Below are 112379 nucleotides of genomic sequence, written 5' to 3'. Positions count from 1 at the left end.
GAGCTGAAGTCCGGGTCGGGGTCGTCGAGGAGGGGTCCGACGACGCTCGGCTCGAGGAGTTGGCCTTGCTGCTGCGGCAGGAGCTGCTGACGCTCGACGTCCGCGCGGTCGAGCCCTATTGCGAGGGTGAGGTGCCGGAGGGTTCGCGGGGGCCTGGTCTCGCGGCCATCGCGGGGGTGCTGAGTGTGTCGCTCCAGCCTGGTCTGCAGGTGCTCGGCACGGTGGTGTCAGTGGTCCGCGACTGGTTGCGCCGGTCCGGCGGCGGGCGGACGGTCAAGGTCACGATCGACGGCGACACGATCGAGCTGAGCGGTGCCAGCAACGCGGTCCAGCAGCAGCTGGTTGATGCGTGGGTTCGCAAGCACACCGGGACGGATGCATGAGATGGACGGCTCGCGCGTCGCGCTCGTGATCGCGAACGACCAGTACGACGACCCGGGCCTGCGCGCCCTGGTCGCGCCGGCCCAGGACGCGGCCGCGCTGGCGGAGGTACTGGCGGATCCGTCGGTCGGCGGCTTCGAGGTGCAGGTCCTGCACAATGCGGCGGCGCAGGAGATCCGGTTCGCCGTCGAGGACTTCTTCGCGGACCGGGCGCCCGAGGATCTGCTGATGCTCCACTTCTCTTGCCACGGCTTGAAGAACGCAGCGGGCGAGCTTTTCCTGGCTGTCGCGGACACCAAGCCGACCCGGCTGGCCTCGACCGCGGTGGCGGCGGACTTCGTCAACCGGCAGATGGCCGACAGCCGGGCCCAGCGGATCGCTTTGTTCCTCGATTGTTGCTACGGCGGCGCTTTTCCGCGCGGCATGGTCGTGCGCGCGGCCGGTGAGGCGCAGGTGCGGGACGCCTTCGCGGGCCAGGAGCAGGTGGGCGGTGGACGAGGGCGGGTGGTGGTGACGGCGTCCAGCGCGATGGAGTACGCCTTCGAGGGCGGGCAGCTCGCGTCGGACGCGTCCGCGCCGTCGGTGTTCACCAGCGCGGTCGTGGACGGGCTGTCCACCGGCGAGGCCGATCGCGACGGTGACGGGTGGGTCGGCCTGACCGAACTGGTCGGATACGTCACCGATCGGGTCCACCGGGTGACACCGAACCAGAACCCGCAGATGTGGACCTTCGGCTCCCAGGGCGAACTCCTGCTGGCCCGCAGCCGGGTCCGCCGGATCACCCCGGCACCGCTCGCCCCGGAGCTGCTCGAGGCGATGGAGAGTCCGTTGCCGGCAGCAAGATTCGGCGTGGTCGACTATCTGCGCGAGCGGCTGGCCGGGAATGACCTGAGCCAGGCGTACGGCGCGTGGCAGGCGTTGGGGCCGATGGCGGACGACGACAGCCGGCGGGTCGGTCTCGCTGCTGCGGAGGCGCTCGAGGGAGCCATCCCACGGGTCACGCCTACTGAGCTCGATCTTGGTACGACGGGGTCGGGGGAGCTGCGGCTGGAGGGGCCGCCGATCGCGTTGACCGCGGTGGCCTCGTCCACGGCGGAGTGGCTCAGGGTCGAGCAGGACGGGGCACTGATCCGGGTCCGGGCGGAGTCGCCGGCGGACGGTGAGGCGGCGGTGGTCGTCAGCGGGCCGACCGGTGAGTTGACGGTCCCGGTGCGGCTGACGATGCCGGACACCGAGTCCGAGCCGCCGCCACCGCCTCCCGAACCAGAGCCCGGACCACCAACACCAGCACCAACACCCGAGCCCCCGCACGTGGCACCGCTCCTGCAGACGCGGACCCAGCGACCCGCCGAGAAGCCGGCACCCGCTCCGGCGAGGGAGAAGCTGGCACCGGCTCAGGTGGCGGAGAAGTCGGCACCTGCTCCGGTGAGGGAGGAGCCGGCACCAGTTCCGGTGGCGGAGCAGCCGGCACCTGCTCTGGTGAGGGAGGAGCCGGCGCCAGTTCCGGTGGCGGAGCAGCGGGCACCCGCTCAGGTGGCGGAGAAGTCGGCACCTGCTCCGGTGGCGGAACAGCGGGCACCTGCTCTGGTGGCGGGGGAGCCGGCACCTGCTCCGCAGGGGGAGAAGCCGGCGCCCGGTGCGCTGGGGGAGGAGTCGTCTCGGGTTCCGCCGTGGTGGGCGATCGCCGTACTGGTCGTCGGCGCGGTGGTGCTGGTCAGACTGAACTGGCCGGGACCGGCGGAATCTCGCTATCTCTGGAAGGACGACGAGGTCACCGGGTGGTCCGTGGTGCGGAGCTGGGGTGACCCGCTCATCCTCGCGTCGGTCACCGCGCTGGTGGCGAGCCTGGTCGCCCGGTGGGTGGGGCCGATCGCGCTGGGGGTCGTGGCCGGTTGTGCCGCGGCCGTGCTCGAGGACGGTCTGCTGGTCCTCGCCGGCGGGATCTCGTACGACCAGACGGCCGCCTGGGTCGGCGCGACCGCGGTCGCTGCCCTGATGGCCGTCGTACTCCTGATCGTGCTGTGGCCTGGGAGATGGCCGGTGTGGCCGGTCTGGCTGCCCGCCGCGGTCCTGGTCGTTGCCGGGGGCATCTTGTTGCTCGTCCAGCCGTTGATCAATCAGCCCGACGGCTGGGCCTTCTTCGACGTCACCTGGCTGGCCGTGTTCGAGTCGTTCGTCACGGTTGGCATCGCCTGGCTCGCGCTGGCCGCGACCGAGGCGAGGGCCCGAACCTGGCTCGCCGCGGCCGCGGTGACGTACGCGCTGCTGAACATCGTCGCGGTGATCCCCGCGCTCACCGAGGGGGAATCGCCGCCTGTCTTCCTGACCGGGCTTGTCGGCAACGGTCTCGTCGTCGCCGGTGTGCTCAGCCGCGGATGGCGCCTTCGGTCGCGCCCTTGATGAACTGGCGGGCGAAGATCCCGAACACGATCACCAGCGGCACCATCGCCATCAGCGCACCCGTCATCACCATGCTGTAGTCGACACCGTGGCTGCGGTTCAGCGTGGACAACGCCACCTGCAGGGTGAGGTGATCGGGGTTGGTGAGCACGATCAGCGGCCACATGTAGTCGTTCCAGGACGCGACGAACGTGAAGATGCCGAGGAACGCCAACGCCGGCCGGGCCGACGGCAGCGCCACATGCCGGTACACCCCGAAGAACCCGCAGCCGTCCAGCGTCGCGGCCTCGACCAGCTCGTCGTGGATCGAGTTCTGGAAGTACTGCCGCAACCAGAAGATGCCGAACGCGTTCGCCGCCCCGGGAATGATCAGTGCCTTCAGCGAGCCGACCCAGCCGAGCAGCGCCATCGTCTGGAACTGCGGTACGGCGGCCAGCTGCGCGGGCAGCAGCATCGTCGCCAGCAGGACGACGAACAGCGTGTTCCGGCCCGGGAACCGGAACTTGGCGAACGTGAACGCGGCCAGCGAGTCGAAGAACAGCACCAGTAGCGTGGTCGAGACGGCCACCACCGCGGTGTTGGCCATCGACTGGAAGAACGCGACGTTCTCCAGCACGTGCCGGACGTTGTCGTCGAACTGCGAGCCGAAGGTGAACTTCGGCGGGAACCGGTAGATGTCCGCGGTGCTGTTCGTGGCCATGATGATGGTCCAGGCGAACGGGAACATGAACACCAGCAGGGCGACGATCAGGACGGCGTGCAGCGCGATCCCGCGCCAGCGGTAGCGCATCACTTGGTCTCACCCCTGTCGCGGAAGATTCGCCAGTTGATTGCCGTGAACAACAGCACGAGCATGAAGATGCTGAGTGCGATCGCGGCCGCGTAGCCGTAGTCGTTGTCCAGGAAGGCGGCGCGGTAGAAGAACAGGACGACCGTCATGCCGCTCTGCCCGGTGCCACCGCTGTTGCCGACCATCACCTGCGGCTCGGTGAAGGTCTGCAGTCCGCCGATGGTCGAGATGACGACGGTGAACAGTACGACGGGGCGCAGTTGCGGCAGCGTGATCGAGAAGAACGTGCGCGTCGCGCCGGCGCCGTCGACCTTGGCCGCCTCGTACTGCTCCTTGGGGATCGCCTGCAGACCGGCCAGATAGATGAGCGTGTTGTACCCGACCCACTGCCACACGATCATCGTCGAGATCGCGATCTTGATGCCCCACGGCTGGCCGAGCCAGTCCTGCTCAGGGATGCCGAGCGACCGCAACGCGGCGTTGACCAGGCCGAAGTTGGTGCTGAACACGGAACCGAAGAAGATCGCCATCGCGACCAGCGAGGTGACGTTCGGGATGAAGTAGCCGATCCGGTAGACGTTGGTGAACCGTACGGCGGACTGCAGCATCACCGCGAGCACCAGCGCGATGGCCAGCGTCGGGACGGTCGACATGAAGAACAGCACGACGGTGTTCTCCAGCGACAGCCAGAACGTCGGGTCCTCGACCAGGAACCGGAAGTTGTCGATCCCGGTGAACCGGCGCGGGCTGAGGCCGTCCCAGCGCTGGAACGCCAGCACGATCGTGGACAGCATCGGGTACAGCCCGAACACCGCGAACAGGATGTAGAACGGCGACAGGGCCAGGTAGAACCGCCAGTACGACCAGACCCGCCGGCCGCGCTGCTGACCGGTGGAAGGCCCGGTCAGCGGCTCGGTCGGCGCGGCCGGCACTGTCGCAGTTCCAGTCATGGGGCCTCCCGGCCTGGACTGAGGAGCTGAGGCAGCATTCCGCGCCGGAGGCGTGGCCATGACACTGTCACTGCACCCCCTGCCGCTTGGCGATCGCCTTCGCCTTCGAGACCGCGGCGGACCAGGCGGCGTCGGAGGTCTTGGCACCGGACTGCACGGTCTTGAGCTCGTCCTTGAACGGCTGCGCGACCGCACCGTCGGCCGGGGCCTCGTAGGCGACCGGGATCGACTTGGCCGCCGGGCCGAACACGTCGATCGGCACCTGGCCGCCGAAGAACGGATCCGCGACCTTCAGCTGCGGCTTGTCGTACGACGCCGGTGTGGCCGGGAAGATCTGCGCGTCGGCGAACGCCTTGGCCTGGTTGTCCGGGTTCAGCATGTACTTGATCACCTCGAACGCCTTGGCCGGGTCGGCCGCGTTCTTGGTGATGGTCAGGAACGAGCCGCCGAAGTTGGCCGGGCCGCTCGGGGTCGGGGCCAGCCGCCACTTGCCGACACTGGACTTGACCGCGGACTTGATGTCGAGCGCCACCCAGGCGGCGCCGACGTGGGCCGGGACCGTGCCCTGGTCGAGGCCGGCGTTCCAGTCCGGCGAACCGCTCGCGGTCTTGCCGTCGATCTTCAGCGTCATCGCCTTGACCACGGTGTCCCAGGCCTTGCGGATGTGGTCCTGGTCGCCGATGAAGGCGTTGTCCTTGGAGACGTACCGCTCGGTGCCCTGGCCGACGACGATGTCGTACAGGTCAGTGGCGTCCCAGACGATCAGGGCCTTCGGGTTCGACTTCTTCAGCTCCACACCGGCGGCGAAGAAGTCGTCCCAGGTCTTCAGCTGCTCGGCCACCTTGGCCGGGTCGCTCGGCAGACCGCCCTTGGTGAACACGTCCTCGCGGTAGTACAGCGCGGTCGGCCCGATGTCGATCGGGAGACCGATCACCTTGCCGTCCAGAGTGGTGGCCTGCTTGACCTTCCACTCGACGTAGTCGCCGAGCACCGAGTCCGCACCGACCGTCTTCAGGTCCACGAACCGCTCGGCCTGCGGCAGCATCGAGGCGATGTCCTCACCCTTGATCCCGGTGATGTCCGGGATGCCGGTGCCACCGTTGAAGGTGGTGATCAGCTTCTGCTTGAAGTCGCCGCCGATCTCGGAGTACTTGATCGTCGGGTCGGGGAAGTGCGCGATGGTGTCGTCGACCACCGACTTGCCCAGGCCGCCGGGCCAGCACCACAGCGTCAGTGTGGTGGCGGTGTTCTTCTTCGCTTCCGTCCCGGTGTCCATCCCGGACGAACAGCCGACGACCGTACCGCCGAGCACGGCCGCGAAGCCCCCAGCGAGCAGCGTCCGACGTGAGAGCTCCATGGTTCTACCTTCCTGAGTGGGCGCTGATCAGCGCTTGGAGGTGGTGGTCTTCGGGGTGGGCGGCCTGCCACGCGGTCAGGTCGGCCCAGTGGGGCGCCGCGTCGGCACCACCGAGCCGGGTCACTGACAGCGCGGCCACGAGTGCGGCGAACCGGACCCGCTGCTCGAGCGGCAGGTCCCACAGCGTGGCGGCGATGAAGCCGGCGGCGAACACATCACCCGCCCCGGTGGTGTCCGCCGCCTGTACTGGATACGCCGGTACGACGACCCGCTCACCGGTGGCGGCGTCGAGCGCCAGCGCACCGTCGGCACCGTTCGACACGACGACGAGCGGCACCAGCTCGGCCAGTCGTTCGAGGGCTTGCTCCGGGGTGTCCGTCCGGGTGTAGTTCATCGCCTCACCGGCGTTCGGCAGGAACACGTCGCAGTGCTCCAGTTGGTCGAGCACCTGCGGGTCCCACTGCTCCGACGGGTCCCAGCCGACGTCGGCGAACACCACGCAGCCGGCCGCCTTTGCCTTCGCCAGCCACTCGTTCGGCCAGGGGCCGATGTGGGCGGCGACGGCTCGGGCGACCGGCGGCGCGGTGATCAGCTCGTCGGCCGACAGCAGGGGAGGGGTGCCCCGGGTGACCAGTGCCCTGTCGTTGTCATAGGCAAGGGCCACCGTCAGCGGGGTCTGCCAGCCGGCGAGCTTGCGGGAGAGAGTCAGATCGATGCCTTCACCATCGGCGAGCCGGTCCCAGAGGCGGTCGCCGAGGTCGTCCGCGCCGAACGCCGCAGCCAGACCGGTCCGCAGGCCCAGCCGGGACAGCGCGACCGCGAAGTTGGCGATCCCGCCCGGGCTCTCGAGCGAGTCGGTGGCCCAGACCTCGGTGCCCGGACGCGGCGGAGTGGGCAGGCCGAGCACCAGGTCCTGGAACACCAGACCGGACACGACCACGTCCAGCTCCTTCATGCGATCCCACACTCCTGCATGCTCGATCAAACTCGTGCATGAATCTTGAATCGGATGCTCAGGATGCGCAATACCTGATCACAAATGTGACTGAAAATGACGGAGTTTGCGTGATACGGTCTCTCCGTGTTGCCAAAGCAGCGGCAGGATCAGATCGTTCGCTCGCTTCGGGCCGATGGGGCCGGGGGCGTGAAAGTGCTGGCCGAGCGGCTCGGCGTGAGTGAGGCGACGATCCGTCGCGACCTGGAGCAGCTCCATGCCGAGGGCCGGCTCACCCGGGTGTACGGCGGTGCCCTCGCGGTCGACGGCGGAGACGAGCCGTTCGCCGACGTGAACGCCGTACATGCCGCGCAGAAGGACCGGATCGCGCGGCGCGCGGCGGAGTTGGTGACCGACGGTGAGTCGGTGCTGCTCGACATCGGGACCACCGCGTTGCGGGTCGCGCAGCATCTGCACGGCCGGTCGTTGACGGTGGTGACGAGCAATCTCGCCGTCCTGGAGGAGCTGCAGAACGACGAGCAGATCGAGCTGATCGTGCTCGGCGGGTTCGTCCGGCGGAGTTACCGGTCGCTGGTGGGGTATCTGACCGAGGAGAGTCTGCGGCAGATCCACGTCGACTGGCTGTTCCTCGGGACCAGCGGCGTCCGGCCGGACGGGCGGGTGATGGACAGCACGATGATCGAGGTACCGGTGAAGCGGGCGATGATCCAGTCCGCCGACCGCGTGGTGCTGCTCGCGGATGCGACGAAGTTCCCGGGGCACGGCGTCGCGCGCGTCTGTGAGCCGGGCGAGCTGAACATGGTGGTGACCGAGCCCGACGCCGACGAGGCAACCCGGGCCCAACTGACAGAGGCAGGCGTAGAGGTGGTTTTGGCGTGAGACTGACGATCCTCGGCGGCGGTGGGTTCCGGGTGCCGCTGGTCTACCAGGCGTTGCTCGGTGACCGGGGCTCCGGCCGGATCACCTCTGTGGTGCTCTTCGACACGGACTCTTCCCGGCTCGCGTCGATCGGGGCGGTGCTGCGGCAGCAGGCCGTGTCGGTTCCGGATGCGCCGGTGGTGACCGAGACGACGGACCTGGACGAGGCGCTGCGGGGTGCGGACTTCGTGTTCTCGGCGATCCGGGTCGGTGGGCTGGAAGGGCGGACCGTCGACGAGCGGGTCGCGCTGGACCTCGGCGTACTGGGTCAGGAGACGGTCGGCGCCGGTGGGATCGCCTACGGGCTCCGGACGCTGCCGGTGGCGGTCGCGATCGCGCAGCGGGTGGCCGCGGTGGCGCCGGAGGCGTGGGTCATCAACTTCACCAACCCGGCCGGCATGGTGACCGAGGCGATGATCCCGTACCTGGGTGACCGGGTGATCGGGATCTGCGACTCGCCGTCCGGACTGGGGCGGCGGGTGGCGCTGGCGCTCGGGGTGGATCCGTCTACCGCGTTCTACGACTACGCGGGGCTGAATCACCTGGGTTGGCTGCGGGGACTCCGGTCCGGCGGGGTCGATCACTTGCCTTCGCTGTTGGAATCGGCCGATGCGCTCGCGTCCTTCGAGGAGGGGCGGCTGTTCGGGCCGGACTGGTTGCGGTCGCTGGGGTCGATCCCGAACGAGTACTTGCATTACTACTACTTCGCTCGCGAGACGCTGGCCGCCGTACAGGCTGTGCAGCAGACGCGCGGGACGTTCCTGCTCGAGCAGCAGTCCGCGTTCTACGCGGAGACGGCTCAGCATCCGGAGCAGGCGCTGGAGCTGTGGCAGAAGACCCGGGCCGAGCGTGAGTCGACGTACATGGTGGAGAGCCGTGAGGTCGCCGACGCGGGGGAGCGGGACGAGCGGGACATGGCCGCCGGCGGGTACGAGCAGGTCGCGCTGTCGCTGATGCGCGCGATCGCCCACAACGAGCGGGCATCGCTGATCCTGAACGTGCGGAACCGGGGTGTCCTGCATCACCTGGACGACGACGCGGTCGTCGAGATCCCGTGCACGGTCGACGCCAACGGTCCACTGCCGGTCACCGTGTCGCAACTGACGGATCATCAGGCCGGCCTCGTCTGCGCGGTCAAGGCGGTCGAGCGGTCCACCATCGAGGCTGCCGCCGGAGGCTCCCGAGCCGCCGCGCTGCGCGCTTTCGCGTGGCACCCGCTGATCGACTCGGTCACCGCCGCGGGCAAGCTCCTCGACGCCTACGCCGAGCAACTCCCCGGCCTGGCGCCCTTCCGGCAGTGACGGATTGGTTGCAAACCCACGGATCTGGCACAATGGCCTGCTGAGTCCGTCCAGGTTCTGTGCAGCCCTCTAACTCCACTGCCTGGCCGGCCCATTCGAGTGGTCACCCGTTGTCCCCACGACGCTGTGCTGCTCACCCAGACATGTATTCCAAGGGAGACCCCCGAAACGTGGCAGTCAAGATCCGTTTGAAGCGCATCGGCAAGAAGCGTGCGCCGCACTACCGCATCGTCGTGATGGACGCCCGGACCAAGCGCGACGGCCGGGCCATCGAGGAGATCGGCAAGTACAACCCGAAGACCGAGCCGTCGTTCATCCACGTCGAGTCGGACCGGGCGCAGTACTGGCTGAGCGTCGGCGCGCAGCCGACCGAGGCCGTCGAGGCGATCTTCAAGGCCTCCGGCGACTGGCAGAAGTTCAAGGGCGAGGCCGCTCCGGCGCCGCTGCGGGTCAAGGAGCCGAAGCGCGACAAGCAGGAGGTCTTCAACGAGGCCCTGGCCGAGGCGCACGGCACGCTGAAGACCGAGGCCGTCACCGCGAAGAAGTCCGCGGCGAAGAAGACGGCCGAGAAGAAGGACGACGCGCCGAAGGCCGCCGACGAGGCGCCCAAGGCCGACGAGGCCCCGAAGGCTGCCGACGAGGCCCCGAAGGCGGAGGCCGCTGAGGCCCCGGCCGAGGCCGCGCCGGCCGACGACGCCAAGGCCTGACCATGATGGAGACCGAGGCGCTCGAGCACCTGGTCCGAGGCATCGTGGACAACCCCGACGACGTCAGCGTCCGGGCCCGGAACCTGCGGCGTGGTCGCACGCTGGAGGTGCACGTGCACCCCGACGACATCGGCAAGGTGATCGGCCGCAACGGCCGGACCGCGACCGCGATCCGGACCGTCGTCGGTGCACTCAGCTCCGAGTCGTCGATCCGGATCGACTTCGTCGACGAGGTCAACCGGCGCCCGCGCCGCTGACTCGCAGTACTTCCTGGAGGGCCGCACCCGTCGCGGGTGCGGCCCTTCGCCATATCCTCAGGTCATCGGTAGAGCAGAAGGGTTTCGCGGGTGTTGGTGACAGTCGGGCGGATCGGCCGGCCACATGGGATCAAGGGCGAGGTCGGTGTGGACGTCCGGACGGACGAGCCGGACCGGCGGTTCGCCGACGGCGCGACCGTCGTCACAACCTCCAAGGTGCCTCGGACCCTCACCGTGGCGGCCAGCCGGTGGCACAGCGGGCGGCTGCTGGTGAAGTTCGCCGAGGTCCCGGACCGTACGGCGGCCGAGCAACTGCGCAATCTGGTCGTGCAGGCCGAGATCGACGAGGACGAGCGCCCGGAGGACCCGGACGAGTACTACGACCGCGAGCTGATCGGCCTCGCCGTTCGCACGACTGACGGCGCCGAGGCGGGCGAGGTCATCGACGTGGTCCACCTCCCCTCGCAGGACCTGCTGGAGATCCGCCGTCCGGCCGGCAACGCCGTACTGGTGCCGCTGGTCGAGCAGCTCGTTCCCGAGCTGAACGTCGACAAGCGGTACGTCGTAGTCGCGGACCGGCCCGGCCTTCTGGACCCGGAGGGCGCTGAGGTGGTCCCGACCGAGCCAGGCGCGGACTGATGAGACTGGACGTCGTCACGATCTTCCCGGAGTACCTGGCCGCACTGGACGTATCTCTGGTCGGCAAGGCGGCGAAGAGCGGTCTGCTGGCCATCCACCTGCACGACCTGCGCGAGTGGACCCACGACCGCCACCGGACCGTCGACGACACCCCGTACGGCGGTGGCGCGGGCATGGTGATGAAGCCAGAGCCGTGGGGAGACGCCCTCGACGCCATCGCACCCCCTGACGGCCCCGCACAGCCCAGACTGATCGTGCCGACCCCTGCCGGTCGCCCGTTCACTCAGGAGCTCGCGTACGAGCTTGCAGCCGAGCCATGGCTCGCCTTCGCGTGCGGCCGCTATGAGGGCATCGACGGACGCGTCACGTCGTACGCGGGGGAGCGGATGCGGGTCGACGAGGTGTCCATCGGCGACTACGTGCTCAACGGCGGTGAGGTCGCCGTTCTGGTCATGGTCGAGGCAGTTGCCCGCCTGCTGCCTGGCGTGATCGGCAACCCGGCGTCCCTGTCCGAAGAGTCGCACTCGGGTGACGGCCTGCTGGAGTACCCGGTTTACACGAAGCCGCCGAGCTGGCGCGGGTACGACGTACCGGACGTGCTGCTGTCGGGAAACCACGGCCTGATCGCCACCTGGCGTCATGAGGAGTCGGTACGGCGTACTGCCGAGCGCCGGCCTGATCTGCTCGCGGCGTGGGGCGATGCGGTCGCCGCGAAGGACGATGCGACGTCGCAGGTCCGCCTGCTGCCCGCTACCGAGGCCGACGCGGGGGAGATCCACACACTGCAGTTGGCCGCCTTCCTGTCGGAGGGACGGGCTTACGGTGACCTGTCCATCCCGCCTCTGGTGGAGGACCCGGCGGGGAGTGTCGAGCGGCTGAAGCAGGGCGGCGTACTCAAGGCTGTGGCGGGCACCAGGATCGTCGGCTCGGTCCAGGTGACCGTGGACGGCTCCGTGGCCCGGATCGGCCGGCTCATCGTCGCCCCGGACTGGCAGGGTCGTGGTCTGGGCACCCGGCTACTCCGGGTGGCCGAAAAGCTCGCGCCTGCCGAAGTCACGTCGTACGAGCTGTCGACCGGTGCGGAGAGTGACCGCAACCTCGGTCTGTACCAGAAAGCCGGTTACCGAGAGGTACGACGGGAGCGGCAGACGGCGAAGGTCGAGCTCGTCTTGCTCACCAAGCGTCGGCGCCGCCGTTGATTTCGTTGTCGCTGGGGCGGTGTGGCAAGATTGTTCGCTGCTGCCCTTCGGTGCTCCTGCCACAGGGGGTGACCACCGCTCGGCAGCATCTCGAATGACTCTCACCACCGACATTTCGTGGGTGACCTGTGGCACGCGCGAGGAAGAGACACCTGATGAGCAACATCCTGAACGAGCTCGACAACGCGAGCAAGCGCGACGACATCCCCGCCTTCCGTCCCGGTGACACCGTCAAGGTGCACGTCAAGGTCGTCGAGGGCAACCGGTCCCGCGTCCAGGTGTTCCAGGGTGTCGTCATCCGGCGCCAGGGTGGTGGCCTGCAGGAGACCTTCACGGTCCGCAAGGTCAGCTTCGGTGTCGGCGTCGAGCGGACCTTCCCGCTGCACACCCCGATCGTCGAAAAGGTCGAGGTCGTCACCCGCGGCGACGTCCGCCGGGCTAAGCTCTACTACCTGCGCGAGCTGCGCGGCAAGGCAGCCAAGATCAAGGAGAAGCGGGACGTCCCGGCCTCCTGAGCGTCTTAGCGACGACGGTCACCTATGGCGCCGAGCACTGCGACTCGCGCTCGCCCTCGCCCGGTAGCCAGGAGGGCACGTCGCAGCAAGGGACGTCACCGCAGGCTGAAGCAGCGCAACCCGCTGCTCAGTCTGCTCGTCGAGATGAGCACCGTGACGGCGCTCGCACTCGTCATCACGGTGGTACTGCGACTGTTTGTCGCGGAGGCGTTCTACGTCCCGTCGGAGTCGATGTACGACACGCTGACCACGAACGACCGGATCCTGGCCGAGAAGATCAGCTACATGCACCGCGACGTCGATCGCGGCGACATCGTCGTCTTCAAGGACCCCGGCAACTGGCTGAACGAGGAGCAGGTCGAGCCCGGTCCGTTTCGCAAGGTCGGTGAGTTCGTCGGCATCCTGCCGCGCAGCGGCGAGGGTCACCTGGTCAAGCGGGTGATCGGTATCGGCGGCGACCGGGTCATCTGCTGCGACCGGGCCGGCCGGATCACCGTGAACGGCATCCCGCTCGACGAGCAGGAGTACCTGCTCCAGGACGCCAAGCCGTCGTTGCAGCCCTTCAACGTGCAAGTACCGCCCGGCCACCTGTGGGTGATGGGCGACAACCGGGCCGAATCCGCCGACTCCCGCGCCCACATGGGCGGCCCCGGCGGCGGGTTCGTGCCGGTCGAGAACGTGGTTGGCCGGGCTTGTTGCGTAATCTGGCCGTCTGACCGGATGACGATGCTGCGTCCTCCGGAAACCTTCAAGAAGCCGGGGCTGAAGAAGTGACCGATACACCGACGAAGACGCCGGAGAAACCCGCCCATCGCTCGGGGTTCGCCGCGGCCGCCCGTGAGTTCGTCCTGATCGTGGTCGGGGCACTCATCGTCTCGTCGATCCTGCGCGCGTTCGTCGGGCAGATGTTCATCATCCCGAGCGAGTCGATGGAGAACACCCTGCTGGTCGGCGACCGTGTCGTGGTGGAGAAGCTCACCGACGTCAAGCGCGGCGACGTGGTCGTCTTCGAGGACCCGGGCGGCTGGCTCGGCCCGGAGGAGAGCGGCCAGAAGCGCGGCTCGGTCGGCCGGTTCTTCGAGGTGGTCGGCCTGCTCCCGGACTCCAGCCACGGTCACCTGATCAAGCGGCTCGTCGGTATGCCGGGCGACAAGGTCGCCTGCTGCGACGAGAGGGGCCGGCTGCTGGTCAACGGCCAGCCGCTCGAGGAGACCAGCTACCTGTACCCGGGCGATGCGCCCTCGCAGATGGAGTTCCAGGTCACCGTCCCGGCCGGACGGGTCTTCGTGATGGGCGACCACCGGTCCGCCTCCGGCGACTCCCGGGTCCACCTGAGCGACACCGATGCCGAGGGTGGCAACCCCGGCGACGCGGCCTTCGTCCCGATGGACAAGATCACCGGCCGAGCCGTCCTGGTCGTCTGGCCGGCCAGCCGCTGGAGCAAACTCGGCGTCCCCGACACCTTCAAATCCGTCCCGCCCGCGGCCGAACCGCCCCCGGCCAAACCCTCCATCTCCCTCACCGCACCCCCGAAGTGAGCGAGCCCCCGGTGCCCCAACCCTCTCCCCGCCCCCCGGCCCCGGCAGTCCTCCGCACCCACACCTCCAAGCACGCCGCCCGCTGTGGCCCAGCACCAGCCCACAAGCCCCACCGGCCTGCTGAGCGGTTCGGCTGGTGTGCTTTGGTACCAGCCTCCACACCCGGCTCACCCCGGCTGCGGCACCAGCTGTCTGGGGTGCCTAGGGTGGGATTTGTGGGTGGAGTTCGGAGGGTTGGATGAGTGCGTTGCCTCGGGGGAGTACGGTGCGGCGGGATGCCGGGTTGTACGGGTACGAGCGGGCGCTGCGCCGCGTCGGCCTGGATCCGATCGCCGGCGTGGACGAGGCCGGCCGCGGACCCTGCGCCGGTCCGCTCGTCGCCGCCGCGGTGATCCTGCCGGACGGTAAGCGCGGCCAGATCCCCGAGCTCGCCGACTCCAAGCTCCTCACCGCCAAGGCCCGCGAGCGCTGCTACGACGAGATCCGCAAGCGCGCCCTGGCCTGGTCGGTCGTCTCGATCGAGTCCACCGAGTGCGACCGCCTCGGCATGCACGTCGCGAACGTGGAGGCGCTCCGCCGCGCACTGTTCCGGCTCGACGTGCGGCCGGCGTACGTGCTGACCGACGGGTTCGGTGTGGACGGTCTCGGTGTCCCGGGCCTGGCGATCTGGAAGGGTGACCGCGTGGCGGCTTGTATCGCCGCGGCGTCTGTGATCGCGAAAGTGACCCGCGATCGGGTGATGGAGCACTGGGACCAGGTGTACCCGCAATACGGTTTCGGGATCCACAAGGGCTACTGCACGCCTGAACACCAGGCGGCACTGGACGAATACGGCCCGTGCCCGCAACACAGACGGCGGTTCGAGAATGTCCGCCGCAGTCTGCGGCCCGATATGGGACAGAATGTGACCAGTCCCACCGGAGTGGAGAGCCGATGAGCGAGCGTAGCGAGCGAACAGACAACACAGCCGCATTGGCGCTCAGGCCGGAACCGAGCGCTAGCGAGGTGGAGGCGTGAGCGCTGACGACCTCGAGAAGTACGAGACCGATATGGAGCTTCAGCTCTATCGGGAGTACAAGGACGTCGTCGGGATCTTCAAGTACGTAGTGGAGACCGAACGGCGGTTCTACCTCTGCAACGCGGTCGACCTGAAGGTCCGCACAGAGGGCGGCGACGTGTACTTCGAGGTGACGATGGCCGACGCATGGGTCTGGGACGTCTACCGTTCCGCCCGCTTCGTCAAGAACGCCAAGGTCGTCACCTTCCGCGACGTCAACATCGAAGAACTCGCCAAGTCCGACTTGGAAGTCCCGAAAGACTCCGACTTCGGCCGCTGATCCGCCCTCGATCCTGCGCACGCCGCCGCCACGGAGAGGCCGCCGGGGCCTGACGACTCCACGTGAGGCGGGGCAGACTGCGGCGTGGTTTCGGCAGAGGCGCGGAGTGTACGCCGCGAGCAGTCGTGGGCACCAGCCGGCGTCGTCCTGCTGGATGAGCCTCAGGTCGGCTGAGCCCGGTGAGGCTGACTTCTTCCGATCGCGCGGTTACGGGGTCGGGGGTGTTGGTGGTGGGGTGGTTGGGGTCAGGCGCCAGCCGGTTTCGGTGTGTTCGATGAGGGTTAGGTCGGCGAGGGTCTCCAGGCATTGTTGGGTGGTCGCCAGGTCGAGGCCGGCTGTCGTGGCGATGCGGGTGACGGGGACGGGGCTGACCACGGGAACTGCGTCGAGGGTTCGGCGGAGGTCGTGGTGGAGGTCGTCTGTCGGGCTCTTCGGGGCTTGCGGGTACGGCGTGAGGCGGGTGCCGAGCGGCGAGATCGCCTCGATGATGTCGGCCACGTTGGTGACGAGCACGGCGTCGCGTTCGCGGACCAGGAGATGGGCACCTTCGGACATGCGTGAGGTGATCGGGCCCGGTACGGCGAGCACCGCGCGACCGCACTGCTCGGCCCAGCCGGCACTGTTCAACGCGCCACTGCGAACGGCCGCCTCGATCACGACTGTGCCGAGCGTTCCCGCGGCGATCAGCCGGTTGCGGGCGAGGAACCGGAGTTTCGTCGGCGAACACCCCGGCGGCAGCTCGCTCACCACCAGCCCGTCCTCCACGATCCGGCTGAAGAGCGCCGAGTTGCTCTTCGGATAGCTGACATCAACCCCACACGCCAGCACTGCGACCGTCACACCCGAGTCAGCCAGCGCACCCCGGTGAGCCGCCGCATCGATCCCGTACGCGCCCCCGGACACCACCGTAATCCCGTTGTCCGACAGCCCGGACGCCAGCTCAGCCGCGACATGCTCGCCGTACGACGAAGACGCACGAGCACCCACCATCGCGACGGACCGCGTGAGCACCTGTCGCAGATTCGCCTGCCCTCGCACCCACAACCCGAAAGGCACTCCGGCCCGCCGCGTCAACTGCCCGGCGTCCGCGAGCACCTCCACCTGCTCCGGCCACTCGTCGTCTCCCGGGATCACGAACCGAGCGCCGGCGGCCGCCGCCCGCTCCAGATCGCGCTCCGGCTCGACCTCGGCCAGCCGAGTCGACCATCGCTCCGTCCCAGGAGCTCCCTGCTGAAGCAGTTCCCAGATCTCCAGCGCCTCAAGGCCTTCGAAGGCTTTCAACGCCGCGAGATCGCCGGGTTCGACGACCCGAGACAGTCCAGCTCGAGCCAGTCGTTCTCTGTCGTCCGCGCCGGCAACCGCCGCACCCGTCGACCCGCCGGTGCCTCCGACACCCGCTTCGTCTACCCGGGCTGAGGCTTCCTGCGCCACCCCGGACGGTGGTGCGCCACCGGCGGGAGCAGCGTGGTCTACGAGATCAGAGCTGAGGGTGCAGTTCGTGGTCATGCGGCGGTTCCTTTGAGAGGGCGAGCGTCGGCGAGGTCGGTGAGAGGCTCGCCGGTGCGGAGTTGGAAGGCTTGGTGGGTGAGCTCGACGGTGGGTAGGTCGAGGCCCTGGAGATCGGCCAGCGTCCAGGCCAGGCGGACGACGCGGTCGAAGCCGCGGGCCGTGAGTCGGCCGGCCGCGTACAAGTCTTCGAGCAATTTGTGGCTAGCGGCATCCAACGGGAACTCGCGGCGCAGGACCGGCCCTGGAACCTCGCTGTTGAGGGTCCAGCCGAGGCCGCGATAGCGAACGGTCTGTCGGTCACGAGCTCCTTGCACGCGCTGGGCCACGGTCGCTGTCGACTCGGAACTCTCGCCGTCGGCGGTCCCGCGGGCCGCTGGAAGGATCTGGCGCTGGATGTCGATGCGATCCTTGATCGGACCACTGATGCGCTGCTGATAACGCGCCAGCACCTGTGGCGTGCAGTTGCAGATCCCACCGGCTGCGCCGGCCAGCCCGCAGGGGCAAGGGTTGGCCGCAAGCACCAACATGAACCGCGCCGGGAACTTGGCGACTGCCGCCGAACGGTGCACCTCGATGTACCCCGACTCCAGCGGCTGCCTCAGGGTGTCAAGCGTCAGCGGATGCATCTCGGGCGCCTCGTCGATGAACAGGATTCCTCGGTGCGCACAGCTGATGGCTCCCGGCCGGGGCATGCCCGAGCCACCCCCGACGAGGCTGGACAGCGAAGCCGTGTGATGTGGCGCGATGAACGGCGGCCGGACCACGAGCTCGGCGTCGTTGGTCAGCAGCCCGGCCAGCGAATGCACAGCGGACACCTCCAGCGAGTCGTCCGTGCGTAAGTCCGGCATCAGCCCCGCCAGCCGTTCAGCCAGCATCGTCTTGCCCGAACCCGGCGGGCCGTGCAGGAAGAGGTGGTGACCTCCGGCCGCCGCCGCCTCGATTGCTCGCCGGCCCTCGCGCTGGCCGATGACGTCGTCCAGATCGACCTCAGGCACCCGCGTCAGCGACTCCGACAGCAACCGCGGCTCGGCCCGTGGCGGTTCCTCGTCCGGGATCTCGGTCCCGCGCAGCATCGCAACCACCTGCCGCAGCGATCGCACGCCGTACACCTCGATACCGGGGACGAGGCGCGCCTCGCCGGCGTTCAGTTCGGGCACGATGATGCGCTCGAAGCTGGATCGGGCGGCGGCCAAGGTCATCGCGAGCGCACCACGGACCTCGCGGATCCGGCCGTCGAGACCGAGCTCGCCGATGATCGCGGTCTGTCGCAACGAACCGGTCTCGATCACACCTGCCGCCGTGAGCAAGGCGCATGCGATCGCGACGTCATAGTGCGAACCCGTCTTGGGCAGCGTCGCCGGCGAGAGGCCGATGGTGACCTTGCGGTCGGGGAATCGCTCGCCGCTGTTCACCACCGCGGCGCGAACCCGGTCGCGCGCCTCGGACAAGGACGCGTCCGGAAGACCGATCAAGGTCGTCTTCGGCAGGCCTTGCGCGATGTCGGCCTCGACTTCGACCAGGTGCCCTTCGAGACCGACCAGGGCCACGGACCATGTCTGTGCGAGAGGCATCAGGCCGCGCCCCTCACGTGGTCCACGCGCGGCGGGGAGTTGTGGTCGAAGAGGATCGCGACGAAATCGATCCGGATCGTGCCTGGGTTGAGCTGGTGGGTCTGCAACCAGCGGCCGGCCAGCTTCCGCAGCGTGGTCAGCTTCCGGTAGGTGATCGACTCCAGCGGGCTGCCGTAGTTGAGCCCGCGGCGGGTCTTCACCTCACAGACGACCAGGGCGTCGCCGTCCCGCGCGACGATGTCGATCTCGCCCAGCTCGCAGCGCCAGTTGCGCTCGAGGATGACGAAACCTTCGGCCGTGAGATACCTCGCGGCGAGATCTTCGCCGTACCGCCCGACTGCGTTCTTGGTCCGCATCGATAACCACCTCCGGCTAAGAACATGCCGGGATCAGGTACCGATTCGGACGCGACTTTTTGGGTTGTGGACAACCCAAAAGGCCCGGTCAGCTGCGCATGTGTTTACCGCGGGTCGGCTTCTGCGGCGGCGTACGGACCGCGCGCAGTTCGCTCTCCGGCCGGATCGCCTGCAGCCCGCCGGTCCCAGGGTCGGTGTCGCCGATGTCGAAGTCCCAGCTGTCCTCGTTCGCCAGCCGGCTGTGCCAACGCCCGTACAGGCCGTAGATCAGCAGCCCGACGACCATCCAGATGCCGAACTTGGTCCAGGTGCTCGTTTTCAGGTTGAGCATCAGCCACAGCGTCGCGCCCAGCGACAGCAGCGGGATCAGCGGCACCATCGGCACCCGGAACCCACGCTCGAGGTTCGGCTCCGATCGGCGCAGGGTGAGTACGCCGATCGCACAGAAGGCGAAGCAGAACAGCGCGCCGATGACCAGCAGCTCCTCCAGCTCGAGCACCTTCGGATACAGCGTCAGGACCAGCGCGGCGAACCCGGCCGCGGCGGCAGCGCGCGCGGGGGAGGAGTACACGCGGCTGACTCGGCCGAGGCTCTTCGGCAGCAGACCGTCACGACCCATGTTGAACAGCACACGGCTCTGCGCGATCAGCACAACCATGATCACGGTCATCAACGCGAGCAAGGCACCCAGGTTGACCACCTTCGCGGCCCAACCCACCCCGACCGCGGCGAGCGCTTCCGAGACCGGTGCGCTGCCGCCCAGTTCGCCGTACGGGCGCATGCCGACCAGTACGACTGCCATCGCGATGTACAGGATCGTGACGGCGCCGACGCCGAGCAGCATGCCCTGCGGGACCGTCTTGCGCGGGCTGCGGGCGTCCTCCGACGCGGTCGCGATCAGGTCGAAGCCGATGTAGGCGAACACGATCGAGCTGGCCGCGGTGAAGATGCCCATCATGCCGAACGAGCCGAACGACGAGTCGAGGATCCAGCCGAGCAAGGTCGGACTGGCCGTCGCGGGCGCGGCTCTGGCCATCGGCACGAACGGCTGGTAGTTGGCCGTGTCGATGTGCATCGCACCGACGACCACGACCAGCAGGATCACGGCGACCTTCGCGATCACCACGACGGTCAACACCCGGGCCGACAGCTTCGTGCCGGTGACGATCATCGCGGTCAGGACCAGCAGCAGCAGCGGCGCGACCAGGTTGACCTTGGCGTCGGGCCCGAAGAACTGGGCGATATTGGCGGGCAGCGTCACGCCGAATCCGTCCAGGGTGGCCAGGAAGTACGCCGACCAGACGCGCGCGACGATCGCGGCGGCGGTGACCAGTTCCAGCACCAGCGCCCAGCCGACCAGCCAGGCCCACATCTCGCCGAACGTCACATAGCTGAAGGTGTAAGCGCTACCCGAGACCGGGATGGTGGACGACAGTTCGGCGTAACAGGCCGCGGCCAGCACACACACGATCGCCGCGATGACGAACGACAGGATCACGGCAGGACCGGCGACCTTGGCCGCCTGGTTGCCGCTGATGCTGAAGATGCCGGACCCGATCATCACGCCTAGGCCGAGTACGACCAGGTCGCGACGACCGAACAAGCGCGGCAGACGGTGCCGTGCGTCCTCGACTCGAGTGAACGCCGACTCGACCGGCAGGCGCCGGCCTACGGTCTGTCCGTTCGCTGAGGGGGCCATGGTCAGGGGTGCCTCCGTTGCTACTAGGGCAATCGGGCCGAACAGTAGTCGACCGTCGGGCTATCGACCAGACCTCCTCTCATCGGCCCCCGCGCGGTGGCTTGCGATGCCGGGTCCGCTCCCGCATGGTCGAGGCATGGCGCCGGACGAAGTCGGTACGAATCCTTCCTGGCCGGAAGGTTTCACAGTGTTACTGACTGACTACGAAAGGCATCTGACGGCGGAGAGGGACCTCAGCAGACATTCGGTCAGAGCGTACCTTGGAGACGTCGCGGATTTAGTCGAACATTTGATTCGGCTTGGTCACGATGATCTCGAGGGCCTGGACATCCGCGGTCTGCGTTCCTGGCTGGCCAAACAGCAGAGCCTCGGGAAGTCGCGGAGCACGATGTCGCGCCGGGCGACCGCCGCGCGTGTCTTCACCGCGTGGGCGCAGCGGACCGGGCGGATCAGCGCGGATCCCGGCGCACTGCTGGCGAGTCCACGGCCGCACAAGAGCCTGCCCGGCGTACTGGGACAGGCCGATACGCGAGCGGTGCTGGATGCGGCGGCCGTTGCGGCCGACGACGGCAGTCCGATCGGTCTGCGCGATCTGGCCATCATGGAACTGCTCTACGCGACCGGCATCCGCGTCGGCGAACTCTGCGCACTCGACGTCGACGACATCGACCCGTCGCGGCGGGTGGTCCGCGTGTTCGGCAAGGGTCGCAAGGAACGGTCGGTCCCGTACGGCGTGCCGGCCTCGGACGCGCTGCGCCGCTGGCTGGACGAGGCGCGGCCACAGTTGGCCCGGTCGGGGAGTGGTCCTGCGGTGTTCCTCGGAGCTCGCGGCGGCCGGATCGATCAGCGTGCGGTACGGCGCCTTGTGCACGAGCGGATCGGGGTCGTCGACGCGCCGGACCTGTCGCCGCACGGGCTCCGCCACACGGCCGCAACCCATCTGCTGGAGGGTGGCGCCGACCTCCGCAGTGTGCAGGAACTCCTCGGTCACGCGTCGCTGGCGACGACGCAGATCTACACCCACATCTCCTCCGATCGGCTGCGGCGGGCCTACGAACAGGCGCATCCGCGAGCTTGAGGTTCGCTCGCCGCCGGCCCGCTCGAGGTGTGTGTCGGTGGTGGGATGCGGCGCAGTGGTGGGGGAATGCGGCAGACTGCGGGGCATGCGGGTTTCGGCGAAGTCTGACTATGCGTTGCGGGCGCTGATCGAGATCACTCAGCGCTGGGTGGCCAACGACCCCTCGGTCGTGTCGGCCGAGGAGCTCAGCCGCGCGCAGGGGATTCCGCACGGCTTCCTGCAGGGGATCCTGGCCGACCTCCGGCGCGCGGGCGTGCTGGCGAGCCAGCGCGGGCAGTCCGGCGGGTGGAAGCTGGCCGTCGATCCGAACGAGATCTCCGTCGCCGACGTGATGCGTGCGGTCGACGGGCCGATCGTGAGCATCTCCGGCGTACGGCCCGAGAGCGTCGCGTACAACGAGCGCGCTGTCGTGCTGCAGCGTGTCTGGATCGCGGCCCGCGCGAGTCTGCGGGATGTGCTTGAGCACACCACGCTGATCGACCTCGCCAAGGGCAAGCTTCCGGCCGGTGTCGAACGGCGGTCTCGGGACGAAGACGCGTGGCAGGCCCGCGTCCCCGGCAGCTGACAGCTGCTGGCTGGTGGCGATCGGCTGTGGTCGCTGGGTGAAGGTCACCTGGCGGGTCACCTGTCCGCCTAGTGCCGTCTGATCAGCAGGCCGGCTGCGAGGGTCAGGGCTGCCGTGGTGGCGACGACGGCTGCGGCTGTTCGTTCGCCTGTCGCGGGCGACGCGTTGGCGAGGGCGCGAGGTTGGGGCGCGCCTGAGCCCGAGGTATCCCAGACGGGTGATCCTGCGCCTGGCGCGTCGTTGCCGGGTGGTTCTGCACCCGGTGGGTGCGAGTCGGCGAGGGCTGCACGCGGTGGTGCTGCGCCGGGTTGGTCGGCATCGGGTGGTGGGTTGGCTTGGGTGTCTCGGGAATGGGCGAGGGGGAGTAGGCGGACTGGGCGGTTGGGGAGGAGGGTGAGGGGGTTGAGGTACTGCTTGCCCTGGATTAGGCCCCAGTGGAGGCAGGTTTCGGGTGCGCAGTGGGAGCCGGCGGCGGAGAGGTAGCCGATGACTGTTCGCGGGGTGACGGCGGAGCCGACGGTCATTGAGGGGACGACTGGCTCGTAGGTGGTGCGGTGTGGGCCGGTGGAGATGACGACTACGCCTCGGCCTGCGAGTTGGCCGGCGTACGTGATCGTGCCGGAGGTGGCGGCGAGGACGGGCTGGCCGGGGGAGCCGGACAGGTCGACGCCGCGGTGGCCGGGGAGCCAGGGCTTGGCGGGGAGGTCGAAGCCGCGCACGACTCGAGGTCTTGGGTGCAGGGGCCAGGTGGCCGCTTGCGGTTGGGTGAGTGGGGGCGGGATTGCCGCGGCGGGTGCGACGGCTGGCGCGGCCAGGGCGGTGCGCGGTGGCGCAGGCGCGGGAGTGAGGCGTGGTGCGGTCAGGGCGGCCAGGGGTGGGGCGGCTGTGGTTGGGAGGGGTGGGTTGGGTGCGGCTAGGGGGAGGGCGGCGACGGGGAGGGTGGTGAGGAGGAAATGGAATGGGTTCATGGTTGGAAGATGCCGTGGGGGTGGGGGGTTGCGGAGGGTGAGTTGGGGGGCTGTGGACAAGTGGGGGCCGGTTCGCTTCGGGGTGGGGTGGTCCCGTACACTTCCGGTGGCGTCCCATGCGAGTGGGACGACTTCGCACGCCCGCATACCTGTGCGTTCCCCTCGGTCCCGGTTCACGCCGGGATGGGTGCGCACACCGGGCGTCAGGCGCGGCGGACCACCCGGTCCGGCGCGGGACAACCGAGACAGCGCCGATCGGACCGGGTAGCCCGGCCACGGCGCGACAGGAGGAAACACCTCATGGCCGTCGTGACCATGAAGCAGCTGCTCGAGAGCGGCGTGCACTTCGGGCACCAGACCCGGCGCTGGAACCCGAAGATGAAGCGCTACATCCTCACCGAGCGCAACGGCATCTACATCATCGACCTGCAGCAGTCGCTGTCGTACATCGACCGCGCCTACGAGTTCGTCCGGAGCACCGTCGCCTCCGGCGGCGCGATCCTGTTCGTCGGTACCAAGAAGCAGGCCCAGGAAGCGATCGCCGAGCAGGCGACGCGGGTCGGCATGCCGTACGTGAACCAGCGCTGGCTGGGCGGCATGCTCACCAACTTCCAGACCGTGAACAAGCGGCTCCAGCGGCTCAAGGAGCTCGAGCTCATCGACTTCGACGACGTGGCCGCCTCCGGCGTCACGAAGAAGGAGCTGCTGCAGAAGCGGCGCGAGCACGACAAGCTGCTGAAGACCCTCGGCGGTATCCGCGACATGGCCCGGGTTCCGGCCGCCGTGTGGATCGTGGACACCAAGAAGGAGCACCTCGCGGTCGACGAGGCGCGCAAGCTGAAGCTGCCGATCATCGGCATCCTGGACACCAACTGCGACCCGGACGAGGTCGACTTCCCGATCCCGGGCAACGACGACGCGATCCGCTCGGTCGGCCTGCTGACCCGCGTGGTCGCCGACGCCGTCGCCGACGGTCTGATGTCGCGTGGTGGCCAGGGCGCTGCCGCGGCCGGCGAGGAGCTGGGCGCCGAGGAGCCGCTGGCTGCCTGGGAGCGGGAGCTGCTGGAGAGCCAGAACGGCACCACCGAGGCGAAGGCGACCGAGGCGAAGACCGCCGAGGCCCCGGCCGCGGAGGCCACCGAGGTCAAGGCCGAGGAGACCCCGGCCGCCGAGGCCCCGAAGGCCGAAGAGGCTCCGAAGGTCGACGAGACCCCCAAGGCCGAGGACGCCCCGAAGGCTGACGAGGCCCCGAAGGCCGACGAGGCCTGACAGCCCTGAGTGCCGCCCGGCCCAGGCCGGGCGGCACCACCCAAGGCCCAAGCACCGGGCCCCAAGCACCGGCCGCAAGCACCGGGCCGTGAGCCCCGGGCCCAAAGCACGGGCCCAAGGCACCAGGGCCGAAGCCCTAAGGCCGAAGCACCAGGCCCAAGGCATCAGCCCAGGCACCAGGCCCCAAAGCACCAGGCCGAGTGGGCACCGCGGACTCCCGCGGAAACCCGCCGAATCCAGCAGGCCGCCCATCCAGCCGCACCGACAAGACGAGAGAACGAGGAATGGCGAACTACACCGCCGCTGACGTGAAGAAGCTCCGCGACGCCACCGGCGCGGGCATGATGGACGCGAAGAAGGCGCTCGAGGCGACCGACGGCGACTTCGAGAAGGCGATCGAGGAGCTGCGCATCAAGGGCGCGGCCAAGGCCGCCAAGCGTGGCGCCGAGCGCTCCGCCACCAACGGCCTGGTGGCCGCGGCGGAGAACGCGCTGGTCCAGCTCAACTGCGAGACCGACTTCGTCGCCAAGAACGAGCAGTTCCAGCAGCTGGCCGCCGACATCGTCGCGCACGCCGCCGCGAGCAAGGTGGGCGACGTCGAGGGCCTGCTGAGCGAGAAGCTGGCCGACGGCAAGAGCGTCGCCGAGAACATCGAGGCCCTGGCCGCTGTCATCGGCGAGAAGCTCGAGCTCGGCAAGGTGGCCGTCTTCGACGGCAAGGTCGCCGCGTACATGCACAAGCGTGCCGCGGACCTGCCGGCGCAGGTCGGCGTACTGGTCGAGTTCGAGGGCGACAACGTGGACGCCGCCCGCGGTGCTGCCATGCAGGCCGCCGCGATGCGCCCGCTGTACACCACCCGCGACGAGATCCCGGCCGAGACTGTCGAGAGCGAGAAGCGGATCGCCGAGGCGACCGCCCGCGAGGAGGGCAAGCCGGAGCAGGCCCTGCCGAAGATCGTCGAGGGCCGGGTGAACGGCTTCTTCAAGGAGGTCGTGCTGCTCGAGCAGCCGTCGGTCCAGGAGAGCAAGAAGACCGTGAAGGCCGTGCTGGACGAGGCCGGCGTGACCGTGAAGCGGTTCGCCCGCTTCGAGGTCGGCGCCTGATCGCAGGCAAGGACTGACAGCCGACAGCGAACGCAGCATCATCGACGAGGAGGCCGGAATCGTGACGGAAGCCCTGGGTACCGAGACGAGTCCGGCCTCTTCGCCGCATCTCCCGGCCTATCACCGGGTGCTGCTCAAGCTGTCGGGTGAGGTGTTCGGCGGCGGCAAGCTCGGCGTCGACCCCGACGTGGTGAACTCGATCGCCAAGCAGATCGCCGACGTGGCCCGGTCCGGTGTCCAGGTCGCCGTGGTGGTCGGCGGCGGCAACTTCTTCCGCGGCGCGGAACTGCAGCAGCGCGGGATGGAGCGCAACCGGGCCGACTACATGGGCATGCTCGGCACCGTGATGAACTGCCTGGCCCTGCAGGACTTCCTGGAGAAGCTCGGTATCGAGACCCGGGTGCAGACCGCGATCACGATGGGGCAGGTCGCCGAGCCGTACATCCCGCGCAAGGCCGAGCGGCACCTGGAGAAGGGCCGCGTGGTGATCTTCGGCGCCGGTTCCGGTATGCCGTACTTCTCCACCGACACGGTCGCCGCGCAGCGGGCCCTGGAGATCGGCGCCGAGGCGCTGCTGATGGGCAAGCAGGGTGTGGACGGGGTGTACGACTCCGACCCGAAGAAGAACCCGGACGCGGTGAAGTTCGACCAGCTCTCGTACGACGACTTCCTGGCCCGGGGCCTGCGGGTGGCCGACGCCACCGCGATCAGCCTGGCCCGGGACAACGCGCTGCCGATCGTCATCTTCGGCCTCGAGGAGGGCAACATCGCCCGGGTCGTCAGCGGCGAGAAGATCGGCACGGTCGTCTCCCCGGGGCAGTAGTCCGGGTACGCCGTACGGCCCGCGACACGCCGGGTGAGCCGGGGCGGGCCGTCGTACCCGAGGACCGGGATCGGCCCGGCCGGGGACAAGCACTAGGATCGTTCGACACGGGCGGTGACGCCCGTGGTCTGGTAGACCTGCGTTCGTAGGGTTCCTGTGTTCGCAGGTTTGGAGTGGCCGCGCCGAGGCGGCCCTGAGGAAGCGAGGAATGTCGTGATCGACGAAGCTCTCCGCGAAGCCGAGCAGAAGATGGCGAAGGCCGTGGAGGTCGCGAAGGACGACTTCGCCGCGATCCGCACCGGCCGGGCCCACCCGCAGATGTTCGCGAGCCTGCTGGCCGACTACTACGGCAGCCCGACGCCGCTGCAGCAGCTGGCCGGTTTCCAGGTGCCCGAGCCCCGGACCGTGCTGATCTCGCCGTACGACAAGGGTGCGATGGCGGCGATCGAGAAGGCGATCCGCGACTCCGACCTGGGCGTCAACCCGGGCAACGACGGCGCGGTGATCCGGGTGGTGATGCCGCAGCTGACCGAGGAGCGGCGCAAGGAGTACATCAAGGTCGCCAAGACCAAGGCCGAGGAGGCCAAGGTCTCGATGCGCAACATCCGCCGGCACGCGATGGATCAGGTGCACAAGACCGTCAAGGACGGCGACGCGGGTGAGGACGAGGGGAAGAGTGCTGAGAAGCGGCTCGACGGGTTGACGAAGAAGTACGTCGACTCGATCGACGAGCTGCTCAAGCACAAGGAAGCCGAACTGCTCGAGGTGTGATGGGCGTCGAGAGCACGCCCGCGCCGAGTCCCAGCCCGAGCCGCGCCGGCCGCAACCTGCCGGCGGCGATCGCGGTCGGTGTCGGTCTCGGCGCGCTGATCCTCGGATCGCTGTTCTGGCAGAAGGTCCTGTTCACCGTCCTGGTGCTGGCCGTCGTGCTGCTCGCCGTCGACGAGATGATCAAGGCCCTGCGGACAGGCGGCGCGGTCATTCCGCGGGTCCCGCTCTTCGTCGGTACGGCGGCCATGCTGGTGGCGGCGTACTTCGGTGGACCGATGGCGCTGCTGGTCGCGATGGCGGTCACGGTGCTGGCGACGATCTTCTGGCGGATGCCGGGCGGTTCGGTCGGGTTCGTCCGCGACACCAGCGCCGGGGTGTTCCTGATCGGCTACGTCCCGCTGCTGGCCGGGTTCGCGATCCTGCTGGTCCAGCCGGAGGCGGACGGTCCGCAGCGGGTGGTGACGTTCTTCCTGGTCGTGGTCGCCAGTGATGTCGGCGGGTACGCGGCCGGTGTGCTGTTCGGTAAGCATCCGATGGCGCCGACGATCAGCCCGAAGAAGTCCTGGGAGGGCTTCGCGGGCTCGACGCTCGGCTGTATCGGCGCCGGAATCGGTGCGGTCGTCTGGCTGCTGGACGGGCACTGGTGGGCCGGCGCGATCATCGGCGCGGTCGCTGTCTGCACCGCGACCGTGGGCGATCTCGGCGAGTCGATGATCAAGCGCGACCTCGGCATCAAGGACATGTCCAACCTGCTGCCCGGTCACGGCGGCGTGATGGACCGGCTGGACTCCTTGCTGGCCACGGCTCCGGCTGTGTGGCTGTTGTTGCACCTACTCGTCTGATGAGGACCTGATGACCGTTGCTCCCGACGGCCGGCCGCTGGTCGGCGATGTCGTCCGGCTGGACCGTCTCGTTGCCGCCGACATCGAGCCGCTGTACGACGCGATCGCGAACGAGCAGGTGTACGCGTCCGGGTTCGGCGGCGGCATCGCCGGGCTGCCCGCCGACGCGGCGGAGATGGCCGAGCAGTGGATCGGGTCGTCCGCCCAGCGAGTGGCGTACGTGGTCCGGCTGGTTGCCGACGGCACCGTCGTCGGTACGACGAGCCTCGGAGATGTGGACCTCGGCAACGAGTCGGTGCACCTGGGCTGGACCGGGTACGCGCCGTCGGTGTGGGGGACCGCGGTCAACCCCGAGTGCAAGTTCCTGCTGCTGCAGCACGCGTTCGAGGACTGTGGCTTCGGCCGGGTGAAGATCCAGACCGGTACGGCGAACACCCGGTCCCAGGCGGCGATCGCGAAGCTGGGCGCGACGCGAGAGGGCGTACTGCGCCGGCACAAGCGGCTCGCGGACGGCTCGTTCCGCGACACCGTGGTGTTCTCGATCCTGGCCGACGAGTGGCCGGAGGTCCGCAAGCGGCTCGAGGACCGGCTCAGCTGACGGTGCTGCGGGTGCCGGCCAGTTCGGCGAGGGCGGCGTACGAGTTGATCAGGTCCGAGCGGTCGTAGGTGCTTGTCGTGAGCAACACTTCGTCTGCCGCGGTACGGCGTACCAGTCAGCCCAATGCGGCGTCGACCTCCTCCGGAGTGCCGTAGATCTGGCCGCGGAGGGACTGTTCGAAGAACCCGCGCTCCTTCTCGGTCATGTCCCGTTGCTGTGCCGGCTCCAGCGGTGGGAACACGCCACGGGTGCGGGAGTAGGCGGTGGACCACGCTTCAGGCAGTAGGAGCCGTCGAGCCTCATCAGTGGTTGCTGCGACCGCAGCAGTAGTTGCGAGTACGACGTACGGCCTCGGAGCCCACGTGGACGGCTGGAACTCGGTGCGGTAACGGTCCAGCAACTGCAGGAGATCTGACTCGGCTTTGACGCCGGCGATGACCAGGGGGAGGCCCAGTGAGGCTGCAAGGAGTGCGCCTTCTCCTACAGCGAGGATGAAGGGTGGGACGCGCAGGCCTTCGCCGGGGCGGGCGTGGACCTGTGGGTGGTTCTGCTGCGTGCCGTCGAAGTACCCGAGGAGTTCCCGGACCTGTGCGGCGAAGTCCTCTGCCGCGTCCTTCTCGACGCCGAGTGCGCGACGGATGCCGTTGGTGAAGCCGACCGAGCGGCCCAGACCCATGTCGATGCGGCCGGGGAAGAGTGACTCGAGTACGCCGAACTGCTCAGCCACCACCAGCGGCCGGTGGTTCGGCAGCATCACACCGCCGGTGCCGACCCGGATCCGGCTGGTGCCGGCCGCGACAGCCGCGGCCAGCACAGTCGGCGCCGAGCCGACCACTCCGGGGACGCTGTGGTGCTCAGACACCCAGAAACGCTTGTAGCCAAGCTCTTCCACCCGCTGGGCCAACGCGACTGTCTGCCGCAGCGTCTCCGCCTCTGACTCACCAACCCGAGTCCTCGAGCGGTCGAGCACAGACAACGGAACACCGGTCAGCGCAGACATATCCAGTCCAACCGCTGCCCCGAAAGCCTCATTCCCCGAGCAGTCGGCGGAGATCGTCGCGGAAGCGATTGCTGGAGGTCAGGGGAGCGAGGAAGGCTTGCTCGACCTTGATGCGGACCTGCTCGGCCTTCTCCAGGGTGTCCTCGCCGTGCGGGGTGAGGGCGACGATGTTGCGGCGGCGGTCCTCCGGGCTGCGACGGCGTTCGACCAGGCCGCGTTCCTCCAGCGTGTCGAGCAGGTCGCCGATGGAGGTGCGGTCGACGCCCAGCCGGGCCGCCACTTCCAACTGGGAGAGCGGCTCCTCCGACGCGACCGTGGACAGCACCGCGAGGTCGCGGCCGGTGATACCGAACGGCTCCAGTGCCTTGGCCTGTTCCTCGGTCAGCCGCGCCTGCACGTGTTTGAGCAGATAACCCAGCCGGTCGGACATCATGGGCAGAATCTACCGGGAGACTGATCTTCAGGAGAGCTGATCATCAGCTATGCTGACGATTATGCCACCCACCTTCGGTCTGAAGACCACCCCGATGCATGTCCCGTACGCCGATATCCAGCGCGTCTGGCTGGAGGCGGACGAGATCCCCGAGTTCCGCGACGCCTGGCTGTGGGACCATTTCCTGCCGCTCGTCGGTCCGAAGGACGGCCCGGTCCTGGAGGGCTGGACGCTGCTCAGCGCGCTCGCCGCCCAGACCTCCCGTCTGCGTGTCGGACTGCTGGTGACGAGCAACCGCATCCGACCGCCGGCGGTGCTCGGCAAGATCGCCAGCACGCTCGACGTCATCTCGGGCGGGCGCCTGGTCATGGGGCTCGGTGCCGGCGGCACCCATCAGCCGCCCGGCGCAGGCGGGATCCCGGGCGACAACCCGGCCGTCGCGGAGCATGCGGCGTACGGGCTGACCCTGGTTCCGCCGCGCGAAGGCGTCGACCGACTGCGTGAGACCATCGAGATCCTGCGCGGCATGTGGACCCAGGACGTCTTCGACTACCACGGCCGCTACTACACCCTCGAGGCGAACCGGAACGAGCCGAAGCCGATCCAGCGCCCCGGCCCGCCGCTGCTGATCGGCGGCTGGGGCAACCGGATGATGGGCCTGATCGCCGAGACCGCCGACATCTGGAACATCAGCGGTCCGCCCCACAACGACCTCGACTTCCTCGCGGATCGAGTCCGGCGCCTGGACGCGGAGTGCGCCCGGATCGGCCGCGATCCGGGCGAGATCAGCCGCTCACTCCAGCAGATCGTCTCGTACGACGACCCGGCTGCCACCCGGTCCGTCGTCCGCCGGGCTGTCGCGCTGGGCTTCGACCACATTGTGCTGTCGCTGCCGCGGCCGTACCCGGATCACGCCGCTCGCTGGCTCCGTGACGAGATCATTCACCCTTCGATCTGAGTGGAAAGGGTTGGTGAGTTTTTCACCAAGCTCCGGCGTCAGGTGGAAACTGGATACAGGCGACTACGCCCGGTCATCCAGTGAGTCCGAGGAGTGACATGAGGATCCAGGAGCGCACGACGACGAGACTCAAGGCCGCTGTCAGCGGTCTCGCCCCTGATCGCCGCGACCACGGTGCCGCTGGCATCCAGCGCCGCAGCAGCCGCTCCCAGCGCCACAGCAGTCGAGCCCAGTGCCAGCACAGTCGGGTCGCCGAGCGCCGTACAGGCTCAGGCCGCGGCGGCGGCCAAGCCGGTGCCGACGCTCGGCTACTCGGCGCAGGGCGTGCGGACCCTGAACATCGACTTCCAGTACCAGCAGACCGGCTACTGGTGCGGCCCGGCGGCGACGCGGATCGCGTTGTCGGCGCGGATCTCGCCGCCGAGCCAGCAGCAGCTGGCCAACGAGTTGCCGACCGACGAGAACGGCACCGACTGGATCGGGCAGGTGACGCGGGTGCTCAACAACCACCTCGGCACCGGCTGGTACGAGACCAAGGAGATGCCGAACGACCCGCCCACCCAGGCCCAGCGCGACCTGCTCTGGCGTGACGTCGTCCTCGACATCGACAACAACTACCCGATCGTCGCCAACATCGTTGCCCCCGCCAACAACCACCCGCCGGGCTATCCGAACTACACGATCTGGCACTACTTCACCGTGATCGGCTACGACACCAGCGACATGACCGTCCTGATCGCCGACCCGGCCGGCTTCGCCCCGACGGCGACATACTGGCTGACCTTCAACCAGCTCGCCACCTTGATCCCACCGAAGGGCTACTCGGCCTGATCGCCCAGCGGGCCGGGGTACGCCGTACTCCGGCCCGTCACTCGACCGCGGTGGACCGGCTGAGTTGCTCCCACTCAGTCACCTCGGCCAGGAGCGCCTCATGGTGCTCGCGGAGTCCGTCGACCGCGTCATTGCCGAGCAGGAGGCGCAGCGGCGGCTTGTCGCTGTCCAGTGCCTTCATGATCGCTGCGACACCCTTGACCGGGTCGTTCGGCTCGGAGCCCAGCAGCTCCTTGGTGGCCAGTCGGGTGGCGCCTGCTGTCTCCCGGTAGATGTCCAGCTCAGCAGTCGTTCGCTTGTTGCGGTTGAACTCGGTCCGGAACGCGCCAGGTTCCACCAGCAGGACGCGGATGCCGAGGGGCGCGACCTCGGTGGCCAGCGCCTCGGACAGTCCTTCCAGGGCGTGCTTCGCCGAGTTGTACGCGCCGTACCCTGGATACGTCTTCAGCCCACCCAGTGAGCTCATCTGCACGATCGTGCCCGAGCCCTTTGCGTGGAACAGCGGCAGGACGGCCTTGGTCACCTCGGCGGCGCCGAAGAAGACGACATCGAACTGCTCGCGCAGCTCCGCCATCGACACCTCCTCGATGGCTCCCATCACCATCGAGCCGGCGTTGTTGACCAGGACATCGATCCGGCCGAAGACCGCCACCGTCGCCTGGACCGCGGCCTCGATCGAGGCGGGGTCGGTGACATCCAGCGCGGCCGTACTGACCCGGCCGTCGCCCAGCTCGGCCAAGTCGGCCAGAGTCTCGGGTCGGCGAGCGGTGGCCATCACCTGGTCACCGGCGGCCAGTGCGGCCAGGACGAGCTCTCGTCCGAAGCCGGTGGAGCAGCCGGTGATCAGCCAGACCCGGCCTGGTTCGTTGTGGTTTTCGTGTGCGTTGTTCACGCTTCGAGTCTTCGTCGGGACCCCGGCCCGGGACCAACATCGGCTACCTGGCGCGGCAGTAGCCTGAGCCTGTGACCCCTGAGCTTCGCCAACTGCGGTACTTCGTCGCGGTGGCGGAGGAGTCGAGCTTCACCCGGGCCGCCGCGCGGCTGACGATCGCGCAGCAGTCGCTGTCGCAGCAGATCACGCTGCTGGAGCGCATGGTCGGCGCGAAGCTGTTCGACCGCGACAGCCGGGGGACTTCGCTGACCGAGGTTGGCAGGGTCTTCCTTCCCGAGGCACAAGCCGTGCTGGCGCGGGCGGATGCGGCCATGACCGTCGTCGGCCGGGCGGTCCGCGGCGAGACCGGCCACCTCAGGCTGGCGTTCCTGGCGACGACGGCGCACTATCTGCTGCCACCGGTGGTCCGGGCCGTCCGCGAACGCCTACCCGATCTCCAGCTGGCGACCGAGGAGACCACGATCGGCCGGCTCGTCGAAGGCATCACCAACGGCTGGTACGACGTCGCCTTCTCCCGGCCGCCGCTGGTCGACGGACTCGCGACCCGGACGCTGGTCACCGAGGAAGTCTGCGCCGTCCTGCCCGAGGGGCATCCGCTGGCCGGCCGGACCGAGCTGAACCTGGCCGAGCTGGCCGATGACCCGTGGCTCCTCACGCCGCGCAGCTCGTGGCAGCCCTGGCACGAGGTGTACGACGAGGAGTTCCGCGCCGCCGGGTTCGAGCCGAACGTGGTGCACCGCGACCCGAGCATCCAAGTGCTGCTCGGGATGGTCGCCGCCGGGGTCGGGGTGACCAAGCTGGCCCGGTCCGCGCAGAGCCTCCGGCGTACCGGGGTGGTGTTCGTGCCGCTGGCCGGGCAGACGGTGTCGACGCAGATGGTCTGGCTGCCGGGCAACACCTCGCCGGTCCTGCCGGCCATCCGGGCGGTGGTGGCGGAGCTGGCCGAAGCCGGTGCGATCACCACCACCGGCTAGGGCAGTGACGCGGGACACGGCCCGTGCGCAGGAAGTGAATTTGTGAATGGAGAAGGCGGCGGGCGACAATAGGGCGGTTATGACTACCTCCCTCCCACTTGTTTTCGATGAGCCGCGCCGTGCCAAGAAGCCGCCGCGGCATCTGGCCGACCTGTCCGGGGAGGAGCGGCGTACGGCGGTCGCCGCGCTGGGGGAGCCCGCGTTCCGGGCCAAACAGCTGTCGAACCACTACTTCTCCCGGCTGGTCTCCGACCCCGCCGAGATGACCGATCTGCCGGCCGCCACGCGGGACAAGCTGGTCGCGGACCTGATGCCGCCGCTGCTGACCCGGGTGCGCGACCTGGAGTGCGACAAGGGCCAGACCCGTAAAACCCTGTGGAAGCTGCTCGACGGCTCGCTGGTCGAGTCCGTCCTGATGCGGTACACGGACCGCACCACGATGTGTGTCTCCTCGCAGGCGGGGTGCGGGATGGCGTGCCCGTTCTGCGCGACCGGCCAGGCCGGGCTGACCCGCAACATGACCACGGCCGAGATCGTCGAGCAGGTCGTCGACGGTGCCCGGGCGCTGTCCCGCGGTGAGATCGCCGGCGGCCCCGGCCGGGTCAGCAACATCGTGTTCATGGGCATGGGCGAGCCGATGGCGAACTACAAGGCCGTGATCGGCGCCGTCCGGCGGTTCACGGACCCGTCGCCGGAGGGCCTCGGCATCTCCGCCCGCGGCGTCACCGTGTCGACCGTCGGCCTGGTGCCGCGGATGAACCAGCTCGCCACCGAGGGGATCCCGGTCACGCTCGCGCTGTCGCTGCACGCCCCGGACGACGAGCTGCGTGACGAACTCGTGCCGATCAACAACCGCTGGAAGGTCGACGAGGTGCTCGACGCGGCCTGGGCGTACGCGCAGCAGACCAAGCGCCGGGTCTCGATCGAGTACGCGATGATCCGCGACATCAACGACCACGCCTGGCGCGCGGACCTGCTGGCCGAGAAGCTGGCGGCGCGTGGCGACTGGGGCTGGGTGCATGTCAACCTGATCCCGCTCAACCCGACGCCCGGCTCCAAGTGGACCGCGTCGGACCCGGCCGACGAGCGTGAGTTCGTCCGCCGCCTGCAGGCCGGCGGCATCCCGACCACCGTCCGCGACACCCGCGGTCAGGAGATCGACGGCGCCTGCGGTCAGCTGGCCGCGGCCGACAGAGCATGACGGTGCCGGAGGCGCCCGCGCAGTTCACGCGGGTTCGCTGGCGCCCGGGGTACGACGTCGCCGAGGTCGACCGGTTCGTCGTACGGCTGCTCGCGACCCTCGACGGGCGTCCGGTGGACAGCCCGGTGACGTCCGACGAGGTCCGCAACGTGGCGTTCAGTAGCTCCCGGTTCCGCGGGGGCTACGACGTGGACGAGGTCGACCGCTTCCTGGACCTGGCCGTCGGCTGGCTCAACGGCCGCTGACCACAGTCGGTCAGGCCAGCCCGGTGAAGATCTTCGCCAGCGCGGATGGCTGCGAGAACATCGGCCAATGGCCGGTCGGCAGCTCGACCAGCTCCCAGTTGGGTGACTCGAGTTGCTCGGCGACATCGCGGGATGGCACGGCTCCGTCCATCAGGCACTTGATGTAGGTGGTTGGGAGCTCCCCGATCGGGCGGACCAGGGCGGCTGGCTCCGAGATGGCTCGCCCGGGATGCGGCGTACTGCGGCTGACGATCACGGCGATCGCCTCGTCCGACAGGTCCTGGTCCGCGTAGTCCTCGGCAACGAGTGGCGGCCAGAAGCCACCCGACTCCGCCAGCTGCCCCTCGACCCAGGCACGCCCTTCGTCCGACCACCCGTCGATGAACGACTTCCCGTCGGTCGGGATGTTCGAGTCGACGTACACCACCCGCGACAGCCGGTCACCGATCCGCGCCGCCGCCTGACCGACCGGGATCCCGGAGTAGCTGTGCCCGGCGAGCACGACGTCGCGCAGATCGTTGCCCTCGACCACCGACACGATGTCGTCGACATGCTGCTGCTGACCGACCTGAGCCGACTCCGAGTCATGACGCTCCGCGAGCCCGGGCAGCGTCACGGCGTACACCCCATGCCCCTCAGCCCGCAGCACCTCGGCCACCTCGTCCCACGCCCACGCACCCAGCCAAGCCCCCGGCACCAACACAAAATCCACCATGCCGCGCACCGTAAACCACCCCACCGACAAACTGTGATCATGCGCATCGAGGTACGGCGGTACGACGAGACGGATCGTGAGGCGGTGCTGGCGCTCGCGCCGCGGCTCGCCGAGGGTGTTGCGGAGTGGCGCCCGGCCGAGCGGGTTCGACGGGCCGCTGTCGGCTGGGTCGAGGATGCACTCAAACGAGCCGGCGAGCCGGCCCGCTTCGTCTTCGTCGCCGCGGCTGACGGGCAGGTGGCGGGGTTTGCGGCGGGGGAGCAGCGGACGCATTGGACCGGACAGGTGGACCTGTACGTCGGGGAACTGGTCGTGGACGTCGAGTGGGAGCGGAAGGGAGTCGGCCGGGCGCTGGTCGACGCGGTGAGTGAGCACGCCGGCCGGCTCGGCATCGACCGCGTCACGCTGGAGACCGGAGCTGCCAACACTCCAGCGCGCAGGTTCTACCGCAGCCTCGGCTTCCAGGAGGAGGACGTACGGCTCACCAGAGTCCTCAGCTGACCAGCGCGGCGGCTTCTTCGATGGTGTTGACGAGGCGGACGGAGGTTGCCATCGGGCGTTCTGCGGCCAGGGACTGCAGGAGTGGCCAGACCGGGAGTTTGACGGTCCAGTGGTGGACGTCGACGAGGATCAGGGGAGTCTGGGTGGCCTGGTCGCCGTAGTAGTTGGGGGTGACGGCCTGGAAGATCTCCTGGACCGTGCCGGCCGCGCCGGGGAGGTAGAGGATGCCGCCGCGGGCACGACTCAGTAGGACGTCCTCACGCTGGGCGTTGGAGAAGTACTTCGCGATCGACGACGCGAACACGTTCGGCGGCTCGTGACCGTAGAACCAGGTCGGGATCGACACTCCACCGTCGCCGGGGAACGCACGCCGTACGCCGAGACCCGCGGCCGCCCACGCCGCCACGGACGGACGAAACGAAGGTACGGCGGTCAGCGTGGACAGGACCGTGTCGACGACGGAATCGTCGTACCCGGACAGTGAAGCACCCAGGTTGGCGGCCTCCATCGCGCCCGGACCGCCGCCGGTGACGACGGTGCGACCGGCCCGGGCGAGAGTGCGACCGAGGAGCACAGCGGAGCGGTACGCCGTACTGCCACGAGCGATCCCGTGGCCGCCCATCACGCCGATCCATGGCTCGCCGTCAGGGAGCTCCGTGAGCGCGTCGGCGATGGCGTGGTCGTGCAGGGCCGACGCGAGGGTGCGGCTGGTGTCGCCCTTCTCGTCGTGCTGCCGGGACCACGCGTAGATCTGCGCGTCCGGGGTGGCGTCGTACCCGTGCTCGAGGCCGGCGTAGAGCTCCTCGGCGTCGTACAGCGTGCCGCGGTAGGCATCGAAGGGCAGCGACGGGATGGCCGGGAAGACGAGCCCGCCGCCGTCGCGGATCCAGGCCTCGGCCTTCTCCTCCAGGGCGCAGCCGAGGAACAGGGAGCCCCGCGGGTCCAGGCCGAGGAGTTCCGCGGTCCGGCCGGACAGGTCGACGGACTGCACCCGCCAGCCCTCCATCGAGGCGGCCCCGGCGGCCACGATCCGGTCGAAATGGGTCAGCGACTCGACGTCGACGTGCGGAATGCTCGGCAGTGTCACGAGCAGCACCCTAACGGGCCGGAACGCACCCGGAACTCACCTGGAACCGAACCGGCATTCTCCCGGCATTTCATCGACCTCCGCTATGAGGAGGGCCGGTGATGAGGTAATCCTTGGGGCATGACACATGCGGAGCTCTGGGAGCGTCACAAGGCCGTCATGCCGGACTGGCTCGCGTTGTACTACGAGGAGCCGATCGAGATCGTCCAAGGATCCGGGCGGCGGGTCACGGACGGCGAGGGGAACACCTACCTCGACTTCTTCGCCGGCATCCTGACCAACGCGATCGGCTACGACATCGCGGAGATCTCCGACGCTGTGCGCGAGCAACTGGCCACCGGGATCGCGCACACCTCGACGGTGTACCTGATCCGCAAGCAGATCGAGCTGGCCGAGCAGATCGCGGAGCTGTCCGGCATCCCGGACGCCAAGGTGTTCTTCGCCAACTCCGGCACCGAGGCGAACGAGGCGGCGATGATGCTCGCCACCCAGAACCGCCGCTCCAACCAGGTGCTGGCGATGCGCAACTCGTACCACGGCCGCGGTTTCGGCACGGTCGCGATCACGGGGAACCGCGGCTGGTCCGCCAGCAGCCTGTCACCGGTGAACGTGCAGTACGTGCAGGGTGCGTACCGGTACCGCAGCCCGTTCCGCGACCTGCCCGACGCCGACTACATCAAGGTCTGCGTCGACGACCTGCGCAACGTCATCGAGACCACCACCGCGGGCGATGTCGCCTGCCTGATCGTCGAGCCGATCCAGGGCGTCGGCGGATTCTCCTCACCGCCGGACGGCCTGTACGGCGCCTTCAAGCAGGTGCTCGACGAGTACGGGATTCTCCTGATCGCCGACGAGGTGCAGACCGGCTGGGGCCGGACCGGTGAGCACTTCTGGGGGATCCAGGCGCACGACGTGGTGCCGGACGCGATGACGTTCGCCAAGGGCCTGGGCAACGGGTTCGCGATCGGCGGCGTGGTCGCCAAACCGGACCTGATGGACAGCTTGAGTGCGAACTCGCTGTCCACCTTCGGCGGCAACCCGATCTCCACCAGTGCGGCGAAGGCGACCATCGACTACCTGCTCGACCACGACCTGCAAGCGAACGCGGCCAAACGCGGTGCCCAGCTGGCTGACGGGCTGCGCGGGATCTCCGAGGAGTTCCCTGAGCTCGGCGACGTCCGCGGCAAGGGCCTGATGCTGGCAACCGAGATCGTCAAACCCGAGGACAACAGCCCCGACGCGGCCACCACCGCAAGGCTCCAGCAGGAGACGAAGAATCGCGGCCTGCTGGTCGGCAAGGGCGGCCTCTACGGCAACGTCCTGCGGATGGCCCCACCGATGACCCTGACCGAGGCCGAAACCACCGAAGCCCTGGAGATCATCCGAGACTCCTTCAACACGCTGCGCTGACTTTCAGTCAGAGCTGAAAGGCAGGTCGGGAGACAGAAAGGCCCCGATCGCTGGGATCGGGGCCTTCCGCATCGTGGTGGTTACAGCGGAGCTTCTGCTGAGGTGGCGGCTTCGGCGGCTGAGGGTGGGGGAGTTCCCCGCACCTTGCGCTGCCGGCGGGAGCGGCCTTCGAGGTAGCGGGCCAGGATCGACAGCAGCGAGCAGAGGCCGATGTAGATGACCGCGATGACGATGTACGTCGGGATGTACGGGAAGCCGTACTGCAGCCGGCCGCCCATCTGCTTGCCGACGTACAGCAGTTCGGCGTAGGTGATGATGAAGCCGAGCGCGGTGTCCTTCAGCAGCACGACGAGCTGGCTGACGATGGCCGGCAGCATCGAGGTGATGGCCTGCGGCAACAGGATCAGCCGGACCACCTGGTTCTTGCGCAGACCGGTCGCGTACGCCGCTTCACGCTGACCCTTCGGTACGGCGGCGATACCGGCCCGGAAGATCTCCGCCAGCACGGAGCCGTTGTACAGCGTCAATCCGAACACGACCGCCCAGAACGGGCCGAAGCCGAGGTCGAACTGCAGGTTGCCGTAGTAGAAGAAGAACATCAGGATCAGCAGCGGGATGGCCCGGAACAGCTCGACGACCAGTGTCGCCGGCGCCCGGAACCACCAGTGGTCGCTGATCCGGGCTGCCGCGAACACGGCACCGAAGATGAGCGCGAGCACCGTGGCCAGACCGGCCGCCTTGAGCGTGTTGAGCAGGCCGTTCAGCAGTTCCTGCTGGATCGACGAGTAGGTGAACTGGATCCAGCGTCGCTCGGCGAACTGCCCGCTCTCGTTCAGCCGGTAGATCACCCAGCCGATGACGGCCAGCAGACCGACGATGACGATCGCGTTGAGGATCCGGTTGCGTGCCTTCGCCCGCGGGCCGGGTACGTCGTACAGGACCGCACTCATCAGGCCACCGCCGTCCGTCGCTCGGCCCACCGCTGCAGGAAGACCAGGGGAATGATCAGGATCAGGAAGCCGACGGTGATCCAGACCAGCGTGGCGATCTGGTTCTCACCGCGTTCGGCCATCACCGCCGGGATCGCACCGGCCTCCGCGACGGAGAAACCGGCCGCGATCGTGGTGTTCTTCAGCAGCGCGATCATCACGCTGGTCAGCGGCGGCACGATCGCCCGGAAGGCCTGCGGGAGTACGACGATGCCCAGCACCTGCATGAACGTCATCCCGACCGAGCGGGCCGCCTCGGCCTGGCCGGCCGGGATCGTGTTGATACCGGACCGGACGATCTCGCAGACGAACGCCGCGGTGTAGACCGTCAGGGCGACCACCGCGGACCAGAAGAAGTCCGGCAGCGAGATCTGCATCTTCGGGGCACCGAAGACGAGGAACGCGAACACCAGGGTCAGCGGGGTGTTCCGCAACACGTTCACGTAGCCGGTGCCGACGGCGCGCAGCGCCGGGACCGGGGAGACCCGGAATCCGGCCAGGATCGTGCCGAGCACCAGGCTCAGCACCGCGGCGATCAGGAACAGCCTGAGCGTGGTCCAGAAACCGTCGACGAACAGTTCCCAGTTGTCGGTGAGGACCGAGAGCATCGCGACCTTCCAGAAAAAGAGTGGAGCGCAATCCCCGACGAGCGGAGCGCAGGCCGGCCGCGACGCCCGTCAGGACGCCGCGGCCGGAGTGGATCAGTACTTCTCGAGCGGCGGCGGCGTCGAGTCCGAACCCGACTTGCCGAGCGTCTCGTCGTAGATCGCCTTCCAGGTGCCGTCGGTGGCCGACGTCTCCAGGATGGTGTTCACCTTGTCGCGCAGCGCCTTGTCGGCCAGCGGCAGGCCGATGCCGTACTTCTCGGTGCTGAACGGCTTGCCGACCACGCGCAGCTCGTCGGGTGCGGTCGCCGCGTAGCCCTTGAGGATCGCGTCGTCGGTGGTGACGGCGTCGACCTTGCTGTCCAGCAACTGCGAGACACACTCGGAGTACGTCTTGAACTCGGAGATGTTGCTCGTCTCGGTGAGCTGCTCGTCCTTGACCCGCTGGATCGGGGTCGAGCCGGTCGCCGAGCAGACCTTCTTGCCCTTCAGCGCGGTCTTGCCGGCGTCCATCGAGGTGTCGGCCTTGCGGACCAGCAGGTCCTGGCCGGCGATGAAGTACGGGCCGGCGAAGCCGACCTGGGTCTTGCGCTTGTCGGTGATCGAGTAGGTGCCGACGTAGTAGTCGATCTCACCACCGGCCAGCGCGGTCTCCCGGTTCGCCGACGGGATCTCCTTGTACTCGATCTTCTCCGGGTCGAAGCCCAGGTTGGCCGCGACCATCCGGGCGACCTCGATGTCGAAGCCGCAGCGCTTGCCGTCGGCATCCTTGTAGCCGAGGTTCGGCTGGTCGGCCTTGACGCCGACGACCGGGTTCCCACGGGTCTTGATCTTGGTGTAGGTGGCGCTGCCGGCCACATCGGCCGCGGCCGCGGTGTCGAACTTGTGCAGTTCGCCGCAGGCGTCGGACGCCGCGTTGCCGCCGTTGCCACCGGCGGCGTCGGGCTCGTCGGACCCGCAGGAGGCGACGGTCAGCGCGAGCGCCGCGACGCCGAGGCTGGCGACGAGGTTGCGCATTCTCATGATCTGGTTCCCCTTCGTGTGGTTGCTGGTACGGCAGCGGGCGGACGTCAGTGCTTCAGGATCTTGCCGAGGAAGTCCTGGGCACGCCGCGAGGTCGGGTTGGTGAAGAAGGTCTCCGGAGTGGCCTCCTCGACGATCTCGCCGTCGGCCATGAACACCACCCGGTTCGCGGCGGTGCGGGCGAAGCCCATCTCGTGCGTGACCACGACCATCGTCATTCCCTGCTTGGCCAGGTCGATCATCACCTCGAGGACCTCCTGGATCATCTCCGGGTCGAGCGCCGAGGTGGGCTCGTCGAAGAGGATGACCTTCGGGTCCATCGCCAGCGCCCGCGCGATCGCGACGCGCTGTTGCTGGCCGCCGGACAGCTGAGCCGGGTACTTCGAGGCCTGGTTGGCCACCCCCACCCGCTCCAGCAGTTCCATCGCCCGCTGCTCGGCCGCCTTCGGGTCCGTCTTGCGGACCTTGCACGGACCGAGCGTGACGTTCTGCAGGATCGTCTTGTGCGCGAACAGGTTGAACGACTGGAACACCATGCCGACATCGGCCCGCAGCTTCGCCAGGGCCTTGCCCTCGCTCGGCAGCGGCTGGCCGTCCAGCATGATGGTGCCCTCGTCGATCGGTTCCAGCCGGTTGATCGCGCGGCAGAGCGTCGACTTGCCGGACCCGGACGGGCCGATCACCACGACGACCTCGCCCTTGTCGATGGACAGGTTGATGTCCTTCAGGACGTGCAGGTCACCGAAATGTTTGTTGACGCCGGTCAGGGCGACCAGACCGGCCGCCTTGCTGGTGTCCGGCGTCAGGGTTCCGGAATCGCTCATGGCCAGAACCTAGCGGAGGCTTGGGTTCCGTCGCAGCGCTGGTCGGTTCCACGGTGGTAACGATCTGCAATATAGCTGAGCAGGCTGTGACCACCCGGTCACAGCCTGCTCGAAGCTGCCTCAGCAGCAACCGCCGGGGGCGATCGTGGCCGCGGTGGGAGGCTCTTTCACCGCTGCCTCCACGTCGGCGAGCATCCGCTGCCGCGCGGCCGGTGAGATCACCCGGCCGCGGGTGATCACGGTGTGGATCCGGCGGGTGTTGCGGATGTCGGTCAACGGATCCGCGTCCAGAACGACGAGATCCGCGATCTTCCGGGGTTCGACCGAGCCGAGGTTCGCCCGCAGACCGAGGAACCGGGCCGGCTCGACGGTGGCGGCGTACAGGGCCTGGCGTGGTGTCGCACCGGCGCCGACGAGGTGCTCGAGCTCGTCGTGCAGGGCGAATCCGGGGACCGAGTACGGCGTCCCGGTGTCGGTGCCGGCCAGGATCGGGACGTCGTGGGCGAACAGTTCGGCGACGAATCGTTGCCGCCACGCCCACATCTGGTGCTGGCGGGCGATCTCCTCGGCCGGGCGGTTGGGCCTGTAGAGGTTGTTGAGCGCGTAGTCGTAGCTGAAGACTGCATCGGCGCTCAGGTACTTCGCCAGCGCGGGATCGAGGGCCGCGTAGTCCGGCTGGTCGAGCACGGTGTGCATGGTGAGCGTCGGCGTGACCCGGGTTCGGTTGCGTCGCAGCGTTCCGAACACGTCCGCGGCCCGGGCCCGGCTGAAGGTGTTCGCCGCGATCCACTCGATCGGGTGCAGTTGCCGGAACCAGGCGTTGTAGTCGCCGGCTGTCACGGTGATGTCGCGGACCATCCGCCGTACCTCGGCCTCCCGGGTGGAGACGGCGAGGCCGAGCGAGTGGATGTGCTCGATGCTGCGCTGTCCGGCGTTACTGACCTCTTTCGAGGTGAGCTGGTCAGGCCCGTGGCCGTGGACGGTCAGCCCGTTCTTGCGGGCCTCGTCGAGGATCGCGGCGTACGACGCGGGGCTCAGGCGCGAGTAGACCTTGACGAAGTCGGCCCCCTCGGCCTTGAGCCGCCGTACGGCGGCCCGCGCGGACGGCTCGTCGTCGACCACGATGACCTGGATCAGGTTCGGGTCCCACAGGGTGGGGTCGCCGTCGATGATGTTGCTCGCGACCACCATCCGGGGTCCGAGCAGGGTGCCGGCCTCGATCCGGTCGCGCCAGTCGTACAAGGCCGGATTCGTGCCGGCCATCTCGCGGATCGTGGTGATTCCGTTCGCGAGGTACAGCGGGGGAGAGACCCGCTCGTCGCCGAGGCTGTGGACGTGCATGTCGGCCAGGCCGGGGATGACGAACTTCCCGGCCAGGTCGAGCTCGACGGCACCACGCGGGACCGGGAGGTTGCGGCCGACGCCGATGATCCGGTCGCCGCTGATCAGGACGGTCTGGTGGCGGTCGCGGCGGCCGGTCGCGACGTCGATGACAGTGACATTGGTGAGCGCGGTGATGGCGGTCCGGCCGATCGCGGCGACTGCCGGCGCCGGGGCGGCGGTGAGCGAGCCTCCCGCGATGACAGCGGCGCCGGCGGCGGTACGGGCGAGGAACTGACGACGAGAACTGTTCATGCCCTTCACTATTCTCGTCGCGCCGGCGCGGGTCAGGGGGTGCAGACCGCGCATCCCAGGTAGGGGAATGTCTACCGCGGCACGTACTCTAGGTGGCTGTCATGCGTACTTATGAGGTCCGCACCTACGGGTGCCAGATGAACGTCCACGACTCCGAGCGGCTGCGCGGCCTGCTGGAGGACGCGGGCTATGTCCGCGCGCCCGAGGGTGACCAGGCCGACGTGGTTGTCTTCAACACCTGCGCGGTCCGGGAGAACGCCGACAACAAGTTGTACGGCAACCTCGGCCACCTGGCGCCGGTGAAGGCCAAGAAGCCCGGTATGCAGATCGCCGTCGGCGGCTGCCTGGCGCAGAAGGACAAGGCCACCATCACCAAGAAGGCGCCCTGGGTGGACGTCGTCTTCGGCACCCACAACATCGGCTCGCTGCCGGTGCTGCTGGAGCGGGCCCGGGTGCAGGAGGAGTCGCAGGTCGAGATCCTCGAGTCGCTCGAGGTGTTCCCGTCCACGCTGCCGACCCGGCGCGAATCGCCGTACTCGGCCTGGGTGTCGATCAGCGTGGGCTGCAACAACACCTGCACGTTCTGCATCGTCCCGGCGCTGCGTGGCCGGGAGAAGGACCGCCGGCCGGGCGACGTACTGGCCGAGGTCGAGGCGCTGGTCGCCGAGGGCGTGCTCGAGGTGACCCTGCTGGGGCAAAACGTGAACTCGTACGGCGTCGAGTTCGGCGACCGCTACGCCTTTGGCAAACTGCTCCGCGCCTGCGGCACGATCGACGGACTCGAGCGGGTCCGGTTCACCTCGCCGCACCCGCGGGACTTCACCGCGGACGTGATCGAGGCGATGGCCGAGACGCCGAACGTGATGCCCTCGCTGCACATGCCGCTGCAGTCCGGCTCGGACCGGATCCTGAAGACGATGCGCCGGTCCTACCGCCGCGACCGCTACCTCAAGATCATCGAGGACGTGCGGACGGCGATGCCGGACGCGGCGATCACCACCGACATCATCGTCGGCTTCCCGGGCGAGACCGAGGAGGACTTCCAGGGCACGCTCGACGTGGTCCGGCAGGCCCGGTTCTCGGGTGCGTTCACGTTCCAGTACTCGAAGCGTCCCGGTACGCCGGCCGAGTCGATGGAGGACCAGATCCCGCGCGACGTCGTCCAGGATCGGTACGAGCGACTGGTCGCGTTGCAGGACGAGATGGCCTGGGGAGAGAACAAGAGGATCGTCGGGCGGTCGCTCGAGGTGCTCGTGGCCGAGGGGGAGGGGCGCAAGGACGCCGCCACCCACCGGCTGAGCGGCCGGGCTCGCGACAACCGGCTCGTCCACTTCGCCCTTCCCGAGGGTGTCCAACCGCCGCGACCGGGTGACGTGGCCACGGTCGAGGTCACCTACGGCGCCCCGCACCACCTGGTCGCGGATGTCTTCGGCTCGGTACGACGTACGCGCGCCGGCGACGCATGGGAGCGGACGCAGGACGCACCAGCCACCGCGGGCACGCCTGGCGTCATGCTGGGGATGCCGACGATCGGTGCGAAACCGCTGGAGCCGGCGGTCGGCGGCTGCCAAGCCGGGTGAAACTTCCCGAGGATGCCGAGCCGTTCGCGGCGGGGCGGGACGCTGACGTCTACTCCCTCGACGACTCCTGGGTGTTGAGGCGCTACCGCGACGGGCACCCGGTGCGGGACGAGGCCGACTTCATGCGCCACGTCGCGAAGTACGACTACCCCGTGCCCGCGGTGCGCGAGATCGACGGCCCGGACATGGTGATCCAGCGACTCGACGGCCCGACCCTCGGTGACGCCGCGCTGGCCGGTAACCTCAGCGCGACCGAGGTCGGTGAGATCCACGCCGATCTGCACCGCCGCCTGCAGGCGATCCCCGCTCCCAGCGGTACGCCGGGCCTGGTCGTCGTCCACGGTGATCTCCACCCGCTCAACGTGATCGCGACCGCCGACGGACCGGTCGTCATCGACTGGCGCAATGCGGTCGAAGGGACGGCGGCGTTCGACGTCGCGATGACCGCGATCATCTTCGCCCAGGTTGCGCTCGATCCGTCGTTCGAAGCGCTGTCTCCGCTTCTGCGCGAAGCCCTGGGCGCCTACCTCGCCAACTCCATCGATCCCACCCCGGGTCTCGCCGACGCGCTCGCCGAACGCGGGCGCAACGTCACCCTTACGCCTGCGGAGTTGGCGTTGCTGCCCGCGCAGGACGAGCTGATTCGGTCGTATCTCTAGGCGTTCAGGAACTGCGACGGTTTCAGGGCGCGGGTGACGATGCGGAGTTCGCCGATGTGGCCGGCGAAGGCTTGCTCGATCACGTTGTCGTAGTGGTTGGCGCCGACCAGCCACGGCCTGCCCGCGGTCGCGAGCCCGTTGGATGGAGTCGCCGGGTTGCGGAGCAGCGGTGACGAGTCGACGTACAGGGTGGAATGCCGTCCGTCGTTGACGACCGCGAGGTGGAACCACCGCCCGGGGACCTGCTCGTGACCCCAGTTGGTGAAGGTGTCGTTGCGGTCGAGTGGGTACACCGCCCACTGCAGTTGGCGACCGCCGGAGAAGGCGAGGTTGACGACCGGCTCGGACGGGTCGCTGCCGGTCTTGCCCGCGTCCGCGCCGGTGCCCATCCGGCTGAGCAGTCCCTCCCAGGCGTGGTCGGCGCCGTCGTCGGCCAGCTTCACGAAGGCCTCGATCGTGTAGCCCTTCGTGAACGTCATCGTGTTGAGCGGCGCGTTGTCCGCCGTACGCAGGTAGCCGCCGCGGGCCGGGTTCTTGCCGCCGGCAAACAACCAGCTGGCGTGCCCGGGCTGGTCCGGGTGGAACTCGGCGGACGCGCTGAGCCCGTTGTCGGAGAGCTGCACCCGCGTGAGGTGGTTGCCCTGACCCGAGTGGTCGGTCACCTGGTCCGACAACGGTCCGTCGAATCTCCAGTACGCCGCTGTGCCCGCAACGACGAGCTGCTTCGCCGGCCGGGCCGGGCGGACCGGGATCGCGGCGAACCCGGCGAACCGCTGCTCGAAGTCGATCGGGACGCTGAACCGGTTGGTGTCGTCGGTCAGCTCGATCTCACCCTCGGCCAGCTCACTGCGCCGGGCCGGGTCCTGGTCGAGGATCCACGGCGCGATCGTCTCGACGTCGATCGTGTTCCGGGCCAGGTCGAAGTGGTAGAGCCGGATCATCGCCGATCCGCCGTAGTACCGGTCCTGGTAGTTGGTCAGGTGCAGGTGGACGTCGTTGCCGGCGGCATTCTTCCGGACCACCCGGCCGGGGGGCCAGAAGTGCCCGTTCAGGGTGAGGAAGATCTGGTCGTTGTCCTGCACCAGCTGGTCCCAGACCCGGTTGCCGTGGTCGGTGAAGTAGGCCACCGGGTTGCCGTGGTCGGCGTTCACGAGCTCGTGCGTGGTCAGGATGACGGGCAGCCGCGGGTGCGCCGCGATCACCCCGCGGGCCCAGGCGAAACTCGCGTCGGACGGCCGCCAGTCCATTGCCAGCAGCAACCACTTCCGCCCGGCCGCGCGGAACACGTGGTAGCTGTTGTAGCCGTTCTGGGTGGAGCCGCCGTACGTCGCCATCCGGCGGAACCGCTGCGGGCCGAACGTCCGCAGGTACGCCGAATCGCCGCGAGTGTCGTCCTTGGACGCGTCGATGTCGTGGTTGCCGGCGAGCACGGAGTACGGCATCCGGGCCCGGTCGAGGACCTTGAACACCGGGTCGGCCTGGGCGAACTCGGATGCTTGTGCGTTCTCCACCACGTCACCGAGGTGCGCGGTGAAGACGATGTTCTCGGCCGACCGCTGGTCGATGAGGTACTCGAAGCTCGCGATCAGCGGTGCCGCATCGCCACGGTCGAGGTCGAACAGATACTGCGTGTCCGGTACGACGGCCAGCGTGAAGCGCGGGTGCTCGGTGTCGGCGCTTGTTGCGGCGGCTCGTGTTGTCGTGGCGGTCGCCTTCGTGCCGGACGCCGTGGCCTCGCCGGCGGTGAGCACGCCGGGTGCGATCACCGCACCGGCACCGAGTGCGCCCGCTTGCAGAAGCCGCCGCCGGCTCGTCCCGTCGTACTGCTCGTCCATCCCGCCTCCAGAGCTCTCTGACACAGCAGGAAACTCTAAAGCGGTTCAGCTCCTCGGTCGATGAACACGAGAAGAACCCTGGGCGGTTGGGGTGATCAGAAACCTTGCACGATCACCGCGGGGAGTCCATCGCCGTGCAGCCCGGCCAGAACGCGGGCCTCGTGCGGCACCACCGGATCAGGCAGTTTGTCGAGCGCGAACCAGTCAAGGGCGTCAGCCTTCCCCGGCTCCATCAACCGCGGCTCACCACTCCAGGTGGATGCGGTGAAGAAGAAGTCCACCCGCTCGTCGATCGGATCCCCGTTCCCACCGGTCCGATGCATCGCGGTCACCGGCACCAGCTCGGCCGGATCGATCTCCACCCCGACCTCCTCCCGCGCCTCCCGAATCGCCGCGTCGAACACCGACTCATCCTTCTCCACATGCCCGGCCGGCACCGCCCAGTACCCATCCATGTAGCCGGTGTTGGCCCGCAGCAACATCAACACCTCATCCGCCCGCCGCAACACCACATAAGCCGCCGGCACCACCCGAAACCGATCCATACAAGCACCCTAACCAGCCCCGCCGACAACCCTCAGATCACCCACAAACGGGCACCGCCTTCGGCGGCGGCAGTTCTTTCTCCGCCTCCGGTGGGCCGCGCACTCGTGACGCGGACCAATGTGATGGGCGAGCGGACTGTGCACAGCGGGCGGACGGTGAAGGGACACCGCCTTCGGCGGCTGTTGTTTCGCGCCTTCGGCGGGTCGCGTACTCGTGATGCGAGCCAGTGTGGTGGGCGGGCGGGCTGTAATCAGCGGGCTTTCGTGTCTCTCGCTCAGGCCGCCGCCCGTGGGCGTCGTCCACAGCTGGTTCGCGCATGGTGGTGGGCGCGTCTGCGAGTCGCGGCGCCGCCGGAGGCGGCCAGAAGGTCGGCCGCGCCGGAGGCGTGTCCTTTGAGGCAGTTGCCGGAACATGCTGAAGGGCCGCGACCTGGTGGTCGCGGCCCTTCAGGGGTGGTGCTCAGGCGGGGCGGTTCGGGTTGTCGGGGATGTCGTCGTTCTGGCCGTCGAGGCCGTCCAGGCGCTCCTTGGCCTTCTCGACACCCTGGTCGATCTTGTCGCCGTACTTGCCGCCCGTCTTCTCGTCGACGAAGTCACCGGCCTTGTCCAGACCGCCGCCGACCTTGTCGCCGTGCTGGTCGACCAGGTCACCGGCCTTGTCCTTCAGTTCGTCGGCCTTGCCCTTGAACCTGTCGAAGATGCCCATCTCGGGGCTCCCATTCCTGCGTAGTTGAATGCTTACAGACAGCTAGCGGTGATCTTCGCATCTGCTACGCCGGAACTGTGGGATCTCCGCGAGTGCCCTGCGGACGGGCTCAGACGCCGCCCGACCCTGGTTCGGACTCTACGTCCCCACCGGACTCGATGTCGCCACCCGACTCCACATCGCCGCCGGACTCGACATCGCCGCCGGACTCCACGTCCCCACCACTGCGCTTCGCGGCGTCGAGCCCCTCGTCGCCCCCGAGCCCCAAGGCTTCCTTCGCCTGGTCGGTTTCTTCCTCGAACGGATTGGTCACGTTGTTCCTCCCGTAGATGTGTTGCGATCTGCAGTGTTCCTACCGAACAACCCGGGTCATCCACAAGGTCAGTGGCACGCTCTTGGCACAGTCTTCAACAGCGGCCCGACCGGGGTGGTGGGGTGGGGACGGACAGATCACTGCCAGACTGGACCGATGGCCGAACCACTCGTCGTCGCGGTCGTCGGCCCGACCGCGGCCGGCAAATCCGACCTGTCCGTTGCCCTGTGCAAGCGCCTGAACGGCGAGGTGGTCAACGCCGACGCGATGCAGGTCTACCGCGGCATGGACATCGGTACGGCGAAGATCAGTACGGCGGAACGCGACGGCGTACCGCATCACCTGCTCGACATCCTCGACGTGACCGAGACGGCGACCGTGGCCGAGTTCCAGCAGTTGGCCCGGGCCGCGATCGACGACTGCATCACCCGTCAGGTGGTCCCGGTGCTGGCCGGCGGCTCGGCACTGTACGTCCGGGCGATCCTCGACGACTTCGTCTTCCCCGGCACCGACGCGAAGGTCCGGGAGCGGCTCGAACGAGAACTCGACGAGATCGGGTCCGGAGCACTGCACCGGAAACTCGCCGAGCAGGATCCGGCCGCGGCCGCGCAGATCCTGCCGAGCAACGGGCGGCGGATCGTGCGGGCGCTGGAGGTCATCGAGATCACCGGCGGTCCGTACGTCGCGACGCTGCCCGAGCATCACTACGTCTACCCGGGTGCGGTGCAGGTCGGTCTCGACGTACCGCGGCCGGAGCTGGACGAGCGGATCGGCCGCCGGGTCGACCGGATGTTCGACGCGGGTTTCGTGGCCGAGGTGCGAGATCTGCTGAACAAGGGTTTGCTTGACGGGAAGACGGCCAACCGTGCCCTCGGCTACTCGCAGGTGATCGCGATGCTCGACGGTGAGATCAGTGAGCAGGAGGCGCGGGAGCGGACCGCGCAGTCCACCCGCCGGTTCGCGCGGCGGCAGGACTCGTGGTTCCGTAAGGACCAACGCATCACTTGGCTCCGGTACGACGACCCCGATCTGGTGGAGAAGGCACTTTCAGTGCTGAGTAAATCGAAGTTGGCCGAAGGCAACCGACAGGGGAGCGGCGGCGTAGTCGGGGTGGAAGAAGGCCTGGGGGCCGTCGATGCGAGGGGGTGACCGTGAGGCCGGGTTCCGTGAGTACCTGCTCGCGGACCGAACCCGACTGATGAGGACGGCACTACTGCTCACCGCGGGTGACGTGCATACCGCGGAGGACCTGGTTCAGACCGCCTGCACCCGGGTGTACGTGCACTGGCACCGGATCCGGCACGAGGGCGCCGGGCCGTACGCGCACCGCATCCTGGTCAACGCGTTCCTGGACGAGCGCCGCCGGGCCGGCCGCCACCCGGAGGTGGTGACCGCGGAGACGCTCGAGCCGAGGCTCACCGACGAGGTGGACCCGGTCGACACCCTCGCGGTCCGGCGGGCGTTGCTGGAGCTCGCGCCGCGGCAGCGCGCGGTCCTCGTACTGCGGTACTTCCAGGATCTCGACGTGGCCAGCTGCGCGCGGATCCTGGAGTGCACCGAGGGCACCGTGAAGAGCCAGACCGCCAAGGCCTTGAAACGACTGAAGGATCTGATGAGCGAGGAAACGGATCCTGCGACGGGGAGTAGCTGAGAAGTGGACGAGGTAAGGAAGCTGCTGGAGGGGTTCGCCGACCAGGCGGCCGACGGACTCCCGGCCGCGGACATCGACGCGGATGTCGCCCGCGGCCGGCGCGCCCTGCGCCGGATCAAGCGGCGGCGCCGGGTGACCGGCGTGCTGTGCGTCGCCGCAGTGTCGGCCGCCGTACTGGCGATCGGCGACCAGGTGAAGTGGTGGAACAACGGCAGTACGGAGGTCGCGTCCGGCGACGGTGAGAAGACCGCGACGGCGACAGCTCCCGAGACCGCGACGCCGACGCCGATGATCGCCGAGGGCAGTGAGTCGATCTCGACGTACGCCGGTCAGCTGGTCGAGCTGGTCGCCAACCGGCAGCCGTGGAACACCATCGGCTGCTCACTCACTCCGAAGGGCTGGACCGCGGAGACCCCGATCGCCGAGGACCGTGTGGTGCTGTCCGGGCCGACGGTGCGGACCGCGGACGCGGCCACCAAGGTGGTGCTGCAGACGGCCCCGGCGGCGAAGAGCCTGCGGGCGGTCCGGATCACCGATGCGGGTGGCAAGAGCTTCCACATCGGGACGTTGAACGGCCGCCTCGCCGGTCAGGTGCAGCTGGACGGCCAGTGGCTCCTGGTCGAGCTCCCGGCCGGCACCCTGGACTGGAACGACGGTCTCCTGCAGCAGTTCATGGCTTCCTGCACCGTCAACTAGCCGCGCCAGAACTGGCGCCACCGCCGACTTCGGGATAGGCAAGGGCTTGTCCCTGTACGTCGACGCCCGCGGGAGTATCCGGTGACACTGAAGAAGCTGGTCGCATCCCTGTCTGCTGGTGCACTTGTCCTGTCCGCCGTGACGGCCAGTTCCGCCGCCGCACACAAGTCCGAGCCGCCGGTCAAGACTCCGACCTCGATCGGGTTCGGCGGCGCCGTCTCCTCGGTCGACCCGGAGGCGACGAAGATCGGGCTGGACGTGCTGCGACGTGGCGGCAACGCGGTCGACGCCGCGGTGGCCACCGCGGCCGCGCTCGGGGTGACCGAGCCGTACTCCGCGGGGATCGGCGGTGGCGGGTACTTCGTCTACTACAGCGCCAAGAAGCGCAAGGTGTACACGATCGACGGTCGCGAGACCGCGCCGGCGGGGATGAAGATCGACTCGTTCGTCGACCCCGCCACCGGTCAGCCGCGGCCCTTCGCGCAGTTGGTGACGTCCGGGCTGTCGGTCGGCGTACCGGGAACGCTGGCGACGTGGGATTCGGCGCTGCGTCAGTGGGGTTCGCTGTCCCTGCGCAAGGCGCTGAAGCCGGCGGCGGATCTCGCCGATCGCGGGTTCGTGGTCGACCAGACCTTCCGGCTGCAGACGCTCGACAACAAGCCCCGGTTCGCCCAGATCGTGCCGACCGCCAAGCTGTTCCTGCCCAACGGCGACGCACCGCTGGTCGGCTCGGTGTTCAAGAACCCCGAGCTCGCCGACACCTACCAGCTGATCGGGAAGAAGGGCCCGTCGGCGTTCTACGGCGGACCGCTCGCGGCGGAGATGGCGGCGACGGTGCAGAACCCGCCGAAGACGGCGAACGCCGAGCTGCCGGTGTTCCCCGGTCTCCTCACCACCAGCGATCTGGCGAAGTACAAGGTGATCGACCGGGATCCGACCAAGGTCCGGTACGACGGTCTGGACGTCTACGGCATGGCGCCGTCGTCGTCCGGTGGGACCACGGTCGGGGAGGCGCTGAACATCCTCACGCCGCAGCGCATCCGGCAGATGACGACTCCGCAGGCGCTGCACACCTACCTCGAGGCGTCGGCGCTGGCCTTCGCGGATCGAGGTGCGTACGTCGGTGACCCGGCGTTCGTGAACGTCCCGACGAAGGAACTGCTCTCGCGTGGCTTCGGCGCCGAGCGGTCCTGCCTGATCAGCCCGACCAGCGCGTTGGTCAAGCCGCAGCCGGCGGGCTCACCGGATGGCTCGTACTCGCCGTGTACGCCTGGTGTCGCGACCACCGAGCGGCCCGACTCCGAGGGTCTGTCGACGACGCACCTGGTTGCCGCGGACAAGTGGGGCAACGTCGTCTCCTACACACTGACGATCGAGCAGACCGGCGGCAGCGGCATCACGGTCCCCGGTCGCGGCTTCCTGCTGAACAACGAACTGACCGACTTCTCCGCCGCGCCCAACCTAGCTGACCCGAACCGGATCGAGGCGGGCAAGCGGCCGCGGTCGTCGATGTCGCCGACGATCGTGCTGCGCGGCGGCAAGCCGTTCCTGGCGCTCGGTTCGCCTGGTGGCTCGACCATCATCACGACCGTCCTGCAGACTCTGACGAACCGGCTCGACCGCGGCATGACCCTGCCTGAGGCAGTCGCCGCGCCGCGCGCTTCCCAGCGCAACACCCCGGCCGTGACGGCCGAGCAGGCCTTCATCAGCTCGCCGGCCACAGCCGAGCTGATGGCGCTCGGACATACCTTCGTACCAGCAGGCGCACCAGGCACGTCGGCCGCCGAGATCGGCGCGGTCGCGGCGCTGGAGTTCCTGCCCGGCGGAGCGATCCTGGCGGCGGCCGAGCCGACGCGTCGAGGCGGTGGATCCGCGGGGACTGTCAAGCAGTTGTACCCGCGCTAAAGATTCGTGATGATCGCGGCGACCAGGGCGGCCCGTTCGGCCAGGCTCGCCGCGATCACCTGCTCGTGGACGGCGTGGGCGCCCTTCCCGCGGGGGCCCAGGCCGTCCAGAGTCGGCACACCCAGCCAGCCGGTCAGATTGGTGTCGGCGGCACCTGAGGCCGCCCCACCGCCGACCTGCTGACCGACGGAACGCCCGGCCGCGGCGACCGTGTCGAGCAGCCGGGAGGCGGCCTCCGACGGTTGCCAGGCCGGCCGGTTCGACAGCACGGACACCTCCAGTACGGCGTTATGTCGTACCGGCTGGAGGCCTTTCACAGCATCGAGCACGGCGCGCTCCGTCTCCGGATCGACGAACCGGAACCCGAGATCGGCCGACGCAGTCCCTGGTACGACGTTCGTCCGCCCGCCACCCGTGATCGTGCCGACGTTGCACAGCACCTCGTCGTACCCGGCCACGAGGGCGCGAACGGCGATCAGCTGATCGACGAGCTCGTCGATCGCGGAGACACCGCTGCTGGTGTCGAGTGCCGCGTGCGCCTCCCGGCCGGTCACCTCGATCCGGACCCGGCTGCTGCCGCGGCGCGACGTCTTCACGTCGCCGTTCGGATGCGGCGGCTCCAGACCGAACGCGGCCAGCACGCCGGCCGACTCGGCTGTCACGAGCTCACGCGCTGAGGGCGAGCCGATCTCCTCGTCAGCGGTGACCACAACCCGCACCGGACGGTGGTCGAGGTCGGCGATCTGCTCGAGGGCCGTCTCCAGGACGACGAGCCCGCCCTTCATGTCGAAAACGCCCGGGCCATGGATTACGCCGTCCTGTTCCCGCCACGGCATCGCGTCCCGCAGTTGGCCGATCGGCCAGACCGTGTCATGGTGCCCAAGGAAGAGCAGAGGTGCTTCCGCGGCGCGTGGACCTCGGCCGGGGAAGTCGGCGACGACGTGGTCGCCGGTCGGCGCCGGTACGCGTCGGGCGGTGCCGCCGAGTTCGCCGTACCGAAGCACGAGGCGGTCGGCGAAGGCGTTCAGCGCTTCCACCGCACCGGTCGGGGTCTCGTGCTCGACGTACTCACGCAGCCGATCGATCATCCTCATGGATAGTCAACGTATCATCATTCGGTCATCGATTGACTCCCTCTGAACAGGAGGGATTTACTCAATACAGCATCAAGATCCGTTACGTATCTTTGAGGGGTTGTCGTGAGGTTCCGTCCGGTCACACTCACCACCGCAGAGCGGTTCGCGGAGGCGGCTGTGCTGTACCGCGAGGTGTTCGGCTACCAGGACCCGGACTACGCCCTGAACCCGCGGCTGCTCGGTGCGCTGGTGAGCAACGGCGGCTCGGTCGTCGGCGTACTGGACGAGGACGATCGGCTCGTGGCCTTCGCGTACGGCTTCTGCGGCACCGACCGGCGCGGTTTCTACCACTACTCGCAGTCGGCCGTGGTCGCCGCGGACCAGCAGGGCCATGGACTGGGCCGCCTGCTCAAGCACACCCAGCGCGAGGTGGCGCTCAGCCACGGCATGAGCCGGATGCGCTGGACCTACGATCCGTTCCAGATCCGCAACGGACACTTCAACCTCGACGTGCTCGGCGCCCGCGGCCGGTGGTACGCCCCGGACATGTACGGACCGGGTGGCGACCGGCTGATCGTCGAATGGGACCTGCGCGCTGAGCCGCCGGCGCGCGAGGACCTCGAGCTGGATCTGTCCGAGGCCGACTGGGGAATCCTGGGCGGCGCCGGGGACCGCCCGTTTCTGGCCCTGCCGGCCGACCCCGCCGACGTCACGACCGAGGTCGCCGAGCGGGTCCGTCAGGGCTTCGCCGATCTGCTCGGCAAGGGGCTGGCCGCGGAGTCCTGCCGCCGGCTGTCGAACGGGACGGCGGTCTACCTCTTCGGGACGGTGGGCGATGTCTGAGGACCTGACGGCACGCAACCGCGAGCTGGCCAGTCCGCACGAGCGGTACGACGCCCGCCTGCAGCGACGCTCGTCGACGCAGTTGCAGCGGCGCGTGGTCGAGCAGGAGCGGGCCTCGATCGAGGCGGCACTCGACCAGATCCTGGCCGACGATGCGATCGCCCAGGCGGCGGCCCGGATCGTGGCTGCCCGCCGGCGCTTCATCGTCGGCTCGGCCAAGTCGTTCTCGTACGCGTCACTGCTCGCCTTCGACCTCAGCGCCGGCCTGTCCCAGGTGACGCTGATCGACGGCACGGTGGTGCGCGGCGTCGACGTCCTGTCCGATGTGCGGTCGAGCGACCTGATGGTGGCGTTCTCGCTGCGCCGGTACCGCCGCGACACGGTCGAGATCGCCCGGCAGTTCGCCGAGGCCGGTGGTGAACTGGTCGCGGTCACCGACTTCGAGGACGCGCCGCTGGCGAAGATCGCCGACCAGTGCATCTACGTCGCGACCGGCAGCGCGTCGTACGTCGACTCGCCGACCGTCGTGGCCTCCGTGCTGCACGTGCTGGCGACCCTGACCACGGCGAGCGCGAAGGGCGCCCGCCGGCGACTCGGCGAGCGCGACCGGTTGAACACGGAGCTGGGACTGTATGTCAACTGAGCTGCCCGGACGCGATGAGCTGTCCAAGTATGTAAAGGTCACCGCTGCCCGGCTGCACCGAGTCAGAATGCCGCTGGTGCACGCGTTCCGCACCAGCTCGCACCGCAAGACGCAACTGGACCACATCCTGGTCGAGTTGGAGGACGCGTCCGGAGCGATCGGTTGGGGCGAGATCGCGTCGCCGTCCGATCCGTACTACGCGCCGGAGACGGTCGAAACGTGCTGGCACATCGCCGAGCATCACCTGCTCCCGGCCGTGCTCGGGAAGCCGTGGGAGCGACCGGAGCAGGTGGCGCAGTTGTGGGCCAAGGTCCGCGGCAACCAGTTCGCCAAGGCCGGTGTGGACGTGGCAGCCTGGGTGCTGTGGGCAGCTGTGCACGAGGTCCCGCTCGCGCAGGCACTCGGCGGGACCCGGGGCGAGGTCATCGCCGGGGTGTCGCTGGGGATCGAGCCGACGATCGGCGACCTGCTCACCGAGGTACGACGGCAGGTGGCGGCGGGCTACCCGCGGATCAAGCTGAAGATCGCGCCGGGGTGGGACGTCGAGCCGGTGCGCGCCGTCCGGGCCGACTTCCCGGACCTGGATCTGCATGTCGATGCCAACGGCATCTACACCGAGTCGATCGAGCACCTGACCGCGCTGCGTGCCCTCGACGAGTTCGAGCTGACCATGATCGAGCAGCCGTTCGCGCCGCGGAACCTGCTCGCCCACGCTCGTCTGCAGCCGCATCTGGTGACACCCATCTGCCTGGACGAAAGCGTGGAGACGCTCGACGACCTGGAGACAGCGCTGTCGATCGAAGCCCTACGGGTGCTGAACATCAAGGTGTCACGGATGGGCGGGCTCACTGCCGCCCGGGCCGCCCACGACCGGGCTCAGCAGGCCGGCATCCCGGTCTGGTGCGGCGGCATGCACGAGTTCGGCATCGGCCGGGCCGCCAACGTCGCCCTCTCCAGCCTCCCCGGGTTCACCCTCCCATCGGACGTGTCCGCCTCGGAGAAGTACTACGCCCGGGACCTGATCAACCCACCCGTCAGTGCCGAGCACGGCGTCGTACAGGTGCCCAAGGCAAGCGGTCTGGGTCATACCGTCGACACTGAGCTGATCGCGGCGAACACCGTCGCCACGCTGTCCTTCTGACAAGAACAGGAGCGGTTCCATGCGCACGGCACTGACCGGTGGGCAGGTGGTGGACGGTACCGGTGCGGATCCGGAGGCCGCGACGGTTCTGGTCGAGGGCGGACGGATCGCCGCCGTACTGCCACCCGGCGCCGACGTGCCCGGAGCTGAGGTGATCGATGCCATGGGCAACATTGTCGCACCGGGCTTCATCGACCTGCACTCGCATGCGGACTTCACCGCGCAGACCTCTCCGGATGCGAGCACGCAGCTGTATCAGGGCGTGACCACGCTGGTCACCGGGAACTGCGGCTGGTCGCCGTACCCGATCACGGACCTCGACCAGATGAAGGCCGGTACGGCGTTCCTGGCGCCCGAGCACGACTGGTCGTGGCGGGACACGCAAGGCTTCGCCGGCGCGGTCGAGCGCGACGGACTCGCCGTGAACCTCGCCCTCCAGGTCGGCCACTCGTCGCTCCGGCTCGCGGTCATGGGTGGTGCCGAGCGGGCACCGTCACCGGACGAGTTGCGGCAGATGCAAGACCTCCTGCGCCAGGCTGCCGACCAGGGAGCGGTCGGGTTCTCGACCGGGCTGATCTACGCGCCGGGCACGTTCGCCGATGCGGACGAAGTGGCTGCGTTGGTCGCGACCGCGGGGGAGCGCGGCCTGCTCTACTCGACGCACATCCGCAACGAGGGCGCCCATCTGCTCGAAGCGCTCGACGAGGCGATCACAGCCGCGCGGGCTGGTGGTGCCCGGTTGGAGGTCTCCCACCTGAAGGCTGCCGGCCGAGCGAACCATGGCCTGGTCACCGCTGCACTCGAACGTCTCGACCAGGCGCGGGCCGATGGGTTGGACGTTGCCTGGGACGTCTATCCGTACACGGCCTCGAGCACGACTCTGACCGCCTGGTTGCCCGCCTGGGCGATGGGCGGCGGCACCGCCTCGCTACTAGCCCGTCTCGCGGATCCAGTCGAACGGGAGCGGATCGCCGCGGAGATGCGCACCGCCGCCCAGTTCGACCCGCAAGCCCTCGTGATCGCATCCCTGCCGCCCGGGCGGTACGAGGACAGCCGTGGGCTCAGCGTCGCCAAGATTGCACTGCGCGACGAGGTGGATGACGCCGAGGCCGTGCTCCGGGTGCTGGAGCATCACGACGCCGCGGTCAGTGTGGTCAACCACGCGATGAGCGAGGACGACGTCGTGACGGTACTGCGGCATCCCTGCACCAGCGTGGCGAGCGACGGCTGGATCCTCAGCGCCACCGGTTCAGGTCACCCGCATCCACGCAACTTCGGGACTTTCCCGCGCGTCCTCGGCCGGTACGCCCGGGACCTCGGTGTGCTCACGTTGCCGGAGGCAATCCGCCGGATGACCTCGCTGCCCGCGTCCAGGCTGGGCTTCGACGACCGTGGCGTGGTGAAGCCGGGTGCGGTCGCGGATCTCGTCGTACTCGATCCAGAGCAGGTCGCGGATCGGTCGACGTACGACGATCCGTGGCAGCTGTCGGTCGGAATCGAGCACATGCTCGTCGCGGGCGAGCCGGTGCTGGCGGACGGCGTACCGACGGGACGGCGGCCGGGGCGAGTGCTCAGGTCCGCTTGAGGCGCTTGGGTGCGGTCGGCAGCGGGGGAGGAGCCGACGCCGGCTCGTCCACGGTCGTCTCCAGCCATCCGTCGTACTCGGTCAGGAGTTCATCCAGTACGGCGTGATCAGTGTCCTGGAGTACGACGAGCCACGGATGGTCCTCGTCGTCGTCCTCACCGTGGAACCGTCCACGTCGTACGACACCGTTCAGCCGGGTCGCCACCGCTTCGGCGTCCTCCTGCTCCCAGAAGTAGGCGATCTGCTCCACGGTGCACACACTACGATCTCCTTATGGGCGAGCAGAGCGAGGCCATCATCAAACACAGCGAGCTTTGCTCATCCGCGCCCGGAGCGAAGCGAGGACGTGGATGAGCACCTTCCCCTGGCTGAAGGGGCACGGCACCGAGAACGACTTCGTGCTGCTGCCCGACCCCGACGGATCGATCCACGGGGAGCTGGACGCGAGCCTGGTGCGATTTCTCTGCGACCGGTACGCCGGGATCGGGGCGGACGGCGTCCTGCGGGTGATCGAGGGCGGCAAGCAGTCGTACGTCGAGGACGGCGGCGACTGGTTCATGGACTACCGGAACTCCGACGGCTCGGTCGCGGAGATGTGCGGCAACGGGATCCGGGTGTTCGTCCGGTACCTGGTCGACGCCGGGCTGGCCGGGGACAAGCCGGTGCGGGTCGGGACCCGTGCCGGGATCAAAGAGGTCGTGCTGAACGACGACGGCACGCTGACCGTGGACATGGGCGAGCCTGTGCTGCCCGGTCCGGCGGGCATCGTGGTGGAGGCCAACGGCCACCAGTGGCCGGCCGTGCACGTCGACATGGGGAATCCGCACGCCGTCGCCTTCGTCGACAACCTGAACGAACCCGGTCATCTGGTCGACCAGCCGGTGTGGACCCCGACCGAGGCCTTCCCGTCCGGCGTGAACGTGGAATTCGTCGTACGCAAGGGTCCGAACGAGGTTTCCATGCGGGTGCACGAGCGCGGGGCGGGGGAGACGCGGTCCTGCGGGACGGGTACGTGTGCCGTGGCGGTGGCCTCGGCCCGGCAGGCTCGGCAGGAGCGGCCGGTTACTTACCGTGTCGGCGTACTGGGTGGTTCTGTCACCGTGACGTGGCGGGAAGACAACCACCTGGAGATGACCGGACCGGCCGTCGTGCACGCCCGCGGCGACTTCGATCGGGCCTGGTTGCCTGCCTGAAGGGGAATTCCGGCCGGGCGTGGGGCGTTGACGTCTGAAATCGGGTCGCTTGTACTGGTGGCCCGTGCCACGATGGAAGGTATATGACGACCCATTCGAACTTTTACGACGAGACCACCGACGTCGAAACCGACCTGCTCCAGGGCGATGACTCCGGCGATTCGTTGACGGGTCATGACTCCGAACTCAACCCGGACCTCAGCACCGAGGGCCTCGAGCTCGAGGAACGCCAGGCGCTGCGCCGCGTCGTCGGCATGTCGACCGAGCTGACCGACATCAGCGAGGTCGAGTACCGCAAGCTGCTGCTCGAGCGGGTGCTGCTGGTCGGCGTCTGGACCGAGGGCAGCGCCGAGGACGCGGAGAACTCGCTGGCCGAGCTGAAGCTGCTCGCCGAGACCGCCGGTTCCGAGGTGCTGGACGGCGTGATCCAGCGGCGGAAGAAGCCGGACCCGGCGACCTTCATCGGTTCCGGCAAGGTGTCCGACCTGCGCAACCTGGTCGCGTCGCTCGGCGCGGACACGGTGATCGCCGACGGCGAGCTGGCCCCGGCGCAGCTGCGCAACCTGGAGGACAAGCTCAAGGTCAAGGTGGTCGACCGGACCGCGCTGATCCTGGACATCTTCGCCCAGCACGCGAAGAGCAAGGAAGGCAAGGCCCAGGTCGAGCTGGCCCAGCTGCAGTACATGAAGCAGCGGCTGCGTGGCTGGGGTGGCAATCTGTCCCGCCAGGCCGGTGGACGCGTCGGCGCGGCCGGCGGCGGTATCGGTGGCCGTGGTCCCGGTGAGACCAAGATCGAGACCGACCGGCGCCGGATCAACACCAAGATCGCCAAGCTGCGCCGCGAGCTGAAGTCCATGAAGGGCACCCGCTCGACGCTGCGGCAGGAGCGCCGCCGCAACTCGATCCCGTCGGTCGCGATCGCGGGCTACACCAACGCGGGCAAGTCCTCGCTGCTGAACAGGATCACCGGCGCCGGTGTCCTGGTCGAGAACGCGCTGTTCGCGACCTTGGACCCGACCACCCGCCGGACCACGACCTCCGACGGCCGCGTGTACACGTTCACCGACACCGTCGGCTTCGTCCGGCACCTGCCGCACGACATCGTCGAGGCGTTCCGGTCGACGCTGGAGGAGGTCGCGGACGCGGACCTGCTGCTGCACGTGGTGGACGGTTCGCACGCGGACCCGCTGGCGCAGATCCAGGCGGTCCGCGAGGTGCTGCACGAGATCGGCGCCGACGACGTGCCGGAGATCATCGTGATCAACAAGGCCGACGTCGCGGACCCGATCGCCCTGGCACCGATCCTGCACCGCGAGTCGCGTGCGCTGGTGGTCTCGGCACACACCGGCGAGGGCATCGACAAGCTGCGCGCGCTGATCGAGGCGTCACTGCCGCAGCCGGACGTTTCTGTCGACCTGCTGCTGCCGTACGAGCGCGGCGACCTGGTCTCCCGGATCCATTCCGAGGGCTCGGTCGAGCAACTCGATCACACTGCCGACGGCACCCGGGTCACCGCTCGGGTTCACCCGAACCTGGCCGGCGACCTCACGCCGTACGAGGTCACCAAGACCGCCTGATCACTGCAACGAGAGAACCGGCCGGTGGAGTTTCCACCGGCCGGTTCTCTTTGTGTGTCAGAGGGTCCGCAGGTCGATCGTGTCGGCCATCAGCTGGTAGCCCGCGTCGTTCGGATGCAGGTGGTCTCCGCTGTCGTAGCGCGGGGCGATGCGCTCCGGGTCCTTCGGGTCGGCCAGTGCCCGGTCGAAGTCCGCCACGGCGTCGAACTCGCCGGAGTGCCGGATCCAGTGGTTCAGCGCGTCCTGCTTGGCCGCGGCCTTGGCGCTGTAGTGGTCCGATCCGGCCAGCGGCAGGAGGGTCGCGCCGATCACCCGAACACCGCGCGAGTGAGCATCCCGGATCAGCTGCCGGTATCCGGCGATCAGTTCGGCCACCGATACGTCGGGTGCGGGCTTGTAGGTCGGGGTGTCGCTCTCGCTGAAGCCGATGTCGTTGACGCCCTCGAGGATGATGACCGTCCGGACGCCGGCCTGTTCCAGCACGTCCCGGCGGAACCGGTTCGTCGACTTCTCGCCGTACCAGGCCGAATCATTGACCACCAGGTTGCCGCCGATGCCCTGGTTGACCACCGCGGTGTCCCGGCCGGCGGCGCGCAGCCGGTCGGCGAGCAGGTCGGGGTACCGGTGGTTGGCGCCGGCCGTCGAGGCGAAGCCGTCGGTGATCGAGTCGCCGAAGGCAACCACCAGATCGCGCTTGCGGCGCGCGGCCGTGTCGATCCCGCTCAGGTAGTACCAGGACCTGGTGCTCGCGGTGAACGCCGCCGGTCCGTTGTCGGCCCGGCGATCACCCTCCGCCCGGTACGTCGACGTCCACGCCTGCGAGTGGAACGTCGCCGGACCGGTCGTGTCCTTCAGGTAGAGGCTGACGGTGACGGACTCGGCAGCCTTGACCGGGAACTCGACCGGATCGGAGACCAGGTCCGTGACCGCCGGGATCTCGAACGAGCCGCGGCCGCGGACGGTGAGCCTGGTCGTCGTTCCTGGCACGATCGCAGCGCCACGACCGGCCCGGGCGATGGTCGCACCGGTCACGCGGAGCGGGCTGGCGCCGTACCGGTTCGACAGATGGATCCGGACGCTGTCGCCTCCGGTGGTGAGCCGGACGACCTGGCGGACGGTCTGGTCGGAGAAGCCCTCCTCGGACCAGTTCGGGCCGAAGCCGGCGCTCGGCCGCTGGGGGGACGCGGCCCAGCCGGCGGTCCAGTGCCGGCCGGATTCCTGGCTGTGAGCCGAGTTGTTGTCGTGGCTCGTGGCCGCGGCCGTCAGCGGGACCAGGGCCAGTACGGCGGATGCCGCGACCACATGTTTGAGACGCATGGTGCAGTCCTTTCTGGGCAGGCAGCAGCGACTCGGCTGCACCGGTGCGCCGAGTTGGTGCCTGAGGAGATGCGGCCCCAGCGGCCGCGGACAGAGGTCAGCTGGGTTTCGGTGTGGTGCTGCGCTCGAGCAGCTCGAAGGCGGCCGCCGACGGGGTGCCGGTGGGCGCGGTGTACATCAGCAAGCGGTGAGCCGAGCCGTCGGGGAACTGGACGACCTCGAATCCCAGCTCGAGCCGTCCGACCTCTGGATGCTGGAAGAGCTTCGTGCCGAAGGAGCAGTTCAGCACCGAGTGGCCCGACCACAACTGGGCGAATTCAGAGCTCTTCATCGACAGCTCACCGATCAGCTCGGCCAGGTACCGGTCGTCGGGATGCCGGCCGGCGACCAGGCGCAGCGAGGCCACGGACCGCTCGGCCTCCAGCTCCCAGTCGGCGTACAGCTCCCGCGTATGCGGATCCAGGAACAGCATCCGGGTCAGGTTCGGCCGGGTCTCCACCGAGCACGGGCTGTGCTCGTCGTAGTGGCCGGCCAGCAGCCGGTGGGCCGTGGAGTTCCAGGCCAGTACGTCGCTGCGCCGGTCCATCGCGATCGCGGCGACCCCGCTCATCGCGCTCACCAGCCGGCGCGTGCCTTCCCGGGCCGGCTCCGGCTCCTCGGCCTTCGGCCGCGGATGGTTCGCCGGGCGGGCCAGGTTGCGCAGGTGCGCCGCTTCGTCGTCATCCAGGCGCAGCGCCCGGGCGATCGCCAGCAGGATCTCGTCGGACGCCTGCTGGCTGTGACCCTGCTCGAGACGGGTGTAGTAGGTCATGCTCACCCCGGCCAGCTGGGCCAGCTCCTCGCGCCGCAGGCCGGGCACCCGGCGGGCGCCGTACGAGACCATGCCGACGTCCTCCGGCTGCAACCGGGCTCGCCGGGTGCGCAGGAAGTGCCCGAGTTCGGTCTCCACGAGCTTCATGGTAAGTGGCCCGGATCCGGTCCGGTCGTCGCAGCGTCGGCACATGCTTCCACTGTCGCGGCTCCGCGGCCGGCGTACCTCTCCCTGGTCTGCCTAGCACTGCCAGTGACAGGCAGAACGGCCGGTGGTTCTGCGAGAGAACCACCGGCCGTCTGTCAGGTCAGGACCTCACTTGCGCTTGGACACCTGGACCTTGATGGTCGTGCCCTCGCGTTCGAGGACCTTGATGTTGATGCCGTTGTTCGGCACCTTCACGCCGGCACTCGGCTGCTCGGCGTACCAGTACGTCTTGCTGTCGTTGAAGGTGGGAACACCGTTCTGGCCACGGATGTAGCTCGGCTGGCCGTTGGTGTGCAGGGTGAACGAGTCCGCCTTCTCCAGACCGAACGGAGCGTCGTACCCGCTGACTCGCGGCCGCCAGAGGGTGCCGTCGAGCTTGTTGATCGGGACGGGGTGCGAGTCGATCGGCAGGATCAGGCCCGAACCGGGGTGCTCGTTGGTGTTGTTGTCATCCACCGAGGTGTCCCAGTACGAGACCAGCAGGCCGTCCTGGTACGGGAAGTGCTCGACCCAGTCCGGCTTGGTGTTGAGGAAGCCGAAGTTGTACGGGCCGGTCTTCAGGTGCTGGTCGTACGCCACGTAGTTGATGTGCGACGCCAGATAGTAGTTGTCGTGCAGGCTGATGAAGCTCGCACCCATCGAGCTGAAGCCGTTGAGCGTCCAGCCTTCCGGGGTCGCCTCCGCGCCGGACGAGACCAGCGTGGTCGCGCCGTTGGTCACCTTGATCTCGTCGGCGAAGAAGCCCTTGCCACCCGCCGCCGGGTCGGTGCTGTAGCGGAACTGCAGGCCGACCGTCTTGTTCGCGAAGGCCGACAGGTCGAAGGTCGCGTCGACCCAGCCGTTGCTGGTGCCGTCTATACCGTTGCCCTCGGCCGCGTTCGCGATGCTGCCGGGGATCGCCTTGTAGCCGGTGCCGTCGTTCACCTCGACGTAGGCGTAGTCACAGGCCGTCGTACCGCAGTCCTCGATGTCCCAGTTGGCCTTGAAGCTCAGCGTCGTGGTGCCCGCCGGGATCGCGACCTGCCGGTTCATCGTGTTGTTGAGCATGTGGCCGCGGCCGCTCCACCAGGACTTGCTGCCGGCCGCGGGCGGGACCAGTTCATTGACCAGTTCCTTCTTCGGCAGCGTGACCACCAGGCCCTGGGCCTTCTTCGAGTTGTACTCGTGCGGGCCGAGCTCGAGGGTGCGGTTCTGACCGGCCGCGACGATCTCGTAGTCCAGCCAGCCGAGCTGCACCTTCTCCCAGGCGCCGAAGTCGGCCGCCTGCTCGCCGATACCGCCGTCGCTGGGCTTGCCGACCCGGCTCTGCGCCATGATCGACCACCAGTTCACGCCGTTCTCGACCGGCGGGCCGGAGGTGTCGTACAGGTCCGGCAGACCGAGGTCGTGACCGAACTCGTGGGCGAAGACGCTGATGCCGCCGTTCTCCGGCTGGATCGTGTAGTCGCCGACCCACAGCCCGGTGTCGCCGAGCTGGGTGCCACCGGCCGGGTTGTTGGCCGGGCCGCCGGCCAGACCGACGTACCAGCGGTGCGACCAGATCGCGTCCTCACCCTGCCACGGGTCGCCGTCGGCCTGGTCGCCGCCGGAGTGGACGATCTGGAAGTGGTCGATGTAGCCGTCGGCCTCGTTGAAGTTGCCGTCGCCGTCGAAGTCGTAGCGGTCCCACTGGTCGAACGTCTTCAGCTCGGCGGTGATCTCCGCGGTGGTCCGGCCGGCCGCCTTCTGGTCGGCGACCCACTGGTTCACCGCGTCCCGGACCAGGGCCCAGGTGTTGTTGCAGACGTTGCCGCCGCACGGGAACCCGTTGGACCGGCCGTAGCGGGCCTCGTTGTACTGGACCTTGACCCAGTCGGTGACCTCGCCGTCGACGCTGTAGCGGCCCGACGACTGCTTCTCGTAGTACTTCTTCACCGAGTTGCCGGTGCCGAAGTACATGTCCTGGAACCACTGCCGGTTGTAGTCCGGGTGCCACACCGTCGAGTTGTCGACCGCGCGGTCCGGCTCGGGGATCGCGTTGTGCAGCGGTCCCTCGAAGGTCGCCGGACCGGGGAAGGCCGGCGAGGTGTCCTGGTCGGGGTAGCTCGGGTGCCGCTGGTTGCCGAACTCGGCCAGCACCACGAAGATCCGGTCGGTCTTCTCGCGGCCCAGCTCGACGTACTGGTCGACCCGTCCCTTGGCGTTCTTGACGCCCTTCGTGCCGACCTGCTTGGCGCCGAGGTTGACCACGGTGCTCGCACCGCGCTTCTCGGTCTTGGCCGTGCCGTTCAGCACCTTGGTCAGGGCCTCCTGGCGCAGCTCGCGACGCTTGTCCTCGAGCGGGCTCGGCAACTCGTCGGACGTCTGGGCCGGCTCACTTGCGGTGGTGACTGCGGGAGCCCCTTGAGGCGGAGCAGCGGCGCCGGACGAGGCGTAACTCAGTCCGATCGTCGCCGCAAGGGCCAGGCTGAACAGCCCGGCGGGTAGCTTGCGCACGATTCCCCTCCGTACTTTCGTCGATACCTACCGCGTATGGTGACGCGGTGTGTTCAAAGCTCCCCCGAGCGTGTTTCGCGCGACAGTACGGGGAAATCCGCGATTCCTGAAGTGGTTGCGGGAAATATCGGGAAAGGTGCGGGGAATCCTGCGTCATCGGTGGAATTACTCAGGCGCCCGGGCCGCTCGGATTGGCAGACTGTCTCGTGTGGAGCGTGACTCGGTCGACCTGCTGCAGCCGTTGTGGCGTGCCCTGGTCGTGTTCCGGCTGATCACCTGGGCGTTCGCCTGCTTCGGGGTCTGGACCCGCTGGGACGGCATCGTCCGGCCGTCCGGGGCGGTGCTCCAGCTGGCGATCATGGGGGTCTGGACGGTGATCTCCTCGATCGGCTACAGCCGGCGATGGGGACGGCGGAACACCCGGCTCGCGTTCGCCGACCTGATCGTCACCGTCGGCTGCATGTACGCCACCCTGCTCGCGCAGCCGTTGCTCGACATCCGCGCCGGGGCCTCCGTGCTGACGTCGGTCTGGGCGGCCGGGCCGGTGATCGCGCTGGCGATCTCCCGCGGCCGGGACGGCGGCCTGCTCGGCGCCGCGACGATCAGCTTGGTGCTGCTGTCGCTGCGTGGTGTCGAGAACGCCTCGAAGATCCTTGCCAACGTGCAATTGCTGCTCGTCGCCGGTCTGGTCGTCGGGTACGCCGCCTCCACCCTGCGTCAGGCGGGAGCCCGGCTGCGGGAGGCGATCGCGGCCGAGAGCGCGACCGCGGAGCGGCTCCGGCTCAGCCGGTCGATCCACGACGGCGTACTGCAGGTGCTGGCCCAGGTGCAGCGCCGCGGCACCGCGATCGGCGGCGAGACGGTCGAGCTGGCCCAGCTGGCCGCCGAGCAGGAGGTTGCCCTGCGCACCTTGATGTCGACCCGGCCGACCGTTGCCGAGGGCGACCGGATCGACCTCTGCGCGCAGTTGTTGCCGCTGGCCACCACGCGGGTGGACGTCGTCGTACCGGCCGGCCAGGTCCTGCTTCCCGCGCCGGTGGCCGGGGAACTGGTTGCCGCGGTCAAGGAAGCGCTGAGTAACGTGGACAAGCACGCCGGCCCGCAGGCGCGGTCCTGGGTGGTGGTCGAGGACCTCGGCGACGAGGTGCTGGTGTCGATCCGCGACGATGGCACCGGTACGACGCCCGCCCGGCTGGAACAGGCCCGGGTCGACGGCCACCTGGGGGTCAGCCAGTCGATCCGCGGCCGGATCGCCGATCTGGGCGGATCGGTCATGGTCCGGACCGCCCCAGGCGAAGGAACCGAGTGGGAGCTGAAGGTGGGTACGGCATGACTGTATTGATGCCACGCCTCCGGCGCGGCGGGTCATGGGGCTGTAACTCCCGGCCTTCCCTCGTCGCTCCAGTCGCTGCGCTCCCTGCGCTCCTCAGTCCAGGCCGGGAGGCCCCATGACCAGGGTCATGATCGTCGACGACCATCCGATGTGGCGCGAGGGTGTGGCCCGGGACCTGGGCAGCCGCGGGTACGACGTCTGTGCGACGGCCTCCGACGTGTCGGGTGCGGTGAAGATCGCTATGGCGACGCGGCCGGACGTGGTTGTGATGGATCTGCAGCTGGGCGACGGCTCAGGAGTCGACGCGACCCGCGAGATCACCACTGAGCTGCCGGACACCCGGGTGCTGGTCTTGTCGGCCAGCGCCGAGCAGGACGACGTACTGGCCGCGGTGAAGAACGGCGCGTCCGGGTATCTGGTGAAGTCGGCCTCGTTGGACGAGTTCGACGACGCAGTACGACGTACTGCGGAAGGCGACGCCGTGTTCAGCGCCGGACTGGCCGGACTGTTGCTGGGGGAGTACCGGCGACTCGGGTCCGGGCCCTCGGGGCCTGAGGTGCCGAAGCTGACCGAGCGGGAGACCGAGGTGCTCCGGCTCGTCGCACGAGGGCTGACGGCTCGGCAGATCGCTACCCGGCTGGTGCTGTCGCACCGGACGGTGGAGAACCACGTGCAGAACACACTGCGGAAGTTGCAACTGCACAACCGGGCTGAGCTGGTCCGCTACGCGATCGAGCACGGCATAGACGACGCCCCCGAGTAGTCCCTCGGAGGCGTCGTCCCTTGCGTTACAGGCCGTTCGAGAACAGCAGGCGGTTCACCGTCCCGCCGGTGGTGCCACCGCTGATCACGTTGGGCGTGGCGTTGGACTCGATGTACGACTTCACCGTCGCCGGGCTCGCCGACGGGCTCGTCTGCAGGTAGAGGGCCGCGACACCCGCTACGTGCGGCGTGGCCATCGATGTGCCGTTGTAGGACCCGGTGGTGTTGCCGGGCAGCGTGGACACGATCGCCGAACCCGGCGCGTAGATGTCCACGCAGGAACCGGTGCTCGAGTACGACGCCCGCGCGTCGGTGCTCGTGGACGCTGCGACCACCAGGGCGGTCGAGATCTTGCGCGGGAGCCGGTCACACGAGTTCGCGCCGGTGTTGCCGGCCGACGCGGCCAGGAAGACACCGGAGTTGATCATGGCGCGCAGCGAGTTCTCCAGCGTGGTGTTCGCGCTGAAGTTCCACGATGCGTTCGCCACCGCGGGCTTCACCGCGTTGCGGGTCACCCAGTCGACCGCTGCGATCGCTGACGACGCCGTACCGCCGCCGCTGCAGTTCAGCCACTTCACACCGTGCAGCCGGACGCTCTTGGCCACGCCGTACGACGTGGAGCCGATGGTGCCGGCCACGTGGGTGCCGTGACCGTTGCAGTCGGTGTTGTTGGAGTCGATGCCGTTGAAGTCGAAGGTGGCCCGGCCGCCGAAGTTCGGGTGCGACGGGTCGACGCCGGAGTCGATGATGTACGCGTGCACGCCGGAGCCGGTCCGGGTGTAGGTGAACGAGTTCGACAGCGGCAGGTTGCGCTGGTCGATCCGGTCGATCCCCCACGACGGCGGGTTGGTCTGGGTCGTGTCGAGGACGTTCTGCACGTAGACGTCCTGTGAGATCGCGACCACGTCCGGGTTCTTCTGCAGGTCGGCGAGCTGGGCCGGGGTGAGCTTGGCGCTGAACCCGTTGACCGCCGTACTGAACTGGCGCTGCGGCGCGATGCCGAGCCCGCTCTTCAGCCGGACGCCCTTCTTCAACTCGACGATGTAGGTGTCCTTGACCGCGCTCACGCCGGCCTCGGCCTTGGCGAGTTGGACGGGGACGATCCGGGCCGACGGTTCGGGGGCGGACGCGGCGCCGGCAGTGCCGGCGGTGGTCAGGGCGAGTGCCGGCACGATCGCGGCGGCGAGGGTCAGGCTGATGCGGTGCCTGATACGGGGACTGATACGGGGACTGATACGGGGACTGATGCGGCGACTGATTTCGGGCACGGTTCCTCCTCAGGGAACTCATCACCCACCGGGGCGGAGGGGTGATCACCGTCGGTCCGCAGTCGACTACGGAACGAGGGTGGTGCGAAGTTAGGGCGTGCTCACCTGAGGCGTCAATCAGTTCGGTTGCGACCTGATGCCATGGCACTCCCTTGCCGCCGTGGTGCGCTTGAATGGCTTCGTACACTGTGCGTTCCACGTCGAGCGTGGTGTGCTCCTGTTACGACGCCCGTTGTTCGGGTGCCCCAGCTCCGGAGGATTTGTGAACCGGTCGTCCCTCGTCCGTGCGCTCCTCGCGCTCGTCGTCCTGGCCCTGTCGACGTATGTCGTCCTGACGGCCTCGCCCAAGCTCGGGCTCGACCTGCGCGGTGGGACGCAGATCGTGCTGGAGGCGAAGGACTCGCCGACGGTGAAGGCGACCAAGGAGACCACGGATCAGGCGACCTCGGTGCTGCACCGCCGGATCGACGCCCTCGGGGTCAGCGAGCCGAGCGTGACGCGGCAGGGCGACAAGCGGATCATCGTCGAGCTGCCCGGTGTGCAGGACCCGCGCGAGGCCGCGAAGGTGATCGGCAAGACCGCGCAGCTCACCTTCCACGAGGTGCTCGACCAGGTCGCGGCCAAGCCGGCCAAACCGGCCGCCGGTGAGCTCTATCTGCCGCCCGAGGACGGCCAGGGCTTCCTCCGGCTGGCCAAGCCCGCCATGACCGGAGAGATGATCGGCGGTGCCGAGGGCAGGCTGGACCCCCAGCAGGTCGCCCAGGGCTGGTTCGTCGAGCTGAACTTCAAGGGTGACGGCGGCAAGATCTGGGCGGACATCACCGGCAAGGCCGCCTGCCAGCCGGTCAACACGCCGCCGCGGATGATCGCGATCGTGCTCGACAACGAGGTGATCAGCGCCCCGCAGGTGGACCCGAACGGCGGCAACCAGCTCTGCAACGTCGGCCTGACCGGCGGTTCCAGCACGATCAGCGGCACCTTCACCGAGACCGAGGCCAAGGACCTGGCCGCGCTGATCGAGGGCGGTTCGCTCCCGGTCCCGGTCGAGGTGATCGACCAGCGCACCGTCGGCCCGTCGCTCGGCAAGGACGCCATCCAGGCCAGCGCCACCGCCGCCGTCATCGGCCTGGTGCTGACCGCGCTGTTCATCATCCTGGTCTACCGCCTGGTCGGCCTGATCGCGGTCTTCGGCCTGATCGCCTACTCCGGGATGTCGTACGCCGCGCTGACCGCGATCGGGGCAACACTCACCTTGCCCGGCCTGGCCGGGTTCGTCCTCGCCATCGGTATGGCGGTCGACGCCAACGTGCTGGTCTTCGAACGAGCCCGCGAGGACTACCTCGAAGGCCGGACGGACGGCCTGGTGCGGTCGCTGCGCAGCGGCTTCCAGAACGCACTGTCCGCGATCGCCGACTCGAACATCACCACCCTGCTGGCCGCCGGTCTGCTGTTCTTCCTGGCCGCCGGCCCGGTCCGCGGCTTCGGTGTCACGTTGAGCATCGGTGTGATCGCGTCGGTGCTGTCGGCACTGGTGGTCGTGCGCGTCGTGGCCGAGTTCGCCGTGTCCCGCAAGTTCGTGATGAAGCGTCCGGGGATCAGCGGGATCGCCGGCCACGGCCGGGTCCGGACGTGGCTCGAGGCGCGGCGCCCGTCGCTGATGAAGCACAGCCGGCGCTGGCTGCTCATCACCGCGGTGGCCATCGTCATCGCGCTCGCGGGTGTTTTCGTCCGCGGCCTGAACCTAGGCATCGAGTTCACCGGCGGACGCTTGCTCGAGGTCAGCACCGCGCAGCAGATCACGCCGGACCAGGCCCGGTCCGCGGTCGCCGAGGCCGGCTACCCGAACGCGGTGGTCCAGTCGTCCGGTACCGACGACATCACGGTGCGGACCGGGACGATCAGCGACGACGAGGCGGAGAAGATCCGCGAGTCGATCTCCCGGGTCGGCGGCGGGACCGAAGTGATCCGGAACGAGAGCATCGGCCCGTCGCTGGGCACCGAGCTGCGGAACAAGGGTCTGATCGCGCTCGGGATCGCGTTGCTGGCGCAGTTGCTCTACCTGGCCGCGCGGTTCCGATGGACGTTCGGCGCGGGCGCCGTACTGGCCCTGTTGCAGAACGTGGCTGTCGTGGTCGGGGTGTTCGCCTGGACCGGGAAACCGGTCGACGGCATCTTCCTGGCCGCGATCCTGACCATCATCGGTTACACGGTGAACGACTCGGTGGTCGTCTTCGACCGGATCCGGGAGACGCGCAACGCACGCGCCACCGAGAACCTCGGGCCGGTGATCGACACCGCGATCGTGAACGTGCTGCCGCGAACCATCAATACGGGTATCTCGACTCTGTTCATCCTGGGCGCCTTGCTGTTCCTGGGCGGCGACTCGCTGGGCGACTTCGCGCTCGCGCTGTTGCTGGGCATCCTGGTCGGCACCTACTCGTCGAACCTCACCGCTGCCCCGCTGCTGCTGGAGCTGGAGCGCCGCTTCCCCGCACCGCCGCCGCGTCCGAAGCGTCCGCAGGTCGACCGGGACGCGCAGCCGGACCGCGGCGCCGTGGTCTGACGCTCACCGTTATCCACACCCTGCCTGCCGGCCCGGAAAACTGTCGTCCGCGCGGGCTAGGGTGTGGCGGTGGGAGTCGACGTACGCGAACTGCTCGAAGCCGCTGTTTCCGGTATCAACGGTCAGACCCGGCCTGGTCAGGTGGAGATGGCCGAGGCCGTCAATACCTCCATGCACGACGGCTCTCACCTCCTCGTCCAAGCGGGCACCGGCACCGGTAAGTCCCTCGGCTACCTCGTTCCCGCGCTCCTGCACGCGATCGAGGACCGGCGCGTCGTGGTCTCCACCGCGACGCTGGCCCTGCAGTCCCAGCTGGTCGACCGCGACGTCCCCGCGCTGCTGGACGCGACGGAGAAGTTGCTGCCGCGCAGACCGACGTACGCGATCCAGAAGGGCCGCAACAACTACGCCTGCCTGCACCGGATCCGTGAGGGCGCGCCGGATGACGACGGCATGCTCATCGACGTGCCGCCGCCCGGCCAGATCGGTCAGCAGGTGCTGGAGCTGCGCGACTGGGCCGAGCAGCAGTTGCTCGACGGCGAGGCCGGCGACCGCGACCACGCGCCCTCGCACCAGTACCAGGCCTGGCAGCAGGTAGCGATCTCGGCGCGCGAGTGCCTCGGCGCGCAGAAGTGCCCGTACGGCGAGGAATGCTTCGCCGAGAAGGCCAAGGAGCACGCCCGCAAGTCCGACATCGTGATCACGAACCACGCGCTGCTGTCGATCGACGCCTTCGAGAACCGCACGGTCCTGCCGGAGCACGACGTGATCATCGTCGACGAGGCGCACGAGCTGCCGGCCCGGGTGACGGGGGCCGCGGGGGACGAGCTGTCGCCGCAGATGGTCGAGCGGGCCGCGAAGCGGTCCCGGCGGTTCGTCGACGACGACAAGGCCGACGACCTGATCGACGCCTCGGACGCGCTGCGCGCCGCCCTGGACGGGACCCGCGAGGGGCGGATCGAGGCCTCGAACGGTCCGGTGCTCGAGGCGGCCGCGCTGGTCCGCGACGCCGCCCGCTCGCTGTACTCCGACCTCAACAAGAAGAGCGACGACAAGGACGACGACCCCGACGGCGCCAAGCGGCAGTCGAAGGGTGCGGTCAAGGAGATCTTCGACGTGTCCGAACGCGTCGCCGCGCTGAGCGATGCCGACGTCGTCTGGATGGTCGATCGCGACCGCTTCGGCCGCGAGCTCCGGATCGCTCCGCTGACGGTGGCCGGGCTGCTCCGCGAGCTCGTCCTGAAGGACCGGACCGCCGTCTTGACCTCCGCGACCCTCACCCTCGGCGGTGACTTCGACTCGATCGCCCGCCAGGTGGGGCTGCGGCCGTCGGACAAACTCGCCGACGACGACGAGATGCCGGAGCTGGGGGAGACCTCTGACACCGGGCCGCTGCCGTGGCGTGGCCTCGACGTCGGCTCACCGTTCGAGTACGAGAAGCAGGCCATCCTGTACGTCGCCAAGCACCTGCCGCCGCCGCATCGCGACGGACTGGGGCAGAAGCAGTTCGACGAGATCATCGACCTGGTGACCGCCGCGGGCGGCCGGACGCTCGGGTTGTTCTCGTCCCGCCGGGCCGCCGAGGCGGCGACGGCGGCGGTGCGGGAGGCGACCGATCTCAAGGTGCTGTGCCAGGGCGACGCGCAACTGGGGGAGTTGGCCCGGGAGTTCGTCGAGGAGCCGGAGACCTCGCTGTTCGGCACGCTCTCGCTGTGGCAAGGCATCGACGTACCGGGCTCGACCTGCAACCTGGTGATCATCGACCGGGTTCCGTTCCCGCGCCCGGACGAGCCGTTGATGGCCGCTCGACAGCGCGCCGTCGACGAGGCCGGTGGGAACGGGTTCATGGCAGTCGCCGCGACCCATGCCGCGCTGCTGCTCGCCCAGGGGACCGGCCGGTTGATCCGCCGCAGCAGCGACCGCGGCGTGGTCGCCATCCTCGACCCCCGCATCGTCACCCAGCGGTACGGCGCCTTCCTGCGCGCCTCCTTGCCCCCGATGTGGCCCACCGCCGATCGTGAGAAGGTGCTCGGCGCCTTGAAGCGGTTGCAGGAGTAGGGCCTATGAATCCGGTGACCAGTCCGCCGGTGCTGCCGATGATGGCGGCGCTGGGGGAGATGCCGTCGGGGGCCGGCTGGTCGTACGAGATGAAGTGGGACGGCATCCGGGTCATCGCCGAGGTGGACGACGGCGTCTGCCGGCTGTGGTCGCGGAACAGTCGCGACGTGTCCGGCGGCTATCCCGAGCTGATCGGTCTGGCCCAGGCGCCGGGGCTGCGGCTGCCCGCCGTACTGGACGGGGAGATCGTCACCCTGGACGAGGACGGGGCCCCGTCGTTCGGCCTGTTGCAGCGGCGGATGCACGTACGGGATCCGCGTCAGCTGCGGCACCTGATCACCGAAGTGCCCGTCTCCGTGCGGCTTTTCGACCTGCTCCGCTTCGACGGCAAGTGGTTGCTGGAGGCAACGTACGACGACCGGCGCGGGCTGCTCGACTCGCTGGAGATCGGCGACCCGTTCTGGGAGATCCCACCCGCGTACGACGACGGTGACGCGGCGCTGGAGTTGTCCGCGTCGACCGGGCTCGAGGGTGTGGTCGCGAAACGCCGGAAGTCGCGGTATCTGGCCGGCCGCCGCAGCGCCGACTGGATCAAGGTCAAGCCGGTGAAGACGCGCGACGTGATCCTGTGCGGGTGGCATCCGGGGGAGGGCAACCGGACCGGGAAGATCGGCTCCTTCTACTGCGGCGCCTACACCGAGCCCGGTGGCGAACTCGTCCTGATCGGCAAGGTCGGCTCCGGCCTCGACTTCGCCACCCTCGACCTGCTCAGCGCCGAGCTCGCCGGCCTGGAGATCGACCGGCCACCGTTCGACCCGTCGACCATCCCCACCTCCGACCGGCGGCGAGCCCACTGGCTCGACCCCGCCCTGGTCGCCGAGGTCACCTACTCCGGCTGGGCCGCCGACGCCCGCCTCCGCCACCCGGTCTGGCGCGGCCTGCGCCTGGACATCAACCCGGAATCGGTCCTCGTCTGACGCCTGCCGATGGGCGATCGTGCGAATGCACGCGAATGCTCTCGTGCGCCTGGGGAAAGTCCAGACACGGCTGACCGGGCAAATGTTCGGAATGCGGAGCGAATGGTGTGGCGCTGCGACGGATGATGTTCAGGTGTCTCATTTCCGCGCGGATTTCAGGCAACGCCGAGACGAACTCTGGTGCTCTTCACGTCACTAACTTGCCTAGTGCGGAATCGCCGCCATCGATTCCGCCCGGGGTGAGTCAGTCGTTCGCTTCCCGGGATGGTGCGGGAATCGCGAGCGCCGCCTCGATCTTGTCGGCCAATTTCTCGGGGGAATGGGTCGGCGCGTACCGTGCGATCACCCCGCCATCCCGCCCGATCAGGAACTTGGTGAAGTTCCACTTGATCCGTCCGCCCAGCAGGCCGCCCTGCTCACGCTTCAGCCAGTTGTACAGCGGAAGCGTCTTCGACCCGTTGACATCGATCTTGGCGAACATCGGGAACGTGACGTGATAGATCGTCGAACAGAAGTTCGCGATCTCGTTCTCGTCACCAGGCTCCTGGTGGCCGAACTGGTCGCAGGGGAAGCCAAGCACCGAGAAGCCCTGCCGGCGATATGCCTTGTAGAGCTTCTGGAGTCCGGTGTACTGCGGGGTTTGGCTGCACTGCGACGCCGTGTTGACCACCAGGAGCACCTGGTCGCGGAAATCGGCAAGAGACTGTTCATTGCCTTCGATCCGCCGCGCGCTGAAGTCATAGACAGTCGTCATGACTCAATGCTGACACGACACGCCCGACTTCGCGCGTCGTCTGAGATGTCAGACTCGGCGCAGAACTGTTACGACCTTTCCGAGAATGGTGGCGTCCTTGCCGTCGATCGGCTCGAACGCCGGGTTGTGTGGTAGCAGCAGGATCTCGGTCTTGGTCTTCTTGAACGTCTTCACGGTCGCGTCGCCGTCGATCATGGCAGCGACGATGTCACCGTTCTCCGCGGTCGGCTGCTGCCGCACCACGACCCAGTCGCCGTCGCAGATCGCCGCCTCGATCATCGACTCACCCTTGACCCGGAGCATGAACAGCGTGCCCTCGCCGACCATTGCCTTCGGCAACGGGAAGACCTCTTCGATCTCCTGCTCGGCCAGGATCGGCCCACCGGCGGCGATCCGGCCGACCACGGGCACATACGCCGCGGCCGCGTGCACATCGCCCGCACCGGTCTCGTCGTACGTCGTCTGCCGCACCGAACCGAGTGCGGACCGGCGCGCCGCGGCGTCGACCTCGCCCGGGTAGCGGACCTCGATCGCACGCGGGCGGTTCGGATCGCGGCGGAGCAGGCCCTTCTGCTCCAGCACGCGGAGCTGGTGCGACACCGAGGACGAGCTGGTCAGGCCGACCCGCTCACCGATCTCGCGCATCGACGGCGGGTAGCCGCGGCGGTCGACCGAATCGCGGATGACGTCCAGGACCCGGCGCTGACGGGGCGTCAGCCCGGTCGCGTCGGCCGGACCGTCGGGCAGCTCGGTCACGGTCTGGTCCGTGGCGGTCCGGTCCGTGGCGGTCCGGTCCGTCGACGGGTCGTCCTTGCTGGAACCGCTCGGCGTCCTGGCCATCGGTGGTTGCTCCTCGGGTCGGGCCGGCGGTCCCGCACCGGCCAAGCTTGCTCGACTGACACGACCGTAGACCGAATCCTGAGATTCTTCAAACATCTGTTCGAAGGCGTGTCGGTTCGCACGCTTGTTCGTGTGTCGGGTTATAAGGCGCGCACGACGCCGGGAATTTCGTGGGCGTGTCCTGGTTGGAGGTGGTTGCGCAACGGGTGCCGGTCGGTTAATCATTCGTACAGGCGTTCGATCGAACAGGTGTTCGGGCCGGTCGCCGGCGGGGCCGCTTTCAGAAACTGTCGGAGGCGGCCGGTAGACAGAGATCGACACCGCAGGACGAGGTCTGAACGAGGTCTGGAGGATCCGATGAGCACAGCGGCTCTCGCGGCAGACGCACTGGCGGCACGCCAGGCACCCGAGGCGGTGCCCGACGCCCGCCCACGCCGCCGGCCCAGGATCGCGGGCACGACGACCGAGCGTCTTCCGGTCCGCGCCTGCTCCGGTGACGACCTCGGACGGCGGGTTGCCGACGGCCACGGATCGCGGGCCCGGCGCCAAGCGGTCGCCGAGGCGCAGGCGCCGGCGCTGCGGCTGACCCGTCGCGGCCGGATGCTCCTGACCGCGCTGTCCGTGATCGTGTTCGGCTCGGCGATCGTCGTCCTGGGCCTGCGCGTCACCGGCGTGCTCGAGCCCGGTCCGAACTTCACCCACACGGTCCCGGTCCAGGTCGCGCCCGGCGAGACGCTGTGGTCCATCGCCCAGGACACGAATCCGTCCCAGGATCCCGCCATCGTCGTCGAGCGGATCGCCGACCTCAACAAGCTCGCGACGCCGGCCGACGTAGTCCCGGGTCAAACCCTCCAGATCCCGATCGCCCGCTGATCCACGCGGATCCCGATCGCCTCCTGATCTTCGCGGTGATCAGGATGCCTTGACGGCGTAGCCCATGTAGGAGACGGCGGTGTCCTTGACCTGACCGACGTCCATCAGGCGGCTCAGGTGGCCGAAGGTGATCCGGCCACGCCGGGCCTGGAAGAAGTTCCACAACAGCATTGCCTTGTTCGACCGCGGTCCGAGACCGGTGACCTCGCCGAGCCGCAGTGAGTGCCGGCGCAAGGTCTCCTCGAGTTCCGTCGGCTTGATGAACATCTCCCAGGAGTGCAGTTGGGTGTCGACAATCCTGGTCAACCGCCAGTCCTGCATCACCTTGATGGCGAGCACCTTGCTCGCGGTGGTCCGGTTGATCGTGTCGAACAGATAGAGCCCGCCGGGTTTGAGGACCCGGGCCGTCTCCCTGATGACGTGCTCCAGATTCGACACGTGTTCGAGCACGTCACAGCAGTACGCGATATCGATGCTTTCGCTGTCCAACGGGAGTCGCTCACCGGTGGCGACGGCGTACTGGATCGCGAGTGCGGACGCTTCCGCGTGCTGCCGGGCGGTCTTGATCGACACCGCTGACGGATCGATCCCGAACACCCGGCACCCGAGTCGTGCGAACTCCTCCGCCATGAACCCGCCGCCGCACCCGATGTCCAGGGCCCACAGTCCGACCGGATCCGGTCCGGTCCGATCGAGTACGGCGCGGAAGTAGGCGAACCGCCCTGGCGTGAAGCTCCCGTGCAGCATGTTCAGCGGGTTGGCCTCGTCCCACCAACTCTCGCCGATCCGGTTGTAGATCTGGTTGTCGATCCCCATCGCAACCCCTCTCCACGCCAGTAAAGCAGCGGGGTCAGGGACGGCCGGGGCGCCATTCGTCCGCGCGGAGGGCGTAGACGTACTCGCTCGCCCACTCGCCCTTGAAGAACGCGCACTCTATGAGGTGCCCTTCGCGGCGCATGCCGAGGCGTTCGAGCAGGAGCGCCGACGGCGCGTTGCGGTCGTCGAGGATGGCGCAGATCCGGTGCAGCCCGAGGTCGTCGAACCCGAGCCGGAGGACTTCTCGAGCCGCCTCGGAGGCGTACCCCTTGCCCTGGTAGTCGGTGTGGAGTGCGTAGCCGATCTCGCCTTGGCGATCGGTGTCGCTGGCCCATTTGAGCAGGACTTCTCCGATCACCGTGCCGGTCTCGCGCAGCTCGATCGCGAGCACGAGCCACTGGCCCGGCTCGGTCAGGGCGTCCTGGGTGAGCTTGGCCTCGAGCGCCGTGCGCGTCTGTTCGCGATCGCGCACCGGCCAGGGCGTGTAGCGCACCACCTCCGGCCGCGAGTGGAACGCGTACAGGTCGTCCAGGTCGTCCATCCGGTGCGGCCGCAGGTCGAGTCGCTCGGTTCGCAGCGGATAGATCGGGCGCAGTCCAGGCACGGGTGCCGTCCTCGGGTAGGCTGTCTAATGCTGTTAGACAGTCAACTTAGCCCGTCCGAACCGCGCCGACAATGAGGTTTCCGTGAGCAGACGCGATCCGTCGTCACACACGGCCGCCGGGATCTCGGCCAGCGCGATCGCCGACGCCGCGCTGGCGATCATCCGTGCCGACGGCGTGGCCGGTCTGACCATGCGGTCGGTCGCCGAGCGCCTGGAGGTCCGCGCACCGTCGCTCTACCACCACGTCCGCAACAAGGACGAGCTTCTCGACGTGGTGGCGCGCAACGCGTTCGACCAGTTCGCCGCGGACCTCACGGCGTACGACGAGCTCCACACTGTCGACGACTGGATCGCGGTCACTATCGCCGGCTCGCTCGAGCTGCGCGACTTCTACGCCGACCATCCCGGTCTGGCCGGCCTGATCCAGGCGAAGGCGACGCCCGATCGCGACCAGGGCGAGGGATCGCGCGCGGAACTCATCCGCGCACAGATCCGCTCGCTCGTGCACCTCGGTGTACCCGAGCCGCAGGCCCGCGCCATCTTCGAGATCTGCGCGCACTGGACGCTTGCCGCCGTGGTGGCCGAGCCGACCACGCCCGACCGCTTCAGTGACGGGCTCGACTTGTTCATGGACGGCGTACGCGCCCGCCTGAACGAGCTCCTTGCTACTTGACCGTGCTCAGCCACAGGTCGGCGTACCGGGCGCCGTCCACAGCCGTCGCCACCTGTACGACGCTCGGCGACGGGCCATGTGGATCGCTGGTGAGGTCGGCGGACCAGTCGCGCGTGTCGACGATCGTCCGGCCGCGCGACCAGCTGCCGGAGAGCTCGACCCGCAGTGGGAACGACTGCGTGGTGAGCCCGTCCGGATCGATCACCGCGCACACCGCGCCGCCGTCGCCGATGCTCGCGCCGTCGGACTGGTAGAGCTCGCTCCGCTTCTCGATGAGCTTCCGGGCCAGCTCGGCCGACGGCGATCCACCCAACGACCGGGCCTGATCCAGCGAGATCTCCACGTCGTAGAACACGTCCAGGCCGTACATGGTCACCGGTACGCCGAGCTCCCCGGCGGCCCTCAGCACGATCGCGGCCGCCTCGGGATCGGTCCAGATGTTGAACTCCGCCGACGCAGTGGCGTTCCCGATCCCGGCCGCGCCACCCATGAACACGATCTCCCGCAGCCCAGCCGCGGCGTCGGGATAGGTGCGGAGCAGCAGTGCGATGTTCGTCATCGGTGCCAGCGGGATCAGCGTCACCAGCTCACCTGACGCGGCGGCTGCGCGCAGTACGTCTCGTAGTAGGTCGACCGCGTGGCCGGCGCCCGCCGTACGCGTAGAGCGCGGCCAGTCGAGGTTGCCGAGTCCGTCGGCGCCGTGCACGTGGGGAGCGGCGCGGACAGGCTGCAGCAGCGGTACGGCGGCGCCGGCCGCGACCGGCACGTCAGAACGCCCCGCAGCATCCAGCACCGTCAGTGTGTTGATCACAACGTCGTCCAGCCCGACGTTGCCGCCTACACAGGTCACAGCCTTCAGGTCGAGGTCGGGGTGGCGGGCGGCGAGCAGCAGCGCACAGGCGTCGTCCAGCCCGGTGTCGACATCAAGAATCACCGGCTTCATGCCGCCATCCTCACGCATCGGTGGATCCACCGTGCGTTGGTGGTCAATTCATCACTTGCTCTGGCGCTGTTGGTGTCGGTTTCCTACGGTCGTTGGCCATGATGCTCATGTCACGCCGCCCCCGTGCAGTACTGGCCGCTCTTGCCACCGGAGCCACCATTACCGCCTTCCTGACCACCCAGGCCGCCGTCGCCGAGCCCGCTCTCGGGCCGGTCGCCGCGCCCACGCCGACGGTCAACGAGACCTTCGACGGTACGACGTTGCCGGCCGGCTGGTCGCCCGTCGACGGCACGTGGAAAGTGCAAGGCGGCCGGCTGATCGGTACGTCGGCCACTGCCAGCCAGCAGAGTCGCATCACGTTCGGCAGCCCGCTGACCGACTTCCGGATCGAGAGCCACCTGCGCTTCGACTCCGCGCTCGACGGCGCCCGCTGGGTCGCGTTCGGGCTCGACCTCGCCCCGAGCGGTGCCGTGCCGTGGTCGATCGCGACGCTGCGGAATGGTTCGACCGCCACCAACGGGCTCGAGTTCGCCCAGCGCACGCCGACCAACACGTGGAACGTCACCGACACCGCCGCGGCGCCGATCCAGGTCGGCGTCGGCAAGGAGGTCGCCGTCGCGGTCGAGGTCCGCGGCACCCGCGCCACCTGGTACGTCGACGGCCGTGAGTCGCTGCGCACCACGATGGTGAACCGCAGTACGACGGGCGTGCAGGGGCTGCTCGTCAACGGGGCGACCGTCTCGTTCGACGACTTGAAGGTCACGCCGCTCGACAAGGAGTCGTTCATCCGCAAGCCGGGTGCGCCGCTGCGGGTCTGGGCGCACCGCGGTGGCTCGTCAGCCGCACCGGAGAACACGGCCGCGTCGGACGAGGTCGCCCGTCGCGGGCGGGCCGAGTGGATCGAGAACGACGTACAGCCGACGAAGGACGGCGTACCCGTGATCCTGCACGACACCACCGTCGACCGCACCACCGACGGAACCGGCGCGGTCCGTTCGCTGACGGCGGCTCAGGTGGCCGGGCTGGATGCGGGGTCGTGGTTCGCGCCCGCGTACGCCGGTCAGCGTGTGCCGACCCTGGCGTCGCAGCTCGACGGACTCAAGACGCGTGGCGGCAACCTGTTGCTCGAGGTCAAGGGCGAGCACACTCGTGCGTCGGTCGAGCGGATCGTGCAGGAGATCCACAGCCGCGGGATGAGCAGCCGGGTGTTCGTGCAGAGCTTCGAGCCGCAACACCTGCGGTGGATGCGTGAGCTGGCGCCGGAGCTGCCGCTCGGTCTGCTGCGGTCGACGCTCGACCCGGATCCGGTCGCGATCGCGAAGGACCTCGAGTTGTCGGCGTACAACCCGTCGGACGCTGCGTACCAGACCCGACCGGGCATCGTTGCCGAGCTGCACGCGGCCGGTGTCGCGGTGAACGTGTGGACTGTGGACGACGCGACCCGCTGGAACGCCTTGGAGAAGGCCGGTGTGGACGGCATCATCACGAACCGGCCGGCCGAGCTGGCGGGCTGGAATGCTGCCTTCGCACAGCGGGTCAAGCCGGCCGCGACCATCCTCAGCCCGGGCGCGGGGGAGCGGATCGACCGGGCCCAGGTGCTGCGTGTTGCTGTCGGCAACAATTCGGCCGAGCCGGTCGCGATCACGCTCGACGGGGTGGCGATTGTCAACGGGGCGATTGTCGACACCACCGCTCTGGCGGCCGGGAAGCATGTCCTGAAGGCGACCGTCGCCGGATCGACCGTCGAGAGCAGCTTCGACGTCATCGCTACTCCGACGGGTCTGGCCAACCTCATCCTGACCTCGGGTGCCACGCCCTCGGCCGTTTCGACGATGACGACGCTGCTCGGTCAGAAGCAGTACGCCGTACTCGCCACCTACGTGAACACCCCGGCCGCCCGCGGCCTGACCGCCGTACGCCGGCAGCAGATCGTGGCGGAGGCCAACGCGCTCGCTGCCCGCTGAGGTCCGCACTTTGTGCACCGCTCGGCCACGCTGAGCGGTGCACAAGTCGTTCGGTCGGCTGTCGTGTCGTTCGGCCAGTCGTCGTGTGTCGAGCGGTCAGCTGTCGTGGCGGGCGTCAGCTGTCGTGGCGGGCGGCGATGAGGCGGTGGTAGGCGCCGGTGAGGTGGTTGTCGATCGCCTCCACGGCGGCCGCGGCGTCACCGCCCGCGATGATGTCGCGAATCGCCTTGTGCTCGGCGTACGCGATCTCGTGGAAGTCCGGCCGGGCGACGTGACGTGAGTACAGGAACATGGCGACCTGGCTGCGGATCTGCTGCCAGGCGCGGTCGAGCCGGGCATGCGCGGCGGCCTGGTACAGCACGTCGTGGAACGCGAAGTCCAGGTCCAGCGCGGTCTGCGGCTCGTAGTCCGGCCCGAGCGCCCGCATCTTCTCGAGCACGTCGTCCATGGTCGACAGATGGACGTCGGTCAGGCGGGGGAGTGCTCGCTTGATCGCCAGTTGCTCCAGGCTCAGCCGGAGCGTGTAGATCTCCTCGACGTCGTCGTCGGTCAGTGAGATCACCTGGGCGCCGCGGTGCCGGCGCAGGACGACGAGCCCCTCCCGCTCGAGCTCGATCAGCGCCTCGCGGATCGGGCCGCGGCTCATGTCGAGTGCCGTCGCCAGCTCACCCTCGGGGAGGTGCTGGCCGGGGGCCAGGGCGCCGCTCACGATCATCTGCCGAATCGCCGGTACGACGGTCGCCCACAACGCCGGACTGCGATCGGTCTGCCGCGCGAGCTGCTCCAGCGGTCCGCCCACGACTGTCCTCCATCGGTGTAAATTGTCGATTGTTAACCATTGACTTTTGACAATGCCGAGACCAGGCTAACTCGTAGACCCCCAGACGGCGAGCCTCCGGAGCCGGCGATCCCGGCACCGCCCTCACCGCAAGCCGGCCCGGCTGCCCGGCCCGCAACCCCCTCACCCTCCATCGCCCCGAGGGAGCCCCCCGTGCTGCCCACCCCGCCCACATCCCCCAGCCCCCACACATCGCCCACCCCACCCTTCACCTCTCCCGCCGACCCCACCGCCACCCCCGCCCCACTCCGCGTCCCACCCGTCGGCCCCACGCCCGCCCGACTCCACGTCCCGCCTGTCGACCCCACCGTCCCGCCTAATACCCCGGTCGTCGCTCCAACCTCCGCGCCTCCCGCCCCGCCTAATACCCCGGTCGTCGCTCCAACCTCCGCGCCTGTCGCCCAATCCACCTCCGCGGTTGTGGCCCCGACCCCCGCCGCGGCGGCCACCCCACCCACCTCCACCCGCGTTGAAGCTCCCGCCGCACCTGCGCGACTCGCCGCTCCGTCCCACTCGCCCGCGGCGCTGCGGCGACCAACTGGTGTGAGCGGGTCGCGCGCTAGTGCTGGGCCGCCAGGTCGGCCGGCCACCACACTGTCCCGGCGCAAGCTGCTTGCTCTGGGAGTTGGTAGCGCTGCGGCCCTCGCCGGTTGTTCTTCGCCGTTCGACGACACCACGCGCGGTGGTGGGCGGGTGCTGGAGTTCACCACCTTCTACACCGGCCCCGACGGCGCCTTGATGCAGAAGATTGTTGATCGATACAACAGCTCCCAGAACGACGTCGTCGTACGGTTCACCGCCCCCGCGTACGGCGGCGACTACCTGACCAAGATCCTCACCGCCTCGCTCGCCGGCGCCCCGCCCGCGATCATCGCCCTGCACAGCTACGAGATCCCGCCGCTGCGCCGCTTCCTGCACACGATCGACTTCAACGACCTCGGCTTCAGCCAGGACGACTTCATCGACGGCACCTGGCAACTCGCCAACATCGAGGGCCGCCAGTACGGCGTGACGATGAGCACCGGACCCGCGGCCCTCGGATACAACCGCGCCCTGTTCGATAAGGCCGGCCTGGACCCGGACCGCCCGCCGACCACCGGCGCCGAGTTCATCGCGGCCGCCCAGGCCCTGAAGAAGTCCGGCCCGTGGGGCTTCATCCGCGAGACCGGCACCTTCAATCCCTGGCTCACCTTCAACTGGCAGGCCGGCGGCGACCTGATCGACGCCGACAGCCGCGCCCTGTTCGCCGAACCGCCAGGCATCGAGGCCGGCCAGTTCGAACACGACCTCGTCCACCGCTACCAGGTCGAGCCGGCCCAACTCGCCGGACCGCAACTCGGCGCGCTGTTCCGGAACCAGAAGGTCGGCATGGTCTTCACCTTCCCGTGGGTGCTGTCCCAGCTGATGAAGACCAACGCCCAGCAGGGCACCCAGCTCGACGTTGCCCCGCTGCCGCAGTTCTTCGACGGGCCGCGCTCGGTGGTCGCGACCTCACACATCTACTGCATCCCGAAACAGCGCAAGAACGACGAGTGGATCCAGTCCGAGGCACAGAAGTTCATCGCCTGGCTGGTCCGCGAGGGCAGTGTCGACTGGGCCGGCGCGCAGGCACCGGCCAGCGCGGCCGCCGCCGCAGCCATTGCCAAGAGCAACGACCCGGTGGTGCGCAAGATGGGTCTGTTCATCGACGAGGCCAAGCACGCCCGGTTCGCGCCGTACGCGTATCGGTGGACCCAGGCGTTCCAGTACCTGAACGACGCGCTCGACGACATCGTCTACCAGGGCGCGGACGTGGCGACCGAGCTTCGCCGGGCCACGGCCCGTGCGACCGAGAGCATGCGGGAGCCGAAATGAGCGTTCTGACCTCCCGGATCCCACTGAGCCGTACGGCGGCCAAGCGCGAGAAACCACGGTCGTGGTCGGCGCTGATCTTCCTCGCTCCGTTCGGGATCCTGTTCCTCTTCCTCTGGGCGGTCCCGGTCGTCCGCGGGTTCTACCTGAGCCTGACCGACGTCAACGTTGCCGAGGGCACCGGTGGCTTCGTCGGCCTGGCGAACTACGCCAACCTCTTCGGCGACGGCGACTTCCGGGCGGCCCTCGGTCACACCGTCCTGTTCGTCGTACTCAACGTCCCGGTCCTGGTGGCCGCCGGACTGATCCTCGCCCTCGTCCTCAACCGCGACCTGTCCGGCCGCAACATGCTCCGCGCGGCCTTCGTCGGTCCGTACCTCCTCCCCGGCGCGGCCGTCGCCCTGATCTGGACCCTTGTCCTCGACCCGGTCGACGGCTCACTCAACACCGTCCTGAAAGCCGTCGGCCTCCCAGCGCAACAGTGGCTGACCGAACCCGGTCAGGCGATGGGCGCCGTCGTACTGCTGACGCTCTGGTGGCGCGTCGGCTTCCCACTGCTCATCCTGCTCGCAGCACTGCAGGACATCCCGAAGCAGCTCTATGAATCCGCGCGAATCGATGGCGCCAGCAGGTGGCAACAGTTTCGGTATGTCACGTTGCCTGGTATTGCACCAGTACTTGGCTTGGTTGTGCTCTTGCGACTCATCGACTCGTTCAAGGTGTTCGAGCAGGTCTACCTCCTGACCCAGGGTGGTCCGAGCGGCAGCACCCGCGTCGTCCTGCAGATGCTCTACGAGACCGGCTTCCGCGACTTCCGGACCGGGTACGCCGCCGCGATCGGCTGGCTGCTCGCACTGATCATCCTCGCGGTCACGATCGTCCATCAGGTAGTCAGCCGACGGAGCGTGAAGTCATGACCGACACCGCGCAAATACCTCGCACCGGACAAGGCCAACAACCCGCAGCTGTCACGACAACCGTCCATGCCCAACGGCGCCGGGCCCGCTGGCTCGCGACGGCCGCGGCGCTCGTCTTCGCGATCCTGTGGGGACTGCCGCTGCTCTGGACGCTCTCGTCGTCCTTCGAAGGCTCGACCACACCGGGCAGTCGGCTGTTGCCGAGCGACCCGACGCTGGCCAACTGGGAGATGCTCGTCGATCCCGGCGGTCGTGCCGTCAACATCTTCATCGCCTTCTTCAACAGCACGGTCGTCGCCGTGGTCTCCACGGTGCTCGCCCTGCTGGTCTGCTCGATGGCCGGCTACGCCCTGGCCAAGCTCCCGTTCCGCGGCAACGCCGCCGTCCTCGGGTTGCTGCTGGCCACGATGCTGATCCCGGGCGAGGTCGTCCTGGTGCCGCTCTTCCAGCAGTTCCGCGAGCTCGGCCTGCTCAACACGTATGGCGCGCTGGCTTTGCCACACATCGTGTCATTGCTGGGAGTTGTACTTGTCAGACAGTTCATCGTGAATCTCCCGCCTGATCTGATCGACGCGGCCAAGGCCGACGGTGCGAATGCCTGGCAGATCTACCGGTACGTCGTCGTACCGCTGATCCGCCCGGCCCTGGCGACCCTCGGGATCCTGGTGTTCCTCGGCTCCTGGAACGACTTCCTCTGGCCGCTCATCTCGACCAGTTCGCCGAGTATGCAGACCCTCCCGCTGGCCCTCGTCACGTTCCGATCGGCGTACGGCGATGTCGACTACGGCGTCGTGATGGCGTCGGCGGCCCTCGCGATCACCCCACCACTGCTCGTCTTCCTCTTCGCCCAGCGATTCATCATCGCCGGCATCAGCACGACCGGACTGAAAGGCTGACATGACCCAGGAACAGACGCTGAACGCCTCTCCCAGCGACGTTCAACGACTCCCGTATGCCCCCTCCGACCCCGATGCCGCTCCGATCCGCGCCGCCCGGGTGACCGTCGACGCGCAAAGCGACCTCGGCGTACTCGACCGCCCGTGGGCCAGCCTCGGCTACGACGAGATCAACTGGACCTACACACCCCAGGGCCGCCGGACCTTGCAGACAATCGGCGGTTTCGCGGAGACGCCGTACCACGTCCGCCCGCACAACATCTTCAACAGCGGCACCGGACTGGGCCTGCCGCACTGGGGGAGCGGCAACGTTTACCACGAGGACGCGGACGGCAAGCCGTTCTACGACTTCACCATCGCCGACCTCACGTACGACGCTATCGTCGGCGCCGGCCACCATCCGCTGGTCGAGCTCGCCTTCACCCCGCTCGCACTCGTCCCCGACGAGGCCAAGACCGAGTTCCCGTTCGAGAACAGCCCCAGTCAATACAGCGCTTACGAAGCCGGCTGGTGGTCATTCCCGCCCAAGGACTATGCAAAGTGGGGTGGTCTGGTAGCGGCACTTGTCGAACATGTACTCGAGCGATACGGCGTCGACGAGGTCCAGCACTGGCTCTGGGAACTCTGGAACGAGCCGGACATCTCCTACTGGCGCGGCACCCCGGAGCAGTTCCACGACCTGTACGACGTCACGGTCAAGGCGATCCGCGACGTCTACCCGGCCGCGAAGGTCGGCGGACCCGCGGTCACCGGTGGCGACAAGGGTGCAGTGTTCCTGCACGGCTTCCTGCAGGCCTGCGCCGACCGTGACCTGCCCGTCGACTTCGTCTCCTTCCACACCAAGGGCTCGCACTTCACGCCCTGGCGCACGTACGGCCCGATCGGTGCACCGGCGCCGGTCAAAGAGTCGCCGTCGACCCCGAAGATGCTGCGCGAGATCGACCGCGCGCTCGCCGTCATCGAGCAGTTCCCCCAGTACGTCGGCGCGCCGGTGATCGTGGACGAGTGCGACGCCTCGGTGCCCGCGCACTGGGGCATCTACGACAACGCGAACTTCGCCTACCGCAACAACGAGTACTACCCGGTGTTCCAGGCCAAGCTGATGAAGAAGGTGCTCGACCTCAACGCACAGCACGCCGCGAAGGTGCACGAGGCAACCACCTGGAGCTTCTCGATGGAGGGCGAACGCTACTTCGAGGGCACCAGAAGTTTCGTCACCGCGTCCGGCATCGAGAAGCCGCTGATGAACGCCTACCGGGCCTTCGCACACCTCGGCGACCGACGTCTCGCCGCCACCTCGGACCAGGTAGCGGACATCTCCGATATCAGTGCCCTGGGCAACGGACTCCCGGAGGAGATCGACGTCATCGCGAGCCGCGACTCGGCCACCGACAGCGTCGCGATCCTGGTCTGGCGGCACCGAGACGACCAGTACGCCGAGGACAGCGACCTCACGAAGGTCGACGTGGAGGTCAACGGACTCGAGACCGGTGAGTGGACCGTGCAGCACTACCGGATCGACCACAGCCACAGCAACAGCCACACCGCCTGGCAGGACCAGGGCGCGCCGCAGGATCCGACGCCGGAGCAGCTTGCCGCGATCACCGCCCGCCAAGGTCTCGAGAAGTTCGCGGACGACACACAGGCTCAGGTCGACGGCGGCTTCAATCTCCAACTCGAGCTGCCACTGCCCTCGCTGAGCCTGGTCGTCCTGACCAAGGTGGCCTGATGTTCATCGGGGGTGCCTGGCGGGAAGCCTCGGACGGCCGGACGATCGACGTCCTGAATCCGGCCACCGAGGAGGTCGTCGCCCAGGTCCCCAACGCGTCCGACGCGGACCTGGACGACGCCCTGGCCGCAGCCGCGGCCGGCTTCGCGATCTGGCGTCGTACGACGCCGACCGAACGAGCGGAGGTGCTCGACCGGGCCGGCCGGCTCCTGCTCGACAGATTGTCAGACATCGCCACAATCCTGACCGAGGAACAAGGCAAACCGATCGCTGAAGCCGAGGCAGAGGTCAGGCAGTCAGCGGAGTACTTCAGTTGGTTCGCCGGCGAGGCGGTCCGGTCCTACGGCCGGCTGCTGCCGTCGGCGCCGGGCCGCCGCTCCTGGGTCGAGCGGCGGCCGATCGGACCGGTCGCCGCCTTCACAGCCTGGAACTTCCCGGCCTCCCTCCCAGCCCGCAAGCTCGCACCAGCGGTCGCGTACGGCTGCAGCATCATCGTCTGCCCGGCAATCGAGGCCCCACGTACGGCAGCCGCACTCATCCGAGCCCTGGCCGATGCAGGCGTGCCGGACGGCGTGGTCAACCTGATCACCGGCGACCCGCCGCGGGTCAGCGAGCGGCTGATCGGCTCCGACGTGATCGCGAAGATCACGCTGACCGGTTCGGTGCCGGTCGGCCAGTCGTTGGTGCGGCTGTCCGCCGAGCGGTTGCAGCCGTTGACCCTCGAGCTCGGCGGTCACGCGCCCGTACTCGTCTTCGACGACCTCAACGAAGATCAGCTCGGACGTGCGGCCGACGCCCTGGTCCGGGCGAAGTTCCGCAACGCAGGTCAGGTGTGCATCTCGCCCAGCCGGATCTTCGTCCAGCGAGCCGTCTTCGACCACTTCGTCTCGCTGGTGGTCGACCGCGCTCAAGGATTGGAGATCGGACCGCTGGCGAACGCCCGCCGGCGAGAGGCAGTCGCGGCGCTCGTCGAGGGCAGCGAAGCAAAGATCCACTGCGGCGGCGTGCATCCCGAGGGACGCGGGTTCTTCTACCCGCCGACCGTCCTCACGGATGTCCCGGCCGACGCGGCAGTGCTCAGGGACGAGCCGTTCGGCCCGATCATGCCGATCCTGCCGTTCGGCGAGATCGAGGACGGGCTGGCTCAGGCGAACGCGGTGCCGTACGGCCTGGCGGCGTACGTGTTCACCAGCGACCTGGAACGCGCCGACACCACGGTCGCGATGCTGGAAGCGGGCATGATCGGTGTCAACGAGGTGGCGCTGGCGGCCGCGGGCTCGCCGTTCGGCGGGGTCAAACTGTCCGGGTACGGCAGGGAGGGTGGCACCGAGAGCCTGGAGGCGTACACGGTGGCCACCGCGGTGACGACGAGAGGAGCTCCATGACGTTGGATCCCGGGGTGTGGGGCGTGCTGGCGACGCCGCTCACGGCGGACGGCTCGGCCGTCGACACCGCGTCGCTGGGACGGCAGGTCCGGCACTACGAGACGATCGGCGCGACCGGGCTGACCGTGCTCGGCGTCTTCGGTGAAGCAGCCCGGCTGACCCCCGCGGAACGCCGTACCGTCGTGGAGACGGTCGTCGCCGCTGCCGACCTGCCGCTCGTGATCGGCATCAGTGCGCTCGACCTCGCAGAGGTCTGTACGGAGGCCGAGAACGTCCTGCCAGTGGTCGGATCTCGTCTCGCCGGACTGATGGTTCAAGTGAACTCCAGCGATCCGGTGGCCCTGAGCAAACATCTGAACGAGGTGGCCGACCGCACCCAACGGCCGCTCGTGGTGCAGGACTACCCGGTGATCAGCGGAGTCCCGATCGCCACCGCCGACCTGGTCGCCGCCATCCGCAACGTGCCATCGGTCGTCGCGGTGAAGTCCGAGTCGTCGCCGAGCCCGCCCGCGGTCGCCGAGCTGGCGGCCGGACTCGACGTGCCGATCTTCGGCGGCCTCGGCGGCACCTGCCTGCTCGACGAACTGGCCGTCGGTGCGGCCGGTGCGATGACCGGCTTCTCGGTCCCCGAAGGTCTCCTCGCGTGCGTTGGAGCCTTCCGGGAAGGCGGGTTCGAGGCGGCCCGGGAGGTCTGGCGTGACTACCTCCCGCTGGTGAACTTCGAGTTCCAGGCCGGGATCGCGCTCGGTCTGCGCAAACGCAGTCTGGTGCTGCGCGGCTTGATCTCGTACGACGCGGTCCGCCCGCCGGCCGCCGTACCGCCGGAGAGCATGTACCGGCTGCTGACCGAGCATCTCCGTCGGACGCCGGGAGTCTCATGAGTGGGATCTATCGCGGTCTGGTCAGTTACGGCGACCGCGACTTCTCCAGGTTCCTCCGGCGTGCGTTCCTGCACGCGAGCGGCCGGTCGCCGGAGTCGCTGGACCGGCCGGTGATCGGGATCGCCACGTCCACCAGCGACTTCAACCCTTGCCACCGGCAACAGCCGGAGCTGGTGAAGTCCGTTGCCCGCGGCATCATCGCGGCCGGTGGGCTGCCGATGGAGTTCCCCACCATCTCGCTGGGGGAGAGCTTCCTCGAGCCGACCGCGATGGTCTACCGCAACCTGATGGCGATGGACGTCGAGGAGCTCGTCCGGGCCCAGCCGATGGATGCCGTCGTTCTGGTCGGCGGTTGCGACAAGACCGTCCCGGCCCAGCTGATGGGCGCGTTCTCGGCCGGTCGTCCGGCGATCCAGCTCGTCACCGGCCCGATGTCGACCGGCCGGTACCAGGGCGAGCGACTTGGCGCGTGCACCGACTGCCGGCGGTTCTGGGCGCGCTACCGGGCCGGTGATGTCTCCGAGCAGGAGATCGGCGAGGTCGAGCGCAACCTGGCCACCACTGCGGGGACCTGTGCGGTGATGGGGACCGCGTCCACGATGGCCTGCATCGTGGAGGCGCTCGGCATGGCGCTGCCGGACAGTGCTGCCGCGCCCGCTGTGCACGCCGACCGGTTGCGGATCGGTGAGGCGACTGGTGCCGCGGCCGTGTCGATTGCAGTGGCGGGGCGTACGCCGGACCAGGTCGTCACCGCGGCGTCTGTCCGCAACGCGCTGCGAGTGCTCCTGGCCATCGGCGGGTCGACCAACGCGCTGATCCATCTGACCGCGATGGCTGGGCGGCTGGGGCTGCCCATCGATCCTGATGAGCTGAACGAGCTGAGTGAGACCACACCGGTGCTGGTGGAGCTCAAGCCGACCGGTGCGCACTACATGGAGGATCTGCATGCGTCCGGCGGCCTCCCCGCCGTACTGCATGAGCTGAGGGACCTGCTGGACCTGTCTGCACTCACGGTGACCGGAGAAACGCTGGGGGAGCGGCTAGGCGATGGGCCCACCTGGGTGGACCGGGAGGTCGTGCGACCGCTGAGCGAGCCGAGCCGGGAGAAGGGCGGGCTGGTGTGGCTGCGTGGCTCGCTGGCGCCATCCGGTGCGTTGATCAAGCGGTCCGCGGCTGACCCGGCCCTCTTCGAGACCACCGGCCGAGCAGTCGTCTTCACGTCGTTGGAGGATCTCGCGGCGCGTGTCGACGATCCGGAGTTGGATGTCGAGCCGACCGACGTACTGGTGCTGCAGAACGCCGGTCCGTTGGGTGCAGGCATGCCCGAGGCCGGCTACCTCCCCATCCCGGCCAAGCTCGCCCGGCTCGGCGTACGGGACATGGTCCGCATCTCCGACGCCCGGATGAGTGGTACGGCGTACGGCACGATCGTGCTGCACGTGACACCGGAAGCCGCACTCGGCGGACCGCTCGCCCTGGTCCGCACCGGTGACCAGATCCGCCTGTCGGTCTCCGAAGCTCGCCTGGACCTCCTCGTCTCACCCGAGGAGCTCGAGAAGCGCCGGGCGGACCTCCCCGCGCCCGTCACGGAGCCGCTCACCGGCTACCGAAAGTTGTTCCGCGACCACGTTCTGGGAGCCGATCGCGGCTGCGATTTCGACTTCTGCCTGCCCGCCTCCTGACCCCCTCGGCGGGCCATAGTTTGCGCCCGTCGGGGCCTGTTCCAGCGGCGCCACGCGGGACTACACCGGGCCGCGCGGGTGTTGGAACAAAGAGACGCGCGCGGGATCCGGACGTTCTTGCAAACTGTCGGAGCAGCGATCTAGGATCCCTAGATGTAGTGGTTACACGGGTGTAATTTTCCACAGGTAGTGGTCAGTTACACACAAGTTGTCCCCAGGCAGATCCACAGGACGTCCCCGCGGCGGCCTCACGGGAGGAGTGATTCGTCGTGCACTGTCCGTATTGCCGGCACGCCGATTCCCGTGTGGTCGACAGCCGGGTGGCCGAGGACGGCGGAGCGATCCGCCGGCGCCGGCAGTGCCCGGTCTGCGAGAAGCGGTTCACCACCGTCGAGCAGATGCAGCTCACGGTCGTGAAGCGCTCCGGCGCGACCGAGCCGTTCAGCCGGGAGAAGGTCATCAACGGGGTCGGCAAGGCCTGCAAGGGCCGGCCGGTGGACGTCGACGCACTGGCCCGGCTGGGCCAGCAGGTCGAGGACGCGCTCAAGGCGAGCGGCTCGCCGGAGGTGCCCGCGCACGAGGTCGGACTCGCGATCCTCGGGCCGCTGCGGGAGCTCGACGAGGTCGCCTACCTGCGATTCGCGAGCGTGTACCGGCAGTTCGAGTCCGCCGACGACTTCGAGACGGAGATCGCGCTGCTGCGGGCGGAGAAGGAGCCGGAAGGCACCGAACCGCGCCCGCTGAAGCCGACCCAGCAGACGTAAACCGGGGGAACGAGTAACACCACGCAGTGCAGGAAGTTGAGCAGACACGCAGTACCGGCACGAACCTAACGGGGCGGTCCCGACAGACCGCGGCAGTGCAGACACAGGGCGAGGAGCAACCATGACAGAGACGGTGACCGGCCACTCGGGGTCGACCAAGAGGTCGGCGGCCGGGTTCCGCGGGCGGAAGAACGCGCCCGCGGGACTCACCATCGAGCGCATCTTCACGACCGAGGGAGTACATCCGTACGACGAGGTGACGTGGGAGCGCCGCGACGTCGTCCAGCAGAACTGGAAGACCGGTGAGACCGTCTTCGAGCAGCGCGGGGTCGAGTTCCCCGACTACTGGAGCGTGAACGCGTCCACCATCGTCACCACGAAGTACTTCCGCGGCGCGGTCGGGCACGACAACCGCGAGTGGAGCCTCAAGCAGCTGCTCGACCGGGTGGTCAAGACGTACCGCAAGGCCGGTGAGGACTACGGCTACTTCGCCACCCCGGCCGACGCCGAGGTGTTCGAGCACGAGCTCACCTGGATGCTGCTGCACCAGTACTTCAGCTTCAACTCGCCGGTCTGGTTCAACGTCGGGACGTCCTCGCCGCAGCAGGTGTCGGCCTGCTTCATCCTCGCCGTCGACGACTCGATGGACTCGATCCTGAACTGGTACAAGGAAGAGGGCCTGATCTTCAAGGGCGGCTCCGGCGCCGGCCTGAACCTGTCCCGGATCCGCTCGTCCAAGGAGCTGCTGCAGTCCTCCGGCGGTACGGCGTCCGGACCGGTCTCCTTCATGCGCGGTGCGGACGCGAGCGCCGGGACGATCAAGTCCGGCGGCGCCACCCGGCGCGCGGCCAAGATGGTCGTGCTCGACGTCGACCACCCCGACATCGAGGAGTTCGTCGAGACCAAGATGCGCGAGGAGGAGAAGATCCGCGTCCTGCGCGACGCCGGGTTCGACATGGACCTCGGCGGCCGCGACATCACCTCGGTGCAGTACCAGAACGCCAACAACTCGGTCCGGGTCACCGACGAGTTCATGCGCGCGGTCGAGGAGAAGGGCGAGTTCGGGCTGCGGGCGCGGCTGGACAACTCGGTGATCGAGACCGTCGACGCGCGCGAGCTCTTCGACAAGATCTCCCAGGCCGCGTGGGCCTGCGCCGACCCGGGTCTGCAGTACGACGACACCATCAACGACTGGCACACCACCCCGGAGACGGGCCGGATCACCGCGTCCAACCCGTGCTCGGAGTACATGCACCTGGACAACTCGTCCTGCAACCTGGCGTCGCTGAACCTGATGAAGTTCCTCCGCGACGACGACCTGTTCGACTCGGAGAAGTTCGTCAAGGCCGTCGAGCTGATCATCACCGCGATGGACATCTCGATCTGCTTCGCCGACTTCCCGACCGAGGCGATCGGCGACACCACCCGCGCCTACCGGCAGCTGGGCATCGGGTACGCGAACCTCGGCGCGCTGCTGATGGCGACCGGCCACGCGTACGACTCCGACGGTGGTCGCGCACTGGCGGGCGCTATCACCTCGCTGATGACCGGTACGTCGTACAAGCGCTCGGCCGAGCTGGCCGGTGTCGTCGGCCCGTACGACGGCTTCGAGCGGAACAAGGACGCGCACACCCGGGTGATGCGCAAGCACGCCGCGGCCAACGACGCGATCCGGACCATCCACGAGATCGACAAGGACGTCCAGAAGCACGCCACCGCGGCGTGGGAGGGCGTGCTGAAGATCGGCGCCAAGAACGGCTGGCGCAACGCGCAGGCCTCGGTGCTCGCGCCGACCGGCACCATCGGCTTCATGATGGACTGCGACACCACCGGTATCGAGCCGGACTTCTCGCTGGTCAAGTTCAAGAAGCTGGTCGGCGGCGGCTCGATGCAGATCGTCAACCAGACGGTGCCGCGGGCGCTGCGGCAGTACAGCTACACCGAGGAGACGATCGAGGCGATCGTCGAGTACATCGCCGAGCACGGTCACGTGGTCGACGCCCCAGGCCTGAAGCCGGAGCACTACGAGATCTTCGACACCGCGATGGGTGAGCGGGCGATCAAGCCGATGGGTCACGTGCGGATGATGGCGGCCGCGCAGCCGTTCCTGTCCGGCGCGATCTCGAAGACGGTGAACCTGCCCGAGACCGCGACGGTCGAGGAGATCGCCGACGTCTACTTCCAGGGCTGGAAGCTCGGCCTGAAGGCACTCGCGGTCTACCGCGACAACTGCAAGGTCGGTCAGCCGCTGGCGGACGCGAAGGCGAAGAAGTCGGTCGAGGCCGAGGCTGCCGTCGCGGAGAAGATCGTCGAGAAGGTGATCGAGTACCGGCCGACCCGCAAGCGCCTGCCGAAGTCGCGGCCGTCGCGGACCACGTCGTTCAGCGTCGGCGGTGCCGAGGGCTACATGACCGCCGGCTCCTACCCGGACGACGGTCTGGGCGAGGTCTTCCTGAAGATGGGCAAGCAGGGTTCGACCCTGGCAGGGGTGATGGACGCCTTCTCGATCGCGATCTCGATCGCGCTCCAGCACGGCGTACCGCTGGAGACCTACGTCCAGAAGTTCACCAACCTGAAGTTCGAGCCGGCCGGTCTGACCGACGACCCGGACGTCCGGATGGCGCAGTCGATCATGGACTACATCTTCCGCCGGCTGGCCCTGGACTACCTGCCCTTCGACGAGCGGGCCGCCCTGGGCATCTACTCCGCGGAAGAGCGGTCCCGGCAGCTCGACACCGGCTCCTACGAGCCGGCCCCGGTCGAGGTCTCGGAGGCCGAGTCCCTGAAGTCCGTCGAGCCGGCGCCGGAGAAGCCGGCTGCGGTCGAGGCGGCCGCCGCCAAGCCGATCGACACCTCTGAGGTCCGCACGACCGCCGAGATGTTCGAGCTCATCACCGGCACCTCGGTCGACGCACCTCTGTGCTTCACCTGCGGCACCAAGATGCGCCCCAGCGGCTCCTGCTACGTCTGCGAAGGCTGCGGCAGCACCTCCGGCTGCAGCTGACCCACCTGACCGGCCGTTGCGGCCGGCCACCAACTGAAAGCGCCACGGCCCCCGGGAACTTCCCACTTTCCCCGGGGGCCGCAGCGCGTCTACCGTCGTGCTGTGGAGGAGATCAGCGGTCTCCTTGCGGCCGGGGAGAAGGCGCTCGGCGACGGGGACTGGGTGGCGGCGCGGTCCGCATTCGGGTCCGACGGGGTCAGTGAGACCGCCGAGGGCCTCGCCGGGCTGGGCAACGCGCAGTGGTGGCTCGGCGACACCCGGGCCGCCTTCTCCTGCTGGGAGCGCGCCTACGCACTGTTCCGCCGCTCCAACCCGGCCGAGGCCGTCTTCATGGCACTCGGCCTCAGCCTCCTGTACGACGCCAACTACGGCGACCGTGCCGCCGCGCAGGGGTGGGCGTCTCGGGCAGTCCGGGTGGCTGCAGAGGTCGGTGACCCCGTCATATCGGCATGGGCCTCGCTGGCCCGAGCTGGATCCGCGGACGATGCGGCAAACGTTGCTGCCTGGTGCGAAGCGGCGTACGGCGTTGCAGCCGAAGTGGGGGACCGGGACCTCGAGTTGTGCGCACTCAGCATGTGGGGCTCGGCTCTCATCAACCTGGGGCAGGTCATCGAGGGCACTGCCTTGCTGGACGAGGCTCTGGCCGGTGCACTCGGTGGTGAGGGTGCCAGGCCTGACACTGTCGTCTTGACCAGTTGTCTGCTGATGCGGTCGTGCGTACGTGGTGCCGACTTCCTGCGGGTCGTGCAGTGGACACGCTCGCTCGACAGCTTCATGGAGCGCTACGGCTGCCCGTACCTCCACGCGACCTGCCGAGCGTCGTACGGCGCTGTGCTGGTCTCCACCGGTGACTGGCCGCGTGCTGAGATCGAGCTGACCGCGGCAGTGGAGTTGGCACGTGATGCGCTGCCGGCGGTCCAGGCAGAGGCTGCTGCCTTCCTTGCCGACCTCCGACTCGGTCAGGGCCGAGTCGGCGAGGCACGTCGTCTTCTCACCGGCTTCGAGGATCGCACCGTCGTACGGCCCGTCCTGGCCGCTGCCTACCTGGCTGCGGGGGAGGTGGCGATGGCTGTCTCGCTGATACGACGCCAGCTCGACGACACGACGCCTCTGGAGGAGGCCCGACTGCGTGAGGTGCTCGGCGCCGCCTGTCTGGCGACCGGTGACGTTGCCGGCGCGGTCGCGGAGGCAGAGCGGCTATCTGACCTCGGTACGACGACCGACAGCGGGTTGATCGCAGCACGCGCTGCCCGCTTGTGTGGACGGGCCCTTCTGGCGCAGGGAAAGTCCCGTGAGTCCGTGGCCCGGCTGACGGCGGCGCAGACGTGGTTCGGCCTGTTGGAGATGCCTCTCGAGGTCGCGCGTACCCGGATGATGTTGGCGCATGCCATGTGCTCCTACGATCCCGCTCCTGCCGTCGCCGAGGCCCGGATTGCTCTCGCGGTGTTCGAGGATCTGGGCGCCTCTGCTGATGCTGATGCGGCTGCTGCCTGGCTTCGAGCGGCTGGAGCGACTGCTGCCCGCAGTGGGCCTCGCGGTCTCGGGCTGCTGACCAAGCGGGAACTCGACGTGCTCGCCGTACTGGCTGAGGGTCTGCCCAATCCGGAGATCGCGGCCCGGCTGTACATCAGTCGCCGTACCGTCGAGCACCACGTGGCCAGCATCCTGTCCAAGCTCGGCGTACGGAACCGCACCGAGGCCGCCGCCTACCTCACGCAGGTGCACGAATAGGCGAGTTCACCGATGCTCGGGTCGATCTCCCGGTGCGACGCTGCGGACAGGCTCGCGAGCTAGGGAGATCATCATGAGCGAGACAGTGCTGGACACCACCCGCGTCGAGGCCTTCGGCCAGCAGATGGGCGACGTACTCAACCACGGGACCCTTGCGTTGCTGACGAGCATCGGCCACCAGGTCGGCCTCTACGACACCCTCGCGGAGCTGCCGCCGGCCACCAGCCACGAGATCGCCGGCGCCGCCGGACTGCAGGAGCGGTACGTGCGTGAGTGGCTCGGCGCGATGACCGTCGCCCGGGTCGTCGAGTACGACGCTCGCGACCGGACGTACTGGTTGCCGCGTGAACACGCCGCCTTCCTGACCCGCGCCGCTGGACCGAGCAACCTCGCCGGAGCAACCCAGTTCATCGCGCTGCTGGCCGGCGTCGAGTCGTCGCTGGTGAAGTGCTTCCGCCGCGGCGGTGGCGTTCCGTACTCGGAGTACACCGAGTTCCATCGGCTGATGGCCGAGGACAGTGGCGCGGTCTTCGATGCGGCTCTGATCGACGCCGTACTTCCGCTCGTGCCCGGGCTGCCTGCGCGGCTCGAGGAAGGCATCGATGTCGCCGACGTCGGGTGCGGTGGCGGGCACGCGGTCAACCTGATCGCCGCCACCTACCCACGCAGCCGGTGCGTCGGCTACGACTTCTCCACCGAAGGCATCGCCGCCGGTCAGGCCGAGGCGGCTGCGCTGGGATTGGCGAACGCGGAGTTCGTCGTACGGGATGCCGCAGCGTTGGGGGAGCACGCTCGCTTCGACCTGGTGACCGCCTTCGACGCGATCCATGACCAGGCACATCCGGCGCAGGTCCTCGCCGGTATCGCGGCGTCGCTGCGGCCCGGCGGGGTCTTCCTGATGGTCGACATCCAGGCATCGAGCAACCTCGAGGACAACCTGGACAACCCGTTCGCCACCTTCCTGTACGGCGTCTCGACCATGCATTGCATGACGGTCTCGCTGTCCCTCGCCGGCGACGGCCTCGGCACGGTCTGGGGCGAACAGAAGGCCCGGCAAATGCTGACCGACGCCGGCTTCACCTCGATCGAGGTCACCCACGTGGACGCCGACGCGTTCAACGCCTACTACATCGCCCACCGATAACCGCCCGCAGCCGCAGCCCGGGTCACGGGCACAGCGCCCGGGCCGTCCAGCTCTAGCAGAGCCAGGTCGGCTTCTGGTGCGACGCCCACGCATCCTTCGACGACACCCAAGGTCGCCGACTACCAAGGCAGGTCGTTCTGCAACTTCTCCGTCACCGACGGAACCCTTGTCCGCATCCGCCTCTGGTCCCAGAAAAACGGCGTCGAGTCCTGCTCCCTGATCACAGGCTCCTTCACGACCTGATCGAGCCTGCCTTGTCGCGATCAATTGCTGGCGTAGCTGATCGCGACGACGCTCGAACTGCTGCTGATCCGGCCGCTGTCGACTTTCTTGCCATTGACAACCAGTACGACGGTGAGGCCGTCGACACCCTTGGTCTTGCGCAGATTGACGCGGTAGGAACCGCTCGACGCCTTGAGTTGATAGGTGGCCGATCCGCAGCCCTTCCTGTTCGCCGCGCCGACCTGCCCGGCCCAGCAGGTCTTCTTCGAGGCCGTGATCCGGACGGTGGCTCCGGTCTTCGCAGTGGTGGTCTTCTCGACGCTGCCGCGGCCGCTGCTGCCGGTGCTGCCAGTGCCGGACGTGGTCTTGGTCGGTTCACAACCGGTCAGTAGCAGCGAGACCAGCAGTGTGATCGCGAGAGTGATCCATCGTCGGGCAGGCATGGGGCTTCCTTCCGTCACCCGGTCTTGACAGTGACCTGTGGCTTCAAACTGGTTGGCTTGAGTTCCTTGCGGACCAGCGCCTCGATACTCGTCAGTCCGCTCTTGTCCTTCGTCGCCGCAAGCCGGGCCGCTTTGGTGCGCGTCGAAAGCTGAGCCTCCAGTTCACGCGCCAGCGCCTCCAGTTGCTGCCGGCCCTGACGCGAGAACGTGCGGTGCTTGCTGGTGACAACCACGAACTGCACTGCGATCGCTCCGGACGTGCAGCCGGAACATGATGCGTTCACGGCCAACGCACGGTTCCGCGTGGCGAGCGTCGTACCGGGCCGGACCACTACGACCTGCACGGACACACTGGTCGCTCTGCAGTTGCTGCAACTTGACCAGGCGGTGGCGAGGTTGTCCGCCGTACCCCTCTTCGCCTTGCTCACGTAGACCACCTGTACTGCGGCAGCGGTACCGTTGCACCCGCTGCAGGTGGCCGATGCGCTTGCCACGGCATCGACCTGGGCCCGCTTGCCCCTGGCGCGTTCGATCATGGCAGTCCGGTCCGTGTCCGTACTGCGTGGCGTGGACGGGTTTGCGGACGCGACGAGGTCGAAGTCCTGGCCCTTCCGGAAGGTGAGCATGCTCGCGGTGCCAGTCGCACCTATGACGAGGGACGCGACGACCAGGATCGCTTCGAATCGGCGGTGAACGGTCATGACACTCCTTTGGCGGTCAGGGACGGGTCAGCCACCGAAACGGGAGTCCATCGGCTCGTGGTGAAGCCGGTGGCGACCAGTTCGGCGAGTTCCAGATAGGCGTCACGGGTGGCGGAGCGCAGGTCGTCGAGGTCGACCGCGGCACCGCTGTCCAGCGCCGGGTCCCACGGGATGCGGACCGTACCGGCGCAACGACTGGAGAAGTGGTTCTCGATCTCGTCGAGTTGGAGCCAGCGCGGCCTGCCTCTGGTCGTGTTGATGACCGCGACCGCGGACGACACCAGGTCGGCGTGCCCGTGCTGGTCCAGCCAGTCCAGTGTCCCGGCGGCGACCCGGGCGCCGTCGAGCGCGGGCGGCATCACCACGACGATCTGGTCCGCCTCCCGCAGGATGCCCTGGATCGCGCTGTCGAGGATGCCGGTCCCGGTGTCGACGAGGATCAGGTTGTAGTGCTGGGTGAGCAGGTCGAGCACGGTGCGGTAGTCCCGATCGCCCAGCGCCTGGCTGATGGTCGGGTCGTCGTCGGACGCGATCACCTCGAGCCGGCTTCGTGCCTGGGAGGTGTACGCGCGCAGGTCGGCGTATTTGGTGATCAGGTCGCGCTCGCCCAGCAGATTGGTGACCGTGGCCGGGGACTCCCGCCGTACTCGATAGATGAGCGAGCCGGCGTCAGGGTTGGCGTCCAGCGCGACCACGCGGTCGCCGCGGTGCATGGCCAGCGTGTGGCCGAGCATCAGAGTCGTGGTGGTCTTCCCGGCGCCGCCCTTGCGGCTCAAGGTGACCACCCTGCGTGGCTCGCGCAGCGGCGCCCGAACTCGGTCGATCCGCTCCTGCTCTCGTTGCTGGGCCAGACTCGGTCCGACGTTGATCCGGCCGCTCGAGACGTAGTACAGGCCGTGACGCCAGCCGTCCCGGGGCGGCGGAACGCGACGTCGGAGCATCTTGTCCTCGGTGAACGACGTTGCACCAGGTGGGTCGTCAGCGTTGCTGTGGTCCATCGGTTCCTCCTCGGCCGGCGACGGTGCGGTATGCCGGGCTCGAACCGCCCGGACAACGTGGAGCACAGATCTGCCCAGGACGACGCTGAGACCGACGATCGGGAGGGTGATCGCCAGCATGGACAGCAGCGCGAGTGCCGCGGCACCGAGTTGTCCTGTTGAGGCGAGCGCTCGCGCGCCGGTCCACAACTCGCTCGAGCGGCCCCAGAAGTCCGCGAGGTAGCCAGGGGCGTTCCAGGTGAGGAGCCCCAGACCGATGAGCAGCGCGGGAACGGTGATCAGCACCCACGTCGTGACGACCACACGAGTGCGGAGCCGCAACTGAGCCACACCGGGATCGTTGCGACGACCTGGCAGCAGGCTCAGCAGGATTGGCCGAACGTGGCCGAACAGGTTCGGTACGCCGGCCAGGTCGCCGAGGATGTAATAGCCGTCGAACCGGACCACCGGCAGCAGTTGCTGGATGATCTCCAGGTGGGACAGGGCGATGACCGCCAGCAGGGGGGACCATCCGGTCCACAGGTACATCCCTGCCGCGGCCACGATGAAGACCGCGTTGAAGTAGACACCGCCCAGGTCGGTCCGCAGCCGGCCGGCCCGGTCGAGTCGGTAGGCGCTGGTCACGTTGGTGTAGAAGGCAGGGATCCACAGGTAGATGCCGACACCGATCCGGCCTGGCTTGGCGCCGCCGTACCTGCAGCCGGCCGCGTGACCGAACTCGTGGAAGAGCGTTGCCATGAGCAACAAAGCCAGTGCGGCCAGGACGCCGGCCGGATCGACGAGAGCGCCGAACACCTCGGCGGGCGCCAGGGTGCTCACCACCCACATGTCGAATGCGATCACCGCCCCAAGCACCGCGAAGATGATCGGACGATGGAACAGCGGCGCGAAGATGCGCGCGATCACCCGAACCGCAGTGGCCGGCAGCAGCACGCCCCGTACGCTCAATGCCAGCAGCGGATCGGCCTTTCGTTGCCCTACCGGTGCGCCGTTGAACAGTGCCACCAACCCGGACGGTCCGAGCTTCTCGTCGATGAGGCGGACCAGGTCGTCGCGATCGAGGCGGTGGCCGTACGCCCGGCTCACCCGCTCGGCCAGCAGATCCGTCGACGTCCGCCCGTCGGCGTTCTCGACGATCAGGTAGAGCAGTTTGGTGAGCAGGACCATCTGCCGGTCGGCTCGCTCGACCAGGTATCGCTCGTCCCGGAATCCGGATCCCTCGTACTGTCCGAGCAGGCGTACGCCGGCCGCACGCCGCGGCCTGTGTCCGCCGAGCAACCGGACCGTTCGGGCGCCGTCTTCTGTCGTCGTCACGATGCGGGCTCCCGGCCAGCGCGGGGGGCACAGGCCCCCCGCGAGTTCCGTGCGCCGGCAGAGCTAGCGCTGGAAGGCAGCCACATGCTGCACAGCGGCGGCGGCCGCGGTCGAGCCGATCGTCCCCGCGTTCACCGCGATCGCCAGGTTGACGGCCGTGATGTTGGTGATGTTGATCAGTGCCAGCGCCTCACGCGCGGGCAGCAGTTCGGCCGACTGGCCGGAGACCTCCGTCCGGGAGATCCTGCCGAGATCCGTCATCGAAACCCCCTCAGTCCTGCGGCGTGCGGACGGCGCACATGGTCATCACCGCCCGCACACCCGATTCGGCCCGCTAGTGCTGCTTGACCACGATCGTCTGTACGGCCGCGGCCTTGGCCACGGACCAGTACGACGACGCGTTCAGCGCGACCGCCGTGTTGGACGCGTAGATGTTCGCCCAGTTGTACGAACCCAGCGCCTCCCGCTCCGGCAGCACCTGGATCTCCTCCAGGTCGAGTTCGACCGCCGTCAGTTTCTCGTTCATGAGTCACCTCCTCCACCCTGTTCGGTGCTCACAGCCAGTGGAAGCCGGACAGCATGCTCAGCGCGTTGTCACAGCGTTGTCACAGCGTTGTCAGGAAGCCCGTGGTCGACGTAACGGGGGTACATCAGGGATCGTTGCCTCATCGTGGATCTTCCGGTTGTCCGTCCCCACACGGCGCGAGGCAGCGGGTCGATCGTCCCGCGGGGGAGTGGAACATGACCGAACAGACGCAGACCGAATCCGTGCCAGGAGCGGCGGCACTGGTCATCCGGGTCTGGCGGGAGAAGGACGACGCTGCCGGCCTCAAGGCGCGCATCACCCAGCGGCCCGACCTCGGCGCCGACACCGAGACGACCACGGTGGTGGCGTCACCAGAGGCCGTCTACCGCGAGGTCCGGGTTTGGCTCGAGGAGTTCATCGGCCGAACGGCGGGTCAGGCTTGACATCCGGCCCTTCCTGACCAATGGTGCAGAGAGTGTGTGGCGGTTGGTGGTTTGGTCGTCACACACAGCGGGGATATCTGCAGGCAACACAGCCGGGGGGCAGGCGTGGTCCGACGCGCGCCGCGCCTCCACGAGGGGGGCCGTGCGGTGCGGACATTCTTGCGATGCGATCTTCGGCTTCAGTTGCTCGGCGACTGGCTCCTGACCGCCGCCGACGTATCGGCCGAGACGGTGGACCAGGTCGAACTGCCGGCCGGTCCACAGCACCTCATCGCCCTCCTGGCCCTCAACGGCCGCTGCGCCCGGACCCATGCGGCCGCGACCCTGTGGCCGGATTGCACCGACGAGGTCGCGGCCGCTCGCCTTCGTGCCGTTCTCTGGCGACTGCGGCACCGGCATATTGGCGTACCGCCGCTGCTGGAGATCGGCGACTCGTCGCTCGCGCTGGCCGACGCGGTCGTCGTGGATGTCGACTGGTTCCTGGCCGGTGCCGAGTTGCTGATCCATGACGCCGCGGATCTCGACAGCGGCGTCCTCAAGAGCGGCGTCCTCGACAGCGATGCGGCCGAGAACGCCGCTGTCGCCGTCCTGCACTCTGCGGAGTTGCTGCCCGGCTGGTACGACGACTGGGTGCTGACTGCGCGCGAACGATTGCAGTACCTGCGCCTGGGTGCCCTCGATGCCCTCGCGAACCTGCGCCGACGGCAACGACGTACGTACGAGGCTCTCCAGGCCGCGCGGGCCGCGATCAGCATCGAACCACTTCACGAGAGCGCCCACCGCACCATCGTCGAAACCCACCTGGACAACGGCGACCTCGTCGAGGCCATCAAGCACTACCAACGATTCGAGGCCATGCTCGACCGAGAACTGGGCCTCCCACCCAGCGACCTGTTCCGCGAACTGGTGGGCCCCTACTTGGCCGTTGCGTCCCACAAGGTAGCCCGCACCCGGTAACCGGCCTCCGGACTTAGCCGCTGACCGACTTCAGACACTGTCGTCAGTGGCCCGAACGGTCGGAGTCGGCGGCAGGCCGGGCGGTGCCGTCGAGGGCTGACAGCGCGTCCAGTTCCGCATCGGTCAGGTCGAAGTCGAACACAGCCAGGTTCTGCTCGAGCCTCGCGCGGTTCGCGGACTTGGGAATCGGTACGACGCCCTGCTGTGTCTCCCACCGGAGCACGACCTGGGCCGGCGTCCTGCCATGCGCCTCGGCAGCCTGCCGCACCGTCGGGTGGTCCAGCAGGTCAGTGCCCTTACCCAGCGGACTCCACGCCTCCGTGACGATCCCGTGCTTCGCGTGGAACTCCCGCTCGGCCCGCTTCGCCCACACCGGACTCAGCTGCACCTGGTTGACCTCCGGCGCCACGCCGGTCTCGTCGATCAGCCGCTGCAGGTGCGCCGGCTTGAAGTTCGACGTACCGATCGCGCGAACCAGACCAGCCTCCCGCAACGCGATCAGCCCTCGCCAAGCGTCGACGTACCGGTCCTGATCCGGATTGGGCCAATGAATGAGCAACAAATCGAGATACTCGACGCCCAACTTCTGAGCACTCGCCTCGCACGCCGTCCGCGCCCCGTCCACGCTGTGCCACCCTTGTTGAACTTCGACGTCACGAACACCTCATCCCGAGGCACCCCCCGCAACGCCCGCCCCACCCCAACCTCGTTGCGATAGTTCTCCGCGGTATCCACCAACCGATACCCGACCTCCAGCGCCTCCACCACAACGCGCTCCGCGTCGTCATCCCCCAACGGCGAAGTCCCCACCCCAACCCGAGGCATCACAACCCCACCCGTCAACCGAACCCCATCAACCACATCCACCACCCTCTCAGCCCAAACCTCCCGCCACCGTACGCCGCCCCACGCCCGGCCCGCCCAACCCACGCCCCCCACCCCACCGCACCTCGAACCCTCCGCCCGCACCCCCGACAGGCACATCTCACGGACCGCGGTGACCTCCAACCGAGCGCGCCACTGACCCCCTCGGGGATCCGGCCGACCCTCCCACCGAGCGCGCCCCATGGACACCCCTCGGGGATCCAGGCGGACCCTCCCACCGAGCGCCCCACGGGCACCCCTCGGGGATCCGGTCCACCCTCCCACCAGCCAACCCGGGCCGTACGCCGTACGGCCGCAGAAACCCTGTGTGACAAGGCACACCGCCCACCGTGCCCACCGTCTCAGCGCAGCAGAAGGGGGGCGCGAACTGTCGGCAGCGTGGTTCATCATGGGTGCGGCGGGTCGGAACGTGCGGGAGGGGTGGGCGAATGAAGAACCGGCTGATCACTCTGGTGGACCTCGGTCTGGACAGCTCGTTCGACGCGTCGATGACGTTCGTCCAGGGCATCACCGGGAACATCAACGCCGGCTGGGACCAGCCCGTGATCGACGTGAACTTCGTTCGCACCCGCGACCACGAGACCGCGTTCTCCGCACTCACCACCCCCTCGACCGTCCTGCACGTGATGGCACACGGTGACCACAGCGAGGAACCGTCGTTCCTTTCCACCGACGGCAAGACCCAGGTTTCGCTGAGGTCGCTGGCAGACTGGTTCCTCGACCGCCAGTGGGGCATCGCCAGCGGCGTCGTCATCGCCGACGGCTGCAAAACCGGCATCGGCAAGTGGCAACGCGCCATCCGCGACTGCCTCCAGGACGACATCACCTACATCGGCACCAGCACCGTCATCGGCTGGTACGAGGCGACCGTCTTCTGCTCCGCCTTCTACGGCGCCCTGGTCCGCAACCGCGGCCTCGGCCGCACGCCCGCCGAACAAGGCTGGGACGCCGCAAACCGAGCCATCCGCGCCTACGAAACCCTCACCGACGCCCGCTGCCCCTACAAACCGGTCCTCCTAACCCCCTCCCGCCGAGCCCTCCGCTCCCTCACGGGCTGACCCAGGAGCTCGGCTACGCCGGACCCGACGCCCAGCACGTCGCACGCCACGCCCAGCCCGCCGGACCGACGCCCAGCCCGCCGGACCGACGCCCAGCCTGGCGGACCGACGCCCAGCCTGGCGGACCCCACGCCCAGCCCGCCCGCGTGCTGAGCCAACCGACACGCGGGTGGCGGCTACTTTGGGTTAGGGGTGGGAGACTTTTTGTGGGCTCGTCGCGTGGCGAGGTCCGTGCTCTGGGTTGTCGGTGCCCCGGGTGGCGGGAGGACGGGGAAGCCGTCCGGTACGCATTGGCCGACCTCCTGACGTCCGCCCGACGTGGTGAAGGAACGCCACCATGAAGCTCCATCGCAACTCCCTCCTGACAGCTGCCGCCATCGTCCTGGTCCTGTACATCGTCTGCCTCATCGTTGGTCTCCCGGGCTGGGCCGCGGTCGTGCTCACGGTGGTCCTGCTCGTCATCCTGGCCGTGGTCTGGAAGCAACCCGACCCGCCTCGACCTCTGGTGACCTCACCGCCGTCCACGCCGTCCGTCGTACTGCCGGATCGGGATCCCGTCTTCACCGGGCCGCCGACGCGCACGGTTGCCGACGTACGTCTGCCGTCTGCCTCACCCGATTTCCAATTCAGCTTCTCGGCCGTTGTGCAGTGGTCGACCGTGCTGTCCGGTGCCCGGCATGCCGACCTCGGTGCGGTCGCGGTCGACGCGTTGCTCGAGCGCGCCCGGTCACTGACGGCGACCCAGCAGGTGACCGAGGAGTCGCTCAATCAGCACCGCCTGGCCGCCCTCCTCGGTGAGCCCGCGCTCGACGAGAAGGGACAGGTGCGCAGCTGGGCGACCGAGGTACGCCTTCGCCTGCCGGACGCCGACCAGAAGCATCTTCAGCACCTCGCCGCCCTACATCGCCGGGAGCAGACCGCGCTGCTCGAACGCCGGATGGAGCAGGACAAACGCGCGTACCTCAAGGAAGACGTCTTCGCCACGCCCGGTTCGGCCGCAGTCTGGTGGTTGGTCAACAACCCCGGTGAGGTCGAGACTGCCCTCGGCCTCCTCGACACCCTCGCCGAGCTGTCCGCCGCAGCCAACGATCTCCCGGTACGACGCTCGTCCGCCGACGTCATCGATCGCGCCACGGCGCCCCGTGCCGAGCTCGACTTCAACTCAGCAGTCGACCACCTCCTCGAAGCCGCCGAACCCGGGAGCGCCAGCCCGACCACCGAACCGAGTAGCGGGCATCTCCCGCAGCACGCCGGCCTGCGGCCATCGAAAGACAGCCCCAGTCCGACGCCGATCGAAAACACCAGGTCGCAACCGCACGAAGGCCCCAGCTCGCACCGGAGCGAAGGCAGCAGCTCGCACCAGAGCGCAGGCACCGACCAGCCACCGAGCGATCGGCCCAGCGCGCGACCTACCGACCAGCGGTCCGACAACGGGACCATCCCGCCGCCCGCCGATGACGACCCAAAGTCGACGTCCGCCCGCAAGAAGGGCACTACAAAGCAGCCGGAAGGTAAGTACCGGGAGCAGTTCTATACGGAGTAGGTCGGTGAGCCGGGCCGGGTGCAGGGTGGGCCCGCCCCACCGAGTCTGGGGGCGCATGTCACCCGTCCAGCCACTCGATGGTGGTCGCGCCGTTGTGACCGTGGATCGTGAGGAGCGCATCGATTCCGTCCGGCCAGACCGTGGTGGTCGGGTAGCGCCCACCCCAGTGCAGGGCCACCGTCCCGTCGGTCCACTCGACGCCCTCGGCGACCACGCCGATGCCGCTGACACCAGACACGTCGACATGACGGACCAGCTGGAAACAGCGTGGCCCGGATTTGTTCGCGACTTTCAGATGACGCCGTCGCGGGGTCCTCCGCAGCAGCGTGGTGGTTCGACCGCTGATCTCGTCCATGCCCAAAGTCAACGCCCGCGGCGGTGACCTCACCAGGAACCGAACCGGTATCCACAGGGCAGAAATTAGGAACTCTTCCGATCACCCGATCGCCGTAATCTGATTGCAAGGAGTGATCAACGCGCAGGGAGTGATACCGATGACGATCATCGAGAAATGGACCGGCCGGCACGCGCATGCCTTGCGCGATGCACTCCGGTTGACCAACGAGTCCTTCGCCGAGCACCTCGGCATCGCGCCAAGGACGGTCACGAAATGGGGAGAGCGCCCGGACATGCTGCCGAGCCCACAACTTCAGCAAGCACTCGACACCACACTCAGACAGGCGCCGACCGATGCCCGGGTCCGGTTCGCCGCGAAGCTGGGCCTGGACGAGCCCCAGATCCCGCTCGACCACGATGTGATCAGCAAACTCCATGAGGCACTCGGCGACCTCGCCCGCGCCGTGGCCCGCCTCGAGTCTGCCGAGCCGGAGCGATCACCGGCACACTAGGGCGGCGGACGTCGTACTGAAGGGAGCGCCGGTGAGGCGACGACTGGTGAACTCGTCGAGTGTGCGATCGGTCGGCTGGTCCGACGGCACCTTGGAGCTCGAGTACGTCAACGGCTCCATCTATCAGTACGACGAAGTCCCGCAGACCACCTTCGCCGCTCTGCTCGCGGCGCCCAGCATCGGCGCGTACGTCAACACGCACATCAAGCCGTGCTACGACTACCGGGAGATTTGACTCGGACCGTTTCTGTAGGCATGCCGGCGGGCACCGGACTGATCAACACGGGGGTGCGCTCAGCCCAGGAGGTGGACATGCGCACTCGTAGAGCATCTACAACTGGTTCCCGCACGGTGGCGATCATTGTGGTCGTCTGGCTGCTCATTGGCCTGGCGGCCGCCGTCCAGCGGAACTACTTTGCCGGGTCCGACGCGACGTGCGCGAAGGTGGGCACAACGCTGGTCACCATCGTCGTCGGCCCACTGAACTACGTCGGTGCGAATCCGAAGATCGACTGCTCAGCACCACAGCCGTCGAGGTAGCCGAAGTCACGAGCCTGCCGCCGACACGCCGCGGCAGGCTCGCGTCGGCACGGCGACAATCCACCCCGAGCGCCGACCCGTCACGTTCGTAGGCTCCGAGACAACGAGCCGAGGAGGGGCGGGGATGAGTGTTCTGTACGACGAGATCGCGGCTGATCTCGAGAAGTTCCAGGTACCGGGAGCCAGCTGGGCGGTGATCGACGGCGGCGAACTCGTCGACACCGGTTGCGCCGGCGTAAAGCAGGCGGACGAACCTGCCGCCGTCGTACCAGGAACGTTGTTCCAGGCTTGCTCGATCAGCAAGCCTGTCGCTGTTTTCGCGATGCTCCGGTTGGTGGACCGCGGACTGCTGGACCTCGATGAGGACGTGAACCGCCGACTCACCTCGTGGCAGGTCCCGCCGACAGGCGACTGGCAGCCGGTGGTCACGTTGCGACAGCTCGCCAGCCACAGCGCGGGCCTGACCGTGCACGGGTTCCCGGGGTACCGCCAGGGGACCGCTCTGCCGACCACCCGGCAGATCCTCGATGGAACTGCGCCGACGAACACCTTTGGCGTCCGCGTCGACATCGTGCCCGGTACCCAATTCCGGTACGCCGGTGGTGGCACCGTCGTACTGCAGCAGGTACTGGAGGACGTGACCGGCTCGCCGTTCCAGCAACTCGCACGCGAGCTCGTGCTGGAACCACTCGGGATGTCTGACAGCGACTACGCGCAGCCATTGCCGTCTGCCCTCCACGACAAGGCCGCGACTGCTCACGACGAGTTGGGAAGACCTGTGCCTGGTCGGTGGCACAGCTACCCGGAGCTGGCCGCTGCAGGGCTTTGGACGACGCCAACTGACCTTCTGAAGTTCGCCGTTGCCGTCCAACAGACGTATGCGGGAGCAGAGGGCGCCCTGCTGTCGCCAGCGCTTTCCCGCGAACTCCTGACGCCACAGATCGCTGCAACGGACCGGATCGGTGGACTGAATCACCTGGGACTCGGTCTGTTCCTTGGCGATGAGGGAGTGCGGTTCGGACACAGCGGAGGCAACGAGGGGTTCCGCTGCCATCTGCTCGCCTACCGGGACACCGGACAGGGCGCGGCGGTCATGACCAACGGCGACAACGGCAGCTGGGTCGTTCAGAGAGCCCTTGCCGCGATCGCTAGGGCGTATGAGTGGGACGACTACTCGCAGGAGGTCGACGAGCCGGACCTGCCCACCGACGAGGCGATGGCAAGCCTGATTGGGACCTACAGATTGGACGGCCGACTGCTGTTGGATGTGGCCCGCTGGGGGAGCGGACTGGCAGTGACCTTCGCCGGTCAGGCTCCTCTGCGTTTCAGCCCATCGTCGGCGACAAGGTTCGCTGCGGTGAACGCCGACACTGAGTTCGAGGTCCGTGACGACGGCAGTCGGCTCGTCTTCGTCCAGGGCGGAGCCGAACTGGACTGCACCCGGGAATAGCTGTCGATGGGTCCCGGTTACACCTGATGCCGTCCGGTTCATGACCCCGGGCCTCAACCTCAGCCGCTACGAGCGGCCACTCGCCGAGAGGCGTCTGCTGGACGGTGCGGTACGTGACAGGTGGGAGCCGGCTGACCGGCTCCCACCTCGTCTTACCGCTCGAGGATGAGTCCTTCAGCAGTACTGCGACGTGCGAGGTCCGCCCGTACGACGCTGTGCCGAGATATCCCGTGGAGCCACGCTTGTGTGGTGGGGCATCATGGGAGAAGTCGCTCGTGGAGACGCGAGTGAGTGATGTGACCAGAGGGACGACCACTGCCTCGCGGCAGGTGCCGGCTGACCGGTGCCGAGGGCGCTTCGCGAGGGTTCGGACAAGCTCCCGGACCCCGATTTGCATCTGCACCGCGAATGTCAGTAATGTTCTTCTTGTTGGAGCGAGACGCGGGACGCGAAAGCGGCCGGTCCTCCGACAAACTCCCTGAAGGTCTCGGAAGCCGAAACACGCCTCGGCGGGTTTCGGTCACTGGGTCGCGCAGGGGGACTGGGACGAAAGAGGCCGATTTGACCGGCCCCGGACGAAACAGTAAAGTTGGGCGAGTTGCCCCGGAGCTTCAAACGAAAGTCTGAAGCGCGGTGTGCGTCCGATTCTTGAGAACTCAACAGCGTGCCGAAAGTCAATGCCGAAATTGTTTTATCCCCGTTCACAGGCATTGGATGATTCTTC

The 112379-nt window shown here is 68.4% G+C and carries 108 protein-coding genes and 1 pseudogene (1 of these 109 running past the window's edge); 67 read left to right on the top strand and 42 right to left on the bottom strand.

Annotated features, from left to right (window positions below):
- Both ACGFIF_RS22570 and ACGFIF_RS22565 read left to right on the top strand, forming a co-directional pair.
- Positions 1–383 carry the 3' portion of a hypothetical protein gene (locus ACGFIF_RS22570; RefSeq protein ID WP_393156987.1) on the top strand. It extends 4 nt beyond the left edge of the window, so only the last 383 of its 387 coding nucleotides appear in the window; its start codon lies off the left edge, out of view; its stop codon occupies positions 381–383.
- Between the two features lies 1 nt (position 384).
- Positions 385–2781, top strand: coding sequence for a caspase family protein (locus ACGFIF_RS22565; protein WP_393156985.1), 2397 nt, complete (start codon positions 385–387; stop codon positions 2779–2781).
- On the opposite strand, the gene ACGFIF_RS22560 is transcribed toward ACGFIF_RS22565, so the two are convergent.
- The 4 genes from ACGFIF_RS22560 to ACGFIF_RS22545 form a co-directional block, all read right to left on the bottom strand.
- Entirely contained in the window at positions 2747–3571 is an 825-nt protein-coding gene (locus ACGFIF_RS22560; RefSeq protein WP_393157658.1) for a carbohydrate ABC transporter permease, read from the bottom strand. The two genes, ACGFIF_RS22565 and ACGFIF_RS22560, sit on opposite strands and share 35 nt — an antisense overlap.
- Positions 3571–4521, bottom strand: a complete 951-nt coding sequence (locus ACGFIF_RS22555) for a carbohydrate ABC transporter permease (protein ID WP_393156983.1) — start codon at positions 4519–4521, stop codon at positions 3571–3573. Before ACGFIF_RS22555 ends, ACGFIF_RS22560 begins: the two co-directional genes overlap by 1 nt.
- 67 nt (positions 4522–4588) lie before the next feature.
- Positions 4589–5878 carry an ABC transporter substrate-binding protein gene (locus ACGFIF_RS22550; protein ID WP_393156981.1) on the bottom strand — a complete coding sequence of 430 codons (1290 nt, stop codon included), beginning with the start codon at positions 5876–5878 and terminating at the stop codon, positions 4589–4591.
- A gap of 4 nt (positions 5879–5882) precedes the next feature.
- Positions 5883–6833, bottom strand: a complete 951-nt coding sequence (locus tag ACGFIF_RS22545) for a carbohydrate kinase family protein (RefSeq protein ID WP_393156979.1) — start codon at positions 6831–6833, stop codon at positions 5883–5885.
- A gap of 126 nt (positions 6834–6959) precedes the next feature.
- Between ACGFIF_RS22545 and ACGFIF_RS22540 the strand changes: the two genes are divergently transcribed.
- The 11 genes from ACGFIF_RS22540 to ACGFIF_RS22490 all read left to right on the top strand — a co-directional run bounded on the left by ACGFIF_RS22540 (position 6960) and on the right by ACGFIF_RS22490 (position 15244).
- Positions 6960–7712, top strand: coding sequence for a DeoR/GlpR family DNA-binding transcription regulator (locus ACGFIF_RS22540; RefSeq protein ID WP_393156977.1), 753 nt, complete (start codon positions 6960–6962; stop codon positions 7710–7712).
- Positions 7709–9052, top strand: coding sequence for a 6-phospho-beta-glucosidase (locus ACGFIF_RS22535; RefSeq protein ID WP_393156975.1), 1344 nt, complete (start codon positions 7709–7711; stop codon positions 9050–9052). Before ACGFIF_RS22540 ends, ACGFIF_RS22535 begins: the two co-directional genes overlap by 4 nt.
- Before the next feature lie 170 nt (positions 9053–9222).
- Entirely contained in the window at positions 9223–9759 is a 537-nt protein-coding gene (gene rpsP, locus ACGFIF_RS22530; protein WP_393156973.1) for a 30S ribosomal protein S16, read from the top strand.
- A 5-nt stretch (positions 9760–9764) separates the two neighbouring features.
- Positions 9765–10016: an RNA-binding protein gene (locus ACGFIF_RS22525; protein ID WP_393157656.1), complete on the top strand. Its 252-nt coding sequence runs from the start codon at positions 9765–9767 to the stop codon at positions 10014–10016.
- Positions 10017–10106: 90 nt separating this feature from the next.
- Positions 10107–10655: a ribosome maturation factor RimM gene (gene rimM / locus ACGFIF_RS22520; protein WP_393156972.1), complete on the top strand. Its 549-nt coding sequence runs from the start codon at positions 10107–10109 to the stop codon at positions 10653–10655.
- Positions 10655–11854, top strand: a complete 1200-nt coding sequence (trmD, locus tag ACGFIF_RS22515) for a tRNA (guanosine(37)-N1)-methyltransferase TrmD (protein ID WP_393156970.1) — start codon at positions 10655–10657, stop codon at positions 11852–11854. The genes rimM and trmD overlap by 1 nt, the downstream gene beginning before the upstream one ends.
- 155 nt (positions 11855–12009) lie before the next feature.
- On the top strand, positions 12010–12369 hold the full coding sequence (gene rplS, locus ACGFIF_RS22510) for a 50S ribosomal protein L19 (protein ID WP_131355015.1): 360 nt from the start codon (positions 12010–12012) through the stop codon (positions 12367–12369).
- A 144-nt stretch (positions 12370–12513) separates the two neighbouring features.
- On the top strand, positions 12514–13143 hold the full coding sequence (gene lepB / locus ACGFIF_RS22505) for a signal peptidase I (protein ID WP_393156969.1): 630 nt from the start codon (positions 12514–12516) through the stop codon (positions 13141–13143).
- A complete protein-coding gene (gene lepB, locus ACGFIF_RS22500; RefSeq protein ID WP_393156968.1) occupies positions 13140–13907 on the top strand; it encodes a signal peptidase I in 768 nt (255 codons plus the stop codon). Before lepB (ACGFIF_RS22505) ends, lepB (ACGFIF_RS22500) begins: the two co-directional genes overlap by 4 nt.
- Before the next feature lie 238 nt (positions 13908–14145).
- A complete protein-coding gene (locus ACGFIF_RS22495; RefSeq protein WP_393156967.1) occupies positions 14146–14844 on the top strand; it encodes a ribonuclease HII in 699 nt (232 codons plus the stop codon).
- A gap of 76 nt (positions 14845–14920) precedes the next feature.
- On the top strand, positions 14921–15244 hold the full coding sequence (locus tag ACGFIF_RS22490) for a DUF2469 domain-containing protein (RefSeq protein WP_012922325.1): 324 nt from the start codon (positions 14921–14923) through the stop codon (positions 15242–15244).
- A 207-nt stretch (positions 15245–15451) separates the two neighbouring features.
- Here ACGFIF_RS22490 and dprA read toward each other — a convergent pair whose 3' ends face one another.
- The 4 genes from dprA to ACGFIF_RS22470 all read right to left on the bottom strand — a co-directional run bounded on the left by dprA (position 15452) and on the right by ACGFIF_RS22470 (position 20379).
- On the bottom strand, positions 15452–16750 hold the full coding sequence (dprA, locus tag ACGFIF_RS22485) for a DNA-processing protein DprA (RefSeq protein ID WP_393156966.1): 1299 nt from the start codon (positions 16748–16750) through the stop codon (positions 15452–15454).
- Positions 16747–18324 (bottom strand): YifB family Mg chelatase-like AAA ATPase, encoded by a 1578-nt coding sequence (locus tag ACGFIF_RS22480; RefSeq protein ID WP_393156965.1) that lies wholly within the window; start codon positions 18322–18324, stop codon positions 16747–16749. The genes dprA and ACGFIF_RS22480 overlap by 4 nt, the downstream gene beginning before the upstream one ends.
- Positions 18324–18680: a YraN family protein gene (locus ACGFIF_RS22475; protein WP_393156963.1), complete on the bottom strand. Its 357-nt coding sequence runs from the start codon at positions 18678–18680 to the stop codon at positions 18324–18326. The genes ACGFIF_RS22480 and ACGFIF_RS22475 overlap by 1 nt, the downstream gene beginning before the upstream one ends.
- A gap of 88 nt (positions 18681–18768) precedes the next feature.
- Complete coding sequence (locus ACGFIF_RS22470) at positions 18769–20379, bottom strand: APC family permease (protein WP_393156961.1); 1611 nt, start codon at positions 20377–20379, stop codon at positions 18769–18771.
- Between the two features lie 136 nt (positions 20380–20515).
- Here ACGFIF_RS22470 and ACGFIF_RS22465 point away from each other — a divergent pair, with 136 nt between their 5' ends.
- Positions 20516–21457: a tyrosine recombinase XerC gene (locus tag ACGFIF_RS22465; RefSeq protein WP_393156959.1), complete on the top strand. Its 942-nt coding sequence runs from the start codon at positions 20516–20518 to the stop codon at positions 21455–21457.
- Positions 21458–21542: 85 nt separating this feature from the next.
- Positions 21543–22022, top strand: coding sequence for an RrF2 family transcriptional regulator (locus tag ACGFIF_RS22460; RefSeq protein WP_393156958.1), 480 nt, complete (start codon positions 21543–21545; stop codon positions 22020–22022).
- 68 nt (positions 22023–22090) lie between these two features.
- Here the strand turns inward: ACGFIF_RS22460 and ACGFIF_RS22455 are convergent, their stop codons facing one another.
- Complete coding sequence (locus tag ACGFIF_RS22455) at positions 22091–22990, bottom strand: peptidoglycan DD-metalloendopeptidase family protein (RefSeq protein ID WP_393156955.1); 900 nt, start codon at positions 22988–22990, stop codon at positions 22091–22093.
- A gap of 300 nt (positions 22991–23290) precedes the next feature.
- Here ACGFIF_RS22455 and rpsB point away from each other — a divergent pair, with 300 nt between their 5' ends.
- The 6 genes from rpsB to ACGFIF_RS22425 all read left to right on the top strand — a co-directional run bounded on the left by rpsB (position 23291) and on the right by ACGFIF_RS22425 (position 28396).
- Positions 23291–24259 carry a 30S ribosomal protein S2 gene (gene rpsB / locus ACGFIF_RS22450; RefSeq protein WP_393156953.1) on the top strand — a complete coding sequence of 323 codons (969 nt, stop codon included), beginning with the start codon at positions 23291–23293 and terminating at the stop codon, positions 24257–24259.
- Positions 24260–24543: 284 nt separating this feature from the next.
- Positions 24544–25362 carry a translation elongation factor Ts gene (gene tsf / locus ACGFIF_RS22445; protein WP_393156950.1) on the top strand — a complete coding sequence of 273 codons (819 nt, stop codon included), beginning with the start codon at positions 24544–24546 and terminating at the stop codon, positions 25360–25362.
- 61 nt (positions 25363–25423) lie between these two features.
- Positions 25424–26185 (top strand): UMP kinase, encoded by a 762-nt coding sequence (gene pyrH / locus ACGFIF_RS22440; protein WP_393156949.1) that lies wholly within the window; start codon positions 25424–25426, stop codon positions 26183–26185.
- A gap of 216 nt (positions 26186–26401) precedes the next feature.
- Entirely contained in the window at positions 26402–26956 is a 555-nt protein-coding gene (frr, locus tag ACGFIF_RS22435) for a ribosome recycling factor (RefSeq protein ID WP_199238482.1), read from the top strand.
- Positions 26956–27798: a phosphatidate cytidylyltransferase gene (locus tag ACGFIF_RS22430; protein ID WP_393156947.1), complete on the top strand. Its 843-nt coding sequence runs from the start codon at positions 26956–26958 to the stop codon at positions 27796–27798. The genes frr and ACGFIF_RS22430 overlap by 1 nt, the downstream gene beginning before the upstream one ends.
- Positions 27799–27808: 10 nt before the next feature.
- Positions 27809–28396 (top strand): GNAT family N-acetyltransferase, encoded by a 588-nt coding sequence (locus tag ACGFIF_RS22425; protein WP_393156944.1) that lies wholly within the window; start codon positions 27809–27811, stop codon positions 28394–28396.
- Between the two features lie 115 nt (positions 28397–28511).
- Here the strand turns inward: ACGFIF_RS22425 and ACGFIF_RS22420 are convergent, their stop codons facing one another.
- Both ACGFIF_RS22420 and ACGFIF_RS22415 read right to left on the bottom strand, forming a co-directional pair.
- Positions 28512–29396 (bottom strand): MsnO8 family LLM class oxidoreductase, encoded by an 885-nt coding sequence (locus tag ACGFIF_RS22420; RefSeq protein WP_393156942.1) that lies wholly within the window; start codon positions 29394–29396, stop codon positions 28512–28514.
- A gap of 28 nt (positions 29397–29424) precedes the next feature.
- Positions 29425–29829 carry a MarR family winged helix-turn-helix transcriptional regulator gene (locus ACGFIF_RS22415; protein WP_393156940.1) on the bottom strand — a complete coding sequence of 135 codons (405 nt, stop codon included), beginning with the start codon at positions 29827–29829 and terminating at the stop codon, positions 29425–29427.
- A 61-nt stretch (positions 29830–29890) separates the two neighbouring features.
- Between ACGFIF_RS22415 and ACGFIF_RS22410 the strand changes: the two genes are divergently transcribed.
- Both ACGFIF_RS22410 and ACGFIF_RS22405 read left to right on the top strand, forming a co-directional pair.
- Positions 29891–30787: an LLM class flavin-dependent oxidoreductase gene (locus ACGFIF_RS22410; RefSeq protein WP_393156938.1), complete on the top strand. Its 897-nt coding sequence runs from the start codon at positions 29891–29893 to the stop codon at positions 30785–30787.
- Positions 30788–30961: 174 nt separating this feature from the next.
- On the top strand, positions 30962–31618 hold the full coding sequence (locus ACGFIF_RS22405) for a C39 family peptidase (protein ID WP_393156937.1): 657 nt from the start codon (positions 30962–30964) through the stop codon (positions 31616–31618).
- Between the two features lie 37 nt (positions 31619–31655).
- On the opposite strand, the gene ACGFIF_RS22400 is transcribed toward ACGFIF_RS22405, so the two are convergent.
- Positions 31656–32510, bottom strand: coding sequence for an oxidoreductase (locus ACGFIF_RS22400; protein ID WP_393156934.1), 855 nt, complete (start codon positions 32508–32510; stop codon positions 31656–31658).
- Positions 32511–32581: 71 nt separating this feature from the next.
- Here ACGFIF_RS22400 and ACGFIF_RS22395 point away from each other — a divergent pair, with 71 nt between their 5' ends.
- The 3 genes from ACGFIF_RS22395 (at position 32582) to ACGFIF_RS22385 (ending at position 34930) form a co-directional block, all read left to right on the top strand.
- Complete coding sequence (locus ACGFIF_RS22395; RefSeq protein ID WP_393156932.1) at positions 32582–33484, top strand: LysR family transcriptional regulator; 903 nt, start codon at positions 32582–32584, stop codon at positions 33482–33484.
- A 79-nt stretch (positions 33485–33563) separates the two neighbouring features.
- Positions 33564–34685: a 23S rRNA (adenine(2503)-C(2))-methyltransferase RlmN gene (gene rlmN / locus ACGFIF_RS22390; RefSeq protein WP_393156930.1), complete on the top strand. Its 1122-nt coding sequence runs from the start codon at positions 33564–33566 to the stop codon at positions 34683–34685.
- Entirely contained in the window at positions 34682–34930 is a 249-nt protein-coding gene (locus ACGFIF_RS22385) for a DivIVA domain-containing protein (protein WP_393156927.1), read from the top strand. Before rlmN ends, ACGFIF_RS22385 begins: the two co-directional genes overlap by 4 nt.
- Before the next feature lie 10 nt (positions 34931–34940).
- Here the strand turns inward: ACGFIF_RS22385 and ACGFIF_RS22380 are convergent, their stop codons facing one another.
- Positions 34941–35645, bottom strand: coding sequence for an alpha/beta fold hydrolase (locus tag ACGFIF_RS22380; protein ID WP_393156926.1), 705 nt, complete (start codon positions 35643–35645; stop codon positions 34941–34943).
- Positions 35646–35684: 39 nt separating this feature from the next.
- On the opposite strand from ACGFIF_RS22380, the gene ACGFIF_RS22375 reads away from it, so the two are divergent.
- Positions 35685–36146 (top strand): GNAT family N-acetyltransferase, encoded by a 462-nt coding sequence (locus ACGFIF_RS22375; RefSeq protein WP_393156923.1) that lies wholly within the window; start codon positions 35685–35687, stop codon positions 36144–36146.
- On the opposite strand, the gene ACGFIF_RS22370 is transcribed toward ACGFIF_RS22375, so the two are convergent.
- Complete coding sequence (locus ACGFIF_RS22370) at positions 36139–37233, bottom strand: LOG family protein (protein WP_393156922.1); 1095 nt, start codon at positions 37231–37233, stop codon at positions 36139–36141. The genes ACGFIF_RS22375 and ACGFIF_RS22370 overlap by 8 nt on opposite strands.
- Before the next feature lie 120 nt (positions 37234–37353).
- On the opposite strand from ACGFIF_RS22370, the gene ACGFIF_RS22365 reads away from it, so the two are divergent.
- Complete coding sequence (locus tag ACGFIF_RS22365) at positions 37354–38643, top strand: aspartate aminotransferase family protein (protein ID WP_393156921.1); 1290 nt, start codon at positions 37354–37356, stop codon at positions 38641–38643.
- Positions 38644–38723: 80 nt separating this feature from the next.
- On the opposite strand, the gene ACGFIF_RS22360 is transcribed toward ACGFIF_RS22365, so the two are convergent.
- The 5 genes from ACGFIF_RS22360 to ACGFIF_RS22340 all read right to left on the bottom strand — a co-directional run bounded on the left by ACGFIF_RS22360 (position 38724) and on the right by ACGFIF_RS22340 (position 43719).
- Positions 38724–39593, bottom strand: a complete 870-nt coding sequence (locus ACGFIF_RS22360) for an amino acid ABC transporter permease (protein ID WP_393156918.1) — start codon at positions 39591–39593, stop codon at positions 38724–38726.
- Positions 39593–40240 carry an amino acid ABC transporter permease gene (locus ACGFIF_RS22355; protein WP_393156917.1) on the bottom strand — a complete coding sequence of 216 codons (648 nt, stop codon included), beginning with the start codon at positions 40238–40240 and terminating at the stop codon, positions 39593–39595. The genes ACGFIF_RS22360 and ACGFIF_RS22355 overlap by 1 nt, the downstream gene beginning before the upstream one ends.
- Positions 40241–40333: 93 nt before the next feature.
- Complete coding sequence (locus ACGFIF_RS22350; RefSeq protein ID WP_393156916.1) at positions 40334–41260, bottom strand: glutamate ABC transporter substrate-binding protein; 927 nt, start codon at positions 41258–41260, stop codon at positions 40334–40336.
- A gap of 47 nt (positions 41261–41307) precedes the next feature.
- On the bottom strand, positions 41308–42036 hold the full coding sequence (locus ACGFIF_RS22345; protein ID WP_393157654.1) for an amino acid ABC transporter ATP-binding protein: 729 nt from the start codon (positions 42034–42036) through the stop codon (positions 41308–41310).
- A 168-nt stretch (positions 42037–42204) separates the two neighbouring features.
- Positions 42205–43719, bottom strand: coding sequence for an amidohydrolase family protein (locus tag ACGFIF_RS22340; RefSeq protein ID WP_393156915.1), 1515 nt, complete (start codon positions 43717–43719; stop codon positions 42205–42207).
- Between the two features lie 101 nt (positions 43720–43820).
- On the opposite strand from ACGFIF_RS22340, the gene miaB reads away from it, so the two are divergent.
- Both miaB and ACGFIF_RS22330 read left to right on the top strand, forming a co-directional pair.
- The gene (miaB, locus tag ACGFIF_RS22335; RefSeq protein ID WP_393156913.1) at positions 43821–45299 is read left to right on the top strand and encodes a tRNA (N6-isopentenyl adenosine(37)-C2)-methylthiotransferase MiaB; all 1479 of its coding nucleotides are present in this window, start codon (positions 43821–43823) and stop codon (positions 45297–45299) included.
- Positions 45296–45958: a phosphotransferase gene (locus tag ACGFIF_RS22330; RefSeq protein ID WP_393156912.1), complete on the top strand. Its 663-nt coding sequence runs from the start codon at positions 45296–45298 to the stop codon at positions 45956–45958. The genes miaB and ACGFIF_RS22330 overlap by 4 nt, the downstream gene beginning before the upstream one ends.
- Here ACGFIF_RS22330 and ACGFIF_RS22325 read toward each other — a convergent pair.
- The 4 genes from ACGFIF_RS22325 to ACGFIF_RS22310 form a co-directional block, all read right to left on the bottom strand.
- Positions 45955–47817 (bottom strand): LamG-like jellyroll fold domain-containing protein, encoded by a 1863-nt coding sequence (locus tag ACGFIF_RS22325; RefSeq protein ID WP_393156910.1) that lies wholly within the window; start codon positions 47815–47817, stop codon positions 45955–45957. The two genes, ACGFIF_RS22330 and ACGFIF_RS22325, sit on opposite strands and share 4 nt — an antisense overlap.
- 71 nt (positions 47818–47888) lie before the next feature.
- A complete protein-coding gene (locus ACGFIF_RS22320; RefSeq protein WP_393156909.1) occupies positions 47889–48338 on the bottom strand; it encodes an NUDIX domain-containing protein in 450 nt (149 codons plus the stop codon).
- Positions 48339–48798: 460 nt separating this feature from the next.
- On the bottom strand, positions 48799–49044 hold the full coding sequence (locus tag ACGFIF_RS22315; protein ID WP_393156908.1) for an antitoxin: 246 nt from the start codon (positions 49042–49044) through the stop codon (positions 48799–48801).
- 109 nt (positions 49045–49153) lie between these two features.
- A complete protein-coding gene (locus tag ACGFIF_RS22310; protein WP_393156905.1) occupies positions 49154–49357 on the bottom strand; it encodes a hypothetical protein in 204 nt (67 codons plus the stop codon).
- 156 nt (positions 49358–49513) lie between these two features.
- Here ACGFIF_RS22310 and miaA point away from each other — a divergent pair, with 156 nt between their 5' ends.
- The 4 genes from miaA (at position 49514) to ggt (ending at position 53609) form a co-directional block, all read left to right on the top strand.
- A complete protein-coding gene (miaA, locus tag ACGFIF_RS22305; RefSeq protein ID WP_393156904.1) occupies positions 49514–50506 on the top strand; it encodes a tRNA (adenosine(37)-N6)-dimethylallyltransferase MiaA in 993 nt (330 codons plus the stop codon).
- Positions 50493–51008 (top strand): SigE family RNA polymerase sigma factor, encoded by a 516-nt coding sequence (locus ACGFIF_RS22300; RefSeq protein ID WP_393156903.1) that lies wholly within the window; start codon positions 50493–50495, stop codon positions 51006–51008. The genes miaA and ACGFIF_RS22300 overlap by 14 nt, the downstream gene beginning before the upstream one ends.
- 3 nt (positions 51009–51011) lie before the next feature.
- Complete coding sequence (locus tag ACGFIF_RS22295) at positions 51012–51704, top strand: hypothetical protein (RefSeq protein WP_393156902.1); 693 nt, start codon at positions 51012–51014, stop codon at positions 51702–51704.
- Positions 51705–51785: 81 nt separating this feature from the next.
- The gene (gene ggt, locus ACGFIF_RS22290; RefSeq protein WP_393156900.1) at positions 51786–53609 is read left to right on the top strand and encodes a gamma-glutamyltransferase; all 1824 of its coding nucleotides are present in this window, start codon (positions 51786–51788) and stop codon (positions 53607–53609) included.
- Here ggt and ACGFIF_RS22285 read toward each other — a convergent pair.
- Complete coding sequence (locus ACGFIF_RS22285; RefSeq protein WP_393156899.1) at positions 53606–54703, bottom strand: M20/M25/M40 family metallo-hydrolase; 1098 nt, start codon at positions 54701–54703, stop codon at positions 53606–53608. The genes ggt and ACGFIF_RS22285 overlap by 4 nt on opposite strands.
- Before the next feature lie 105 nt (positions 54704–54808).
- Here ACGFIF_RS22285 and ACGFIF_RS22280 point away from each other — a divergent pair, with 105 nt between their 5' ends.
- From ACGFIF_RS22280 to ACGFIF_RS22265, 4 genes are read left to right on the top strand one after another with little or no spacing between them, the layout of a single operon-like run.
- Entirely contained in the window at positions 54809–55528 is a 720-nt protein-coding gene (locus tag ACGFIF_RS22280) for a GNAT family N-acetyltransferase (RefSeq protein ID WP_393156898.1), read from the top strand.
- Positions 55521–56171 carry a MurR/RpiR family transcriptional regulator gene (locus ACGFIF_RS22275; RefSeq protein WP_393156897.1) on the top strand — a complete coding sequence of 217 codons (651 nt, stop codon included), beginning with the start codon at positions 55521–55523 and terminating at the stop codon, positions 56169–56171. The genes ACGFIF_RS22280 and ACGFIF_RS22275 overlap by 8 nt, the downstream gene beginning before the upstream one ends.
- Positions 56161–57312 (top strand): o-succinylbenzoate synthase, encoded by a 1152-nt coding sequence (menC, locus tag ACGFIF_RS22270; protein WP_393156895.1) that lies wholly within the window; start codon positions 56161–56163, stop codon positions 57310–57312. Before ACGFIF_RS22275 ends, menC begins: the two co-directional genes overlap by 11 nt.
- A 19-nt stretch (positions 57313–57331) precedes the next feature.
- Positions 57332–58897, top strand: coding sequence for an amidohydrolase family protein (locus ACGFIF_RS22265; protein WP_393156894.1), 1566 nt, complete (start codon positions 57332–57334; stop codon positions 58895–58897).
- Here the strand turns inward: ACGFIF_RS22265 and ACGFIF_RS22260 are convergent.
- Positions 58884–59147, bottom strand: a complete 264-nt coding sequence (locus tag ACGFIF_RS22260; protein ID WP_393156891.1) for a hypothetical protein — start codon at positions 59145–59147, stop codon at positions 58884–58886. The genes ACGFIF_RS22265 and ACGFIF_RS22260 overlap by 14 nt on opposite strands.
- A gap of 100 nt (positions 59148–59247) precedes the next feature.
- Between ACGFIF_RS22260 and dapF the strand changes: the two genes are divergently transcribed.
- The gene (gene dapF / locus ACGFIF_RS22255) at positions 59248–60090 is read left to right on the top strand and encodes a diaminopimelate epimerase (RefSeq protein ID WP_393156889.1); all 843 of its coding nucleotides are present in this window, start codon (positions 59248–59250) and stop codon (positions 60088–60090) included.
- Between the two features lie 83 nt (positions 60091–60173).
- A complete protein-coding gene (gene hflX / locus ACGFIF_RS22250) occupies positions 60174–61667 on the top strand; it encodes a GTPase HflX (protein WP_393156887.1) in 1494 nt (497 codons plus the stop codon).
- 57 nt (positions 61668–61724) lie between these two features.
- On the opposite strand, the gene ACGFIF_RS22245 is transcribed toward hflX, so the two are convergent.
- From ACGFIF_RS22245 to ACGFIF_RS22235, 3 genes are all read right to left on the bottom strand, one after another.
- On the bottom strand, positions 61725–62984 hold the full coding sequence (locus tag ACGFIF_RS22245; protein WP_393156886.1) for an SGNH/GDSL hydrolase family protein: 1260 nt from the start codon (positions 62982–62984) through the stop codon (positions 61725–61727).
- Between the two features lie 97 nt (positions 62985–63081).
- Positions 63082–63933, bottom strand: coding sequence for a helix-turn-helix transcriptional regulator (locus ACGFIF_RS22240; protein ID WP_393156885.1), 852 nt, complete (start codon positions 63931–63933; stop codon positions 63082–63084).
- A 177-nt stretch (positions 63934–64110) separates the two neighbouring features.
- Positions 64111–66477 carry an immune inhibitor A domain-containing protein gene (locus tag ACGFIF_RS22235; RefSeq protein ID WP_393156884.1) on the bottom strand — a complete coding sequence of 789 codons (2367 nt, stop codon included), beginning with the start codon at positions 66475–66477 and terminating at the stop codon, positions 64111–64113.
- Positions 66478–66685: 208 nt separating this feature from the next.
- On the opposite strand from ACGFIF_RS22235, the gene macS reads away from it, so the two are divergent.
- Positions 66686–67810, top strand: a complete 1125-nt coding sequence (gene macS / locus ACGFIF_RS22230) for a MacS family sensor histidine kinase (RefSeq protein WP_393156883.1) — start codon at positions 66686–66688, stop codon at positions 67808–67810.
- Positions 67811–67925: 115 nt separating this feature from the next.
- Positions 67926–68573, top strand: coding sequence for a response regulator (locus ACGFIF_RS22225; protein ID WP_393156881.1), 648 nt, complete (start codon positions 67926–67928; stop codon positions 68571–68573).
- A 25-nt stretch (positions 68574–68598) separates the two neighbouring features.
- Here the strand turns inward: ACGFIF_RS22225 and ACGFIF_RS22220 are convergent, their stop codons facing one another.
- Positions 68599–69840: a S8 family peptidase gene (locus ACGFIF_RS22220; protein WP_393156880.1), complete on the bottom strand. Its 1242-nt coding sequence runs from the start codon at positions 69838–69840 to the stop codon at positions 68599–68601.
- A 262-nt stretch (positions 69841–70102) separates the two neighbouring features.
- On the opposite strand from ACGFIF_RS22220, the gene secD reads away from it, so the two are divergent.
- From secD to ligD, 3 genes are all read left to right on the top strand, one after another.
- Positions 70103–72403: a protein translocase subunit SecD gene (gene secD / locus ACGFIF_RS22215; RefSeq protein WP_393156877.1), complete on the top strand. Its 2301-nt coding sequence runs from the start codon at positions 70103–70105 to the stop codon at positions 72401–72403.
- Between the two features lie 63 nt (positions 72404–72466).
- Positions 72467–74461, top strand: a complete 1995-nt coding sequence (locus tag ACGFIF_RS22210; RefSeq protein WP_393156876.1) for an ATP-dependent DNA helicase — start codon at positions 72467–72469, stop codon at positions 74459–74461.
- Positions 74462–74466: 5 nt separating this feature from the next.
- Positions 74467–75438 (top strand): non-homologous end-joining DNA ligase, encoded by a 972-nt coding sequence (gene ligD, locus ACGFIF_RS22205; RefSeq protein WP_393156874.1) that lies wholly within the window; start codon positions 74467–74469, stop codon positions 75436–75438.
- Between the two features lie 244 nt (positions 75439–75682).
- On the opposite strand, the gene ACGFIF_RS22200 is transcribed toward ligD, so the two are convergent.
- Both ACGFIF_RS22200 and lexA read right to left on the bottom strand, forming a co-directional pair.
- Positions 75683–76192 carry a glutathione peroxidase gene (locus ACGFIF_RS22200; RefSeq protein ID WP_393156873.1) on the bottom strand — a complete coding sequence of 170 codons (510 nt, stop codon included), beginning with the start codon at positions 76190–76192 and terminating at the stop codon, positions 75683–75685.
- Positions 76193–76240: 48 nt separating this feature from the next.
- Positions 76241–77032, bottom strand: coding sequence for a transcriptional repressor LexA (lexA, locus tag ACGFIF_RS22195; protein ID WP_393156872.1), 792 nt, complete (start codon positions 77030–77032; stop codon positions 76241–76243).
- Positions 77033–77389: 357 nt separating this feature from the next.
- Here lexA and ACGFIF_RS22190 point away from each other — a divergent pair, with 357 nt between their 5' ends.
- Complete coding sequence (locus tag ACGFIF_RS22190; RefSeq protein ID WP_393156870.1) at positions 77390–77905, top strand: LysM peptidoglycan-binding domain-containing protein; 516 nt, start codon at positions 77390–77392, stop codon at positions 77903–77905.
- Between the two features lie 39 nt (positions 77906–77944).
- Here ACGFIF_RS22190 and ubiG read toward each other — a convergent pair whose 3' ends face one another.
- Complete coding sequence (gene ubiG / locus ACGFIF_RS22185) at positions 77945–78721, bottom strand: bifunctional 2-polyprenyl-6-hydroxyphenol methylase/3-demethylubiquinol 3-O-methyltransferase UbiG (RefSeq protein WP_393156867.1); 777 nt, start codon at positions 78719–78721, stop codon at positions 77945–77947.
- A gap of 34 nt (positions 78722–78755) precedes the next feature.
- Complete coding sequence (locus ACGFIF_RS22180) at positions 78756–79325, bottom strand: GNAT family N-acetyltransferase (protein WP_393156866.1); 570 nt, start codon at positions 79323–79325, stop codon at positions 78756–78758.
- A gap of 82 nt (positions 79326–79407) precedes the next feature.
- Here ACGFIF_RS22180 and ACGFIF_RS22175 point away from each other — a divergent pair, with 82 nt between their 5' ends.
- A complete protein-coding gene (locus ACGFIF_RS22175) occupies positions 79408–79998 on the top strand; it encodes a TetR/AcrR family transcriptional regulator (RefSeq protein WP_393156865.1) in 591 nt (196 codons plus the stop codon).
- On the opposite strand, the gene ACGFIF_RS22170 is transcribed toward ACGFIF_RS22175, so the two are convergent.
- Positions 79991–80959, bottom strand: coding sequence for a nucleoside hydrolase (locus ACGFIF_RS22170; RefSeq protein ID WP_393156863.1), 969 nt, complete (start codon positions 80957–80959; stop codon positions 79991–79993). The two genes, ACGFIF_RS22175 and ACGFIF_RS22170, sit on opposite strands and share 8 nt — an antisense overlap.
- Positions 80960–81039: 80 nt before the next feature.
- On the opposite strand from ACGFIF_RS22170, the gene ACGFIF_RS22165 reads away from it, so the two are divergent.
- Complete coding sequence (locus ACGFIF_RS22165) at positions 81040–82905, top strand: glycerophosphodiester phosphodiesterase (protein WP_393156862.1); 1866 nt, start codon at positions 81040–81042, stop codon at positions 82903–82905.
- A gap of 115 nt (positions 82906–83020) precedes the next feature.
- Here the strand turns inward: ACGFIF_RS22165 and ACGFIF_RS22160 are convergent, their stop codons facing one another.
- Positions 83021–83704, bottom strand: coding sequence for a GntR family transcriptional regulator (locus ACGFIF_RS22160; protein WP_393156860.1), 684 nt, complete (start codon positions 83702–83704; stop codon positions 83021–83023).
- Between the two features lie 732 nt (positions 83705–84436).
- Between ACGFIF_RS22160 and ACGFIF_RS22155 the strand changes: the two genes are divergently transcribed.
- From ACGFIF_RS22155 to ACGFIF_RS22105, 11 genes are all read left to right on the top strand, one after another.
- Positions 84437–85597: an extracellular solute-binding protein gene (locus ACGFIF_RS22155; protein ID WP_393156859.1), complete on the top strand. Its 1161-nt coding sequence runs from the start codon at positions 84437–84439 to the stop codon at positions 85595–85597.
- Positions 85594–86511 carry a carbohydrate ABC transporter permease gene (locus ACGFIF_RS22150; RefSeq protein ID WP_393156857.1) on the top strand — a complete coding sequence of 306 codons (918 nt, stop codon included), beginning with the start codon at positions 85594–85596 and terminating at the stop codon, positions 86509–86511. The genes ACGFIF_RS22155 and ACGFIF_RS22150 overlap by 4 nt, the downstream gene beginning before the upstream one ends.
- Positions 86508–87407 (top strand): carbohydrate ABC transporter permease, encoded by a 900-nt coding sequence (locus ACGFIF_RS22145; protein ID WP_393156856.1) that lies wholly within the window; start codon positions 86508–86510, stop codon positions 87405–87407. Before ACGFIF_RS22150 ends, ACGFIF_RS22145 begins: the two co-directional genes overlap by 4 nt.
- Before the next feature lies 1 nt (position 87408).
- The gene (locus ACGFIF_RS22140; protein ID WP_393156854.1) at positions 87409–89136 is read left to right on the top strand and encodes a glycoside hydrolase; all 1728 of its coding nucleotides are present in this window, start codon (positions 87409–87411) and stop codon (positions 89134–89136) included.
- On the top strand, positions 89136–90521 hold the full coding sequence (locus ACGFIF_RS22135; RefSeq protein WP_393156852.1) for an NAD-dependent succinate-semialdehyde dehydrogenase: 1386 nt from the start codon (positions 89136–89138) through the stop codon (positions 90519–90521). Before ACGFIF_RS22140 ends, ACGFIF_RS22135 begins: the two co-directional genes overlap by 1 nt.
- Positions 90518–91402, top strand: coding sequence for a dihydrodipicolinate synthase family protein (locus ACGFIF_RS22130; protein ID WP_393156851.1), 885 nt, complete (start codon positions 90518–90520; stop codon positions 91400–91402). Before ACGFIF_RS22135 ends, ACGFIF_RS22130 begins: the two co-directional genes overlap by 4 nt.
- Positions 91399–93084, top strand: a complete 1686-nt coding sequence (locus ACGFIF_RS22125) for a dihydroxy-acid dehydratase (RefSeq protein ID WP_393156850.1) — start codon at positions 91399–91401, stop codon at positions 93082–93084. Before ACGFIF_RS22130 ends, ACGFIF_RS22125 begins: the two co-directional genes overlap by 4 nt.
- Before the next feature lie 269 nt (positions 93085–93353).
- Entirely contained in the window at positions 93354–93848 is a 495-nt protein-coding gene (gene nrdR, locus ACGFIF_RS22120; protein WP_393156849.1) for a transcriptional regulator NrdR, read from the top strand.
- A gap of 121 nt (positions 93849–93969) precedes the next feature.
- Positions 93970–96852: a vitamin B12-dependent ribonucleotide reductase gene (locus tag ACGFIF_RS22115; protein WP_393156847.1), complete on the top strand. Its 2883-nt coding sequence runs from the start codon at positions 93970–93972 to the stop codon at positions 96850–96852.
- Between the two features lie 102 nt (positions 96853–96954).
- Complete coding sequence (locus tag ACGFIF_RS22110; RefSeq protein WP_393156845.1) at positions 96955–98583, top strand: LuxR C-terminal-related transcriptional regulator; 1629 nt, start codon at positions 96955–96957, stop codon at positions 98581–98583.
- Between the two features lie 73 nt (positions 98584–98656).
- Positions 98657–99727, top strand: coding sequence for a class I SAM-dependent methyltransferase (locus ACGFIF_RS22105; RefSeq protein ID WP_393156844.1), 1071 nt, complete (start codon positions 98657–98659; stop codon positions 99725–99727).
- A gap of 263 nt (positions 99728–99990) precedes the next feature.
- Here ACGFIF_RS22105 and ACGFIF_RS22100 read toward each other — a convergent pair whose 3' ends face one another.
- From ACGFIF_RS22100 to ACGFIF_RS22080, 5 genes are all read right to left on the bottom strand, one after another.
- Complete coding sequence (locus ACGFIF_RS22100; RefSeq protein ID WP_393156842.1) at positions 99991–100392, bottom strand: hypothetical protein; 402 nt, start codon at positions 100390–100392, stop codon at positions 99991–99993.
- A gap of 14 nt (positions 100393–100406) precedes the next feature.
- Positions 100407–101093 carry a hypothetical protein gene (locus ACGFIF_RS22095; RefSeq protein WP_393156841.1) on the bottom strand — a complete coding sequence of 229 codons (687 nt, stop codon included), beginning with the start codon at positions 101091–101093 and terminating at the stop codon, positions 100407–100409.
- Positions 101090–103405 carry a MinD/ParA family protein gene (locus ACGFIF_RS22090; RefSeq protein ID WP_393156839.1) on the bottom strand — a complete coding sequence of 772 codons (2316 nt, stop codon included), beginning with the start codon at positions 103403–103405 and terminating at the stop codon, positions 101090–101092. The genes ACGFIF_RS22095 and ACGFIF_RS22090 overlap by 4 nt, the downstream gene beginning before the upstream one ends.
- A 63-nt stretch (positions 103406–103468) precedes the next feature.
- The gene (locus tag ACGFIF_RS22085) at positions 103469–103666 is read right to left on the bottom strand and encodes a hypothetical protein (RefSeq protein ID WP_393156838.1); all 198 of its coding nucleotides are present in this window, start codon (positions 103664–103666) and stop codon (positions 103469–103471) included.
- Between the two features lie 73 nt (positions 103667–103739).
- The gene (locus tag ACGFIF_RS22080; protein ID WP_393156837.1) at positions 103740–103931 is read right to left on the bottom strand and encodes a hypothetical protein; all 192 of its coding nucleotides are present in this window, start codon (positions 103929–103931) and stop codon (positions 103740–103742) included.
- Positions 103932–104146: 215 nt separating this feature from the next.
- Here ACGFIF_RS22080 and ACGFIF_RS22075 point away from each other — a divergent pair, with 215 nt between their 5' ends.
- Complete coding sequence (locus ACGFIF_RS22075) at positions 104147–104374, top strand: hypothetical protein (RefSeq protein ID WP_393156835.1); 228 nt, start codon at positions 104147–104149, stop codon at positions 104372–104374.
- A gap of 147 nt (positions 104375–104521) precedes the next feature.
- A complete protein-coding gene (locus tag ACGFIF_RS22070) occupies positions 104522–105331 on the top strand; it encodes a BTAD domain-containing putative transcriptional regulator (protein WP_393156833.1) in 810 nt (269 codons plus the stop codon).
- Between the two features lie 43 nt (positions 105332–105374).
- On the opposite strand, the pseudogene ACGFIF_RS22065 reads toward ACGFIF_RS22070, so the two are convergent.
- Positions 105375–106156: pseudogene (locus ACGFIF_RS22065) on the bottom strand (aldo/keto reductase).
- Between the two features lie 488 nt (positions 106157–106644).
- Here ACGFIF_RS22065 and ACGFIF_RS22060 point away from each other — a divergent pair.
- Complete coding sequence (locus ACGFIF_RS22060) at positions 106645–107274, top strand: hypothetical protein (RefSeq protein WP_393156832.1); 630 nt, start codon at positions 106645–106647, stop codon at positions 107272–107274.
- Positions 107275–107611: 337 nt separating this feature from the next.
- On the top strand, positions 107612–108817 hold the full coding sequence (locus ACGFIF_RS22055; protein ID WP_393156831.1) for a hypothetical protein: 1206 nt from the start codon (positions 107612–107614) through the stop codon (positions 108815–108817).
- A 58-nt stretch (positions 108818–108875) separates the two neighbouring features.
- Here the strand turns inward: ACGFIF_RS22055 and ACGFIF_RS22050 are convergent, their stop codons facing one another.
- The gene (locus ACGFIF_RS22050) at positions 108876–109172 is read right to left on the bottom strand and encodes a hypothetical protein (RefSeq protein ID WP_393156830.1); all 297 of its coding nucleotides are present in this window, start codon (positions 109170–109172) and stop codon (positions 108876–108878) included.
- Between the two features lie 139 nt (positions 109173–109311).
- On the opposite strand from ACGFIF_RS22050, the gene ACGFIF_RS22045 reads away from it, so the two are divergent.
- The 4 genes from ACGFIF_RS22045 to ACGFIF_RS22030 all read left to right on the top strand — a co-directional run bounded on the left by ACGFIF_RS22045 (position 109312) and on the right by ACGFIF_RS22030 (position 111655).
- Positions 109312–109665 (top strand): XRE family transcriptional regulator, encoded by a 354-nt coding sequence (locus tag ACGFIF_RS22045; protein ID WP_393156828.1) that lies wholly within the window; start codon positions 109312–109314, stop codon positions 109663–109665.
- Positions 109666–109696: 31 nt separating this feature from the next.
- Positions 109697–109900: a KTSC domain-containing protein gene (locus tag ACGFIF_RS22040; RefSeq protein ID WP_393156826.1), complete on the top strand. Its 204-nt coding sequence runs from the start codon at positions 109697–109699 to the stop codon at positions 109898–109900.
- A gap of 77 nt (positions 109901–109977) precedes the next feature.
- Positions 109978–110205 (top strand): hypothetical protein, encoded by a 228-nt coding sequence (locus ACGFIF_RS22035; protein ID WP_393156824.1) that lies wholly within the window; start codon positions 109978–109980, stop codon positions 110203–110205.
- A gap of 124 nt (positions 110206–110329) precedes the next feature.
- Positions 110330–111655: a serine hydrolase domain-containing protein gene (locus tag ACGFIF_RS22030; protein ID WP_393156823.1), complete on the top strand. Its 1326-nt coding sequence runs from the start codon at positions 110330–110332 to the stop codon at positions 111653–111655.
- Positions 111656–112379 lie beyond the last annotated feature (724 nt).

The sequence above is a fragment of the Kribbella sp. NPDC049174 genome (assembly GCF_043197365.1).
In the GTDB taxonomy this organism is placed as follows: domain Bacteria; phylum Actinomycetota; class Actinomycetes; order Propionibacteriales; family Kribbellaceae; genus Kribbella.
Note: the sequence above shows the minus strand (reverse complement) of the source record. Positions and strands in the feature narration are given on the sequence as shown.

Coding starts and splice junctions, on each gene's coding strand:
- ACGFIF_RS22565 (WP_393156985.1), top strand. CDS start 385: ATGGACGGCTCGCGCGTCGCGCTCGTGATCGCGAACGACCAGTACGAC.
- ACGFIF_RS22560 (WP_393157658.1), bottom strand. CDS start 3,571: ATGCGCTACCGCTGGCGCGGGATCGCGCTGCACGCCGTCCTGATCGTC.
- ACGFIF_RS22555 (WP_393156983.1), bottom strand. CDS start 4,521: ATGACTGGAACTGCGACAGTGCCGGCCGCGCCGACCGAGCCGCTGACC.
- ACGFIF_RS22550 (WP_393156981.1), bottom strand. CDS start 5,878: ATGGAGCTCTCACGTCGGACGCTGCTCGCTGGGGGCTTCGCGGCCGTG.
- ACGFIF_RS22545 (WP_393156979.1), bottom strand. CDS start 6,833: ATGAAGGAGCTGGACGTGGTCGTGTCCGGTCTGGTGTTCCAGGACCTG.
- ACGFIF_RS22525 (WP_393157656.1), top strand. CDS start 9,765: ATGGAGACCGAGGCGCTCGAGCACCTGGTCCGAGGCATCGTGGACAAC.
- trmD (WP_393156970.1), top strand. CDS start 10,655: ATGAGACTGGACGTCGTCACGATCTTCCCGGAGTACCTGGCCGCACTG.
- rplS (WP_131355015.1), top strand. CDS start 12,010: ATGAGCAACATCCTGAACGAGCTCGACAACGCGAGCAAGCGCGACGAC.
- lepB (WP_393156969.1), top strand. CDS start 12,514: ATGAGCACCGTGACGGCGCTCGCACTCGTCATCACGGTGGTACTGCGA.
- ACGFIF_RS22495 (WP_393156967.1), top strand. CDS start 14,146: ATGAGTGCGTTGCCTCGGGGGAGTACGGTGCGGCGGGATGCCGGGTTG.
- dprA (WP_393156966.1), bottom strand. CDS start 16,750: ATGACCACGAACTGCACCCTCAGCTCTGATCTCGTAGACCACGCTGCT.
- ACGFIF_RS22480 (WP_393156965.1), bottom strand. CDS start 18,324: ATGCCTCTCGCACAGACATGGTCCGTGGCCCTGGTCGGTCTCGAAGGG.
- ACGFIF_RS22475 (WP_393156963.1), bottom strand. CDS start 18,680: ATGCGGACCAAGAACGCAGTCGGGCGGTACGGCGAAGATCTCGCCGCG.
- ACGFIF_RS22470 (WP_393156961.1), bottom strand. CDS start 20,379: ATGGCCCCCTCAGCGAACGGACAGACCGTAGGCCGGCGCCTGCCGGTC.
- ACGFIF_RS22465 (WP_393156959.1), top strand. CDS start 20,516: ATGGCGCCGGACGAAGTCGGTACGAATCCTTCCTGGCCGGAAGGTTTC.
- ACGFIF_RS22460 (WP_393156958.1), top strand. CDS start 21,543: ATGCGGGTTTCGGCGAAGTCTGACTATGCGTTGCGGGCGCTGATCGAG.
- ACGFIF_RS22455 (WP_393156955.1), bottom strand. CDS start 22,990: ATGAACCCATTCCATTTCCTCCTCACCACCCTCCCCGTCGCCGCCCTC.
- rpsB (WP_393156953.1), top strand. CDS start 23,291: ATGGCCGTCGTGACCATGAAGCAGCTGCTCGAGAGCGGCGTGCACTTC.
- tsf (WP_393156950.1), top strand. CDS start 24,544: ATGGCGAACTACACCGCCGCTGACGTGAAGAAGCTCCGCGACGCCACC.
- ACGFIF_RS22430 (WP_393156947.1), top strand. CDS start 26,956: ATGGGCGTCGAGAGCACGCCCGCGCCGAGTCCCAGCCCGAGCCGCGCC.
- ACGFIF_RS22425 (WP_393156944.1), top strand. CDS start 27,809: ATGACCGTTGCTCCCGACGGCCGGCCGCTGGTCGGCGATGTCGTCCGG.
- ACGFIF_RS22420 (WP_393156942.1), bottom strand. CDS start 29,396: ATGTCTGCGCTGACCGGTGTTCCGTTGTCTGTGCTCGACCGCTCGAGG.
- ACGFIF_RS22415 (WP_393156940.1), bottom strand. CDS start 29,829: ATGATGTCCGACCGGCTGGGTTATCTGCTCAAACACGTGCAGGCGCGG.
- ACGFIF_RS22410 (WP_393156938.1), top strand. CDS start 29,891: ATGCCACCCACCTTCGGTCTGAAGACCACCCCGATGCATGTCCCGTAC.
- rlmN (WP_393156930.1), top strand. CDS start 33,564: ATGACTACCTCCCTCCCACTTGTTTTCGATGAGCCGCGCCGTGCCAAG.
- ACGFIF_RS22385 (WP_393156927.1), top strand. CDS start 34,682: ATGACGGTGCCGGAGGCGCCCGCGCAGTTCACGCGGGTTCGCTGGCGC.
- ACGFIF_RS22380 (WP_393156926.1), bottom strand. CDS start 35,645: ATGGTGGATTTTGTGTTGGTGCCGGGGGCTTGGCTGGGTGCGTGGGCG.
- ACGFIF_RS22375 (WP_393156923.1), top strand. CDS start 35,685: ATGCGCATCGAGGTACGGCGGTACGACGAGACGGATCGTGAGGCGGTG.
- ACGFIF_RS22365 (WP_393156921.1), top strand. CDS start 37,354: ATGACACATGCGGAGCTCTGGGAGCGTCACAAGGCCGTCATGCCGGAC.
- ACGFIF_RS22360 (WP_393156918.1), bottom strand. CDS start 39,593: ATGAGTGCGGTCCTGTACGACGTACCCGGCCCGCGGGCGAAGGCACGC.
- ACGFIF_RS22355 (WP_393156917.1), bottom strand. CDS start 40,240: ATGCTCTCGGTCCTCACCGACAACTGGGAACTGTTCGTCGACGGTTTC.
- ACGFIF_RS22350 (WP_393156916.1), bottom strand. CDS start 41,260: ATGAGAATGCGCAACCTCGTCGCCAGCCTCGGCGTCGCGGCGCTCGCG.
- ACGFIF_RS22340 (WP_393156915.1), bottom strand. CDS start 43,719: ATGAACAGTTCTCGTCGTCAGTTCCTCGCCCGTACCGCCGCCGGCGCC.
- miaB (WP_393156913.1), top strand. CDS start 43,821: ATGCGTACTTATGAGGTCCGCACCTACGGGTGCCAGATGAACGTCCAC.
- ACGFIF_RS22320 (WP_393156909.1), bottom strand. CDS start 48,338: ATGGATCGGTTTCGGGTGGTGCCGGCGGCTTATGTGGTGTTGCGGCGG.
- ACGFIF_RS22315 (WP_393156908.1), bottom strand. CDS start 49,044: ATGGGCATCTTCGACAGGTTCAAGGGCAAGGCCGACGAACTGAAGGAC.
- miaA (WP_393156904.1), top strand. CDS start 49,514: ATGGCCGAACCACTCGTCGTCGCGGTCGTCGGCCCGACCGCGGCCGGC.
- ACGFIF_RS22300 (WP_393156903.1), top strand. CDS start 50,493: ATGCGAGGGGGTGACCGTGAGGCCGGGTTCCGTGAGTACCTGCTCGCG.
- ACGFIF_RS22285 (WP_393156899.1), bottom strand. CDS start 54,703: ATGAGGATGATCGATCGGCTGCGTGAGTACGTCGAGCACGAGACCCCG.
- ACGFIF_RS22275 (WP_393156897.1), top strand. CDS start 55,521: ATGTCTGAGGACCTGACGGCACGCAACCGCGAGCTGGCCAGTCCGCAC.
- menC (WP_393156895.1), top strand. CDS start 56,161: ATGTCAACTGAGCTGCCCGGACGCGATGAGCTGTCCAAGTATGTAAAG.
- ACGFIF_RS22265 (WP_393156894.1), top strand. CDS start 57,332: ATGCGCACGGCACTGACCGGTGGGCAGGTGGTGGACGGTACCGGTGCG.
- dapF (WP_393156889.1), top strand. CDS start 59,248: ATGAGCACCTTCCCCTGGCTGAAGGGGCACGGCACCGAGAACGACTTC.
- hflX (WP_393156887.1), top strand. CDS start 60,174: ATGACGACCCATTCGAACTTTTACGACGAGACCACCGACGTCGAAACC.
- ACGFIF_RS22245 (WP_393156886.1), bottom strand. CDS start 62,984: ATGCGTCTCAAACATGTGGTCGCGGCATCCGCCGTACTGGCCCTGGTC.
- ACGFIF_RS22225 (WP_393156881.1), top strand. CDS start 67,926: ATGACCAGGGTCATGATCGTCGACGACCATCCGATGTGGCGCGAGGGT.
- ligD (WP_393156874.1), top strand. CDS start 74,467: ATGAATCCGGTGACCAGTCCGCCGGTGCTGCCGATGATGGCGGCGCTG.
- ACGFIF_RS22200 (WP_393156873.1), bottom strand. CDS start 76,192: ATGACGACTGTCTATGACTTCAGCGCGCGGCGGATCGAAGGCAATGAA.
- lexA (WP_393156872.1), bottom strand. CDS start 77,032: ATGGCCAGGACGCCGAGCGGTTCCAGCAAGGACGACCCGTCGACGGAC.
- ACGFIF_RS22190 (WP_393156870.1), top strand. CDS start 77,390: ATGAGCACAGCGGCTCTCGCGGCAGACGCACTGGCGGCACGCCAGGCA.
- ubiG (WP_393156867.1), bottom strand. CDS start 78,721: ATGGGGATCGACAACCAGATCTACAACCGGATCGGCGAGAGTTGGTGG.
- ACGFIF_RS22170 (WP_393156863.1), bottom strand. CDS start 80,959: ATGCGTGAGGATGGCGGCATGAAGCCGGTGATTCTTGATGTCGACACC.
- ACGFIF_RS22165 (WP_393156862.1), top strand. CDS start 81,040: ATGATGCTCATGTCACGCCGCCCCCGTGCAGTACTGGCCGCTCTTGCC.
- ACGFIF_RS22150 (WP_393156857.1), top strand. CDS start 85,594: ATGAGCGTTCTGACCTCCCGGATCCCACTGAGCCGTACGGCGGCCAAG.
- ACGFIF_RS22145 (WP_393156856.1), top strand. CDS start 86,508: ATGACCGACACCGCGCAAATACCTCGCACCGGACAAGGCCAACAACCC.
- ACGFIF_RS22140 (WP_393156854.1), top strand. CDS start 87,409: ATGACCCAGGAACAGACGCTGAACGCCTCTCCCAGCGACGTTCAACGA.
- ACGFIF_RS22135 (WP_393156852.1), top strand. CDS start 89,136: ATGTTCATCGGGGGTGCCTGGCGGGAAGCCTCGGACGGCCGGACGATC.
- ACGFIF_RS22130 (WP_393156851.1), top strand. CDS start 90,518: ATGACGTTGGATCCCGGGGTGTGGGGCGTGCTGGCGACGCCGCTCACG.
- ACGFIF_RS22125 (WP_393156850.1), top strand. CDS start 91,399: ATGAGTGGGATCTATCGCGGTCTGGTCAGTTACGGCGACCGCGACTTC.
- ACGFIF_RS22115 (WP_393156847.1), top strand. CDS start 93,970: ATGACAGAGACGGTGACCGGCCACTCGGGGTCGACCAAGAGGTCGGCG.
- ACGFIF_RS22105 (WP_393156844.1), top strand. CDS start 98,657: ATGAGCGAGACAGTGCTGGACACCACCCGCGTCGAGGCCTTCGGCCAG.
- ACGFIF_RS22100 (WP_393156842.1), bottom strand. CDS start 100,392: ATGCCTGCCCGACGATGGATCACTCTCGCGATCACACTGCTGGTCTCG.
- ACGFIF_RS22095 (WP_393156841.1), bottom strand. CDS start 101,093: ATGACCGTTCACCGCCGATTCGAAGCGATCCTGGTCGTCGCGTCCCTC.
- ACGFIF_RS22085 (WP_393156838.1), bottom strand. CDS start 103,666: ATGACGGATCTCGGCAGGATCTCCCGGACGGAGGTCTCCGGCCAGTCG.
- ACGFIF_RS22080 (WP_393156837.1), bottom strand. CDS start 103,931: ATGAACGAGAAACTGACGGCGGTCGAACTCGACCTGGAGGAGATCCAG.
- ACGFIF_RS22075 (WP_393156835.1), top strand. CDS start 104,147: ATGACCGAACAGACGCAGACCGAATCCGTGCCAGGAGCGGCGGCACTG.
- ACGFIF_RS22060 (WP_393156832.1), top strand. CDS start 106,645: ATGAAGAACCGGCTGATCACTCTGGTGGACCTCGGTCTGGACAGCTCG.
- ACGFIF_RS22055 (WP_393156831.1), top strand. CDS start 107,612: ATGAAGCTCCATCGCAACTCCCTCCTGACAGCTGCCGCCATCGTCCTG.
- ACGFIF_RS22050 (WP_393156830.1), bottom strand. CDS start 109,172: ATGGACGAGATCAGCGGTCGAACCACCACGCTGCTGCGGAGGACCCCG.
- ACGFIF_RS22045 (WP_393156828.1), top strand. CDS start 109,312: ATGACGATCATCGAGAAATGGACCGGCCGGCACGCGCATGCCTTGCGC.
- ACGFIF_RS22035 (WP_393156824.1), top strand. CDS start 109,978: ATGCGCACTCGTAGAGCATCTACAACTGGTTCCCGCACGGTGGCGATC.
- ACGFIF_RS22030 (WP_393156823.1), top strand. CDS start 110,330: ATGAGTGTTCTGTACGACGAGATCGCGGCTGATCTCGAGAAGTTCCAG.